The following is a 115343-nucleotide window of genomic DNA, read 5'->3' as shown; positions in this document are numbered from 1 at the left end:
CCTTGCGCTCCCGTTGCTCCGGCTGCTCCCGTTGCCCCAGCAGGACCAGGTATGCCTTGCGCTCCCGTTGCTCCGGCTGCTCCCGTTGCCCCAGCAGGACCAGGTATGCCTTGCGCTCCCGTTGCCCCGGCAGCTCCCGTTGCCCCAGCAGGACCAGGTATGCCTTGCGCTCCCGTTGCTCCTGCTGGTCCCGTTGTCCCAGCAGGACCAGGTATGCCTTGCGCTCCCGTTGCCCCGGCAGCTCCCGTTGACCCAGCAGGACCAGGTATGCCTTGAGCTCCCGTTGCTCCGGCTGGTCCCATTGCCCCAGCAGGACCAGGTATGCCTTGAGCTCCCGTTGCTCCGGCTGGTCCCATTGCCCCAACTGGTCCTCTTGGCCCAGAAGGACCTTCTGCCCCAATGGGGCCTCTCGGTCCTACTGCTCCAGCTGGACCAACCGGTCCTTGTTGTCCCATCGCTCCTGCAGGTCCAGGAACCCCCTGAGGCCCTTGTGGTCCTTGTGGTCCTCTTGGTCCCGGAGGACCTCCGGCAGGACCAGTTGGTCCTTGTGGTCCCGTAGGGCCAACAACCGTCGGAGTTGTAATGTTCACTTCAGGCGGGGGACACTTTACGTGAATTATTTTTTTAACTACCCGCAGACAACGTTTCCTTTTTTTGCCTTTCGGAGGGCAAATAATTATGGTTTTCTTTTTACATCGTTTTTTATCATCATGACAACTCAATAATGACACCTCCCTATAGAGATAGTTCAGTGTACGCGAGTCGTTTATTTTAGGCATGGACTAATTGCCTGGTTTAAGAGCTAGATTAAGAATATTTTTGGAAAAAATAGGTTAATGATAGGGTAGTTCTGTACCTTGGTTTCAAGTCGTTAAATAATATAAGATCTGATACCCGATCAACCCTAATATAATAACAGGCAGCATGACAAGGAAAGAGGCGGTGCGTTCTTTAGTAGAACGTTCCAATACAAGGACAAGAACAAAGCCAACAATGATTTGGGTTACACCAACAGCTAGCATATGGCGATAAGCATCTATATGTATAAATAAATGCAATCCTTCGGTAATAAATACACCGCCAATCAAGGCACTTCCGTATTTATGTTTGCTTCCTATATCGCGGCTCCATAAATAGCCTGCAATTCCAAAAAGAATACCGCCGATCATAGCTGCTCCCAACCAAACCATAATAAAATATAAAGAGTGAGCGACGCCGTGAATCATCATCGAATAACCGTAATATCCTGCTACCATTCCGATAAGTGATAGGATGCTGGCAATGGCAGACCTGGTTTTCGTGGAACCAAGTGCCCCGACGAAGAAAGCCGGAATCAACCATACTGTGCCTGAGTTTGCAAGTGAATTCCAATTTCCCGGGAGTACACGTTGGCCTAACACGGTAAGAATTCCCACGATGATTCCAGCCGCAGCCGAGAACATCAGATACTCCAGAGAGTTCATCCTTTTCAAACGATTCATCTTGTTTCTCAATGATCTTTCCTCCCAGTCGCTTCAGAATCCACCGGTCATTATTATCCCCATTTTCTGTATAACCTAATAAATCAGCTTCGAAGTCAAGCTTTTTATTTTACAAAATTCGACAAAAGCGGATAGCCGAAAACTTACATATTATGTTACTATTGTACCTATAAGTTTGATAGTGTGGAATGAGGTACAACAATGGATGAGACTTGGATGCAAAACGCACAATTTCTGATTATCGATGATCAGGAATACAATATTAGCTTGCTGGAACGTATCTTACGCCGGGCGGGTTTTAACCATTTGCATTGTACGACGGAGCCCAAACGTCTAGAGGACCTCTTTGAGGAGGTCAAGCCCGATATTATTTTATTGGATCTGCATATGCCGGAAATGGATGGGTTCGCTGCTTTGAAACGGTTGAAAGAGCTTGTTCAAGATGTCAATTACCTCCCCATTCTCGTCCTTACGGCAGATGTCACGCAAGAGGCCAAGAAGGAGGCCTTGCACCTGGGCGCACATGATTTTCTCACCAAGCCTTTGGATAAAACGGAAGTCGTCCTGCGCATAAATAATTTGCTCAAAACACGTTTCTACTACCTTCAGCTTCAAGATCAGAACTATCGGCTGGAGCAGCGGGTCCGGGAGCGGACGTCCGAATTGGAACAGGCTAAGCTGGAGATTTTGCAATTGCTAGGGCGCGCTTCCGAATTTCGCGATGATCAGACCGGACAGCACACCCAGCGCGTAGGCAAGATGGCCAAAGAGATCGCCGAAGCATTAGGATTGCCGAAGCACGAAGTAGATCTTATAGAACGTGCTACGCCGCTGCATGATTTAGGGAAAATCGGTATCCCCGATGACATTTTGCTCAAGCCTGGAAGATTCACACCTGATGAGTTCGATCATATGAAAACCCATACGACAATCGGGGCAAGCATCCTGGAGGGCAGCCTCTTTCGCGTCCTGCAATTGGCTGGAACGATTGCCTTGTCACACCATGAGAAATGGGATGGCACAGGCTATCCGAACGGTTTAAGCGGGGAAGACATTCCGCTGGCTGGACGCATTGTGGCGATTGCGGATTTCTACGATGCGCTAACGCACGAGCGTCCCTATAAGCCGGCATGGTCAGAGGAAGAAGCATTGGAAGAAATACGGAAGCAGCGCGGCATTCATTTTGACCCGAAAGTCGTTGACGCCTTCATGGGGATTTGGCAAAGGAACAGCAATTCAAACTTGAAATGGACGGTGTTAGGATGAAAGGCATGGTGTTTACTTCTTTTTTGGAAATGGTTGAGAATAAATTTTCCCTGCATATCGTCGATCAGATTATTGAGAATTCCGATTTGCCGTCAGGCGGCAGTTATACGTCAGTCGGTACATATGGACACCATGAAATGATTCAGCTTGTCGTTCAGCTCAGCCAACGGACCAACATCCCAGTTGCCGACTTGGTGCGCACCTTCGGTGAATATTTGTTCACCCAACTGATCGAACTTCATCCTCAATTCATCCAGGAAAACAGTTCGGTCTTCAGTTTCCTGCAAAAGGTAGACAGTTATATCCACGTTGAAGTCCGGAAGTTGTATCCAGGCGCAGAACTGCCCGCTTTTGAGTATGAAACGCCCGTTCCGGGAACGCTCATCATGTCCTATCGCTCTTCACGGCCTTTTGCCGATTTGGCGGAAGGACTTATCAACGGATGTATTCAATATTACGGCGAAAACATTAACATGGTGCGTGAGAATTTAGACGAAGGTACGGCAGCTCGATTTATTTTAACGGAAGCGGAAGTGAAATAGATGCAAGAGCCGCAGGAACTCGATGTTCTGCGAAGACAGTTGGAACGGGAAAGGAAAGCCCGCAAAGCTGCAGAGCAGATTGCCGAGGAGAAAACCCGGGAAATCTATTATGTCAATCAAGAGCTGCGACAATTAAACGACCAACTGGAAGAATTGGTGAAGGAACGCACGGCCGAGCTATCCAAAGCGCGCGATGAAGCCGTTGAAGCCAATCAAATCAAAAGCCAGTTTCTGGCCAATATGAGCCATGAATTGCGCACGCCCCTCAACGCCATCATCGGGTACAGCGAAATGCTCAAAGAAGATGCTGAGGATTTAGGCGAACAAGTTTTTGCAGATGATCTGGGCAAAATTCATCATGCTGGCAAACATTTGCTGACGCTTATTAACGACATACTGGATCTGTCCAAAATCGAAGCCGGTAAAATAGACTTGTACCTGGAAGTTTGCGACATACCGATACTTTTGAAAGAAGTATTAACCACCGTCACTCCGCTTATCGAGATGAATGGCAACCGCCTGGAATCGGCTTTCCCTGAAGGCGAGATGAAAACGGACATCACCAAATTGCGTCAAGTGCTGTTTAATTTACTGAGCAATGCCGGCAAATTCACAAGGAACGGAACGATACGGCTCAATGTCCGGCATGAAACGGAGAATGAACGTCCTGGCATCGCCTTCCGTATTCAAGACACAGGCATCGGTATGACCCCTGAGCAAATCGAGCATGTATTCGAGGCTTTCAAACAAGCAGACTCATCAACAACGAGGAAATATGGTGGTACAGGGCTGGGGCTGGCGATCAGCCAGAAGCTGTGCCATGTGATGGGCGGCAGCATTACAGTTGATAGCGTCTATAGTCAAGGTACAACCTTTACTGTCTGGCTGCCCATCCTTGAAGGGGATACTGTGCAAGATCCGCTAACGGATGACCGCGATCAGACGCTGGAGGGTAACCGCACTGTGCTCGTCATTGATGATGACCCGAGCATGCTGAAGTTGATGCAGCGGTTTCTTCATAAAGAAGGATGTACAGTAGCGCTGGCCCAAACCGGTCAAGAAGGAATTCGATTGGCCAAAGAACTGCATCCCTCCTTGATCTCCCTAGATGTGCTCATGCCGGGAATGGATGGTTGGTCCGTGCTGACCACGCTTAAGAATGACCCTGAATTAGCCGGTATCCCTGTCATCATGATGACCATGACCGATGATAAAAATTTGGGTTATGCCCTCGGTGCCTCCGAGTTTTTGATCAAACCGATTCATCGGGAGAAATTAATTCCGATATTGGATAAACACATTCCGGAGCGACAATCCAACGTTGTATTAGTCATTGAAGATGATGTGACGACAAGTCAAATGATGACTCAGATGTTGGAAAAAGAGGGCTACATAGTGGCTAAAGCGGCAAATGGCCGTGCCGCCTTGCAATCCATGTCGCAATCGCTCCCCCAACTGATCCTGCTTGATTTAATGATGCCAAAGATGGATGGCTTCGAATTCGTCACGGAACTGCGAAAAAACGAAGATTGGCGGCAAATTCCAATCGTGGTCGTGACAGCAAAAGATATTACCTCGGAAGACCGCATGCGCCTTAACGGCTATGTCAAAAATATTATTCAAAAAGGCAGCTTTAAACGGGATGCCTTATTGCTTGAGATCCGCAGGCTGATGACTGACGCTAAGGATGAACAGATGATCTGAGATAACAATGGGGAAACTAATCATGTATAAGATTCTTTTGGTAGAAGATAACGAAATGAACCGGGACATGTTATCCCGCCGTTTACTGCGCAAAGGGTATGAGGTCATCATGGCCGAGGATGGACAGCAAGGCGTCGACTTGGCCAGGACCGAATCGCCGAATTTGATTTTGATGGATATGAGCCTTCCCGTATTGGACGGCTGGAGCGCCATCCGGGAGCTGAAAGCATCGCCGGAGACGAAAGAAATCCCTATTATTGCGCTAACCGCCCACGCGATGGCGTCGGACCGGGAACAGGCTTTCGAAGCAGGCTGCGATGATTTCGATACGAAGCCTGTGGAGTGGAGCAGGCTGCTGGAGAAGATTATGAAATACTTGAAAGAAGCATGAAGAAACGGCTCTGACGCAGGAACTGCGGGCAGAGCCGTTTGCTTTTACCCATTCAACCTTCCCATAACTATGGTACTATAGTAGTTTCCATCCGATAGAAGTTTGTCTTTTTTTAGAACGCCCTCTACTTCAAAACCATGGTTTTGATAAAGCTTTATCGCTTTTTCATTCGTTTCGAGCACATGCAGCGAGATTTTTTTGATTCCATTGGAATCCGCCCAATGAATAAATTCTTTTAAGAGGTTTTTTCCTATGCCAAATCCCCAATAGGCTTGTAAGATACCAATGCCAAATTCCACTTTATGAGACGTTCTTTTCAATTTGTTTCCTGCGCCTCTTAGAAAACCTACGATTTTATCATTCTCTTCAGCAACCAAAAATAGGTTATTACTAGCTTCAGTATCCTCTTTAATCAGCTGTTTAAAACCAGATTCATCCATGAATGCTTCGCCTTTTTCCCGGTCGAAATTTTCTGTTTCCCCGTCGATTTGCAATCGGACTTCAGACAGCTGTTTCGCATCTTTTTCTACGGCAGACCTAATCGTATACCGTAAATTATTCACATCAAATTGTTTGGGAGCAACCCTCATTTAATTCTCTCCTTATCGGTGCCTGAACTTCTAAAACAGCTCAATTTTACCATGGATTAGGAGCAGGTCGTCCACATTTTTGCTAATACCCAAAAAAACATCAAAAAAATCAAAAATTAATACAAAGACGCCAAAAGGAGTTTAGGTTATAATCGAATAGAAAGCGCTTACATATGCGCTGCATCAAGGTACAAATCAGCAACTAACTGGAGGGTAGAATATGGGTCTGTTACATCGTTTTACAAGCAAAATGAGCGGCCTGCTCGTCCTCACTCTTTGCATCACCCTGCTGGCTCCCGCAGGATGGGTAACCCCACTCGTCAAAGCGGATTCCGCAAATTTGGTGCTTGGCGCGACGATTGCCGGCGGAACGGGAGTGGGATTCAGCTCTCAAGGAGTATCGAATACCGCAGCCATGGCCATCGACGGCAGCAGTTCGACCGTATGGCAGCCGAACTCAACCGACCGCGACGTTGCCAAGAGTCCGAACGGAGCTTGGTTCATCGTCGATTTGGGGACAGCAAAAACGTACAATAAAGCTGTCTTTCAACTGCCTTTAAGCAATGGCGTAAAAAATGTCAAAATCGAGTATTCGAACAACACCTCGACTTGGACAACCGCCTACGATGCCGCCGTAGTCAATAAAGGAACGAGCACCAAGACAGAAACCGTGACGTTTCCTTCTGTAACAGGGCGATATGCAAAAGTATCGTTCAGTTTCTCCAACGCTACGCCGAATTTTCAGTTAAGCGAGCTTGAATTGTATCTTGTTCCGACCGGCCCCACCGAACCCGCTCCTGTCCCTTCCGTTTTTGCAACCGGTGGTGACAAGTCGGCCGTAGTAACGTGGGAGAACACGCCGCAGGACCCTAAATTTTTGGATGCCGTGGCGACCGTTGTCACTGACGTGAACGACAGCAGCAGAAAGATGACGGTAGCCGTGGGGACGAATTCCACGACATTTACCGGCTTAACTAACGGACAGTCGTATACCTTTGCCCTCCAAAACGCAGCAAGCGATAACAGTTTGAGCAAGTCTGTATTTGTTTCTGTCGTGCCGGGTGTTGCCCTTTATCCGAATACTCTTTTATATAACACCAATCAAATGATTACCGTTAAAAATAAGCTTTCCGCGCCAGGAAATACGGATTATACCGATGCCGTTAATAAATTGCGCAGCGATGCGGATCTGGCTTTAACCAAAGGCCCTTATTCCGTCATGAATAAGACCGGTTTGGCTCCTAGCGGCAATAAACACGACTACTGGAGTGTCGGCCCGTACTGGTGGCCGGACCCAACCTCGCCGACCGGGCTGCCGTATATTAACCGAGACGGCCAATTTAATCCCGAGGGATATACGAATAAATACGATAAGCAAAATTTCATCGATCTTCGCGATGCGGTTTCTACGCTTGCGCTCGCTTATTATTTTACCAATGATCCAAATTACGCTGCGCGAGCTGCCCTGCTGATCAAAACGTGGTTCATCGATCCGGCTACTAGCATGAATCCAAACATGAACTACGCCCAAGGTGTTCCCGGAGCCGAGGACGGCCGCAAGGAAGGCGTTCTGGAATCCGATAAACTGCTTGAAATTATTGATGCTATTGAACTGATTTCGAATTCCCCGAGCTGGACGGCTGGTGATACGCAAAGCTTCAAAAATTGGCTGTTCCGGTATACGAATTGGCTTGCAACCAACCAACTCGCGCAAGACGAGAAAAACTCGCTTAATAATCATGGTGCCTGGTACGATATCCAATATGTCGATTATTTGCTCTATTTGGGAAAAAAGGCGGAAGCGCAAGCTTACTTACAGAACACAACCATTCCGCGCATTGCCTATCAAATCACTTCCAACGGCACGATGCCGGCGGAATTGAGAAGAACGCGTCCGTTCCATTATTTCTTGTTTGATTTGATGCCGTTCTCCATGTTGGCGATTTTGGGAGATAAAATTGGCGTCGACGTATGGAATTCCAGCGGCAATATCAAGAAAGCATACGATTTTATCGCACCGTACATTGTGGACTTTAGCAAGTGGCCTTATCTGGAGACGCTTCCGCAGGACGATGAAAGTCCATTCGCCAAATATTTACGGGAAGCCGCCGTCGTGTTCGGTACCGATGCATTGCGCAGCACGGCCGACATTATGGAAAAAGCGTTGACGCCAGACCAGCCAAACACCAATCGCGCTAATCTTGTATCGCCCGGCATCGAACCGTTCGGTCCGCACAAAGAGTTCGTTGCCTTTGGCTTTCAAGGATTGTATACACCGGTTCAAGGGGCCATTCAGACCAATGACGAGATCCTAGTCACCGTTCCGAAAGATACCGTTTTGACCGGTTTGGTTGCAAGCTTTACGATCACCGGCGCTAGCGTGAAGGTCGGCTCAGTCACACAAGTGAACGGTGTTACGCCGAATGATTTTACAAATCCGGTCGTATATACCGTCGTATCGCCTGGCGGCCAGACAAGAAACTATACGGTAAAAGTCGTAAAGTCCAGCTCCAATTTGCCATTTACGATGTATGCCGTTGGCTTCAACGATTATCGACAAGATCCGTTTGTAGAAGCCAAGCTCAAGGAGGACAGCGCTTATAACAAAAATTTATTTGATGTTATCGCTCCGCTGCCGCAAGCCGCATCGGATTTCGAACCTTTTACTTGGTACAAAGGGTTCTACAACAACGGCACCTTAGTTTCTCAAGCGCAAGTCTTTATCAAAGACGGAAACTCGCAGCATACGCAATCGATGCCGGCGGCCATCAGGCTTTTGAAAGATAGCAATTTCGGATCGAGTATTACGGCCAATGTGGACACAACGAACTATGCCAACATTTCCGGCAGTTTCTTCGCCAGAACTCAGGATCAGAACACCAGCACAGGGTATAAGCTTTATACCGAATGGTCGGTGGACGGAGGAGCAACCTGGAATGTAGCGAATACGCTCGTTCGCGACAGCAGCAATACGACGCTGACCGACTCTTACAACAACATTCCATTCGCTTTTTCAATTAATGATTCTAGAGCGGATAACAACCGGAACTTTCTGCTCAGGTTCAGGCTGGATAAGTCCAGCGCAGGCTATATGAATTTCGACGATCTGCAGCTGTTCGGCGCGCCCATTTACGATTTGAGCCAAAAGGATCTGACTTCATTCAGCTTCCAGACTCTAAGCCTACCAGTAACCGGCATCATCAAAGCTAACAATGATATCGTGTTGACCGTGCCTAAGGGAACGGATGTGACCAAGCTGACAGCCTCGTTCTCCACTACCGGGGAAAGAGTTCGCGTAGGGTCCAAGATTCAGGATAGCGACAATACCGTCAATGACTTCTCCTCGCCGATCGTTTTTACGGTGGATGCGGGAGACGGCTCATGGAAAAATTATACGGTTAAAGTAAGCATAGAACAGCAGACGCCTGCTGACATCGCAGCAGGAATTACGTTTATTGAGGCGCCGGATCAACATGCCGTCAAGCTAGCGCTCCCTTCTGTTCCTGACGGTTATACCATCACCATCAAGAGCTCGGACAGGCCGGACATCATTTCCCTGGATGGAACAATTATTCCCCCGAACGCCGACACGACCGTAACGCTGGTGTTGGAAGTCACCAGAACATCAGACGGTACTAAAGCAAGTACGATTAGCATTCCTGTTGCAATTACTGCAGCCAAAACCGTTATTGCGACATTAACAGGTTCCGGCAGCGTAATTGCCGGTGGTTCGTTCGATCTGACTTATGGATTGGCGAATGTCACAAGCCGTGTTTATGCGCAGGATTTCACATTCACGTATGATCCGAATCAGGTGGAATTTGTCTCAGCAGCATCTGTTAAGGCTGGATTCCAGCTTGTGGGTCAAAGTGAAAAAGCAGGCGAAATCCGGTTCATTGCTGCAAGTTTAGGCCCTGAAATGGCTGTGGACACAAGCGGTGACCTGCTTCTTCTCCACTGGAGAGCGAAATCGGCAAGTACGAGCGCAGCAATAACTGTGTCTAAGATACTCATCTCGAACGGGAATGGGTTGGAAACATCGGTAACGGGTGCTTACCACCCTATCACCATTTTGACAAATGTAGATAAGGCGGCATTGGATGCTTTAATTGGAAATGCACAAAGCGTTTATCATGCGGCAGTTGAAGGCACCCATATCGGCCAATATCCAATAGGAACGAAGGCGCTCCTTCTCGCTGCCATCAACAGCGCTCAAGCCGTTTCCGGCAATCAAAATGCTGCGCAGCAGCAAGTTGATCAGTCTGTAGCTGCGTTGCAAGCGGCGCTGCAAGCATTCACGGCTTCCGTCATCGCACCGGCACCGGGAGATTTGAACGGAGACGGGAAAATTACGATCGGAGATTTGGCGATTGTAGCGAGCTGCTACGGTAAAACTTCCGCCGATCCGAACTGGAATCAGTATCGGATAGCGGATATGAACAACGATGGTAAGATAGACATTTTCGATCTTGCGTTCATAGCTAGTAAAATTCTTTCATCCAACTGAAGAACTTAGGAGGAGGGCAGCGATGCCTTCCTCTTTTTGTTTTCGCGAAGGAACACCCCGCTTAACGCTTACCTGCAACTAGAAAGTTGGCTTGGGAGCGGCTTGCGGCTTGAGATTCGCTAATTGAGGGAACTACGTTACCTTATTTCGGCGAAAAGCGAAATTTCGGCCACTCGAGAGGAACTACAGGGTCATATTTCACCACAATGACCTATGTATCTGCTCCTAATGGCGAAATAGCGAACACTAGTTCCCTCCCCCTCGCATAATTGGCTTTTTTGGACGAAATAGCGCCCTGTAGTTCCCACTATCTTCCTGCGGGACATGGAAACTGAAAAACGCTGCTTCAGATTCAATGGAAAAGAGAGGAGAACATAATGTGCTCCTCTCACACCAAGCAAATCAAATCGTTTTTAGCTTACAGGTTAAAAATCATTCTGGCCATAATCGCAAGGTCAACAATGTCAATCACGCCGTCATGGTTGAGATCGGCAAACTGGTATACGCTCCAATCCGGATCAGCGGACGACTTGCCGTAGTTTTTCGCAACAATCGCCAGATCGCCGATACTGACTTTGCCGTCATTGTTAAAGTCTCCCGGGGTTCCGGTTATGACAGAAGCCCTGAATGACTGCAGCGCTGTGCTTAAGTCAGCTGCGGCCTGCTGCACTTCCAGTTGGGTTGCCGCTGTATTATGAGCAACTGCTCCCGCGCTGTTAATCGCCGTCTGCAGAACTGCTTTCGAACCAGCCGGATATTGACCGGATAGCGTGCCTTCTACCGCACCGTCATGCGCTTGCTGCGCCTCGGCGATAAGAACATTGAGCGCCGCTTTGTCCACATAAGTGATCGTTACGCTATGCGAAACGCCTTCCACTTGCTTTTCCAAACCTTCACCGTTCGCGATCACCGCATGGGCAACGGCGATTGTCGCAGCCGACGATTCCGTGAGCGCTTTGGCGTTCCAGCGCAGCTTCAGCAGTTCGCCGTCAGCCGCCGCCTCTGCGCCGATCGTGACAGCAAGGATCCGGACCCGCCCCGGCGTTTCCTTTTTATCCACGATTGTGAATCCCGGCTTCAACGATTCCGCACCGCTGAATGTCAATTTCTCCGGATCGTAGGTGAACGTCAAATCTTGCGCCAATGCGCTGCCTGCTGCTACATTAACCAACCCATAATTCAGGTCGAACGAAGCTCCGGCCGTTACCGTCGTAGTTCCTGTTAAAGTCGCACGGGCCGTATGTTCTGTTCGAGCCGGAACGACTACAGCGATGCTTGCGGTAACTGCCTTCAAGCCGTCGGAGGTGCGCGTAACTTCCAGCACAAGATGGACTGTCGTTTCCGCGCTTGGCGGAATCAACGTTCCGTCTGTCTGAATGACATCCGGACGATCCGAGCTCTTAATGGCTAACGTATAGCCTGCCGGAACGGATGGAAGCGTCAGACTTGCTGCGTTCTGATCTGGCGCCGGAATCGACGTGATGCCGCTAGCGACCGCCAATGCGCTGTCATTGACTTGCTGCAGACCGTCCATTGCCGCCTGCAAAGCTATGGCTGCCGCATCAATTTCATCCTGTCCGGCATAAGGATTATCGTTCACGCTGATCGCGTTAAACAATACCGCCTGCAGAGCATCCCATGAAACTTTGGTAAAGTTCTCTGCTTCAAGGGATTCCACGGCATCCACTTCTCTGCCGAGCGCCGTTTTATCGACATTCATGAACAACTGGATTTCGGCTACATTCCCATGTGATCCATTCGTTCCTAACCATCGGTAGTACCGGTAGGCCGTCGTATTATTCAGCACTTTGACGTACCAAGATGAAGAATTAGCCGTGCTTGGATTATCTGTGATCGTTACCAAATCGACATATCCACTGCTTGCCGATTCATTGGACCCTTGGAATTTGGCTTGGTATATCCTGGCTGCGTTAGTCCCCGCTCTTGGCAGGAAACGAAGCACGTTCACCGCTTGCGGAGCTCCGAAATCCCAACCAACATAAGGAACAGCTACACTGTGGTCAAAGAACGAACTCGGATTGCCGTCAAATACGTTTGTCGGCGGGTAAGATCCGCCGCTCGTCGAACCAAAGACGCTTCCATTTCCATTGTTATTGGCCGACATGTTCGTGATAGGAGACATATTGCTAAAAGTAACCAGGATGAAGTCCGCGATACCTGCACCGGCCTGTGCTGTCACTTTGTAAGTCCCTTCACTCGTCGCATACAAGACCCCGCTCGGATCGACGAACGCATCCGTAGTTGCCGTATCGTCTGGCTGGGAAACCGACCAAGTCCGGCTGCCGGAAGCCTGCAGCTGAACAAAACGGCTGCCGTAAATCGTCGCGGACCCGGCGGTTACGTTCACGCTCGGTACGCTGCCTCCCGATGCCGATACCGGAATAGCTTTGTTCATCGCTGTTTGCAGGAGAGCAAGAACGTTGTCGATTTCTGTTTGCGTTGCGTTTACATTATTATTAACATTCTGAGCAGCTTGCAGCGCAGCTTGCAGACTTGCCCAATCCTCCGGCTTGCTAAAACGTTCCGCCGTGAGCTTCGAGGCGCTGCCGATTGCTGTGGCAAGCGCAGCTTTGTCAACAGTCTGGCCGATCACTACCGCTTTGCTCGGATCAATGGATCGAATGGCTTCATTCAGGGCGATTGCCGCAAACAACGCCGTATCTTTGCTAATGTTCGTCGTAGAATACCCTGAATATTTAGCTTTTACGCCTAATGCGTTGATATGAGCTTTCTGGAAATCTTCCTGCCTGCCTTCCCAATTCGGACTGGCCGATACTTGCTTAAACCCGCCGCTGGCTGTTTTGTCGCCTGCATAAGCCGAAATGGATTTGGCAGCTGTCAACACGGCACCCAGCGTCGAATCTCCGCTGTAATCGGTGCCGGCCCCCGTCACAGTCACGGTACACGTTACCGGAGGCAAGCTTGGATTCGCCATACTCGTACCGGTAATCTTGACCGTACCCGCTCCGCGCGCGATGACTAAACCGTTCTTATCCACCATCGCAACGTTCGGATTGCTTGTTGTCCACATGATTCTCTTGTCATAGGCATTGCTCGGACTGAGGGAAGTCGTCAGCTGCAGTCTGTTGTTACCGGTAACCTTGCCTGTCGAGGAACTCGTATTCGCAGGCCCGTAAATCGTAGCCGTGATTGGATTGACCATAACTAAACTTGCCGGTACGGTGGTTACGTCGGCAACTTTGACCTTGAGGGTTTGTGCTACCCCTCCGTCTTGTGCGCTTCGTGCCGTTACGGTTACGTTCGCAACCTTATTCGCGCCTGTGCCAACCGCTTTGATGGTTGCCGCGTTTCCGCTGCCAACCACTGCGACAATGCCAGGATCCGAAGATGTCCAGGTTACGGTGTCACTTGGATTGCCGTATAAGGTTGCCGTTACCGTTCCAGTATCGGTTCCGTTAGTTCCGTTATAAATAAGCGTAGCGGAATATTTATCCAAGGACATATCCGATACATGGCTAGTCGTATCCGACGTATCGACCATCACCATATATCTGGACCCTTTTTGCGCTTCGAAAATGATTTTTCCACCTTCAATGGTATAATTCACCGCAGCGCCCAGCGTTAGATTTGAATTAACCTGTTGGACGACGGGCTTTCCTGTTGTCCATGGATTGACAAGCGCAATTTTGCCATTCCGTTTGCTGTTCAAATCAACATAAGGGATCGTTTGCGTCGCTGCATCGTAGGCGCTGGATACTTCTACATTCCCCATCGCACCCAGCCTTTCATAACTAACGGACCTTGCCATATCCCAATTCGGGAAAACCCGTATCGTGCTTGGCACATTAGGCGTGGTGCTGCTCTGCATGACCATGGAATTCAAAGCTTCCATCGACGCTATCGTTTCAACAGCACCGCCGCTTCCGTAGTAAGTGAGGTTGCTGTTTCTAACTTTGGCATTGAGAGCGGTCTTAAATTTGACCAGCAAATCCGCCGCCGGCCAACCGGCTCTTGCTGCAATCGGGTATACCTTAGGGAACCCGTTGTTTTGGCTGCTCCAGCCGGCAAATCCGGCCGCTGCCCATCCATTCATGTACTCAAGCGTGTTCAAAACCTTCTGCAGAAGCTCTTTGTCGCCGTCCAGCTTTTGCAAATTTTCAAACGGGAAGACAACGCCCTCCAGCTCAACCGGTTGGTCACCCGGTTCAATCATGTCGACGTGTGCCTGATTCGGCGATTGATAGTCGGTAGCGATCAGCGTAGGCACAAAGTTGCTGTTATTGTCAGCGTTAAAAATACCTTTCGGCAGCATGGCTTCCGGGAACGCCGTGTGATCCATCAGATCCTGCCAACGGTTAATATTGGCTTGATCCTCCTTCATGGACGGGCCATGCTGAATCAGAAAGTTGGACAAAAATTTAATAGCGCCAATGTCCAAATCCGGGTTAATGTCCGCTGCGTCTCCTTCATGAATCGACGAACCAATGACGGAATAGTGGTATTGGCCGTTGCCGTCATCCTGTTTCAATACATAGGAGCTATAGAAGGTTAGCAGTTGTTTCAAATACGGATAAAGCACCGTTTTCAAATAATTATCGTCCAGCGTGTACTCATAGTAGAAAATCATAGGTACAGCCGCAAACATACCGTTCGACTTCTGATCCGTAGAACTCGCGTTGAAGCCGTACGTTTTGGTGGACGATTTCGCGTTTAGCGCCGGCTGGGAACTGGCCATCAGATGAAACGGCGAAAGCGTTCTCACATGTGCTGCGCCGTCAAAGCCTTGTGCCGCCGCATTGTTTATTTGCCAAGGGAGATCATAGGCGATAACCCGGTTGTACGGAATCGCCGTTTCAATCCGGTTAACCGAGCCTGAAGCATAGTAATGAGCTTGTTGGTTGTAGTTCAAGAAATACCTGCCGCCCCAACCCACATTGTCTGCGGGAACCCATTCGCCGTACATCGAGGCCGGAAGGTTTTGCTTGTTCACCTTGCCATTCCCGCTAGTCGGTCTATTGGAGCTGCCAAGAATGTAAAGCGAACCATAGTAGTACTTATTTAGATCCGGATCGTTGAATTGCGCATAACTTTTAAGCCAGTAATTTTTCCACCAGTCTAGATGTTCATTTTTGAGCTGGTTGATTGCGCTCGTGGAAGTGTACGCTGAAATGCTGTTTACGGCGTCCGCTTGAATGGCGGATACGCTCTTGATCGAGTCGTACGCGCCGCTGCTGCTTGCGAAATAAGTAACCAAGTATACGGTTGAACCCGCTTCTACGGTAAAATCTCCGGACTCACCAAGCGAGTCATAATATTTGCCTTTATTGCTGTCGTAATAGTCATTCGCTTCGATTTTCTCGCGGGTATTGACGAGCTGCGCGCCAACCACAGTCGTTGCGGTTGCCGTACGGCTTCTAAAGTTTGAAGTATTTCCGCTTGCGCCCGCATTGGAATCTCTTGTCGTCCAAAGAACAGGATTATCGCCTTTCGAATCAATGCCTCCCGTATACGGATAGGTTGAATTCGCATCCGTTAAATCCGTCGCGCTTGCATTGGCATAGGCCATTTTCGGAACCCATTGCTTGGTGTTCAGAGTTACGGCGCCGCCCCCTTTATTCTCGACTTCGGTTACGAATACATTGTCGGTATCGGCCGTCCACGATCTCATTTCGATCGTCGCGTCGTAGCCCTCATTGTTTTTCAACTGCATCTTCGTAACGACCTGAGCATTCAAAATGTCCTGCGTCATATTAAAGACCGCCGACGCGCTGCTGCCCGCCGCCTTCGTAGGCCAAATATCCAGCCCGCCGCCCGATAAAATACCTTGATTATCTTTCACAGAGCTGCCTTGCGCATGAAGCGTGCCCCAAAAATCGTTTTTGCCAAAATAAAACTGCTGGGAGGTCGTGGAAACACCGGCGGCAATGACGCCGATATCACCGTTCCCCATGAGTTGTCCCGTTGTGTAGCTACCTTTATCCACATCGCTGATTTTAAGTGGAGAAGTGATGGAACCATTAATACCTGATAATATTTGCTGCAAATTAGACCAATCGTTTTGGTTTAAATGATCCAAAACCGCCTGAGGCGCAGTAAAGCCAGATTCCGCTCTGACGGTGTTTATTCCTGGCACAACACTTGTGAAACTTGATGCGGCAAGCGTTATAGCGAAGGTGATGCATAACGTTTTGCGCATAGGTGTACGTTTGGCCGATTTCATTGCGTTCCTCCAATCTATATTTTCATATTCAAGATTCAGATTCTGCCGTACCTTATAACTGTACATGACTTCTTCCAAGACAAGTGATAGTCAATCTTATTAAAAATGTTCGAAATATTAAGGTATTACGTGTTCAATCAAGAATCAACTTTTGAGACAGCCCCCTAATACAACGCCTATGCTAACGATTCAATTTAGATATCTTCAAGGATTTTGCTTGCGATGATCGCAAGATCGGCAATATCGATGATGCCGTCATGATTCAGATCCGCAAACTTGTATTGATCCCAACCGCTATCTGCTGACGTTTTACCGTAGTATTTCGCAACAATCGCCAAGTCGCCGACAGTGACTTTACTATCGCCGTTCACATCCCCCGGTACCCCGGCGATGACCGACGCCTTGAAGGCTTGCAGCGCCGCACTCAAATCAACCGCCGCTTGCTGCACTTGTGTTTGCGTGGCCGCTGGGTCGCCAACGATTGTCTGCGCAGTGGAGATGGCTGTCAGCAGCGCGCGCTTGGCCCCCGCCGGATATTGGCCGGCATGCGTGCCTTCCACAGCAGCGTCATGTGCTTGCTGCGCCTCGGCGATGAGCGCGTTAAGCGCTGCTTTGTCCACATAAGTGACGGTTATGCTGTGCGACACTCCGTCAAGCTGCGTCTCCGCTCCGTCACCGCCAGCAACCACCGCACTCCATAAAGCAATCGCGGTCACTGCCGATTCATTGACTGTTTTCGCTCTCCAAGTAAGCTTCAGTAAATCTCCGTCTGCTTTCGATGCAGTACCTTCGCCAAGGCTTGCTGCGATGATTCGAAGACGCCCTGCCGATTCTTTTTGACCCACGATTAGGAAATCTTCTCCCAATGATTCTGCCGAAATCAAAGCCACTTTTTGCGGATCATAGGTGAAAGTTAAATCTTGCCCGTAGATGCTTTCCTTCGCATGGGGCAATCCGTAAGTCAAGCTAAACGACTCGCCGGCATTGACATGATCGGCTCCGCTTAGCGTTGCTTCCAGCTTGTTGTTTATTGCCGTTACTTTGACGGTTGCCGTTGCCGTAAACCCGCCATCATTTGTAATTACCGTGATGACGGCAGTGCCAGCGGAGACTGCGGTAACTTTTCCTGTGGCATCTACAGCTGCGATTTGTGGAGCGCTAGATGACCATGTCACATTTGGATTCGTCGCATTGGCTGGCGAAATCGTCGGAACCAGCTGCTCCGTACCGCCGACCGTCAGGTCCGCTGCCGGTTTGTTCAGGCTGATGCCGACAACATCGCTCCGCGGTACGATTTGCGCATTAGCCCAGTCAGCATGGTCGCTGTTGTTTGGATTGCCGACCGGCGTGCCCGCATCGTCCACATATAGCGTAAGTTCGTATACGCCTGTTATATCCACTTCAATCGGAATCCCTGGCGCAGGGCCGTTCACGCAGTCCAGAACCGGGCTCTTATAAAGTGAAATCCCGTCGCCTAACACTTCAAACCAGATGGTGCTCGGGGAGCCCTTGACATTCTTTACATCGTCAATGCCGATAACGGCTTTAAACTTGCCGTATCCCCCGCCAATGTTATATTTGATCGTTGAAATCGCATGGGTTCCGATACCTTTTTGATACGTCGTGCCATTGATTTTAATCGGTGTGCTGGCGCTGTTAACGGCATGGTCCTTGAGCGGCGGATGACCCGACCAACCGCTTGTTGCGCTAGTCCAGTTCAAATCGGAAAGATAAGCCGGTTTGCTTGCCGGTTCAGGAAGTGTTTGCTGAATGATATATACGAATGAGGCAACATCGCTATCGTAGTATCCTTCCTTCACGGCAACAGCTTTTAACGAAGTCGATTTGGCTATGTCGATAGCCCCTGTATACGGCGTGCTGTTTTTCGTCGGCGTATCGCCGTTTGTTGTATAGTAGATCGCTGCCCCTTCCGTTCCTGACGCCAATGTGACCCGGAACGCGTCTGCGTATCGTCCTGTCGCTTTGCTTGCTGTTGGCGCATTGGTCTTAGGCGGGACTATGGTATAGACGAAAGCCGCTGCTTCGCTATTTACCCAACCCTCCTTAAACGCTATTGCTTTTAGCGTAGTTGTTTTGGAAATTGCGATTGGATTTACGTATTTTGTACTGTTCTTTGTCGGTGCCGTTCCGTCCGTCGTGTAATAAATGTCCGCGTCTGCTGTGGTCGTACTCAACCTAACCGAGAATGGTGCATTATACGTGCCAGCCGCTTGATTCGCAGTCGGCGTTTCAACAGCCGGCGCGTTAATCGTATAAGCATAAGAAACGACATCGCTGTCCAGCCTGTCTTCGCTGGCGGAAAATGCCTTTAACACAGCGCTTTTTTGTATAACGAACGGTCCGGTGTACAAGTTTGAGTCTCTTGTTGGCGTTTTGCCGTCCAATGTGTAATAGATTTTGGCATTGGGCGTTGAAGCCGATAAGGTTGCTGTTACTGTGGTGCTGTATGTGCCGGCAGGCTTGTCGCTGGAAGGCGCCGCCGCCTTTTCCGCTGTGCCGGATACGATTGCCTCCGCTTGAGCGGTTGAACCGACAGGAACCGAGGCCGTGATATAGCTTACCTTCGCACCATTCACTGTTTTATGTAGTGCCGTTAGGTTGGTTCCGTCTAGGTTAATCGTTGGATAATCGCCGTAAAAGCGCGCTTCCCATGTAAGCGGCCCCGTACCCGTATTATTTTGAAGCACGGTTTTGGTGTTGCCGATGTGGGCAACGCTGATACGGTTATCTCCACTAGGAAGAAAATCAATCTTCACGTCGGGTACCTCGCTCGTAACCAGCCTAGGCGCAGTCGCTACCGTATGATTAGGCGCATCAGGTTCAATACCCATCAGCCCTTCAATGACGTTGCCGATAATGGTGTAGGAAATTTCCGGATATTCGCCATTTGTCTTAGTGCCGTTGTTATATTGCTCGTGTCTGTTTACCCTTGTTTCCATGAGGAATTTAAGCCATTTCCAGCCCTCGTTCACCCGGTTGTACGGGTAAAACGTATCAGGCAGATAGGAATACGCCTCAATATTAGTTGGAGAATTTGGCTTATCTTTCGTTGCTCCCGAGTCCAAACTGGTATATTTCAAGCCGTTGCCGATTTGGTCGGAAATAAAGTCCAGATAATTGCTGTTTCTTTGACCCGGTTCGGTGATGAGCTTCATCGGCATGAACCAGCTGTTCTCTTTGCCGAAATCGGTATATTTCGTTACTCCGTCAAAATCCAATGCCCTGACATAGTTGCCTGTCGTGTCACCGTTCTTGACGCTCCATTCGGTGTTGAAGTAATCTTTCAAATTTTGCGATTTAACGAAAAACTTAGCGGCTTCGGCGTCCAAGCCTTTCGCTTTTAGCATGTTTGCATAAGCAAGGAAGGCTTGATACTGCGAAGCGATCGCGTCCCCGGCTTCGATAATTTTTTCGCCGCTTCTTTCGTTATAGCTCACCGCGCCGGAGAAAATGCCGTTGCCTGTGCCCTCGGCAATTCCATTGCCATTCGTATCGTGTTCCGTAATGAAATCGGTTACAACCTTCGTGTAGAAATTCCACAAGTAGGGATCATTGATATAGTCGTTGTTTCCTGTCCAAAGATACTGCTTATACGCTTTTTGTACGAGCTCAAACTGGGCTGGCACCTCGCGGACAAAATTGGTGTCGCTCTTCCAGTCGATCGTATAGTTAGAGCCGTCAAAGTTAAACGCCCATAGGGTGTACCACTTTCTGGCCTCTGTCATCCCTTTGGCAAAAGTTTTGAACATGCTGAGGTTCTCATTATCAAGCCCGATCATGTGCGCACCTGCTGACTGATGCACAAAGTCTCGGCTATAAAACGCCGTGCGGTGCTTATACCCCGCCCAGTAAGAGGGGATATAGGCAAACGGACCCGCTTGACCGCCTCCGTTGTTCACATTGTTCGGTCCCGTTTTGCCCGTTTGGACAAACTCAAGCGCCTGACCCGTTGCCCATTGAAACGTATCGTTCAGCAGCATATTGGACGATTGCAGCTTGACGAGCTTCTCAGCTTCAGATTGGGCATCAGCCGCTGCAGCAGTCCCTCTTCCCGCAGGAAAAGACGACGCCAGCATACAAAAGACCAAAACCATCATACTTACAATCCATTTTCTCATTTTGGACAATGTAATTTCTCCTTTTTCTCAGGCTGCTAAATCGGGGAATGGTATTCTTTGCCATCCCCCCTGAATTAGTGTTTAAACAGTTGTATTAAGATTCGAAAATCTTTCTTGCGATGATTGCCAGGTCTTCAATATCAATTTTGCCGTCGCCGTTCAGATCCCCGAATTTATAAAGATCCCACTGCGGATCGGTTGAGTCTTTGCCGTAGTACTTCGCAACAATCGCCAAGTCGCCGACAGTGACTTTACCGTCGCCGTTCACATCACCCGGAGTTCCGGTGATGACCGAAGCCCTAAATGCTTGCAGCGCCGTGCTCAAGTCTGCCGCCGCTTGCTGTACTTGCGGCTGCGTAGCCGCTGCATCGCCTGCGACTGTCCGCGCGCTGGACATTGCCGCCAGCAGCGCCGCTTTCGAGCCCGCCGGATATTGGCCGGCATGCGTGCCTTCCTCAGCAGCGTCATGCGTTTGCTGCGCCTCGGCGATAAGAGCGTGGAGTGCCGTTTTATCCACGTACGTGATGGTCAAGCCGTGCGAAGCGCCTTCCACTTGCGTTTCCGCTCCCTCGCCGCTTGCGATCACCGCTTTGGATATCGCGATAGCGGATGTTGACGTTTCGGCAAGCGCCTTGGCTCGGAAGTGCAGCGTCAACAAATCGCCGTTGGCCCCCGCCGCCGCATCTCCACCGATGCTGGCGGCGATGATGCGCACTTGTCCCGGCGTTTCCTTTTTATTCACGATTGTAAATCCTGTCTTCACGGAATCCGCTCCGGCAAACTCAACTTTCGACGGGTCATACGTAAATGTAAGATCTTGGCCGTAGATGCCGTCTTTCACATGTTCCAATCCGTAGGTCAGGTCGAACTGCCCGCCGGCAAAAACACTGTCGGCTCCATGCAGCGAAGCATGCACCGCAGCAGGGACGTAGACTCCAGGCACGACCACTGGAATCAAATCGGTTTCCGCTGTAGCGCCATCGGATGTTCGGGTTACTTCCAGTACGACAAGCACCGTTGCTTCCTCTTGCGGAGGGGTTATCGTCCCGTCCGAATGAATAACGGCTGGGCCATCGGTGTAATTGATCTTTATTGTGAATCCGTCGGGCACCGTCGGCAGGGTCAAGGATGTGGCGCCTTTGGCCGGCGCTTCAATCGCCTTTATTCCGTTTGCAATGCTCGCAGGGGAATTGGGCTCTATTTCCAGTCCCGCCATTGCCGTCCGCAGGCTGGCTGCAGCCTGATCCAATTGAGCTTGTGTCGTGGCTGCATTTTCATTCACCCGGATCGCCTCCGTCAGCGCAGCTTGCAGCGCCCCCCAGGTAGACGGCGTATAATTGCCCTCGTGGAGCGATTTGGAGGCAGCGATTTGACTGCCAAGAACCGTTCTATCGATATTGATGTAAAACTCAAGCTCAGCTACGTTGCCTCGATCGGCTTGTGCCGAAGTATATCGGTAATAGCGATAAGCCGTTTTATTATCCAAAGCAATGAAATTCCATCCGGGCGTCGGTGCAGCGGTAAACGTATACAAATCGACATAGCCGCTGGTTGCCGAGTTCGAGCCTTGGATTTTTCCGCTTAACATCCGTCCCTCAAAATTCGCACGCGGATAAAATCGGACAAAATTTACCGCTTTGGCATTGCCGGCGCCAAAATCCCATCCGACATACGGAGTCCCTGTACTATGGTCAAAGAATGTATTCGTTTGACCGTCGAACACATTCGAAGGCGGATAAGATCCTGTAAGCGTGGATCCAATGACGCTGCCATTTCCCGCAACCGCTAAATTAGACATAGGGGACATTTGAGCAAAAGTAATCTGTATTTTCGCAATGTCACCTGATTTTGACGTTGCCATAACTTGATAGACGCCTTCTTTGGTCGCGTATAATAATCCGTTCGCATTAATCTTAGCGTCGACTGCAGCCGTTCCGTCCTGATTGACAACAGACCAGCTTACGGTCTCTTGCAATGGATGCTGCGCTTTCAGCTGCACAGTTCTGCTGCCATAAATCGTCGTGTAATCATTCGGCGTGCTGACGATAAAATCGGTTACGGGTTCTCCGGTATCGCGAGTCCCAGCCGGTACAACCACCGGAATGCCGGCGGTATCCCTCGTGACCGCATCCGACGTTCTCATGACTTCAAAAACGAGGTTTACAATCGTATCCGCCGCTGGAGGGATGATCGTTCCATCCGTTTTGATGACATTCGGTTGATCCGAATTTTTGATTCTGATCGTATATCCCGAAGGTACCGTCGGCAAAATTAAATTTTTCTGATCTTTAACCGGCGCTGCAACCGATGTGATGCCGGCTGCGATATTCACGATCGGATCGATATCCGATTGGATGAACCTTGCTGCCGCTTCGTAACCTTGCCCGCTTCCTTGTGTAATTTTGGCACGGACTGTCGAAGACTGGTTTACTGTAAATGGAGCTTTGTACACAGGGGAACTGGAAGTAGGTTCGCTGCCGTCCGTTGTATAATGGATTTCCGCCTGAGGATCGACAGCGTTCAGCGTGACCTGCTGCGATCCGGCGAAGAATGCGCCATACGGTTCCATCGACAGTTTGGATATTTTAAGCAGTCTGACACTATGAGGTTGAACATTTTCGCTATACGACGACATGGTCCCGAGGTTAGCATGAGACCACATATCGCTTACCAGATAATTGCCGTTCAGCCCCAAATCGCGGGCAAAATCAATCGATCTTGTCTGGGCGGAATCTTCCCGGTTAAATAAACCGACGATCCAGGTTCCGTCAGGCAGTTGGCCTTTCCAAACTTGGCTGAGCGGGCTTTTCACGTCTCTGACTAACGGCTTGCCCACAAAGCCGAGCTTGTTCATATCGATAATTTCCCAGTTTTTATAGTACACGTCATTATTGCCGATATTCGAGTATCGATCGCCAATGTTTATGCTGCTCCCGGCCATCGCCAGCAGGCTGATTCTAAATTTCTTTTCCGCATCCGTGCTTCCCGTTGAGCTTAATATGCTGAAGTCTCCGTCAAGCGCAACTTTCCCCGGCCCTGAAACATCCGATAGCCATACGAATCCGTCAAAAAGATTGTAGGCCGGCGGCCACTTGTTATCCTGGACAGTCCCTCTATTGCGTACGCTGGTATGCCACCATACACCCTGCACGTTGGTATCCGTTCTCCAGTCTTCACTTGCTCTGATCAGATCTGCGTACTTATTTTCAGCATCAGCATGGTTGCGATTTTTTTGGTTCGCATAATAGAGGATGAAGTTATCACCGGCTGCTTCTCTCATCCAGCGGTAGAAGGTTTCAGTCGCCGCAGCGCCGTATGCATCATCGAAAAGTCTGATGAAATCGACCTTCAGCATATCGGCTCCGATGCTTCTGTAGTAATTCACCATTCCCTTGATGTATTGTTCCGCTCCCGGTTTACTAGGGTCAACCATATACCAGTCCTGGAAGCTTTTGCTCGGATCGGTCGTGTTCACGATATCTTTGATTTTAATATCCGTGCCCACGACTTTAACTGTCTCGTCATCGGCAATCGACTTAAGAACCCATGAGGGATTATAGTACACCGCATATTTCAAGCCTTTGGCATGAACGTAATCCGCCCAGTATTTGTAATCGTTCGCCCATGTTTTGTAATGGGTAATATATCCGTTCTCATTATGCCGGATCCCGGTGTTGATCCAACCGTCAATTTGGATATATTCGTAGCCGAAGTCTTTATACTCCGCTGCAATCCAATCCACATTCGCTTTCATATTCGCCTCAGTAAATCCGCCGCCATAGGAAGTAGCGTGCCATCCCATGGTACCTGTCGTTCTTTTGGCGTATACGATGGGGTCAGTTGGTTCGGCCGCTTTTGCCACTTGAACGTGAGACCCTGTAAAAGAGTTGCCAAAAATCATGGAAGAAGTAACGACCGTAAGAAGCATCGATTTAAACATACGGTTTCTTCGCTTCATTATCAGGTGGACTCCTCTCGATTAAATCTTACCTACTTTATTTCACTGCGATTAGAAAAGAGGGGAGAGAAAGGAGTTCCTCTCTTCCCCCCAAACGATATTCCCATTCAAGGATATTATGGGGTGACGAGTATCCATCTCGCGATCATCGCAAGGTCGGCAATATCAATCACGCCGTCATGATTGAGGTCCGCAAACTTGTATGCATCCCAATCCGCATCCGTGGACGATTTTCCGTAGTATTTCGCAACAATCGCCAGGTCTCCGATGCTGACTTTACCGTCATTATTTATATCTCCAGGAACTCCTGTGATGACCGAAGCCAAAAAGGTTTGCAATGCTGCGCTCAAGTCCGCCGCTGCCTGATCTATTAGCTGCTGCGTAGCGGAAGGATTGCTAGCTACCGCTTCCGCTCTGTCGATGGCCGCGTTCAACACCGCTTTCGATCCTGCCGGATATTGACCCGGTTGTGTGCCCTCCTCCGCTGCGTTAACCGTATTATGCGCTTCGGCAACCAGAGCGTTCAGCGCCGCTTTGTCCGCATACGTGATTTGCAAGTCATGGGACGCGCTGCCGAGCTGCGTTTCTGCACCGTCGCCGTTCGCGACAACCAAAGCTGCGCTGAGGCTTACAGCAGCCGGTTCCGCGAGCGATTTCGCTTTGCCGTGAATGACCAGCAGATCGCCGTTCGCATTCGCAGCTTTATCGTCTCCGATAGCAACTGCAAGGATACGAAGCTGGCCGGTTACGGCATTCGTGTCTACGATCACGAGAGCATCTTTCAAAGCCTCCGCTGAGAGCAGATCGACTTTAGACGAATCGTAATGGACGGTAATATCGTAACCGTAGATGCTGCCCTTTACATGCTGCGCTCCGACCGTTAGATCGAACGGACCGCCTGCGTAGACGCTGTCTGTCACGTGTAAGGTGACTTGAGGTGCAGCAGAGACCTGCACGCCAGGCACAAACACCGGAATGGCGTCGGTTTCCGCAGCCGAACCGTCGGACAATCTGGTAATTTCCAGAACGACATTCACCGTTTTATCCTCGCTTGGAGGGTCGATCGTACCATCCGTCTTGATGACGGAAAGATCATCCGACTGTTTAATCTTAATCGCGAACCCGCGAGGTACGGCCGGCAGAGCTAGAATCGTTGCGCCTTGAGCAGGGTCTTGAATCGATGTGATTCTCTCTGCAATCAATTCCGGCGCGGCTTCCGTTACCGTAATCGTTGCTACAGCCTTGGTCGAAGTGCCCGCCACAGTGCCTTCAACCGTAAAACTTCCAGGCGATACATATTGGGACGGGTCGATAGGATCCCAAGTTACAGCCGCTTCCTTGGTCGAATTGTCACTGTATACCGCAGTAACGAACGGAGGAAGCTCAGGCATCGTTTCCGTTTCGGTATCCAATTGAACTGGATCAATGCTTACGATGACCGGAAGGACGGAAACCAATTTAAGATAGTCCCATGTAATGTTATAACTGCTGCTGCTTGCATTCTTTCCGGTAACCACGAACCTAAATGAATGGCTTCCGGCCGTTGCGAAAGTGATGTTGCCAAGGTCTGCGGACGTAAACGTTTGGCTTGCCAAATATTCATCTACCGGGGCGCCTTGCGCCTTCCCGTCGATGGATAGCTGTGTGGTCCCCCTATTGTTATTGGTCTTATAACCGAAAACGACATTATAGGTACCGGCCTCAGGAACGTTAACCGCGAATTCGATCCAATCGCCCACTTTCGGAGCCGCTGCGGTTTGCAAATATTTCCCTCCGCTTGCATTCGCATCATTAGCTGTTGAAAAGGTTAGTCCCGCCGAATATGTCAACCAAGGTGCCGGGGGCAAATAGCTTTCTCCCTCGTATAAGGTATACGCGCTTTTGGCAGGCACCTTCACCTGTATGCTGGCGGTATCCGCCTTCGTTCCATCCGATTTCTTGGTCACTTCCAATACAAGATTGACAGCCGCAGCGGTATTCGGCGGAATAATGCTGCCGTCTGTGCGGATAACATCCGTGTTGTCCGAGCTCTTGATCCGCACCGTAAATGCGGAAGGAACCGCAGGGAACGTTAAGGATACCGCGTTTACCGCCGGCGCCGAAATCGTCGTAATCGCTGCCGCCACTTCCGCTGCGCTCATCGTTTCCCCATTGCCCGATCCGTTACCCAATGAATCCTTAATTCTTTTAAACATATTAAAATGGTTGGTTGTGATCTTCCCGTCAAACGTTACGCCTATATTCCATGTAATGGCTCTGCCATTGCTGATGACTTGATTTGTGTAATCAATAACTTCCAGATCCTTGCGTGTGATGCTGTCTCCCGACCATCCTCCGAAAGGTGTGAAGGCATGCCATTGGATTCCTTCTATCCACCTGCCGGTTATATTCGTACCCAGAATCGTATCTGTACCTCTCTCGCCGGCCAAGTAGTCTTGATAATCCGAAGCTTTTTTGAATGAAGACGCGCCGAGGTTCAGCGCTATGACGGAATTGGGATTTCCGGATTTTGCGGCATCGGAATAATATTTGCCCCAGGCAGGCTGAAAACCGTTTGCGTTATAAAATCCGTCGAACCACCAGCCGGCGATTTTGGTCCCGTAGCGCTCCGAATATTCTTTAATCACCTGAGCCCACTTCTGCACGAAGGTTTCATCCACATGCCAGTTGCCGTTGGAGTCCGTCTTCGATAAGCCGAATCCTCGTGCGATATTCTCATCAAGCTTTGGCGCATTGCTCGGTAAATAAAGCATGAGCTTAATGCCTTTTGCTTGCAGCGCATCGGCCATATCCATAATCAAATCCCGGTTGGAGTTTCTTTCTCCCGGTTGATATCCTGAATAGCTGTCAATTGTGGCGTTCGGCGCGTCATAATAACCTGAATTTTGCCCGATTGTAAAGAGCACCCATTTGGCTCCGGTTTGCGAAACATCGTTTGCAAACCGATTGACGTCAAATGCGTTTACGGCATCGTTCCACTCTTTGCTGCCTCCATTTTTCGTCTCATTGATCCAGTTTTGCAGATAATGAAATCCGACGCCGTAATTGCCGGACATCCAATCCGTATTCGAATTGTTAAGCTGCGCCTTGGCTGCCGGCATCGGCATAAATTGCGCAATCATCATGCAAAGAACAATAAAAACGAATAATTTTCTCATCATTTTAGCCCTTTCACCCGTCCTCTAGGATCGGCAAGCACCGAATTCATGGCCGGTGCTTACCTTGAATTGTAATGCCTTACTGCGCGTCGAGAATTTTCCGAGCGATAAGCGCAAGATCCACGATGTCGATAACGCCGTCATGATTGAGATCGGCAAATTTGCTTTGATCCCAATCGCTGTCTGTGGATGTTTTCCCGTACAATTTGGACACAATCGCCAAATCTCCGATGCTGACCTTGCCGTCACCGTTCAGGTCTCCCGGAATTCCGGTAATGACCGAAGCCTTGAATGCTTGGAGCGCTGCGCTCAATGCTGCTGCAGCCTGTTCTACTAACTGCTGCGAAGCGGAAGGATTGCTTGCCACCGCTTTCGCAGTGTCGATCGCCGCGTTCAACACAGCTTTCGATCCCGATGGATATTGACCCGTTTGTGTGCCCTCCACCGCTGCGTTAACCGTATTTTGCGCTTCGGCAATCAGAGCATTCAGCGCCGCTTTGTCCACGTACGTAATTTGCAAGTCGTGGGACGCGCTGCCGAGCTGCGTTTCTGCACCATCGCCGTTCGCGACAACCAAAGCTGCGCCGAGGCTTACAGCAGCCGGTTCCGCGAGCGATTTCGCTTTGCCGTGAATGACCAGCAGATCGCCGTTCGCATTCGCAGCTTTATCGTCTCCGATAGCAACTGCAAGGATACGAAGTTGGCCGGTTACCGCATTCGTGTCTACGATCACGAGACCGTCTTTCAAAGCATCCGCTGAGAGCAAATCGACTTTGGCAGGATCGTAATGGACGGTGATATCGTAACCGTAGATGCTGCCCTTTACATGCTGCGCTCCGACCGTCAGATCGAACGGACCGGTTGCGTAGACGCTGTCTGTGCCGTGCAAGGTGACTTGCGGCGCAACAGAGACCTGCACGCCAGGCACAAGCACCGGAATGACGTCGGTAACTGCGACCGCTCCGTCGGACAATCTGGTAATTTCCAGAACGACGTTCACCGTTTTATTCTCGCTCGGAGGAATGATCGTTCCATCCGTTTTGATGATCGACAGATCATCCGATTGTTTAATCTTAATCTCGAATCCGTCAGGTACGGTCGGCAGCTCCAAGACCGTCGCGCCTTGTTCAGGGGCAGGGAGCGATGCAATTCTCTTGGCAATGGTTCCTGGTGCGGCTTCCGTTACCGTAATTGTTGCAACAGCCTTGATCGAAGTGCCCGCCACTTTTCCCTCAACCGTAAAGCTTCCAGGCTCTGCATATTGGGAGGGGGCAATAGGATCCCAAGCAACAGCTGCTTGCTTAGTCGAGTTATCGCTGTACACCGCAGTAACAAGCGCTGGGAGATCAGGCATGATTTCCGTTTCTGTAACCAGTTGGACAGGCGTAATGCTTTGTATGACCGCGTTTACAGAAACCAATTGAATAGAATCCCATGTCACCGCATAAGCGCTGCTGCTTGCATTTTTTCCGGTAATCACAAATCTGAACTTATGATCGCCGGCTGCAGCGAAAGTTACGTTGCCAAGATTCACCGAAGCGAACCCTTGCGCGCTTGCATATTCGTCGACCGGAGCGCCTTGCGCATTTCCGTCGATATATAACTGTACAGTTCCTCTATTATTATTTGTCTTATAACTGAAAATAACATTGTAGGTACCGGCCGCAGGTACGTTAACGGTATATTCCAACCAGTTGCCTACCGCCGGAGTTCCGGTAAATTGACGGTATGATCCGCCGCTTGCAGCCGCATCCGATGCGGTGCTCGTTCCCAGGCCCGAGGTTACAAACGCTGTTGTTTCACCCTCGTAAATTTTCGAGATGCTTAACACATTTATCGTATAATAATTTTTCGTTAGTCCATCTTGAGCGGTCACGACCAAAATATCGCCGCTAACCAAATTGCCCGAAGCTTTTGGCGCGTTTGCCGAATCCGTTACCGTATATGTCTGCACCGAGCCTGTCGGAGATTCGATTTGAGTGACGAGATCCGCACCAGTAGTTCCAGGCACTACGGAAAGAGAGTGCGCCGCAAGATCCAGTGCGGTCACATTCGGATGACTAGCTTTCAGCTGGATCATTGCATCTGACGCAACAAGGATCATATAGACAGCGTTAGCGCTTCCGATCTTGGCGGATGAGATCAGCTTATCTCCGGCCGCCAGCACATCCGAAGCTTGTTTGGCTCTGCCGTCTGCGTCCGTTAAGGCGTAATTTTGGACTGCCCCGTCCACACCGGAGAGTTGAGCGATCAGCTGGCCGAATGTTGTGCCGGTAAGCGCCGTAATGACGCGTCCTGCCGTATCAAATTGCTGAATGTTCGGATGAACGGCTAACGGCTGAATCGCCGGATTCGAGCTTTGGATATTCGCCCAGTTCGATACGGTCCATGCCGGGCCGCTTGTTGCCGTAACATTCACATTATCGAAAGAAATCGAATCAGCATAATTGACGATCGCTCCGGCCGTACCCTTCAGATTGAGGTTCTTCATCGTTATATTTTGGACATTGCTGCCATTCAGGCCCGTAATCTCCAAAGCAGAGCCATTCGTGCCCGGACCCGTGACGATATTTTCATAGTGAATATCCCTCAAAATCGGCAGAACCGGTGCCGTAGCACCGTCGTTGTTGACCGAGTAATTTGCCGAAAGTCTGACGGCCAATCTCGTCTTGGAAATGGTAATATCTTTAAACGTTACATCCTCAACGATGCCTCCGCGTCCGGCGCTCGATTTGATATCGATGCCCTCCCAGCTGATCGAGCTAACGGAATTGTTTTGAATCAGCACGTGTCTGACCGAGCCGGACATTTCACTGCCGATCACATAACCGCCGTTGGAGCCGTCGACCACATTATCGGTGACCCGGATGTATTCCGTTGGAATGCCCAGATTGTAGCCTTCCAAGTTTTTGCCCGATTTGATCGCTACGGAATCGTCACCGGTATGGAAATAACAATTGAAAATGTTCGCATTTGTCGATGAATCCGGATCAATCCCGTCGCCGTTGGCTATCCGGTAGGACGCATTTTTGGAAATGAGCTTTACATTATCGAAGGTAACATGATCGCTGTAGATGAAATGCGTGGTCCATGCCGGACCGTAGCTTACGGTCAAATCCTTGACGTATACGTTCTGCGCATTCATCATCATGATTGCGCGTCCGCGCGCTCTGTTGCCTAATTTCGCTTTTTGGGCGTTTCCAAGATCCAGTCCGTTTCCGTCGATCGTTCCTGTGCCGGAGATGACGACATTGGAAATGTTGTACGGACCTTTCGCATCCCGACGTCCGAGTGTCAACAGAGAGGCGTAGCCGTCCAGCTCGAATCCTTCAAAGCGGGTCGGGATGACCGGGTAATCGCTAAGATTCGTCGTTCCTTTCAGCGTACCGTCGATTTTTATCGTCATGTTGCTCTTCAGGAACAACGCCCCGCTCAAAAAGGTTTTATTAGGTGGAATATAAACCGTACAGCTTTCCGGACATTCGTCGATCGCTTTTTGAATCGCCGCTGTATTGACTGTAGAGCCGTCACCAACGGCTCCGTAATCCTCAACATTCAACGTACGGCCGGAAGCTTTCGTCCGGATCGTTAATCCAGAGCTTGATTCAGACAAGTTTCCGCTCGTATCCCTCGTCTTTAGTGTGAACGTATAAGAAGTGCCAGGGGATAATCCCGAAACCGAGTATCCCATTTGGGTCGTTTCGCCGACTTGCACGCCGTCCCTGTAAACGACATACTTAGCAAAATTGGGGATGCTATAAATATTTGCCGGTTTATCCCACAGTAAGAGCACGGAACTATCCGTTTGTGATTCTGGAGGAGAAAACGCATTTTGCGGTGCCTGCAAATTGGTTGTACCGTCAGGCACAGCAACTGTTACGACCGATTGATCTTCCGCCGCAAGCGCACCCGAAAACGGCAAAATTTGTGCAATCATCAAACAAAGAACGATCAGTATGAACCATTTCCGCTTCATCATTTTCCCATTCACCCGCTTTCATGGATCGGCAAGCACCGAGTTGTTTAGCGGTGCTTGCCTTTAATTGAATTGCTATCAAACCTTCATTACATTACTCAACGTCGAGAATTTTCTGAGCGATCATCGCAAGATCGGTAATGTCGATGACGCCGTCATGATTAAGATCCGCGAATTTGTATTGATCCCAATCGCTATCTGCAGACGATTTTCCATAGTACTTCGCTGCAATGGCCAAGTCTCCGATGCTCACTTTACCGTCCCCGTTCACATCCCCCGGAATGCCGGTAATGACCGAAGCCTTGAACGCTTGAAGCGCTGCGCCTAAGTCAACTGCGGCTTGCTCGACTTGCTGCTGAGAAGCTGCGGAATTGCCGGCTACCGCTTGCGCGCTCTCGATCGCCGCGCTCAGCGCAGCTTTCGAGCCTGCCGGATATTGCCCTGGCTGTGTGCCCTCCACCGCTGCGTTCACTGTAGATTGCGCGCTGGCAATCAGATCGTTTAGCAGCGCTTTATCGACATAAGTGATGTGCAAGTCGTGGAACACGCCGTCAAGCTGCGTCTCAGCTCCATCGCCGTTTGCGACAACCAGCGTTGCGCGAATGCTCGCGGTTGCGGATTGCGCAAGTGATTTCGCTTTGCCGTGAATAACTAGCAGATCGCCGTTTGCGCTTGCTGCTTTGTCGTCTCCGATGGCAACAGCAAGGATGCGCAGCTGGCCGGAAGCCGTCTTTTTATCCACGATCATGAGTCCGTCTTTCAAAGCTTTCGCTGATAATACATCGATTTGGGACGGGTCAACCTCAATCGCGAGATCGTAGCCGTAAATACTGCCCTTCACCTGCTGCGCCCCAATCGTCAGATCGAATGAACCGCCGGTATTGACGCTGTCACTTCCATTCAATGTAACCTGCGGAGAAGCGGGTGGCTGGGACCCTTTGATTAAGCGGGCATCCGCCCAATCGCTTGAACCGCTAACTCTTGGATTTGCTCCATCCGCACGGCCAAGAACGACTAATTTAAGTTCATTGACGCCGGCAGTGCCGACATCAATCTCTTTCGGAAGCGTGTACGGGTTGGTCCGCATGATGCCGCTGTCGAACAGCAGCTGTCCGTCGCCGTAAACATAGAACTGCACGGCGGTCGGTTTATTCGGATTCGTCAAGGTATAATCGTCGGGACCTACGACCGCTTTAAATCTTGCGAACTGGCCATTCAACTTGTAAATGATTTCCGAATCGACGTGCGTTCCGATCCCTTTGGCATATGGAACCCCGTTTATTTTAATTGGGTTAACGGTACTTTGTTCGTTCCGGTCTTTATTGACTCTGTTGCTGCCGCTGGTCGCGGAAATCCAGTTCAGATCGCTGAGATATACCGTATCCGACTGCTGATCTTTGGATTTCGCCGGCACTGTCACTTGAATGCCTGCGGTGCTTGTAGTTGACGAATAGTCGGTGGTGTCCGTCACTTCCAGAACGAGCGTAACCGTTGCCGGGGTATCCGGAGGGGTAATTGTTCCATCCAGACCGATAATATCCGGCTTATCCGAGCTTTTAATTCCGATAATAAAGCCTGCCGGCACAGACGGAAGCGTTAACGATACGGCATCTTTGGCCGGAGCCGCAATCGCCGTAATCCCGGCCGCAACCTGGGCGGAAGTTAGAACGGCATTGCTTTTTGCAGGCACAACCACTTGAATGGCCCCCGTTTCCGATGTGGAACCGTCCGAAACTTTCGTCACTTCCAACACAAGCGTTACCGCCATATCCATATCTGGCGGAATAATCGTTCCATCCGTACGAATGACGTCGGAATTATCCGATCTCTTAATCTTGATCGCATATCCGGCAGGTACTGCGGGAAGTGCTAATGTTCTAACATCTTTCCCCGGCGCGGTAATCGACGTTATTTTAGAGGCAACTGTAGCTGCATTGGCTTCCCCGATGCCGATTCTGTCAAGATCCGGGCCATAGGCCGTATTATTATAAAATTTAATCGTGTTGCTGCCTGCTTGAAGCTCAATCGATATCATCGCAGATAAAACCGTATTGAAATCAGGGCCGTTTAGCGGCACTTCCAAGCCTGCACCGTTATTGACGCTGATAAAGAAAGATCTAGGCGCGCCCGTCAAGTAGTCGATTCTCAAGTTGTATAAACCTGCGACCGGGGCATTGATATTCGAAAATAAAGCATAATTGGCTGCATTATTGCCTATATATCCTACCTTTTTGCCGCCGGAACAAGGTGTGCAGCTGGATACTTTCGTAGTCGTGCTGCCAAGGGTTGCGTTCTCCGCCTCATAGAATGAAGTGATCGTGCTCTTGGCCGGAACGACGACTTGAAGGGCAGCGGTAGACGCTTTGGAATTATCGAAAGTGCGAGTAATCTCCAATACAAGCGTCACAGTAGCCGGATTAACCGGCGGAACAATCCTGCCGTCGACTCCGATAACAGTCGGTTTATCCGAGCTTTTGATCGCAACCGTAAAATTCGCCGGCACAAGGGGCAATGCCAGAGAAGTCGCATCCGGCAAAGGTGCTTGCAGGGACGTAATGCCTGCGGCGATTTCCGCCGGCGTTCGATCCGCTAACAACGCTGCCAGGGATGGTACGCCTTCCCCGTTGGAGTTGCTTGCCGTGACCGTGTAGTTATATTTCGTATCCATCGGCGCGTTTAAATCCGTATATTCCAAAGCAGTTATTCCCGAAGCGATTTGAATATACGGCCCGCTGCCTTCGGCATCAGCCGATTTCTTATAAACAGAATAAGAGGAAGCACCGAACGTATTATTCCATTTCAATTTTGCTGCGCTGGCGGAAGTCCGGGCAACCGATACCCCGCTTGGAGCTGCCGGAGGCACCGAGAGCTTCGTATAGAACATAAAGGTTCCGATGATTTGTTCATTTCCTCCTGCAATAGCCGAAATTCTCCAGAAGTACTGCTTATCGTTTTGAAGACCGGTCACGGCTTTTGATACAGTGTTTACGGTGTTGTTAAATACGATTTTAGAAAAATTGGAATCATCTGCAATCGTTAATCTGTAGCTGTCTGCATTAGGCACAGCAGCCCAACTGAAATTTACGGGCGCAGCCGTATCGATATCCATGGCACCGTTACCCGGCACGACCGTCAGCGCCGATAGCGGAGTTACCTTTATCACTCTTGACCCATGCGAAGCGATGGCAGCCGAATAGCCGGTGTTAAAAGTGCCCTGCTCTGAGTGACTCCACAAATCCCTTACCCATGCCGGGCCTTGAATGCCCAAATCCGACCAGTTGACGGTAACATTCGCACTTGATCCTCCCGTACTAAACAAGGCCACGTTAAACGAACCGTCCGGCAGTTTCTGGTAAAACACTTGCGCTGACGATGAATTCGAAAGCCGTTTACCCGCAACGCCGCTCTGGTTAACGGCAATAATTTCGTCATTTGTCATTAATCTCACGCCGTAATCGTCGAGATTCGTGAGATCGCTGCCAAAGTAAAAATGGGATGCCCCGATCGCCCAAAGGCTCACATACGTTTGTTTCTCGTCATCGGTCAACCCGTCATTGGCTCCGTTAGCTACGTTAATGGAATCAAAATCGCTCCAACCTCCCGGACCGGCATATGGAGCCCAATTCGCCGCCGTATTGAATCTGCCGGAAACATGGCTCCAATCCGTCAACGTGGCACAGTAGCATTCTACGTCTCCTTGCGTTCTCCATCCGTTGGCCAGCTGCTTCCATGTAGCCCCATAATTGATGTTTAAACTATTGGACAACGCCAAATGAATCGGTCTTCCCGAATTTTTCAACGCCTTGGACCATGCTTCGATATCTGGAATATCAAAGTCCCCAACGCCGTCGAGTTTAAGAAAATCCGCACCGTACGAAGCAAATAATCGTGCCCACGAGTCGATGAATTCTTGAGCGCCCGGCTTTGAATAATCGATGTAATACATGTTTTTGTAGTTATAATTCTTTTCCGTTTTGGTCGTATCGGCGATATCTTTGGCATAATAAGGCGTTCCTTCAATCGGCGTGTTTTTATCCACTGCGCCTTTGGGAATGCCCGGCGTTACATAAATGCCGAATTTCAGCCCCAAACTATGGATGTAATCACCCAATGCCTTCATACCGTTCGGGAATCTGGCAGGATCCACGACCCACCTTCCATAGGTATCAACATTCGTCGTCCAATTCAACATATAGAAGTCATCTAGATTTACGTATTCGTAACCGTGCGACTTGAATTTTGCGGCCAATACGTCGGCTTGCGCTTTAATCTTCGCTTCCGTCGGATCCTTCCTGATAAAACTCCAGCTGCTCCAGCCCATGATCGGCTTTTGGGCCAAGCCGTTATCCGAAGCCTTCGCTTCTTGCGGCGGAACGGCAAACATCGAGATTAAACCGCTTACTAAGATGAAAAAAGAAAGCAAAACGGCGGTCGGCATTTTTAGTATCTTAAACATACTCATCCTCCCATTTTATTCGCTTCTTTGATTGCCTTAAATGGGGGGATGGCCATGATACCATCCCCTGGAACTTTGAAATTATTCGAAATTGAGCATTAATTTTGCAATAATGGCGAGGTCTTCAATGTCAATTTTGCCGTCGCCGTTCAGATCCGCAAACTTGCAAGTATTCCAATCCGCGTCTGTGTTCGATTTTCCATAGTATTTAGCTACAATCGCCAGATCTGCGACACTAACCTTACCGTCTCCGCTTACATCTCCAGGTATTCTGGTGATAACCGAAGCGAGGAATGTATGCACAGCAGCGTCCAGATCCGCTTTCGCTTGATCGATTTGCTGCTGCGAAGCCGATGCGCTATCAGCAGCTGCCATAGCGTTATGGATAGCCGTCTGCAGAGCTGCTTTCGATCCTGCCGGATATTGACCAGGCTGGTTGCCTTCTGCAGCTCCGTCGTATGTGCTTTGAGCGCTTGCAATAGCTGCGTTCAACGCTGTTTTATCGACTGTTGGCGTATAAGTGATCGATAGGTTATGAGAAACGCTGTCTAAAGCTGTTTCTTCTCCGGCTGCATTAGCGATAATCACGTTGGATAAAGCGATTGCTGTTTGAGCAGATCCCGTGAGCGGCTTGACTTGCCATTTCACGCTCAACAGATTTCCGCCGGTTTTTACCGCATTGTTCTCTCCCAAGCTTGCCATTAGAATTCGAACTGTATTTGCTCCTGATGCTTTTGTATAAATGGCATTTGCCGTGGAATTTAAAGACGTTGCGGAAATAAATTCTACTTTCGACGGATCGTACGTCAAGGTAATATCCTGCGAATAAATGTCTTCCTTCAAGTTGCTCAAACCGTAAGTCAATTCAAACGTATCTCCGGCATTGACGCTGCCTGTTCCGCTTAATAAGGCGGCAGTCTTAGGTGCAGAGGTTACTGTGACATTAGCCGCTGCTTTAATCGTTGTTCCGGCTACCGCTCCATACACCGTAAAGCTTCCCGCCGCCGCATATTGGGCTGGGCTGATGCTTTCCCAAGCTACGTCCGCTTGTTGACTCGAGCCGTCGCTGTATACAGCCGTTGCTTTCGAAGGCAGTACTGGTGCTGTCCCTGCAACCGTTGCAACATCTGCCGGGGTGACGCTGACAATTATCGGCGCTGCGCTTTGCAGCGTGAATCCGAGGAAGTCGAGAGAAACGGTGTAACTCGTCCCCGCCGTACGACCCATTAATGTGAACCTTAATGTATGATTGCCTGCTGATAGTTGAACCTTGCCGAGATTTGCCATATACATTCCTGCATCTGTAGTGACGATATACTCATCTACCAAAGGGCCCTGATTGACACCATCGATCGATAACTGCGGATTTCCTCTGCCGTTATTTTTCTTAAAGCCTAAATTCACTTCATATTCTCCAGCTGCCGGAACATTTGCCGTCATTTCAATCCATTGGCCGATCGCTGTAAATGCGACTTGTAAATGCGTTCCGTTTGAGGCTGAATTTTGAGCAAAATTATTGACACCTGCACCTGCCGAAAAAACAGATGTCGTTAAGCCCTGTGACAACGTATATTGACCGAACGCCGTTGAAGCCGTGTCCAATTCACGGACAAAGTCCACCAAAAGAATCGTAAATGTAAAACTTGCCGTACCGTCTTGCGAAGTAACTACCAATTTATCTCCTGCCGCAAGAGCGCCTGCGCTTTTTGCAGCGCCGGCTGCATCCGTTACGGCATAAGTCTGCGCCGTCCCGTCGGACGATTCAACCTGATCAAGCAGGTTGGCAACAGTAGTGCCTTTATAAGCCGTTATTGTAAGGCCTTTATTATAAACGGCGACAAGGTTAGAACTTCCAGACGATCTCGGTTCGATATACGAATTTGAAACTGTCGCTAACGTTGCCGTCCGGTATGTCGTTTTCGACACGCCGTCTGCCGCCGTTACGATTAACACGTCTCCGAAGGCCACAGCACTCCCATCCGCTCTGGTAGTTCCAGTTGCAGTCTGAACCGCATAAGCTTGCTGCGAACCGTCCGTCGATTCAATTTGTGACTTCAGTTGTAAGGCGGTCGTCGTTGCGGCTATTAATCCGATTTTACGCTGCGCTAAATTAACGGCTAACAGATTGACATGGCCGGCAGCTTTCAACTGGATATCCGTATTGGAGCTTGCCGCTTGTGCTTGCTGAGAGGCGAATGCACTACCAAGAAGCATTACACATGTAAAGAGCGTTAAAAACATGACTTTAATCATTTTAGAATTTTTGACATAGCTCATTGAGCATCAAATCCTTCATTTATATTTTTTGGGGGGAGAGGATATACTCTCCCCGACCAAATCCTTCAATTATGATTGTTGTTCCAAAATCTTTCTTGCGATTATAGCAAGATCTTCGATGTCGATCTTGTTGTCGCCATTGAGATCGGCAAACTTATTAAGCTCCCAATCCGGGTCGGCGGATGACCTGCCGTATAATCTTGCCAAAATAGCCAAGTCGCCAATCGTGACTTTTCCATCGCCATTCACATCTCCTTGTACTCCAGTGATAACCGAAGCAAGGAAGGTTTGCACAGCAGCGTCCAAATCCGCTTTCGCTTGATCGACTTGCTGCTGCGAAGCCGATGCGCTATCAGCAATTGCCTTAGCAAGATTAATTGCCGTCTGCAGGGCCGCTTTCGATCCTGCTGGATATTGACCGATGCCGCTGCCTTCGGCTGCTGCATTGTGCTTGTTTTGAGCATCTGCAATCAAGGTGTTCAATGCGGCCTTATCGATATAAACAATTTCGATATTTTCTTGCGCTCCAACTCCTTCAGGCGTGACTTCTCCATTCCCGTTCGTCCCATCGCCTGCAACAACGACATTGGACAAGGTGATTTGCGATGTCGTAGATGCGGTTTGCGCTAATGCGTTCCAATGAAGCTTCAGCAGCGCACCGTCGGTATTCACCGCATTGTTCTCGCCCAGACTTGCCGCCAGAATTCGAACTTTACCGCCGGACACCTTGGTATCAACGATGACGAGATGGGTTCTTAAGGATTCCGCCGATAAGAATTGTACCTTGGCAGGATCAAAGTTTATCGTAATATCCTGCGCTAAAATGCCATCCTTAACATGAAGCAGGCCATAGGTCAGATCGAAAGTTCCGCCGGTATGAACGCTGCCGCCTCCTTTTAGTTCGGCAGTTAACTTGGCATCGACCACAAACTTCGGAGTCAACTTAAAGATCCGATCGTCGTTTGCAGCGGGTTTCGCTCCTGTGCCCGTACGATTGCTCGTCGAAAAATACAGATTCCCTTTCCGATCCTCAAACACGTCCCGGATTCGGCCATAGGTGTTTTTGAAATAAGATTGCTGGGTCACTCTGCCATTATCGTCGAGCGTAACCAGCAGCAGCTGCGAGCCTCTCAAATTCGTGACCAACAACTTGCCTGCCCATGGACCGTTCTTGATAAAAGTGATACCCGAAGGCGCCCATGTGTCGGAGCCGGCATGCAGGATTGGTGCAATCGTATTGACGCCGTTAACTTTCGTTACCGCATCCCCTTGAACGATCGGCCAACCGTAATTGGCGCCTTTAATGATTTTATTGATCTCGTCGTGCGCAGTCGCTCCGTGTTCGGAGCCGTAAAGCTGGCCGGAAGCATCCCAGGCAAGACCTTGCGGATTCCTGTGTCCCCAGGAGTACACATAGGAGCCGGGGAACGGATTGTCTGCCGGAACGTCGCCATCCAGCGTCATGCGCAAAATCTTTCCGCCATAACTATTCAAATCTTGCGCAATATTTTGGTTGTAAACTTCGCCGACTCCGATATACAGATATCCGTCCGGCCCGACTTTAATGCGCCCTCCGCTGTGATTGCCGTTGGCGTCGCTTCCGGGCAGCTGATCGAGCATGATTTTATCAACTGTCGCTTTGTCGCCGGCAGCGTTGACTTTCAAGCGCATCAACCGGTTATAAATTTTATTCGTTCCAGCCTCCTTGTAAGTGTGGTAGACATAGAGCAGGCGATTCGCTGCAAAATCCGGGTGAAGAGCCAATCCGAGCAATCCGCTCTCGCCGGTAACGAATGTGTCCGGGAATGTTATCATCGGTGCCGACAACGGCTGGCCTTCGCGAATAAAATGCAATGTCCCTTTACGGTCCGTGACGTACAGCGTGCCTTCGCTGTCCATGTCTAACGCCCATGGCACCCACATATTTTCAGCAAGCATGACTGGAGCGTTATAGGGCATGTCGGTACCTGCCGGCACAACCAGGGTTATATTAAATATGGCTGACATGCCGTTTTCGGCCGTGACGACGACTTTATCGCCTGAAACGATCATGCCTGTTGTTTTGGGACCGCTGCCTGTATTCTGAACGGAATAGAGCTGCGTCGAACCGTCCGTAGAACTGAGCGTCGCCATTATATCTGCAGGGGTGGCGCCGCTGACGGCCGTAATCGTATGGGCTGTATTGTTCACCGCCGTCAAATAAGGGTTAGTGCTCTTTAACCGGATATCCGTATTGTCCGATCTGTCGGATAGTCCGGCCGGCACTTTTACCAATTCAGTAAAGTCGAAAGTCGTTGCATATGCGGAACTGGCCGTATTTTTGCCGGTTATGACAAACTTGAATTTATGGCTTCCTGCCGCTTGGAAATTAACGCTGCCCAGATTCACTTGGGTATAAGCCTGAATCGTATCGTACTGATCTATCGGCTTGCCCAGCGATATCCCATCGACGGATAACTGGGAAATCGATCTGTTATTATTGGTTTTATAACCGAAGGTGACACTGTATGTTCCGGCTTCCGGCACGTCGAGCGTAAATTCAATCCAGTCGCCTACTTTAGGCGTGCCTGTAAACTGCCGGTAAGTGCCTCCGCTTGCAGCCGCATCGTTGGAAAGATTCGTTGAGATGGAAGAGGTAAATGCAGCCGTTTCACTCTCATATCTTTTGGAAAAGAGCGTGTCGATTTCATAGCTTGCCATAGTCACTCCGTCTGTAGCCGTTACAAGCAATTGATCGCCTGTAACAAGCGCTGCCGAGCCTTTCGGGCTATGGGCGGAATCAACTACTGCATAGCTCTGTATCGATCCGTCCGTTGATTGGATTTGAGCCGTCAATTGGCTTGCAGTCGCTCCGCTAATCACATAGACGATATGCTTGACGGCATCTATATCCAATATTTGAGGATGTGAATCTTTTAGTTTAACGCTCGTATTGGCATCCTGTGCGACGAGAGTTAACGTATACTCTGCGGTTGCAGCTGCGTCTTCGGCCGTTACGACTAACTTATCGTCAATCGCAAGGGCAGAGGCATTATTTTTAGGATTGCGGTTTTTATCAATGACGCCATACGTCTGTGCCGAGCCGTCCGCCGATTGGATCTGAGCAAGCAGTTGATTCGTCGTTGTGCCGGTTACGGCGGTGATGATACGTTTTGGAGTAATAGCGATAGATACGAGATTCGGATGAGAGGCCTGCAGTTTGATATCCGTATTGGCACTACCGGCTGCAAGTGCGCCAGACACGGTGAAAACATTGCCTATAATCATCGAAAAGAGCATGACAATTACACACATTTTCGTAAACAAAGCGGAACGCTTTTTCATTTTCGTTAACTCCTCTTTTAATTTTCAAAAATTGCCCTGGCTATGATCGCAAGGTCCGTAATGTCAATGATGCCGTCCCCGTTCACATCGGCAGATTTACATTGCTCCCAATCCGGATCGGCGCTCGATTTGCCGTAGAATTTTGCCGCGATGGCCAAGTCGCCGACGGTGACCTTGCTGTCTCCGTTCACATCTCCGCGCACACCGGTGTTGACGGACGCCAGGAAAGCTTCAAGCGAAGCGCTCAATGCCGCCTCCGCTTCATCCACTTGCTGCTGCGTGGACGCTGAGTTGTCAGCTAACCTTTTTGCGCTTTCGATCGCCGTTTGCAGCGCAGCTTTCGATCCGGCCGGATATTGACCGGCGCTGCCTCCCTCGACTGCACTATCATGCTTGCTTTGAGCGCTGGCGATGACGTTGTAAAGCGCTGTTTTATCGACAGTGACCATGGCTTCGATCGATACGTGATGTGAAACGCCCTCAACTTGGGTTTCAACGCCTTCTCCATTCGAGACGATAACGCTGGATAACGCGATTGCCGTTGTTGTCGATTGGCTGAGCGACTTGGCTTTCCAGCTCAGTTTCAGTAAATCGCCGCCGTTATTTACCGTATTTCCCGCTCCAAGGCTTGCCGCAATGATGCGGACCTGACCCGGCGTTTCCTTCCGGTCTACGATCTGCAGTCCGTCTTTCACGGATGCTGCGGAGACAAACTCCACTTTCTCCGGATCATACGTGAAGGTAATGTCCTGGGCATAAATGGTGTCATTCACATTCGACAAGCCGTAAGTCACATCGAACGATTCGCCTGCTTTAACGCTCTCCGTCCCGCTTAATGCGGACTTTGTAGCACCGCTCTCACGGATTGCCGTTAACTTGATGTAATCGATAACGATCGAGCCTGCGCTTGTTGCGACGAATCTTACCGGGTAGCTGCCCGCAGCCGCAAAGGTAACCTGGCCCAGATCCACCGGAATAAACAGATTGGCCGTCGCATTGTTTTCGTTGACCGGGGAACCTTTGGCAACCCCGTTGACATAAGGCTGAACGGTAGCTCTTCCCGTCGTATTGGTCTTATATTGGAAAGACACTTGATAAGTACCCGCCGCAGGAACGGCAATACTCAATTCAATCCACTCCCCGACCGGTACGGCATTCGTTTGCAGATAGCTAATTCCATTCGTTGAAGAAGTCGAAAGCGTAATGCTTGGGATGCTCTTCACAACTGAATTCAGCTGCGAATCGGCTTTGAGCAGAATTTCAAGCGGTACGAAAATAAGATAACTTTTCTTCGTTGTCCCGTCTTGAGCGGTTACGACAAGCAGGTCTCCCGCCTCAACTACTCCCGAATTTTTTGCTTTGTTTGCCGAATCCGTGATGGCGTAAGTTTGTACCGTTCCATCCGTTGATTCTAGTTGGTTGATCATATCAACTACTGTGGTTCCCAAAGTCGCCGTAATCGTGAAGGCCGCCGTATCTAAATTCGTCAGATTCGGGTGGCCTGCCGCTTTTAATTGAATCGATGTATTGTGCGGGTCCTGTACAGCAAGCGGATAGCTTTGTTTTCCTGTTACCGTCACATGGCTCAAGTCTGCTAGAGCAGTAAGCTGATTGCCCCATGTATTTTTGTAGTAGGAAGTATTCGTCACGGTTATGTTGCTTGCATCCTTTAACTGTATGACCTTCGGGTTAGCGCTCCCTTTGACCATTTTCACATTGTCCAAGATCGCATTTTTAACATCATCCAGCACGATGGCATACCGGTCATCATTTTTCTCAAATCTTGTCGTGACATTGGTAAATGTAAGACCATCTACATGTCTTGCCCAGAAGCCGTAGGACGGCTGTTCCCCAATATCTGAGATGTTGTACTTGCCGACACCCAGCTCCGGAGGACTAATTTCCGCATCGGCAATACTGTTGCCGCCCTTGACTAACACATCCACATTGTCAAAATGCAGATTCTCGATATAGCCTATGCTGCGTCCGTCCGGCAGAGCCGGCCCGCCATCGCCAACTTTGTAGCCTGCAATGATCGGCGTTGCCTTGCTCTGATTCGTATATGGAACCCATCTCTTGGAAGGATTGCTGTACTGGCTTCCTCCATACACTTCTTCGATATTGACATCCTTAATGAAAATATTTCTGACATGTCCGATATTGACATTTTTGCTTAACAATTCATCACGCTGCACGCCGTTTTCCATCCATTTCATTCTTACGGCATCGCCGCCGATCACACGTCCCCTATTGGATATCGAGATAAAGAACGGTGCCCGTGTGCGTCTCATTTGCGCCTTATGGTGGATTGGACCTGTTTGACCATAATTCAAATAAATATTTTCCACCGTAGCGCCGTCATTCGTGGAAATGGAAAATCCGGCTTTATTTCCCGCCAACACATAAATATTATCCACGTAAGCATTTTTAATATCGTCAACGGTTTCACTGCCGATTTGGAACAAATTGCAGTTGGTGTCGCCAATAATATTGCGAACATAGAAATTAGCTGCCGGTTTTGTAAAACCTAATGAAGAGTCGCTGCCCGGCTTGACAATATCGTCGGAGGTGCCTTTGGCATAAATATTTTTCGCGTACACATTGCTGGTTTGCATGTAGTCAAATACGTCTCTGGCACTGCCGCTCGCATCTTTCCCGTAATAGAAGTCGTGTGTGTTGACATTTTCCGAACCTGTTGAAAGCATTGCAAAATGCCCCGCCCTATCCACTCTGAGCATATTGCTGATGTCTTTTTGCTTGAGTTCATTTTTGCCGTCCGGGTCAATGCTTAGAATATAGTACGGTTCGTCCGTGGTCGGCGAATTGGTCTCCTCGTACCACAGATCAAGCCCGTTATCGAGGCCGCCGAATTCAACGTTCGTACACAGTTTTACCGTAAGCATCTTATCGCTGCGATTGTCCGGAGCATTATTCATAACCCCGTCGCTTGTCGTCAAATTGCCGTTGCCTGTAATTCTGCCGTTGCCAATAATCTTGATATTGTCTAATCGTTCACCAAAAAACATGCTGTTTCTAAAGTAATGGTGGCCAACATCCTGCTTGGTTAAGTAATTTTCAGGATCTTTGTATGGACCTGTAGACGTTGCCGACGTCCCCGAGCGATATCCTAAATCCGAGAAATAGGTGGTCTCCGGAGCATCCCCGCCTTTAAGAGCGGATAGGGTCGCATCTTGATTGACATACAGGTAGACATTGCTTTGAAGATGAACGGTTCTTACGTTAAACGTGCCGTTCTCGAACAGCAGCGTACCGCCGCCTAATGCATTCAGATACAAAATGGCGTTATCGATGGCTTGCGTATCATCCGCTTTACCGTCGCCTTTTGCGCCCATCAGTTTGGCATTGAATTTGCCTGTGTAAAATTTGGCAATATTGGAGTCCCCCGCGTTCACTCCTCCAGCAACTGCGAGTTTAAAGTAGTACTCGGTATTGGGAGCAAGGTTTGCAATCTCCACTTCTTTGCTTTGTGCACCAACGGAAGCGTTGCTCTCGGTCCATGTTGCTCCTTGATCCGTTGACTGCATCAATTTCATGGAAGCGGCACCTTTGGCAGCGCTCCAGCTGAACTTTGCCTTCGTGTACGTGTCGGCGGTTTCCTTATACGTAAGGCTCTTATCCAATACTCGATGAAAGTCGCTTACTGTGCTGACTACGTTTAAAGTTGCTCCACCCCATGGGCTGGTCAATATTTCCGGCTCGGAAGTCGTGTAGGAAACAGCAAATTCATAGCTGCCTGCCGTCACTGTCACGCCCTCAAATGTAATTTGAAGATCCTCTCCATTGGCCGGTCTTAAATCAAGTCCCCTCAATGTGATGAGCTGGCTTCCATCCTCTTGGTTAGCAATAGCTGCCGTGCCCACCTGCGGGAATCGGTATCCTGCTCCCGTTCTGCCGACAGATTGAGTCGCTAGTCCCGAGAGCTTCACTTTGCCTCTGCCGATTACATTTACCGATGTGTTATCCATCGTTGCTCCGATCCCCTTCGGAACCTTGAGCGCAACCTCTGTTGCCGGACTTCTCATCCCTGCAAAGAAATTCAGCACGACGTCAGATGGCGTATTTGCTGTGATTGTGCTGCCCACGAGCTCCGTCTTGCCTCTCAATGCGCCTTTGATGACCTTTATCGCATACTCGCGGGAATCCGGTCCCGCTGTTACCGTTACAATGTCGCCTTGCTCAATCGGGTCCGTCATTTGCTTCGTCCCTTTTGCGCCCTTGACTGTGTAAGTTTGAGAAGCAGTTGACGCAGCCGTAATTGAATTGAGCAGTTCTCCCACTGTTTTTATGGTCAATGTGGTGCGGCCTGCGCCTTCTGCCGTATCGACTGTATACATATAAGTGTCCCCGGATGTAATCGTAATGGCATCTTCTGTAATTCCGCTAACATAGTTGTAGGCAGGTTCTTTCAAGCGAATGCCCGTCGTATTGTCTTGTTTTACGCTTTTCGCAGGAACGGATACCGGAATGCTTGATGTGAGCGCTGTGGTCTGATCGGAAGTTCTCGTAACTTCCAGCACCAATGTCACGGTTGTGTCGATTTTCGGAGGGAAAATGGTGCCGTTTGTTTGAATGACAGCCGGATTATCCGAGCTTTTAATCGCCAAGGTAAATCCAGCTGGCACTGCTGGCAGCGTTAAGCTGGCGGCATCTTGTGCGGGTGATGGAATGGAAGTAATGGTTGCGGCAACTTGCGCTGCAGTGGACCCGGCTGGCCCATCGATCGCAGCCATGGAGTAGGCAACAATCGGCGTAATCACCGGGCCGATTACGATTCTATCGAAATCGGGAGCCCATGCCGTATTGTTATAAACTTTAATCGAATTCGTTCCGGCATTCAGATTAATAATTGTAAACGTATTCAAGATAGGATTGAAATCAGTGCCGGGTCCGCTCACGGATACTTCGGACGGCTCGCCGCCGTTGACGCTGATAAAGAATGATCTTGATCCCGAGCCAATGCCATAAGCCATTTGCATAAAATATGGACCTGCGGAAGGGACGGTAACGTTCTCAAAAGTTACGTATCTGTCCGGACCGTTCCCAAGGTTCTTTAACTTTTGTCCGTTGCCCGTACCGGAGCAAGGCGTAGTTCCGCTGCAGCTTGCTGTCGTAACAGGCTGAGTGGCCGTATTGCTCGTTATTGCCGCACTCTCGGCTTCATAGCCGGTCCAGATGGCACTCCCCGTTTTGGCGGGTACGGTCACTGTGATGCTGCCGGTAGTAGCGGTCGTTACAGGGGTATCTGTCGTTCTCGTCACGATGAAAGTCAAATTCACGTTCGTATTCACTGCCGGTGGAATGATCGATCCGTATAATTTAATAACATTCGCGTTGCTTGTAGAATTAATCCTGATTCTAAACCCGTCGGGTACCGATGGAAGAACCAAATACGGCGCATCGGCAGGCGGAGCTGCAACCGACGTTATGCTTGCCGCAACTTCGGCAGCTGTCGGCATGACAGCTGCCGATGCGGTATTCGTATCTGCCGGTGAGAAAAACACGCTCAAACCGATCAATAAAGACAGAACCAGTGACACTGTCTTTTTCACAAATATATCACCCTCATTGAGTATTTTTTTTCTTGCTTTCGTCTAACGAAATCTTCCTTGTTAAGAATCTTAATTCTTGCGGAGCCGGACCCGAATTCAGCTTTTGGCCGGTTGCGCCAGCAGGCCGTTCTTCTTCACCTCCATTAGATTTCAGTTTGGCCGGCATTACCGCTAGCTTGTTGACTATACCTGGCCGCCGCCCATTGCCCCTTACTGTACATCACTTCTCCGAAGAGATGTGATAGGAGATCTTATCGAAAATGTATAAAATATTAAGATGCTGACATCCCTTTCATTGGACAATCCGGCTGCGGTATTCCGTCGGCGTCTCGCCCAGATACCGTTTAAAGGTTTGCCCAAAATACCGTGGATTATCATAACCGATATAATCGGCCACTTCTTGGCACTGATAGCCACGCTGCAATAAGACGCAAGCGATTTCAAGCTTTCTTGAAATCAAATACGCAAGAAAGGTCTGTCCTAGCTTTTGCTTGAACAGCGCAGCCAGATAGGTAGGAGAAACATTCGCCTGCTTAGAAACTTCTGTTAAAGTAAGTCTCCTGCGGATGTTGGTATCGATATATTTTAAAGCAACCGTAATTGGTTTCTCATTTGGCTTGCTCTCGGGCACGATGACAAAAAAGGGCAAATCCTCATCGTCCCCAATAATGATGCTGACGACATGCGTCCCATTCTCCTTTAAGCGCTTTAACAGCTCCAAGCCGTCATCCGCAACGACAATGTTCATGCTGTAATCCCCCCTTTAGAAATAAGCAAGCGTTATACGTTGGATTGTGGAATTGGAAAGCTTCGCAGTCAAAAAGACTGTCCTCCCAAGCTAGGAGAAGTCAGTCCATGATGACAACGTTGTAATGAAGATGGATGAAATCAACCTTTTACCGCTCCGGAAGAAAGCCCGTGAATAAAATACTTTTGGAGAAACAAATATACCGCAGCAATGGGCATAGCCCCCATAAAGGAACCGGCAGCAACCCAGCCGATGTTGTTGTTATATTGTCCGAAAAAGCTGGAAAGCGCTACGGTGATCGTACGCATGGCAGGCTTTTGCAAGAAGAATACAGAGAACTGATAGTCGTTCCAAATTTGGACACCGGCTAAAATGATCACCGTCGCCGTAATCGGCTTCAGCAGCGGCAAAATAACTTTGTAAAACAATTCGAAGCGACCTGCTCCGTCAATCATGGCAGCCTCGTCAAGCTCTCTTGGAATCGTACCGATGAAACCCGTATATAGAAAAATGGTAATCGGCAAAAAGAAAGTAACATGCAGCAGCACAATGCCCCAGAATTGATTCATGCCGCCGATATCGACCATAAACTTGTAAAGCGGTACAAGAATCGTTAATGGTGGAACGATTAAGGCAGAAATAAAAAGCATGTAAATAAATTTATTCCATGCTGTTCGGTGCCGGGCTAAAGGATAAGCGGCAATCGAACCAAAAATGATAAGCAGAGCCACCGATATGGACGTTACCGTCGTGTTGTTGATAAACGCACTGCCCAGGTTCGCCTCCCGCCAGGCGTTTTGGAAGTTATCCCAATATAAGTAACCGGGCATGATCCATTTGGAACTCGTATCGTCCGAAGCCTTGAAAGAAGTGGTGATCAGGACGTAGAACGGTAAAATATGAATCAGACAAATCAACAGGGCATAGAAGTTCTTCCACTTTTGGCTGCTTCTCATGCTGTAACCTCCCTGCGTCTCAGATAAAGTAAAGACGTTAGACTGACTACCGATATCATGACGAACATCAAATTTCCGATGGAAGCGGCATAGCCCGCGTCCTGACGGCCGAAATAAAGCTGGTACATGAGCGTGGACAACGATGCGGAAGCATACCCGGGACCGCTGTTCGTCATCGCCGTAATAATATCGAACAGCTTCAACCCCCCGATCAGATTGAGCACGATACTGATCGTGAACGACGGTGCGAGCAGCGGCCAAGTGACGTTGGTGAAGCGGGAGAATGCCCCTGCGCCGTCAATCGTTGCGGCTTCATAATAATCCTTGGGAATGGTTTGCAGGCCCGCCAGAAACAGCACCATCGCAATGCCCAGGTATTGGTAGGTGTTCACGAAAGTAATGATCCACACATTAATATTGGGATCGCCGAGCAAATTCACGGGTTGATCCTGGAACAGCAGGAGAAAATCGTTAATTGCACCGCCTTGGAATTGAAAGAAAAAGTACCAGACATAGCCCATAATGAGCGGACTAATGATAACCGGCAAATAGATGACGGTTCTTGCAATGCCCCTCGTCCGGATGCTTTGATTTAAAAATAAAGCGTAGGCAAGCCCGATCATATTTTGAAAAACCGTACTCCCGATGCCGTAAATGATCGTATTCTTGATGACTTTGATAATATCGGGGTCCGTAAACATGCGTTTGTAATTGCTAAGGCCAACCCGTTTGTATTCCTGCGAGTAGCCATCCCAATTCGTAAACGAGATTTGGATTCCTTTGATAAACGGATAAAAAATAAAGATGCCGAATAAGATCAACGCTGGCAAATACAGCAAGTTGAGGACGCTTTTGCTGCGGATCGCTCTTCGAAAGAATCCGCTTTTCGTCTGCCGTTCGGCGGAAACAGGCATGATGGTTGTCTTTGTCTGTGGCTCCGTCATTCGTGCCCCCTCCTTGGGTCTGTAAGGTTAGGAAAGAAGGAGGGCGGACGCCCTCCCTGTCCAGCAATTATTTGTTGCGCAAGCGTTCCACTTCTTGCTTCATCTTGTCGGAATACTGCTTCGGTGTTACGCTGCCTGCCAGCAAAGCCGTGCCTGTTTTACACATAACATCCCACATGCCGTTTGGCAGGTAGACCCTGTCAAAGTACGGGAAAACCCGGATGCTTGCGTATTTATTGTAGTATTCCGTAAATTCATGCTTGGATTCTACGCCTTTCAAGCCAGGAGGAAGCTTAGACGCGTTGGCGATTTTCGCCATATTCTCAGGCTTCGCAAAGAAAGCGATCACTTTCTTCGATTCTTCAATATGTTTGCCGTCTTTCCAAACCCCCATCGTATTGCGCTCTCCGCCGGAGAAGTTCGGCGCATCGCCGGCAACCATGGAAGGCACCGGCATGAAGCCGATTTGCAGATCAGGCTTCACTTTATGGACTTCATCCGCGAAGGATGGACCGAGCAAGGAGAAGGCGACTTTGCCTTGTGCAAATTGCTGTGGAAGATCGCTGTATTTTGCAGTCAGCACATCTTTGTTGATGTAGCCCTTCTTCTGCATTTCGAGCAGTTTCTCAGGCAGCGCACTCCATTTATTCCAGTCGAATTTGTTATCCAGCAAGTTCTGCCCCTCGTTTTGCTGCGGGCTGATCAAGAGCGAAGTAGCGAAATAATCGAAGAATTGGCCGATCATCCAGTCGTCTACACCGGAGAAGAAGAATGGCGTAACCTCTCCCTTGCTTTCGGTTTTCAGCTTCTCGGAAGCTGCCAGCAATTCGTCGAACGTCTTCGGCGGCTCAATGCTGTATTTTTTCAGCAAATCCGCATTGTACGTCAAGCCGTCCTTCGCTTCGCTCAAGACAAGAACATGCACTTTGCCATCTTTATCGGTTACGACGTTCTTAATCGTGTCTGTCATATTGGATACCCAAGGCTGGTCTCTCAAATCCGCCAAATATTTGCCGTAACGAATAATCGCCCAACCATGCGTATCAAAAATATCAGGCAGATCATTGGCCGCCATTTTGACTTTCAAAATATTTTCATACTCGGAACCCGGGAATTGCAGATCCACATCAATCTTCGGATTTTCCTTCGCATAGTCGCCGGCAATCCCTTTGTACACGTCTTGTACGGGTTTGTCATTGGTGTTGAGGTAAACAGTGATCTTCGTTCTGTCGCCGCCTCCGCTACTGCCTGTATCCGTACTTTTAGGCGCTTGCGTCGGTGCAGGTGTGGCGGCAGCCGGTGCAGGACTTGTGTCCCCTCCTGCTTGTCTTTGAGAACATCCCGCCAATGTTACGGATAGGGCCAACATGGATAACATGCCGCTTAGTAGAACTTTTCTCATCTTGTGACTTCCTCCCTTTTTCAATTAAGTTGTAGCGACGTTTCTCTTTCGATACAAATCGTAACATAAAAAAGAGCGCTTACACATGTACTAAATCTACGATGTAAGCGCTCTTTTCTACAGTGTTACCTAGCTCGGATATCGGATAGAAATCCTAACCCTTTATAGCTCCATCCACCACGCCTTTGACGAAATATTTCTGCAAAATTAAATACACGATAGTTAACGGCAGCATACCGATGAGACAGCCTGCGGCCACCCAATTGACATTGCTTTGGAATTGAGAGATGAAGCCGGACAGTGCGACCGGGATCGTCATCATGTCCTTCTTTTGCAGGAAAAAGACGGAGAATTGGTAATCATTCCATACCTGTACACCGATCAAGATAACGACTGTGGCTGTAATCGTTCTCAGCAATGGCAAAATGATTTTGAAAAAAACACCGAACCTACTGCAGCCGTCGATCAGACCGGCCTCATCAAGCTCTCTGGGCACCGAGTGAATAAAACCCGTGAATAAAAAAATGGTTATTGGCAATGAAAACGTAACCTGAGTTAGGATAACGGCCCAATAGCTGTTGATCCCGTTCATATCTACAATAAGCTTATACAAGGGCACCAAAATGGTAAGAGCCGGTACAATGAGACAAGCGACGCTAAGCGTATAGACGAAGTTATTCCATTTCGTTTGGTATCTGGCCAGCGGATAGGAGGCAAACGCCCCGATAAAAACCACAAGTACGACAACCGAAAAGGTGATGATGCTATTATTCAAAATAGCTCGATCCAGCTGCGCCGCCTTCCAGGCGTTCGTAAAATTCTCCAGATATATGCTCGTAGGGAATAACCACTTGCTGCTTGTATCTTGCGATGATTTAAAGGACATGTTAATCAAAATATAAAAAGGAATGATGTGAATGATAACCATCAAGGCTGCTATCGTATAGGCAATCAAGTTCCCGCGTTTGTTCACATTTTCACTTCCTTTCTACGCAGCAAATAGAGCGCAGACAGGCCGAAAATACAAATAAATAAGAACATAACATTGCCTAATGCTGCGGCATAACCTGCGTCTTGACGCGCAAAATATAAGTTGTACATCATCGTCGACAACGATTGCGAGGCATAGCCTGGACCGCCTTTTGTCATTGCCATGATGACGTCGAATAATTTCAAGCCGCCTATGATATTGAGAACTACGTTGATCGTAATCGCAGGCATCAAGAGCGGTAACGTAATGCTAGTCAATTTCGCCTTCCATCTAGCCCCGTCGATATCTGCAGCCTCATAATACTCCTTGGAAATCGATTGAAGTCCGGCCAAATAAATAATCATAGCAATCCCCATATATTGGAAGGTGTTGACGCAGCTAATTATCCATACAGCCCGGGGACCTGAAGACAACCAATCAACCGGCCCTTTATAAAATAACAGAAACAGATCGTTGACTGCTCCCCTGTTGTATTGGAAGAAGAAATAGCTGATGTATCCCATGATTAGCGGACTGATGATAACCGGCAAATAGACAACGGTCCGTATGAAACCTCTTCCGCGAATTTTTTGGTCCAGGAACAGGGCATAGGCCAAACCGAAAATATTTTGCAATAGCGTGCTTCCCAAGCCGTAAATCAGCGTATTTTTCATCGTTAATAGTATTTTTTTATCCGAGAACATGAGCTTATATTTATCTAATCCTACCCAAGAATACTGCTGCGAATAGCCGTCCCAATTCGTGAAAGAGATCTTGATCCCTTGGAAGAGCGGATAGAAAATAAAAATGGCAAACAGCAGCAGCGCAGGCGCATACATGATATTTAATGCAGCCGGCGATTTGAGGATGTGATGCTTAGGAGTTCGTTTTTCTCCAAATTTCATGTGATCCCATCTTTCTGTTATGGGAACAGCCCGCAGTGACATACCGGTCAAACCACGGGCGATTCCTTTTCCCTTTATTTCACTGCCCGGAGACGGTCAAATTCTTTTTTCATGTTTTCGGAATATTGTCTAGGCGTAATGGCGCCGGCCAGCATATCCTGCCCGTTTTTGCACATCACGTCCCACATGCCATTGGGGAGATACTCCCTATCAAAGTAAGGAATAACGGCAACATCCTTATACTTCTCGAAATCTTTGGTCAAACTGCCAGCATCGATGGCGACGCCTTTGATTCCGGGAGGAAGCGCTTGAGCCTTGGCTACTTTGGCTACATTTTCAGGCTTGGCGTAATACGCAACGAATTTTTTGGCTGCTTCTTGGTTCGGTGAGTTTTTCCAAACGCCCCAAGTCGTTTTCTCGCCTCCTGCAAAAGTCACCTTATCGCCGGCAATTGCTGCTTGAATCGGCATTAGACCGCCTTTCACATTCGGATTCGTTTTCTTAGCTTCTTCAATTAAAAACGGACCGTATATCCCGAAGGCCGCTTTCCCTTCTGCAAAAGCTTTGGCCGAATCATCGTATTTCGCAGTCAACACATCTTTGTTCAGGTAGCCTTTCTTTTGCATGTCCAGGAATAACTGGGGCAGTTGGTCGAAATTTTTCCAATCAAAGGAGCCGTCTTTCAGCTCTTTGGCGTAATTTTTGTTCCCGCTGATGAAGTAGGAGCTTGCCATGAAGTCAAAGAATTGACCGATTGGCCAGCTGTCTGCGCCACCGATATGGATCGGGGTCACTTTGCCCCCGCTTTTTGTCTTAATTTCTTCGCATGCCTTCAGCAGTTCTTCTATCGTTGTAGGAACCGCTATTCCGTATTGCGCAAGGATATCCGCATTATACACCGGACCTGATTTATCTTGATCGATCGGCAGCGCATACACTTTTCCTGCGGCATCCGTAACAGCCGGCTTTATGTTATCGTCCAGTTGGCTTACCCAAGGCTGATCCTTCAAATCGGCTAAGTAGTTTCCATAACGAATTTTGGACCAGCCGTGCGTAGAGAAGACATCCGGCAAGGAGTTGGACGCCATTTTAATCTTCATAATATTTTCATATTCGGCGCCTGGGGCGCTAAATTCAACATGGATACTCGGATTTTCCTGTTCAAAACTTTTGGCGATGTCCTGCAGCACATTGGCCGGCTCACCAACGATGTTCGTTGCTACGGTTAATGTTATTTTCTTATCATTAGCAGCTTTGGTTGCTTCCGGCGTGCCGGTAGCGACGCTCTCACCGCTATTTGGCGCGCTTCCGCATGCCGATAAAATGGAACCCGTAACGAGCATGACGGACAAAACGGTAAACATCTTTGACTTCTTCATACATATCCCCCTAATGACATCTTATATAGCTAGCTGAACTATACTAACCACATTCTATCAATTCTGATGACGCTTTCATATGAGCGAGATCAACACAAGAAGCGCTCTTTTCTACACATCAACCCGAGAGCTGCACGAATAATTTTAAAGTTGACCATTTCCATTTCAATCTATATCCTGTTGATAAAGGAGTGGTTCTATGACGTTTTTCCATACGCTGCGATTTAAATTAATCGGCATCTACTTACTAACGATCGTTACCCCCTTTATCATACTAGCCTTTATTTCGCCTTATTTCGCTCAAAGCTTAATTACCAAAGAAACGGAGAAATTAACCGGCGGCATCGTAAACTCCTTATCTCGAAACATCGAAACGTATTTGGACGACCTTGAACGGTTAACTTCCTCTCCCTATCTTAACGACAATGTGCTGCAAGCTTTGAAATTAAAAGCAAGCAACCGATATGAAAGCGCTGACGCTTATACGCGATTGCAAACGGACCGTGCATTGACCTCAACGCTGCCCAATTTTTTAATTAATACTAGAAACGATATCTTATCCACCATTACCATTACGAATAACGACGTTTTTTTAACAACAAGACTCAATTTATCCGGACTCGTGCCTAACTTTCCATTTACAGAACAAGACTGGTACAACAAAGCCATAGAGGCCGACGGCAAAGCCGCGTTTATCAGCTCGCATCCGCAAAATTATATTTCCAATTCCAAAGCTTCCGAGGTTTTTTCTGTAGCAAGACTCATTAAAGATCCAGATTCCAGACAACCTTTAGCCGTCATTCTGGCTGATGCCGATACACGGGTTTTAGAAAAAATAACGAATGATACTTCCTTCAATGTCAGCTCGATTATCGTCATTTTGGACGAGAACAAACGCATCATTTATGCCAATAACTTTGTGCCGGATGACGTCAAACATGAATTGGAAAACAGCCGAGACCTGAATTCCATTAACACCCCTAACTATGTAACCGTCTCCAATAAACTTTCCACTTCGAATTGGAACGTTGTTGTTTTATTAACAAGGGCTGAGGTAAAATCTAAGGTTAGATGGATTTATAATATCGCTGTGCTCCTGTCGATTGGCGGACTTTTCGTAACCTTCTTTGTTTTTCACTATTTCTCACGCTGGATCGTAACGCCGTTCAAACGAATGATTGAGATTATGAGAGAAGTAAAGAAAGGGAATTTGCAAGCAAGGTTTACCGTCGTGAGCAAGGACGAGATTGGACAGTTAGGCGATTCCTTCAACAAAATGATCAATCAGCTTGACGACTTGATTAACCGCGAATATAAAGCGGTATTAGCCCAACGGAACGCGGAATATCATGCACTGCAATCACAAATTCAGCCTCATTTTTTATACAACACCTTAAACGGAATTATTGGGTTGAACCGGGCCGGGGAAACCAAGAAACTTGAATCCTCCGTCTTATCGCTAAGCGGGATGCTTCGCTACATCTTGGAAGGTAAACAAATGGCCTCTTTTAAAGAGGAGTTTGAGTTTTTGCAAAAATATGCGATGCTTCAGCAGCTTAGGTTCGAAGAACGATTGTTTATGAAATTTGAGTTGGACGACTCCGTAGCTTCCTTCCATATTCCGAAGCTTCTGCTCCAGCCCATTGTGGAAAATGCAATTATCCATGGTGTGGAGCCGTGCGATAAGCCATGTGAGGTCAGCGTATCGGCGAATACGATTCAGGTCGATGAGAATTACTTTATACATGTGGAAATCAAGGATAACGGCGTAGGATTTCAAACCAAATCTTCCCATTCAAAGCAGCACATCGGCATCTCTAACGTCAGATCACGACTGCTTATGTCCAATGAAAAAGCGGAAATGACAGTAACTAGTTCCCCCGGTTCGGGAACGACGGTCGTGATCCGCATACCGCTGAAGGAGAAAAGAGTATGAATATCATAATTGCAGATGACGAAAGACTGATTCGTTCAAGTTTATCCAGCATGTTGGACGAATTAGAAATCCAGGTTCATGTCGTGGGAGAAGCTAAAAATGGCGAGGAACTCGTGGAACTCGTCGAGCGATTGGCACCCGACCTTGTATTTGTCGATATCAGGATGCCGAAACTGACTGGCTTGGATGCGATCAAAAAAGTGAAGGATACAGCCCCTTCTACGCAATGGGTCATCTTGAGCGGCTTTGCAGATTTCGAATACGCACGGGAAGCGCTTCAGCTAGGTGTGCAAGATTATCTCCTCAAACCGGTAACTCCCGAGGAATTACATAGTTGCGTGAGTAAAATGTACCGTGTTTTTAAAGATGATATTGCGGCAGCCAACCGGGTTTTCGAACACGAAGTCATCTTATTCGTTAACGGAAGCCGGTCTGTCCATGATTTTAACGATGATCCAAACTTTAAATATTTGGGATATATATTTTATTTTGATAGTTATCTGACAGAAAAAGAAAAAGTACATATAAGAACACAATTCATGAACCGAATGCAGGATCAATTGGACGGCTTATTGAGCAGCAGAACGATAAGATTCAGCTTAGCGACATTACAAAACGGTAATTTTGCTATTATTATCACTTGGAATACCGACCCGCATTCCGATGGGGAGAAAGTTAAAACGGAAATGGAAAACGAGATTGAACAAACCGTCAACCTGTTCAGCAACGATACCTTTCTTACAACCGCTTTTAAAACCGGGTCCTGCTCAGATTTGCAGCAAATCATCGAACAGTTTAGAACTCTCGACAAGCTATCGATGCTGCGAAGTATAGTAACAAATCGCGTAGTTCCCCTGTCTGGCTTAAACCATTTGGAGAAGCAGAGCGGGTTGTTGAATGTGGCCAATCATCTTGAAACGATGTATAAATTTATTCAAGAAAAGGATTTTTTCAACTACTCAAAGGAGCATACGCTCTTCAAGAAAGCGCTTTCCGAAAAAGACGTGCAGACATCTACGATTAGCGCTGTTTCTAACTACTTTAACGTTTCCATCAACTTCACGATGCCTCCCGGCTCTAGCCAGAACGAATGGCTGGCGGCCTTGATTAGCCATGTAGAGAATATGTTAAGGGAGAGTCCTGGCGAAGAACGACTGCAAGGAGATTGGATTCAGCAAGTTATTCATTATGTGAATGAGAATTATATGAAAGAAATCAGTATCGGGCAAATTGCCGGCGAGTTTCATGTGACTCCGAATTATTTGAGTTCGCTCTTTCATAAGAAACACGGCACGACCTTTGTGAAATTTCTAACAGAGACACGGATGCTCAAAGCGAAAGAGCTCCTCTTAAAGAATCCAATGATGAAGGTACAGCAAGTGGCTGAAGAAGTCGGATATTTAAGCACACGCCATTTCACGAAATTGTTCGTTGAATATTTCGGTTGCTATCCTTCTGAGGTGAATAAAAAGAAATAAGCATTTTACTTTTCTCTTACCCCGATTCGGCTGCAGGAGTCCTATGTCTTATCAGCCTTCGGACACAGCGGCCGTTATCTTCGTGAAAAGCATCGTGCATCTCTGCTGACGGACGTCAGAGTCCTTATTTGCCAATTTCGGGGAGAAATCAATCTCCAAGTGAGCAAGTAACGGCGCTGGTGTCCGTAGCATGTCCGAAGAGGTTCTTTTCCATCGAATAGGGGCCTCTCAGTCCGTTAGCGAGGACAAAAACTGCGCTAAGGCCATTAAGTCTGCTCGACCAGTTGAGCGAACTGCCTTCCAAAACTTTTCGTCATAGGAACAAGTTATAAAAGCAAACCTTCCCTCTCCCCGTGACAACTGCAAAAGCGCAGGTAAATTGAATACTCTAGTGCTATTTCGCTGACTTTGATGCAAAAGTACAGGTAATTTCGGTGAAATGCACCATTTTGGCCATTTCTAGTGAATTTACTGTACAAATGCAGGTATTGATTGAAAACTGCACTTGAAGATGCTGATTTTGATGTATTTTTTGCAGTTCGCATCGAAATTCAGATTCAAAGCAATCCCCTCAACTATATTTCTCCGTATACGAGTCTGCTTTATTGCAACCTTCCGCGGCACATTATCACTGTTGTTCTACTAAAGTTTCCCGTTTGCGGAACGAGTTATATCACAGTTAAAATTTGACTTTTATGATGATTGTCGTGATCATTAAATTCGTGAATGATATAAAGCAGGGAATAAGGTGTGCCGGTGTGCGGGCAAGTTTCTACTCCGTTCGCGGTAACATGTTTAGCAGCAAGGTCTGGATTGGCTAATAAAATGTCAACCAGCCCAAGACGAGTTTGCTTAAATTCATCAAGCAGGCGATCTTTTGAAATTCCCGATCTGGCATAGTTATAGGCTTTTTCGTTGAACGAATTAAAATCCGGAAATACCATTCCTTGACCATTCTTAATCGCTGGAATAATCGTTGAGATGAGGTAAGTATCCCAATTTTTAAGATGCGAAATAATTTCTCCTACGGATGCTTTCTTTTCAGCAATAGGTTGTAACCAAATACTCTCGTGTACTTCGTGTAAGGTGTCCGTCCATTCTGTGAACTCTTTATATCGAAGAATCGTGCTAATACCCAGGCTAGTCATATTGGAACCTCCATTTCAATAATATCGAATCTAGCAAAAAGAGACCCACAACAACGGGTTGAAGGCCTCGATTAATATTTGTAGATCAAGAAAGCGTACGAACCGGCGATCCGGATAAATAGGCTTGGATATCTTCTACCACGTCTCTGTAAAAAGCCTCATAATTCGCTTTCGATACATAGCCGATATGCGGCGTAGTGAGAAGATTCGGAAGCGACCGGTAGATATCGCCTTGCGGCAGCGGTTCTACCTCGAACACATCTACCGCGGCGCCTGCGATCCAGCTGTTCTGTAAAGCCTCGGCAAGTGCAACCTGATCCACGATCGGAGCGCGGGACGTATTGATCAGATAGGCCGAAGGACGCATACGCTTGAGCTCCGCTGCACGAATCAACCCTCTTGTCCTCTCGCTTAATACAAGATGAATGGACACGAAGTCACTGCTCTCCAGAAGCTCCTCCTTGGAAGAAGCTAATCTCACTCCAACCTCGTCGGCCCGCTCCTTCGTTAAATTCTGGCTCCACGCCACGACATCCATGCCGAACGCATGGCCAAATTTGGCGATTTTGCTGCCCAGTTTGCCGAGCCCAAGTACGCCAAGCGTCTTGCCGTACAAATCCGTCCCAATCGTGCTCTGCCACTGACCGCTGCGGATTGCGTTGTGCTCCACCACGATGTTTCGGGCAAGCCCCAATATCAAAGCCCACGTGAGCTCGGCGGTTGCGTTGCCTGCACCTCCCGTGCCGCAAACGATCACGCCTTGCGAAGCGGCTGCCGCCAGGTCGATGGACGCATTGCGCATGCCGGTTGTAATTAGCAGCTTCAAATTGGGAAGCCGGGCAAGAAGCGATGCGCGGAAAGGAGTCCGTTCACGCATGATCACGACAATTTCGCAGTCGGCAATCAGTTCCACCAGCTCATCCGGTTGATCGATATGCCGATCGATACTCTTCACTTCTACTTTGTCCATAATCGGAGACCAATCCGCGGCAGTCAGCGCCACCTGCTGGTAGTCGTCCAATATCGCACAGCGTAATTTCATCACAAATTTGCCTCCTTCACCGTTTTCGTCCCTCTGATCTCGCAGATGCGATCAATTGAGAGGTTCTGAAACTTGCATTTCTTTTTCCATAATAAAATCATCCATGACGAATCCATTCCCGATGTCCGCAATTTGTTCCCGTACGGTTCGGAAGCCTTTTTTCTCATAAATTGCAATACTGGATTCGTTATGGCGATTGACCGTCAGCCAAATATGGCTTAGGTTTCGGTCTTTACACAACTGCTCCAGGAATGCCAACGCTTGGCTGGCATAATTGCGTCCCCGGTGCTCCTTGCCTATATAAAACTTGCTCAAGAAGAGCTTCCCCTCTTCTTCTTTAGCAGACATATATCCGACTGAGGAGCCATCGTGCTGGATCAAATAATATTCGTAGCCCTGATGATCGATTTGATCCGAAATCGCCGGAACCGCCTGGAATTTGCCGATCATGTAATCTATCTGCTCTAGTGTAATCAGAGATACATAATATTCGCGCCATATATCTGCCGCCAATCGAGCAACCTCTGCGATTTCTTCCGCCGTATTCACGTGTTGAAACATTAAACTCATGACAAGTGCCCGCCTTTCCTTGAAACTCTCATCCCATACATGTCTAAAATTATATCAAATATTTCCCCGTAATCGACTGCTCCGCATGGATAATCTGCGAAGGTGTACCCTCGAACACGACCTGGCCGCCCTTACTGCCTCCGTCCGGTCCCATATCGATGATCCAATCCGCTTGGCTGATCACATCGAGGTTGTGCTCAATGACGATCACCGTATTGCCGGCATCCACGAGGCGGTTCATGATCTCCAGAAGATGGCCGATATCTGACATATGCAGGCCGGTCGTCGGCTCATCCATCACATAGATGCTGCCTTTCTTATGCAGCTCACTTGCCAGCTTGATGCGCTGGCATTCCCCGCCTGAAAGCGTGCTAAGCGGTTGGCCGAGGGTAATATAGTTTAGTCCCACATCACTCATCGCCTGAAGCTTGCGCACAACCTCTTTTAGCACAAAAAATTCCAATGCCTGCTCCACCGTCATCTCCAGCACTTCTGCTATTGACTTGCCGTTCAGCTTGTATGCGAGCACCTCTTCCTTGAACCGTCTGCCTCCGCATACTTCGCAAGGGAGCTTCACGCTGTCAAGGTACGCAAGATCTGTATACACAACACCTAGCCCTTGGCAGTTCTCGCACGCCCCTTTGGAGTTGAAGCTGAACAAGCCCTGGTTAACCTTGTTCGCGGAAGCAAACGCCTTGCGCACGTCATCCATAATGCCCGTATAGGTCGCGGGATTCGAACGCGTGGACACTCCTACCGCCGATTGGTCGATGACGATCGCATCCGGGTGCTGGCTGAGGAATACATCATTAATAAGCGTACTCTTGCCCGAGCCGGCGACACCCGTAACTACTGTCAGCACTGCGGTTGGAATATCTACAGTAACGTTCTGAAGGTTGTGCAGGTTGGCATCCTTGATGGACAGCTTGCCGGAAGGCTGCCTGCAGTCGCGCTTCAACTGGAGCGCCCGCTTCATATGAGTGCCTGTCAACGTACCTGCCTCCAGCAGGCCTTCGAAGCTTCCTTCATAGACGATATTACCGCCGCGGCTGCCGGCGTAAGGCCCAACATCAACAATATGATCAGCCAACTTGATCACATCGGGATCATGCTCGACGACGATCACGGTATTGCCCTTATCGCGCAGCTTCTGAAGCAATCCATTTAACCGGTGTACGTCACGGGGGTGCAAACCAACGCTGGGCTCATCGAAGATGTAAGTGACATCCACCAGACTGCCGCTCAGGTGCTTCACCATCTTGACGCGCTGCGACTCGCCGCCGGACAATGTATCCGTCTCGCGGTCCAGGGTCAAGTAGTCAAGGCCGATATCCACCAGATGCTGCAGCCGCTCCGTCAGCGACTTGACGACCGGTGCGGCGACCGGGTCGTCAATCTCCCGAATGATGCGGATGAGCTGTCCGACCTCCATGGAAGACAACTGAGCAATGTTGAGTCCATTGATTCTGCAGCCCAGCGCAGCCTGACTGAGTCTCGCGCCACGGCAGCTGGAGCAGGGACCCTCTGTCATGAACGGCGCAACAGCTTGTTGTGTGCGCTCGGACTTGGTTTTTACATCCTGTTTGATGTACTTGTTGGTGAACTTCTCGATGACGCCTTCTACGGTAATATTCACTGCCTTCCCGGCGAATTGCATCTCCACTTTTCTCGCCTTGCCATACAGCAATTGCTCCAGCTCGTCATCCGAATAATCGTTCAGCTTCTTGTCGGGATCGAAGAACCCCGACTGCACGAGCATCGACCAATCCATGCTGTTCACCGTATAGCCAGGCAGCATGATTGCCCCTTCATTCAGCGACTTTGACTTGTCCAGCGCCTTGCTCATATCCACGCCTAGCCTGCGGCCGATCCCGTTGCACTCGGGACACATGCCTTGCGGGTCGTTAAACGAGAACATGTTTGCTTGTCCAACATAAGGCTTGCCCACTCGGGAAAAGAGAAGACGGAGAATGGGCGAGATATCGGTAATCGTGCCCATCGTGGAATGGGAACCGCCGCCAAGCCGCTTCTGATCCACAACAACAGCCATGCTCAGGTTCTCTATCGCATCTGCATCCGGCTGCGGAAAACGCGGCAGAAAGTTGCGGACGAACATGCTGAAATTTTCGTTCAGCAGACGCTGGGATTCGGTGGCGATCGTATCGAAAACGATCGAGGACTTGCCTGATCCGGATACCCCTGTGAAGATCGTGATCTTCCGCTTGGGAATGCGCAAGGACACGTTCTTGAGATTATTTTCCCTAGCAGCTGAGATTACGATATACTCCTGATTAGATTCACCCATGCTTAACATCCTTTCGATCAAGTTAATTTCTACCTATATTCACATTGTACCATTCATCGATCCTCCGAAGAAGGACACCGCTTGGTGTCCTGTCAGCTTAATTGAAAATTTCCATATACTAACTGTCAATCAATTAATATTATCAAATTTTATTTATACACTGTTTATATTCAGTTTAAAGATGTACGTTATCATCACCCTATAAACTTTGATTTGGAGGAACTACCATGGAGCTTCAATCCAGAAACACCTATGAGCCGAACAATGGCGACTTAGCCGTCGAGGCGCTCGGACTGGTCAAAACGTTTGGCGATAACCGCGCAGTGGACGGCGTAAATTTGAATGTGCGCGCCGGCTCCATTTACGGTGTGCTTGGCCCTAACGGCGCAGGCAAAACAACCACGATTCGCATGCTCGCCACACTGCTTCGTCCGGATAGCGGATCGGCCAAAATCTTCGGGCACGACGTCCAGAAGGAATCGCAAATCGTGCGCCAATTGATCGGCGTCACTGGGCAATATGCTTCGGTCGACGAATCGCTCAGCGCAACGGAAAATCTTATCATTTTCTCCCGGCTGCTCGGGCTGGGACGGGCCGAATCCAAGCGCAAAGCCGCGGAGCTGCTTGAAGAATTCGGATTGACGGAGGCCGCAAAGCGTCCGCTCAAAAACTTCTCCGGCGGAATGCGCCGCCGGCTGGATTTGGCGGCAAGTCTCATTGCGCAGCCGCCGCTCATTTTCCTTGACGAGCCGACAACCGGACTCGATCCGCGCACGCGCTCGCAAATGTGGGACACGATCAGAAGGCTCGTGAACACAGGCTCTACGGTGCTGCTCACCACGCAGTACCTTGAAGAGGCCGATCAGCTCGCAGATCGCATTGCGGTCATCGACCGCGGCCATGTCGTCGCAGAAGGCACCGTCGACGAGTTGAAAGCATCCGTCGGCACTTCATCCCTGCACCTGCGTTTGGAAAACCCGCTAGACATCGAGAGTGCGCGCGAAACCGTTGAACGCGTGCTGAAAGTACCGTCTACAGTCACAGCGGAAGCGGCTAAAATCACGGCTCCGATGACCAATGCCGACCTGGTGACGGATCTGCTGGTCTCCCTGCGCGAAAAAGGCATCAAGCTTTCCGAGATGAGCGTTCAAAAGCCAACACTGGACGAAGTCTTTTTAACGATCACTGGTCACGGGGTAACCCCAAGTACCTCCGGCGCCGCTGGAGAATCGAACGAATTGGAGGCCGCAAAAGTATGAGCAACTATACAGCTAAAACAGGAAATACAAGATCGTTGAAAAACCATACGAGCATCGGCCAAACGATTCGCAACTCCCTCACGATGGCTTACCGGGGGATTCTAAAAATTCGCCGTACGCCGGAGCAATTGTTCGATGTGACCTTGCAGCCGATCATTTTCACCCTCATGTTCACCTATATTTTTGGCGGGGCCATCTCCGGAGATGTCGCTAGCTATTTACCGGTCATCATTCCGGGGATTCTCGTGCAAACGGTGATTACGACTTCCATTGTCACCGGGGTACAGCTGCGAGAGGACATGGATAAAGGGGTCTTCGACCGCTTTAAATCGCTGCCGATTGCCCGAATCGCGCCGCTAGCAGGAGCCTTGCTTGCCGATACGGTCAGGTATACGATTGCAACAGTTCTCACCTTTACCATGGGCTATATCATGGGTTACCGGCCCGGCGGCGGTATTGAGCATGTTGCGCTCGCTGCGCTGCTCGTTATTTTCTGCTCCTGGTCGATCTCCTGGATCTTCGCGTTTTTCGGTGTGATTGCTCGAACAGCATCCAGCGTTCAAGGTATTTCAATGCTTGTCCTTTTCCCGCTGACGTTCTTATCCAACGCATTTGTACCCGTAAACACGATGCCGAATTGGCTGCAATTTTTCGTGAAAATCAACCCGATCTCGCACATTGTCACCGCCGTCCGGAACTTAGCGAATACCGGAACGGTAGGCTCCGACCTCGTAATCTCCCTCATCGGAGCAATCGTTATTGTCGCGATCTTCGCACCAATAACGGTTCGAGCGTACATGCGCCGTACCTAAAACAAAACCCCTTGATCGTTGGGAATGCCAACAGCAAGGGGATTTCTTTATTTTCTCTCTAAGGTGTGATGACATTCACAACCCCATATGAAGCCGACCCTCTCCCGGCGAAATAGCGTCCGCTCTTTCTCGTTCATTTGATCCAGCCCAACCCCGTCGACATGAATCGTACCTGAGGTAGGAATCATTCAATATAAGTCCTCTGTGGGTAATATCCCCAGAATCTTGGCCTTTTTAATTACCTCAACCCGCGAGCTTGCTTGCAGCTTCTGGAAAAGCTCCGTCAAGCTGTACTCGAGAGAACGCTGGCTGATCAACAGCGCTTGTGAAATCTCCTTGTTGCTCTTTCCCTTCGCGAGCTCACGCAGCAGCTTATCCTCCTCCTGCGTAATGGTCGTTTCCTCCCGTCCCTTCTCGCCCTGGACCACAATCTCCTGTCGTCTGAGCTGTTTCAGCAGAAACATCGGAACGATAGCTTCCTTCCTCGCGGCGCAGCGGATCGCTTGGATGAGCTGCTCTCTTGTAGACGTTTTGGCAATGAATCCGGACACGCCCGATTCCATCAATAAGTTAAAATGCGGTGCGATCTCAAACCCCGAATAAATGAGGATCACCGCGTCGGGAACGTAATCAAGTATTTTTCTCGCAAGATCTGCGCCATTGATACTCGGCATATAGAGGTCGAAAAGCATAACATCGAATTTCTTGAGACGCACGATATCAGGGACGCAATATACATCCGTTTCGATCGTAACCTTCATGCCCGGCTCGGATTCTATCAACATCTTCGTCCCTTCCACGACCGAACGATGATCATCAACCAATAATATTTCCATAACCCTCACCTATTAGCTAATTTTTTGGAAAAGAAATCATGACCTGAACGCCTTGCTGCGGTGCCGACTGAAACTCGATCTTCCCCTCCAGACTGAGCACCCGCTTCTCCATGCCGGCAAGACCCATGTGCTGGAAAGACCCATCGAACGCAGATAAGTCCATGCCGACTCCATCGTCGGAATAAGTAAAATGCATTCGGTTCCCATTTTCAGATAGCGACATCGTGACCTTCTCCGCCTTTGAGTGCTTTGACGCGTTATTTAGCAGTTCTTGAACAATCCGGTATATGCCGAGTATTTGTTCTTCGCTTAAGCCTTCCGATGGCTGCCCGGCATTAAATTCAATCTCGTAATTGGCGAACATCCTCGTATATTCGAACAGACTTTTGAGAGATTCGACCAGTCCCATCTTCAAAAGAAAAGGCGGGCGAAGCTCGTTGCAGGTAATGCGGATTTGATGGATCGCATCGAGCAGCCCCTCTTCGATCTGCTTCAACTCCCCCTGCGCCTCCGTACCGAACATGCCGTCGGAGCGCAGCGATTCCAGCCTGCGGTACCAGATGATCAGATCCTGCAGGACGGAATCGTGCAAATCGCTCGACAAGGCGAACCGCTCCTTCTCCGACAGTTTGAACAAAAGTCGCAGCATCCACTTTGGTGTCTGGCTCGTTGTGACCAGATCTTCCAGCCGCTTAATGAGGTCTTCGATCAGACGGAGATTATCGTAAAGCAGCGTCACATAGTGGACGGCGGTCTCGAGCCACTGTTTCTCAATCGGAAGGAAGGCATTCCCTGCAACGATCCTTAAGTATACGGGATGCTTTTTCTCACCGATCGGAATCCAGGTATCCTTCGCGTCCATCGCGGCAGCCTCCTGGCCATGCGGCACCTCCTCAATCGAAGCGTCACTTACCTGCAGAACAGCAAGGACCTCCTCGAGAAGACGATGCTCCAGCTCCGATACCTTCATGACATTCGCCAAGTCATTCGAAAGGCCGTTCAACCTTTGCTGCAGAAATTTGTGCCTCTCCTCACTCTGGACAAGCTCCTGTTCCTCAAGCTTTCTTCGGGTGATATCCTTGACGATCCCATGAATCCCGTTCAAGCTGCCGGATAAGTAGATCGGCACAAACGTAATACTGGCGATCCGCTGCCCGTGACAGCTTAAGAGGCGGCATTCCAAATCCCGAGGTTTGCCTTGCTGCATAACCTCAAGGATGGCTTCGTAGATTTGCGGATGATCCTCATCATAGATCGTGCCCAGAAAGCAGCGCCCCTTCAGCTGGGATAGCTGGGCCCCTATAATATTTTCAAACGAGCGGTTCGCATTCACAAAGTAAAAGCCGTTCAATTCAATGGAGAAAACGCCATCCAAATTGTTCTCGAACAAGGACTTGTATCTCTGCTCACTCTCCTCAAGAGCCAGCTCCGAACGCATTTTCTCGGTAATATCAAGCAATAAACCGTTCAGACGTTCAACGACTCCCGCATGATTCTTCCATGGATGGATGATCAGCTCCCCCCATCTGATTTCTCCCTCCACATGGATGTAACGAATGGCTTGACGGATTGAAATGCCTTCATCCAGCTTGCTTTTGACCTCCCCCATAAGAACCACGTTGTCATCGGGGTGGATATGATCGTGCAGCCGTATCGGGTTGTTCATGATTTCTTTCCGAGGGATGCCCGAAATGGCCTCGATGCTTTCCGAGCAAAAGGAATATCTTCTAAAATCCTTATCCGTTGACCATACAGCCGCATTAACACTATTCAGAATGTTCTCCAAGAGTTCCTCTGATTCCTTGCGCTCGGAAATATCCCTGGCTACGGCCACAACGTACTTTACCTCTCCGCTGCCGTCCAGCACAATCCTCACACTCGCTTCTATATGAACCAAATAACCTTCCTTATGAATCAGCCGATACTCGAGTTGTGTCGATTGCTTGGTCTGTACGGCGTTCTGATGAACGGATCGTACCCGCTCTCGATCCTCGGGGTGGATGATATCGAAGGCATCGAATCCCTCATATTCATATACATGATAGCCGGTTAACGAGAGAATGGAGGGAGACACGTAATGTACGATGGCTTGATGATCTACCAGCACAATCGTATCCGAGGTGTTCTCTGCGATAATCCGGTACCTTGCCTCCAGTTCCCAAGCATCGGAATCTTCCTTGACTACTACGGAGTAAGCGATGGTCTCATCGTTCTCATTCACAATCGGTATCCTTTGGACAGCCGCCGTCACAGGGAGGGCATTTACATTTCCGTAGGTGACCTCATAAGCCTTATTGCCCCAAAGGAATCGCTCATGCAGATCAATCAAATACACGGGATCCGGCAAGTTCAGCAGCCACTGCCGAGCTCCCTTGATCACATCCTCAAATGCGCCCATGATGTTCTCCTTCTAAAATAATGAATTGGATACCCTCATTATAGCTGATTCCCACTCATCCAACCGCGCAAAAAAATAGGGATTGCCCGCAAAATTCAACGGTAAATTAGTTGGTTAGGAACAACATACCAATGACAGTTTGGTCTATAAGTCTTAAAATTTTAATAGAGTTGAAATTCATAATTTCATCTATGCCGACTTCATAGACTCACGCTGGAAGGGATGAAAGGATGAGAACCAAGAAACTTGTTATTGTCGCTATCATTCTGATCTTATTTTCCAATTGGAATTATGTTCATGCAGCAGATGCTCCGGAACAGAGCGCCCAAGATTTAATCGCAACCTATAATCAACGTATACAAGTGATCCAAAACTTAAGCAGCCAACAAACGGAGATTCAAGGTCAGCTCGCATCGATTAACCGGCAAGTTTTTGAATTTGATAAATTGGCTAACGAGCTGCAGCCTCAGATCGATCAAGTGAAGAGCCAAACGGAGTCATTGCAGAAAAATATAGCCGATGTTCAAAAAGATATTGATGCCCGCGATCTCCTGCTCAAAAATCGGCTAAGTTATATGTATACGAGCGGAAATATGTCGGCTTCTTATATGGATGTGCTTTTTGGCTCTTCTAGTTTTAGCGATTTCATAAATCGGATTAGCATGTTAATTATGATTCTCGGCCAAGATAAGCAAATTATCGATACAAAAACAGATGATAAAACAAATTTAACAAAAATGAAGGAAGAACTAGACCAGCAGCAATCTTTACTAGTAGCCCAGCAAAATACGCTAAATTCTGCAAAAGCCGAGCAAGAAAAAAAGGTCGAGGAACGTCTTGCTTTATTAAAGCAGTTGCAGCAGCAAAGCCAGAATGAAGTTGACATGGCTCAGAAAGATGTGGAGAATTTATCGCTCGTCGATTCCCAGCTTGCACCCGAAGTGAAAGAACAGCTGAAGGCTGCGCTGGAAAAAGAAATTCAGAGCGATGGCAATTGGGTGTGGCCGGTCCCTTCTTCCCATACCATAACTTCGGACTTCGGCCCCCGCGGCGAGGAGTTCCACGCCGGAATCGATATCGGAGCGCCTATTGGGACTTCCATTGTCGCGGTTGATAACGGAATTGTGCTCTACGCAGGGAAAGCCAACGGGTTCGGCAATTGGGTCGTCATTAAACATCCCAATGGTTTAATGAGTGTTTATGGGCATATGTACGGGGATGGCATCTATGTATCCGTGGGCCAAGAAGTACAACGCGGCCAAGTCATCGCAGTTGTCGGCAATGACGGTCAGTCAACAGGACCTCATCTGCATTTTGCCGTTGCAGCAGGCCTTACTGGCAATCAGATGAACTACATTGATCCTCGCCCGTACTTGAGTAATCAATCTATGTAAAACAAAACAACGGCCGACTAAGACTTAATAATAAAGTCTTAGTCGGCCGCTGTTTCTATTGCACTCTCTTGACTTCGTTGTTTACGACGTTGTCACATCAGCTGAGGCTTGCGTTACCGGTTTGGCCATGTTAGTAATGAAACGATTGTGAACAATTGCATTTCCAGCTTGCGTGCCCAGCCTCTGACCCAGGCTGTTTCCCAATATCCCTCCAACTACTGATCCAACAACAGTCCCAACACCAGGGAGAACCGTTGTCCCAAGCATCGCTCCGTATTCAATCCCGGCCATGACACCGACTGCTCCTGTTACATTTCCCGCCGTTTTCACGGTAAATTCTTTTTTATCCATTTGTCCATTGGATAAATTTTTCACATCTTGGATTTCGGATATTCCGCCAGAGATAAGACCTGCCCATAATGAACCGCCTTGTAACATAGTGATCTCTCCTTCATGTTCATTTCACACAGTAGAAATTGTGCCCTATTTATCAAGCAAATCATCCGTTAAAATATTTCCAACATTTCCTCTTATAACTCACTAGGAACGGGATCCTCTATATCCTTCTTCCCCTCTATCTGTAAAGCTGCAAGATCCGATGTAAGTTCCTTGACTTGATCCTTTAACTCGAACCATGCTCCCGTACCTTTTACCGCAAATTTGCGTATGGCTTTTCTGCCTTGTGGAGAAACAGCTAGTGCAACAGCTGCCGCACCGAGCAGAATCGCGAATAGTGATTTATTTTTCATCGGTTAACCCTCCATCAAAATGTATTTAAATAATTCCATAAAATGAAAATTTTTATTCGAAGGAAGGTTAAGTTTCAGGAAATAAACGATTGCATATTTCAAATATGGACTGTGAATAATAGCTTAACCAACGAACAAGATCATTTTAACAAGGGGGAAGGAGAGTACAAAATGTTGTCATTGCAAAACAAGAACAGATTTCTCCACGTCTTACCGGGGAGAATACGCTTGGAAATCAGCGGCCTAAAAGGTTGCAAGCATACGGCTGATCTGCTTATCCGAAGGTTCTCGACATGTCAAGGGATTTACAAAGCAGTGCCTTGCACACTTTCAGGCAGGCTGCTTCTGCTTTACGACGAGAAACGGATTACACAGCAAGACATTTTCGAGATCATCCGAAATATGGAAGAGCAGGTTGTTCTCCGAAAAACCCCAGTCACCATCAGTGATCAGACGGTCTTTGCCGGGGAAGACATTCAGCAGGAAGTTGCAGCTGCAGCCGATGTTGACCATGGACCACCTGAAGACATCCGAGTTCTCCCTCAAATCCAAAACCCAGACAGGAAACAACCCCTGAATTCGGTCCCTCTTCCACTGGTATTATCCATGGGCGGACTAGCTATTCTGGGAGCGAAGCAGTTGTTTATGGGACAATCGGCATTAGCAAGAAGTCCGGCCCCGTTCTACTTGTCTGCTCTCGTTTCCGTCGTCACGGGCTACCCTTTCTTAAAACGGGGAATTCAAAACTTTTCAGAAAAGAAACAAATCAATTCAGATCTCTTGCTTGGAACGAGTGCACTGGCTCTCGCACTAATCCGTGAGAACTTAGTTGTACTAGCTGGACTCAGCATCCTGCAATTTGTCAACTGGAAGCGAAGTCAGTCCGTCTTACATGCTGAGAAAGATGTATCTTTATCGCCAACTCTTCAAACGTACAGTGAAAAGGCCAGTAAATTAGGCATGCTTGCTTCCGCAGTAACGTGGGCGGTTACTCGAAATCCGCTGCGCGCAATCGCCGTTCTTCTGGCAGCAAATCCGCGGTCCATGATCTTACCTGCCAAATGTGCATGGAATCAAGCTGAACTTGTTTCTAATGAAAGAAATTACATAGTTCCGGAAAAAGGATCGTTGTCTCAACTTGCCCGTACGAAAACAATCTTAATGGAAGACTCTTCATTGCTTTTTGACCCGCCTCAAATTGAAGAGTTAGATTGTCTAACGGCGAATCATGAAGACACGGATAAAATCATATGCAGCGCAGCATCGTTGATGGCAAAAAGCAGTCATCCATGGAAAGAAGAGATATGGAACAAGGCTAAACAAACGTGCCGTACGATCCGCACCGCATTTCACGTAGAAGAAGACGCGCATGGAATCAAAGGAAAAATAAACGATTCCCTTATTTTACTCGGTAGTTTCAAGTATCTGGAGGATCATGGCATTGATTGTACGGCTTATGAATTGCAGGCCAAAAGACTGATCAAAAAAGGCAGCAGTGTCCTGTATGTCGGAAAACAAGGATTCAAGAGCGGCGAATGTTTGGGTTTAATCGTCAGACATCAAGAAACCGCCATCAATGAGCAGGGCCTTACGGCAGTTTCCTTCATGGACAAAGGTTGGCGCATCCGGCTATTAAAAAACAGTCTGCAAATCACCGATGAATTGCTTTCCAGATATCATATGGACACAAGCTGGTTGGGATTGGAGCAGGGTGAAATCATAGAAAAAATCGCCATTATGCAGCAGCAAGGCGAAGAAGTCCTCTTTGTCTCAAGTTCTGACCACAACCCGTTCAATGCCTATTTGAAAGAAGCCGGGTTAGCTTCAATTGCTAGCGATGAGTTGAATAATATTTTGGAAAGTGCCGAGTACGCGGAGATCATCGATCAAACGGTCAACCAGCATGCAGAAGTGACGAAAAAGTGGAATTTACTAGGGAGTGCTTTAGCGACCTTCGGGATGATAAGTGCACCTGTTGTCAATCTAGCTGCAGATGCGCTATCCCTTGTTTTTATGTCCCGATCGAAAAAAATAAGCGAGTCCTTCCCGACCACACCGGCAACTACGTACCAGCCTGAAATCGCGGCTGCTGTAGAAGCTCCGATTTGGCATGCCCTTTCTAGCGAGCAAGTCACCGGGAATTACCATGTCGATCCAAAAGAGGGTCTGACAACCGACCAGATTCACTCTCTCCGAAACCGATATGGTCTGAACGTGCTTGAAAGCAAGCAGCCTACTCCCTGGCTTGTCTCCTATTTGGGGCAATTCAAGGAATTTACAACCCTAATTCTGCTCGGCACCTCGGTTCTTGCCCTATTTACCGGAGGATTGTTCGATGGCATCGCCATGGGGTCCATCCTGCTTGCCAATGCTGCTATTGGAACGATTCAAGAGCGTAAAGCCGAGAAAGTCGTCGAGACGCTCAATCAGTTCCAACCACCGGTTTGCAAAACAATAAGAGAGGGATTGCAAGCAGAAATGTCCGCTGCAGAACTGGTGCCGGGCGATATCGTTTATTTTGAATCCGGGGACCGTGTCCCAGCCGATATTCGTTTAATAAACTCTTCGAGTTTACGCGTTAACGAGGCGGCTCTGACCGGCGAATCATTGCCTATTGAGAAAAATGAATCGGCATTGCCAGCAAATTGTCCACTGTCCGAGAGAAAGAATATGTTATTTATGGGGACGGATGTGTGCGCGGGCAAAGGGATTGGCGTTGTTGTACATACAGGGATGCAAACTGAGATGGGCCATTTAATGTACCTTTTGAAAAATCATGAAAAAGAAGTGACACCTCTACAGGAAAAGGTAACATCGATTAGCAAAAAGTTTGTAAAAGGCGCTCTTGTAGCGGGAGGACTCGTCTTCGTTACCGGCTTGCTGCGCGGCATACCGATTACCCAAATGGTAACAACCTCCGTCACTTTGGCGGCTTCCGCTATTCCAGAAGGCCTGCCGGTTACCATTACCATTGCACTCAGTGCGGGAATTTTCCGGATGGCTAAGAAACACGCGTTGATCAGAAAGCTTTCTTCTTTGGAAACGTTAGGAAGAACGACGATCATTTGCACAGATAAAACTGGTACTTTAACGAAAAATGAAATGACTGTTAAAACCTTGTCAACCGTAGACCGGGCTTGGGCAATAACAGGCGAAGGTTATGAACCGGAAGGCAAGTTCGAAGAACTCCATCCCGAGGTGGCTGCCGCTTCCGCAGCAACCGTCCAATCTCAAACAGATGATGATCTCCCGATTGCAAATAATCCTGATTTAAAGCGAATTCTCCAAATCTGCGTGTTGTGCAATAATAGCAAACTTGAACAAGAAGAAGGAAGATGGTTAACCAAAGGGGATCCAACGGAAGGCGCTCTTCTCGCGCTTGCAGCCAAAACCGGCATGTGGGACAAGGATATGTCCCATTGGCATCGCGGACTTGAGATCCCATTCGACTCCGGCACTGCAAAAATGAGCGTTGTTTGCAAAGACACACAGGCCGGGAACGAATGCTTTCTATTCTCTAAAGGGGCCGTAGAAAGCATTGTTCGCCATTGTAATCGATATCAAAAAAATGGTGACATTTTTCCTTTATCGGAAGAACAAAAACAACTTATTTTACAGCAAAATGAGAAGCTCTCATCGGAAGCCTTACGTGTGCTTGCCTTTGCGTACAGAAAGTTGGATGACCATACCCATGAAGAGGGAATGGATGAGAAGGAACTGATTTATGTCGGAATGGTTGGCATGATGGACCCTCCAAAACCCGATATCGAACGCAACCTCCGCGAGGCTTTAGAGTTAGGTGTGAAACCGGTCATGATTACCGGCGATCATCCGATCACCGCTATTGCCATCGCAAAGCAGATTGGCATCTATAACGGGACTCAGAAAGTTCTATCCGGTCATGAACTGGAACGAATTTCCGATGAAGAACTGGATCGGATTGTGGACGAAGTCACTATTTTTGCGCGGGTTACACCCGAACATAAACTTCGAATCGTAACTGCCTTGCAAAAACGCGGTCACATTGTCACCATGACTGGCGATGGCGTCAATGACACCCCGGCCATCAAACAAGCCAACGTAGGGATTGCGATGGGACGATCGGGAACGGAAGTTACGAAAGAAACAGCGGATATGGTTTTGACCGAAGATCAATTTGGAGCCATCGTTGAAGGGGTTAAAGAAGGGCGAACGATCATCGGCAATATCCGTAAAGCGCTCGGCTGCTTGCTAACCGGAAATTTAGCTGAAATTATTGTGACTAGCGTCGCGGTCATGGTCGGTCTGCCGATTCCCTTGGTGCCTATTCAAATTTTGCTGATGAATCTGCTGACGGATGCTCTGCCAGCCATGATCTTGGCTGTAAATCCGGGGAATAAAACGAAACAAACAAAGCGGATGGATATCGTCGATAAGGAATTGTATCAAAAAGTGATCACTCGAGGAGCCCTTCTAGGCTTAGGATCCATCGGTTTATTTGCCGCAAGCCTTGCTACCGGGGCGCCTGTCCCAGTTGCTCAAAGCATGGCATTCGCGACCTTAGTTGCCGGGCAGTTAATCCAAACCTTCTCCTGGCGTCAAGAGGGTTCGGAGGAAACCGTTCGGGATTGGACGAAGGACCAGTTTTTACTTGGCGCGCTTGGCATCTCTTGGATGACTTTACTAGCGGTCTTGTATCTTCCACCTTTAGCCGGATTTTTCCATACCGCTCCCCTGTCGATTATGCACTGGCTGCCAATCATCGGAGTAGCCGGTTCCGTATCGATTTTATCAAAACCGCTGCTTGCCCTTATTGCAAGAAAAGATGAAACCAAACGGTTCCCATCTATTGGCGAATATGCGAGTGCTGCGGTTTGAAAACCGTAGTATTCGCAACTTTCCATCGTTTGGGAAATTTTATTTTAAAGGGAGAATTCTTATGATTCAAAAGAACATAGACAAAATTATTATTGGTACCGCGCTTACTGTAGCAGCCTCTGCCCTGCTCCCGATTGCCAAATCGACCTTGCAGCCGATCACCGAAGCCGGGATACAAGGCAGTGGCGGCCTGCTCACGAGGGTCAGATCCCTCCTCCAAATTGCTCGGGAAGAAGTGGAAGATATTATCGCGGAAGCCCAGTTTGAAAGAATGAAAAAGCAGCTTGATCGAGAAATCGCGTTGTTGGATGACGAAGTCAAATCCCATGATGAATGAGGTGAATACGGGCAACATGGAACAAAGCATTGATTTTCATTTGCGGGAAGCCTTATCTCATCTGGAAACCGCATTGAACCAAAGCGTGAGGAGTGTCCTAGAAAACGATGGGGCAAAAAAAGAAATCGGCTTGAAATGGGAAAAGTTCCTTGGAGAATTCATAGGCCAGGTTCGCGAAAAAGGTAAAAAGTCCCGAATCAATCTTCTCAGTTGGATTACCTTCCCCCGCATCCGTTAACACGGAAAGAACGCCTCTTGATCACAAATCCAGTGAGCAGAGGCGTTCCTTTGTATGCATCCAACTGTGCTGAAAAATACGACTACTTCTTGGTAGGGAAGACTCCCAGTTTCCTGCCTAGCCACATGTACAATGGGTTCTTGATAGGAATCACTTCCCTTCCTATTAAACTTTAGGCGCTTTTTTACAAACCTATTTTTCTCGCGGTCGTATCTTCATATACAGCTATAATTTTTACCAAATGGAGAGTGAAATCCCAGTGACGTCTACCGGTGCTACGAGTGAGAGCTGAATCCTGATAGGTATCGTTTATCAACACAAAAAAACCTAGCCTGCGGCTAGGTCCTTGTATAAACTCATACCTTTTGGAGCGTGGGAATACCGACTCAACTTCAGATCCGCCTGATTTGGGGAACTACATTCCCTTATTTCGGCGCAAAGTGGAATTTCCGGAGCTGGAGGGGAACTCCAGGGTCTTATTTCGTGAAATTTGAACCCATTCAGCCCAAAATGGCGAAATAGCGGATCCTAGTTCCCACTCACCCGCTCAAAAGGCTGTATCAGGCGAAATAGCGCCCTGTAGTTCCCTTCTCATTCAGACGAAGCATGGGAGCTGGCCGTTCCGGGCGAAGTTATCCTCATTACTCTTCAAAAATTTTAGTTAGCAGCCCGCCCAGTTCTTGCAGGGCTTGCTCCTCCTGCTCGCCGTCTGCTTCCAATGTCACTTCTTCGTTCTTCTGAATGCCAAGCGTCAGCATGCTGAGAGAACTTTTGCCGTTCACTTTTTTGCTGCCCTTCGTTACGTTGATTTTACATGGAAAGGCGCTGGCTGCTTGAACGAACACCTTGGTAGGGCGCGCGTGGAAACCGGATGGATTGAGTATGGTGAAAGTTTGGGATATCATGCTAAGTCACTCCTTGTCTTTTGTTTAACGAATGCGTGGATGCTCTCTTGGGTACTCATCGCCAGAATTTCTTCCGTATATCCTGCCCACTCCTGGTGGGATAAGCCCTTGATTAAGGCTCTAGCCGGTAAAATAGAGCTGGCGCTCATGCTGAATTCATGCAGGCCCAGTCCGAGCAAAATGGGAATGGCCGTTTCATCTCCCGCCATCTCCCCGCACATGCCTACCCACTTGCCTTCCTTCTCCGCTGCTTGAATGACCATGCGAATTAAACGCAAGATAGAAGGGTGACAAGGCTGGTACAGGTACGCAACGTTCTCGTTCATGCGGTCGGCCGCCATCGTATATTGAATCAGGTCATTCGTTCCGATGCTGAAGAAATCAACCTCTTTGGCTAAGAAATCAGCGGCAAGCGCGGCGGCAGGCACTTCGATCATAATTCCCACCTCCAGCTTGTCGGATACCGGAACACCTTCCCCAATCAGCTTCTCTTTCTCTTCCTGAAGAAGGCGTTTAGCCTCTCTCAGCTCTCCGGTTACCGCAATCATAGGAAACATGATTTTTAACTGGCCATAGCTGCTTGCTCGAAGCAGAGCTCTTAGCTGTGTGCGGAACATCTCCTGTTGGTCCAAACATAATCGAACGGCGCGAAGTCCGAGAAACGGATTGCTTTCCGCCGGGAGCTTCATGTAAGGCAGTTCTTTATCTCCGCCGATATCAAGCGTACGTATGACGACAGGTTTGTTGTTCATTCTTTCGAGAACATGCTTATACACTTGGAACTGCTCTTCTTCGCTTGGAATCGTACTGCGGCCCATGTACAAGAATTCGGTTCGGAACAGTCCGATGCCTTCCGCCCCGTTCGCCAGCACCTTTTGCAAATCCTCCACACTGCCGATGTTGGACGCAAGCTCGACACGATGGCCGTCCTGGGTCACCGTCGGCTGGTCCAGCAGCTTGCGCAGCTCACCTTTTCGTTCTTCATAAGCAACCTTGCGCGCTTGAAACGTTTCTAGCTCCGTCTCGGACGGATCTACGAGAACCGTGCCGAGGATGGCATCCATGACGATCATCGTTCCCGTCTCGATGTCCGCTGCCGCTGCACCCGCTCCGACAATGGCGGGAATCTCCAGCGAGCGAGCCATGATCGCCGAATGGGAGGTACGACTGCCGACCACCGTGATGAAGCCGAGCACATAATCCAAATTGAGCTGCGCGGTATCCGATGGCGTCAAGTCTTCGGATACAAGCACGCACGGCTCATTGATCGCGGACACCGCCGCGTAAGAGACTCCGCGCAGCAGGCTCATGACCCGCCCGGAGACGTCGCGAACGTCAGCCGCACGCTCTCGAAGCAGCTCATTGTCCATCGAGAGCAGCGTGTCGATAAAACCGCCTGCCACCTCGTGCAGCGCATATTCCGCATTGATGCTCTCATTGACAATTTGTTCAATGATCGCATCGATCAGGTCGGGATCTTCCAGAAGCAGCAAATGAGCTTCGAAAATCTCCGCTTTCGAGGCGCCCATCTTCTGCTCCGTCATCATTCTGATTTGCTCCAGCTCTTGCTTGGCAGCTTCCACCGCTTGGCGGAAGCGCGCCGTTTCTATGTCAGTGTCTGTTACCTTATCAGGCGCAGGCACGTAATGGTCTTGATGTAAACGATACGCTTTGGCCATGGCTATGCCGGGGGAAGCGGCAATGCCGGTAAAACGTTTTGTCATCATTTTAGCCATGTGAGAACTCCCCTTTCTTAGGATTGCACAGCTTTCTTCAGCCGCTCATAGTGGTTGACAATTTCAGCATGAATCGGATGATCCTCGCGGATTGTCGTGTATTTGGTTATCGTTTGAGCAAGGCCCAAGTCATGTAAATCGGTTTGAATTTGCAAGGCTTCCGGATCGTCGGCAACGTCAAAACGGAGCGCTGCTGCCATTGCCATCGCAAGATGCTTGGGAGTCATCCCCAACTCATAGGCTTGCAGCGCAGGACGGACAAGGCGATCGTTGCTGGATAACTTGCGGATCGGCGATCTGCCGACACGCGTGACTTCATCCGTCAAATACGGGTTGATGAAACGATTTAAAATTTTATGAATATAGTTCGTATGCTCCGCTGCATCAAACCCATATTTCCGGAGAAGTACAGCGCCCGTTTCTTCCATCACTTGCTGCACAAGATCAGCAATTTCCTTATTGGCCATTGCTTCTTGAATGGTATTGAAACCTTGCAAATACCCTAAATAAGCGGCGACACAATGTCCCGTATTGACTGTGAAAAGCTTTCGTTCGATGTAAGGCTCAAGCTTGTTGACATAATGGACCCCTTCGATACGTTGAAAGCCGGGAATCATTTGCGATTCGTCAATGACCCACTCGTAGAACGGCTCTACGATGACCTCGAGCGGATCTTCATTGTTCTGGATCGGCACGATGCGGTCGACGGCGGCATCCGGGAAAGCGACGTTCCGGCTCACCTTTGCCTGCAGCTCCTCGCTCAAATGGCTGAACACATGATCTTTGAGCTGCGTGCTGCCGCCGATCGCATTCTCACAGGCAATGATATGCAGCGGCGCCGCGCCGCGCTCCAGGCGCAGCTCCAGCCCTTTGGCAATACCGCCCGCAATGTGCTGCAAAATGTTCACGCCAACGGCTGTCGTGATGAGATCCGCCTGCGCAACCGCTTCAGCGACATCATTCCCGTTTTTTCCGTTAATTGCTGTTACATTCGTAACGTTGAATGAAGCATGATCAGCATCTGCCAAGGACACTTTGTACGTCTGTCGTTTCTGAAGGAGCTCAACCAGGCTATCATTCACATCGGAGAAAATCACTTCGTATCCTGCCTGAGAGAGCACAAGTCCAATAAAGCCTCTGCCGATATTCCCTGCGCCGAAATGGAGAGCCTTCATGATTCCATCCCGCTTTCAAAAATGGTAACCATCTCTTCGGCTGTCGCTGCTTTCATAATGTTTTCCATACTATCATCATCCGAGCAAATCATGGCGACATTCGTCAAAATATCCAAATGATCGTCGCCTACGGCTGCAATGCCAATCACGAGGAAAGCTTTCTCGCCTTCTCCGAAATCGACGCCTTGCGGAATTTGCACGATGGACAGTCCCGTCGAGGAAATGAGCGACTTGGAATCCTGTGTGCCGTGCGGGATCGCTAACCCGTTCCCCATATACGTCGAGAGCGTCTCTTCCCGCTCCAGCATTTTGGCGATGTAAGCTTCAGAGGCGTGACCGGCGTCAACGAGCAATTGACCGGCCATACGAATGGCTTCGAATTTGTCTTTCGGTTGTGCATTCAGCTTCACTTTATTGATCGATAAGATACTCATAGTAGGTTCTCCCCTTGACTTCTATTTTTTATTTTCTAAAAAAGCCTCAAGCTCTTGGGATAAAAATTGTTTAATTTCCTGCTGGCTGCCCTCTTTGAGCAGTTCAATCATTTGCGGAATGAGCAGATAGGAGCTAATTTCGCTGAGCACCTCCAAGCTTTCCTTCGAAAGCTCCTGCGGGCCAAGCATCAACAGCACTTGCCTTACTCCCGAAGGCGTAATCTGATCCAGCACCAAGTCCTGCGATAAACGGAATAAAGTCAATGACGGCACTTTCACGAATTCACTTCGGATATGAAAGAGGGCCAGCCCCGTATCCGGGATGACTTGGCTGCTTTGCCGTTCCCTTTTTATCAAAAGTTCAACAATCCGGTCTACGTCCTCGATGACATCGGTTAACTTGACATAGCTGCACATTTCCAGCAGCGTTGCCTGTAAACTATCGAACGATTGCTCCAAACGATGAACGGTGAATTGATCGATGATCCTGACGATTTCGTTGACATACTGCTTAATACGATACAATCTGTCTGTTCTCAAGCCGGCTTCGGGCGACAGCTCCGCCTGCTCCTTAACGACATCGTCTTTTTGCAACGTCACGTTTTGGATAAAAAGCCGCAGACGCTCCGCCTCTTCCTTCGTCAAGAGCGGGCTCAGCTTCATGTATTGCTCCTCATCCAAGGGCAAATCCACCGTCGAGATGATCAAATCATACTCGCTCTCTGGAATGCGCGCCGCTTCAAACCATGAAGCGTGACCAACGATATCGATTTGCGGAAGCTCCTTCGTCAAACGGACAGCGAGCATTTTGGACGTTCCCAATCCGCTGGTGCATACGAGAATCGCTCTTACATTGCGGCGGAACTGCTTCTGCCTCTCCAGCGAAGCCCCGAAATGCATGACCAGATAGCCGATTTCTTCATCCGGTACGACTGCCTCGGTTATCGTCTCATTAACCGCTTCCCGTATATCTTCAAACAGCCCTTCATAGTCTTTCTTAATTTGGGCCAGCAGCGGGTTGCGAATATTAGCTCCTGTCCGCAGCTGCTTCAGTGCCGATTCGAGATGGCTTAGCAAACCGTCCTTCAGGGAGCGATCACTGCTGTAATTGATCCCGCTTCGCGCCTCCATATGACGAATCAGCTTCCATACAATTTCCATGTAGCTGAGCTCTTCTTGCGGAAGGAGCTGATTCGGGTGAGAGACATCCCTAGGTTGAAGCAGCTCGGCTATATAAGAGATCTCAGCTGTTGAAAATTCCATCTCAATTGCCTTGGTCAAATAGCCGATCACATGGGTGAGCAGCTCGCTCTGGCGGATAGATTGCTTTTCCGCATGCAGCTCAATCGCTCTTCCAAGCTGAATTCTAGAGACTGCAATGGATATGTGAATCAGAAGATTCGTATAATTACTTTCGGATAAAGCGTTCAGCCCTTCATCTTCAGCTTGCCATAAGGCTTCCTCCACTTTGGAAAAATGCTCCTTGCCGATAAGCTCAAGCAGTTTCATTGTGACAGGCGTGAGCACCTGGACTGCGTTGCCGAACAAATCCGATTCGTCCAAATAATTTCTCGCCAATCGCGAAATCATTTTTCGCATGTTCGCTTCGGAGCCGCTTAAACCGACGCCGTATCCTCTTCTGCGAACAAGAATAAGATCAGCCTTCTGAATCCAGCCCTCCAATTCATCTAGGTCGCTTGTAATCGTAGGAATCGTAACGCTGAGTTCATGAGAAAGTGTAAAAAGCTTGACGGGTTCGTCCTCTTGCAGCAGCATGCAAAGAATGAGCAGCTTGCGGTCTTGTGCGGAATATTCAACGGCAGAAGCGTTCAGCAGGTTCCGCTTGAAAGCCTCCAGTGTCCCGGGGTCTCCTTGCAGAAGAATGCCTTTGCCCGATTTTTTTTGCAGCGTCAATCCCGAATCTGCGACAATTGCCTCCAGCTCCGATAGCTCCCTATGAACGGTTCTCGTGCTTACTTTAATCTCCGCAGCAATTTCCCCAGCTGTCACCTCGTCACTCCGGCTGAGCAGCAGCTCTAGAATTTGACGATGCCTGTGAGTCACTCTCATGTTCATGCACCTCTTACCAAAATGGAGATAACGCCGGCAAAATAGCCAGCGTTAAACAGGTATACTAACTCAATCGTTTGACGAGCTCGTCATACTCAGGACTTTTCATAAAATTGTCGATAGAGATATGTTCCGCCTGCGGGGCTTGATTACGCGCCCGGTCTGTCAACGATTTATGGGTGACGACGATATCGGCATCGGCGGGTATTTCACTGATCGCCGTATTAATAACCGTGACGCCAACGCCCGCTTCTTTCATTTTCTTTCTCAAAACGGAAGCTCCCATCGCACTTGACCCCATCCCGGCATCGCAAGAGAAAACAATTTTGTTAACCTCGCTGGCTGGTTTCGTCACTGCCGCAGGGGCAGCAGTTGTGCTAGAAGCCTGCTTCATTTGCTTCATTTTCTCAGCAGCTTGTTCCAGATTCTCTTCGCCTTCGGACTGCTTGCTCGTTTTCAGCAATAGAGCGGCTACGATAAAGGAAACAACGGTTGCTGTGATAACGCCTGTGAAAATCGAAAGCATTCCGCCTTTTGGCGCCATTGCAATATACGCGAAAATACTTCCCGGCGATGGCGGAGCCACAAGGCCTGCATTGAACATAGAGAACGTAAACGTTCCCGTTACCCCGCCTGCAATAACCGCAAGAATCAAACGAGGATTCATCAAAATATACGGGAAATAAATTTCATGAATCCCGCCAAAGAAGTGAATGATTGCCGCGCCCGGAGCCGATAGTCTGGCGGAACCGCGTCCGACTAACCAATAGGCAAGTAATATGCCAAGACCCGGACCCGGATTCGATTCCAACATGAACAGAATCGACTTGCCGGTTTTGGAGGCTTGCTCCAAGGCAATCGGGCTGAGCACGCCATGGTTGATGGCATTGTTCAGAAACAATACTTTGGCTGGTTCGATCAACACGTTCGCCAACGGCAGCAAGCCTGCATTCACAAGCGTTTGAACACCATATGAGAGAGCTTTGCTTACGACCTGAACAGCCGGACCTACAACCGTATAAGCGAGAACCGCCAAAATGCCGCCAATAATTCCGGAAGAGAAATTGTTAACAAGCATCTCGAACCCGGATTTGACCTTGCCCTCGATCGATTTATCGAATCGTTTGAGCACCCAGGCTGCGAAAGGACCGACGATCATCGCTCCCATGAACATCGGGATGTCCGTTCCGATCACGACCCCCATCGTCGTCACAGCGCCGATGACACCGCCGCGCGTCCCGTGAATCATTGTCCCCCCAGTGTACCCGATGAGCAGTGGCAGCAAATACGTGATCATCGGTCCTACCAGCTTCGCTAAATATTCATTCGGAATCCAGCCTGTCGGGATAAATAAAGCCGTAATGAGCCCCCACGCAATAAAAGCACCGATATTCGGCATCACCATTCCGCTCAAAAAACGGCCAAAACGTTGAACCTTTACGCGAGTATCACCCGTAGATGTTTGTCTTTGTGTAGCTGATGTATCCATTAGGATAACCTCCCATGATTAGAATCATGATATTGTTTATGTACTTATCGTAAAGCAAAAGCGCTTTCATATTCAATCAAATCAAAATCCCTTTTCGTCATCATTATTGTTGCCATCATTTTTGACAATGGGTCAGTAAAGACGAAAAAAGAGTTCGTTCTTCAGCAGCGAAGTCCGGACTCTTTGTAATTTACTTCACGATTCTATTGCGAATTGCATAGACGACGGCTTGCGTTCGGTCTTCGACGCCAATTTTTTTCAAGATGCGATGAACGTGTGTTTTCACTGTGCTCTCGCTGATATGCAGCTTCGCGGCAATTTCTTCGTTCCGTAATCCGTACGCCATCTCCTGCAGCACTTCATGCTCCCGTTCCGTAAAATCTTCCATCATCGAAACCGGCATTTGCTCGGCCGCCGCCGATGCTTGTATGGCATTCGCGATCACTTTGGCCGCTACAGCCGTGCGAAAAATCGCTTCGCCGCGATGCGCAGCCCTAATGGCATCAATCAAATCCTCAGGCGCAGCATCTTTGAGCAAATACCCCACCGCTCCCGCACGGATACCGTCATAGACATACCCTTCTAAATCGAAGGTCGTCAAAATGACCACCTTCGTGCTGGGAAAGGCCGCCATTATTTCACGGGTAGCCTCAATCCCGCTGCATTCGGGCATTTGCACATCCATCAAAATGACATTCGGACGGGAACTGGCAGCAAGATCCACGGCTTCCCGACCGTTCGCCGCTTCCCAAGCTAATTCCATATCCGTTTGCGCTCTAATCATATACCCGATTCCATGCCGGATGAGCTGCTGATCATCTACAATGGCTACGCGGATTTTGTCTTCTTTCATGACGGATCACCTTTCTCATGACGGTTAGTAAGCGGCACCTTGAACGTGATACCCAATCCATGCGGATCGCAAGGTTCAAATTGGCACGAACCTCCGATTCTCTCGCAGCGCGCAATCATTCCGGACATGCCAAACCCCGGTGAAAGTTCCGTATCCTTCGTGTAAATACCATCGTCTTTGACCGATAAAACGAGCATTTCCCGACTTTCATACAGATCAATCTCAACCTTCGCTGCCTCGGCATGACGAATGACATTCGTCAAAGCTTCTTGCAGCAAGCGATACATCAATTCCGAGATTCCGGTATTCCAGGGACGCATGGGCCCGGCACATGTAAACTTGATTGGCAAACCGCTCTGTTGCTGCACGTTTCGAATCAGGTTTTGCAATTCAGTTGGACCATTTCCTGAGTCCTCATTGGCCATTTGATGAACAACGAGCCGTACTTCCTTGAGACAGTTCCGCGCCACATCCAAAACATTGCTTATCGTTTGATCCATATTGCCGGGTTCCACTTTAATGACGTAGGGCAATGCCTGAAGCTGAACAATAACGGAAGTTAGTCCATGCCCAATACTGTCGTGAATATCTCTGGCAATTCTGGTTCTCTCTTCAAGTACGGCATACCGCTGCGATCGGGCCGTCGCTTCTTCCAGCTCGCGATGCGTCCTTTGAAGCTCTTCGTACGCCAGTTCCAATCGGGCATGCATATGACTTAATTCTTCCAAATGACGCCGGCTGCTTTCATTCGCTTCCCTTCGCATGCGCGCTCCCCAGAAGAGACCATATATCCCTGCGCCCGTTAAAGCGTTCAGCAGCAGTTCATTAAAGCCAACTTGTTTCATCATTAAAAGAAGCGCTGTGTTGGTCGCGATTACCGCGATCACTAACGATATGGAATGTACGGTCGGCAGCTTATAGGCCGCATAGCCGATAAGAAAAAACATCAGCGCAATCGCCGGCCTTTCTCCATGCAGCAGAACCCAATAGCTTACATTCGCCAGCCACAGTGCCGTGACCATGAGAACATGCTTGCTCCCGGCCTTCCATTGGGCCGGTATCCAGAGCAGCGCCATACAAGCTGCGGTAAGCATGATCCCAAGTCCAGTTTGTAAAACGGATTCCGAATCCATCGTTTTTGCGATGATATAGATAAAGATGCCGGTAATCAAAATGACTCGGAATTTTTGATACACTTTGGCAATAATAGTTGATAACCGTTGCTGAGCTTGCATACGAACACTTATCCCCCATCGTATTATCTGGTTGAGCCGCGTAATTGCTTATATCTTAGAAACAGGAAGTAACGTCTTGCGCATACGCTCCCCAGCGAAATAAATAATAGCGCACTGCTCAATGATACCAGAAGATGCGCTTTCCCCCAAGATTCTGCAAGCATGCGCAAGAGCACAATGCCCATGAATAAGACGATGCTGGCCCACGAGCTTTGCGAAGTTACTTTGCCCGATTGAGGGTGAATTCGGACTTTGTCAAGCTTTCCTCGCCATAGGCCGATGCCTATGCCGACAAACAGGCAAATCACATAGAGCAGAAGATTAAGCGGCGTCATAGCAGTCTTTTGCAAAACGTTTGAAAAGATTAACCATACAAACAAAGCAGGTGTAATCCACATGCGGGAAGGGCGAACTTCTCTTTCTCTAACCATTAGGAGAATAAGGATGACAAGCACAATTAAATAGGTATTCATTTTGAAGCCTCTCTTTCAATGTTTGGTGAACTCAGGATCAAGTATAAAATAAAATGAAATGAAAAAAGTCCACCCTCGAGTTGATTTTCGTGCTCTGCCCTCCACCTCTGGGTGGATCTGCATGCCTAGCCTTAATAAAAAAAGAAGATGCCTCAAAGGTCATATTGACCTTTAGAGACATCTCCTCTTTCATGTAAAAGTATTTATTTGTTAGTCTTTGGAACCTCACCGGAAGGTGCGGCACAAACGCCGTCAACACAAGCTTCGCCGGCATCATCCATGCCAGGCGCATTAAGTACAGTGAGCGGCTTCACTTCTTCCCAAGCTTTCTGTACGGCTTGAAGGAACACTTCGCTCGACTGAGCACCGGAAATCCCATATTTTCGATCGATCACGAAAAAAGGAACTCCCCGCGCGCCAAGCTGACTCGCTGTTTGCTCATCGCTGCGCACTTCCTTCGTATAATCGTCACCAGCAAGCATCGCGGCGACTTCGTTTTTATCGAGACCAACCTCTGCCGCTAGCTCGGCCAACGTTTCATGATCCCCGATATGTTTCGATTCTGTGAAATAAGCCTTGAGCAGCCGTTCCGTCATTTCGTGCATTTTATTGTGTTTGGCAGCGAATTGAGTCAAACGGTGCGCATCGAACGTGTTGGTCACAACCATCGTATCAAAATGATAGGTTAATCCGACGGATTGCGCCTGGCCGACCATTTGGTCATTCATCCCTTTGGCTTGTTCGCGGCTCATGCCGTACTTGGATGCCAGCATATCGTGAACATCATAGTCCACATCTTTCGGGGCGTTAGGGTCAAGCTCAAAGCTGCGGTAAATAACTTCCACTTCATTTTTATTCGGGAACTGTTCCAATGCGGCTTCAAATTTGCGCTTGCCGATGTAACAGAACGGACATGCAAAATCAGACCAGACTTCAACTTGCATATTGAGACACCTCCGCTAAATGATCCTTGTAATCCTCTCGATGTAATGATTATAGTTACAACGCAAATAGAAGTCAACTGTTACAGAATTGACTGATTTTTTGTTGAACTAACGTCCTATGCTGGGATATCCCTTGGGAACTGTTTGGTAAGGCTTTCTTTTATGTCAGTCTATTATCAAATAGGAACTATGATCCGCTAATTCTCAAAAAATCTGCATTACTGCAAACTGAGAGAACTACGATCCGCTATTTTAAGTAAATTGGACAAAAAAGAAGTTTTTCAGCGTATTAAGACCCTGTAGTTCCGTCTACCGCCTAAAAACTGCCCGTTTAGCTCAAATAGCGCCCTGTAGTTCCCCTCCCACAGATGTTATACAAAAAGCTGCCCCTCCGTCATCTGCGATGACTTTTGGGGCAGCCTCATGTTAATTGGATAACATAATTTTTTGCGCTACAGCAGCAAGATCAAGAATATCTATAACGCCGTCGTTATTGATATCCGCGCTTGCTAACCAGTTCGGACTGCTCAAGGTTTCTCCATAGTGACTAGCCACAATGGCCAGATCGCCGATACTGAATTTGCCATCACCGTTCAAATCCCCTGGTACGACTGTAATTTGTACACGAATGGATGCGCCTTGCACAAGCGTTTCTACGCCATGGCCGTCGGAGACGACCACGTCTGACAAGGAGACCGTGCTGCTCGCCGATTGCGCTGCCGGATTCGCTTGGAAGCTCAGCTTCAAGATCGCTCCGCTGTTGCTGTCCGTAATGGCATGATTTGCTCCTTGGCTGGCCGAAATGATGCGAATGTGCCCCGGAGTTCCCGCTTGACTCACAAACAGGCCATCGACCAACGGGGTTACCGCTTTTAACTGCATTTGCGCAGGGTCATAGTTCACGGTCATATCTTGAGCGTAAATGCCTCCGTTAACGATCGAGCCCAGACTGCTTAATCCATAGGTCAGATCAAACAATTGCTCCGGATAGACGACGCCTGTTCCCGTTAGGGTTGCTGTCGGCTGAGCGATTTGCACTACCGTAATATTGGCCAGAGCCTTATAGGTTGTGCCGGCTACGGTTCCTTGCACGCTGAAACTTCCTGCGGCCGCATATTGGGATGAAAGAATGCTGTCCCAGATGACAGGCAGCTGCATAGTCGTGCTATCGCTGTAAACCGCTGTTACTACTGAAGGCAATATAGGCGCCGTTCCTACGGATGTCGTGATACTGACCGGCGTAATGCTTGTAATCTGCGCCTGGACCGGCGAGTCAGCCAATAAGGCCGGCGCCGAAATCATAAATTTGCGGGAATACATATCCGTTCCCTTGGACCTTACCGCTACTTTGGACAAGTCAGTCAAGCTGCCCGGCAGCTCATAGCTTGTTGCACTTGCCGGCAAGTCGGCAAGCACCGTAGCGTTATTGTAAACCGTGTAACCTTCGCTCAAAGCGTTGGAGTCCCACTTTAGAACTTTCGCTGGTCCGCTGTCATCCACTTTCAAATTCTGCGGAGGCGTTGGAGCATTAAACACTTGAGCTTGCGTAAGGCGCGGTGGCCCTGTAAGATCTGTGCCTGTATTGCCTCCGGATGCATTTTCTACCGTAACCTTGATATATCTTGAATGATAGGTTTTACCAAGGTTAATAGGGTACGAGCTGTCTGCCGAATCCGTTCCGCCGTCGTTGCCGGCTCCATACGTATAGCCCTCGGCTGTCCGTTTATCCACTTGCGTAAATTTCACTGCGTCGAAATCGGCAGCTGAGGTATGGTTTGCGAAATCATCGGAAACATAGATGGTTGCGCCCTTCAACCGGGTCGATTTGGCAAACAATCTGATTTGGCTAAAATCCATGGCTTGCCCAAGGTCGATTACGAAGCTGCCTTTTTTCGCTCCGTCAGTACCCAGCCACGAATAATTTCCGATTTGATCCAAACTGCTCACATTGGTTACATTCCATAAAGTAGGATCTTGCAGTACGCCGTCAGTCAGTTTATTGGCATTCCCGTATCCATTACCCGCAGCTGACTGCTTCTGGATTGGGTTAGCGCCTGCTGTCGGCCCTACGTTATAAGCTTGTTTATTAAGCGCAAGATTGACGGACGAAATCCCTGACGCCACTTTGGTTATCGTGATATCGGAAAGCTGGAGTTCAGCATCAAAGGCAGAGTTATTGCCGCCGTTGGAGCTGCGGTAAATCCCCCACTTAGGACGTTCATACTGGTCAAAAGCAGCCGGGTACTCCGTCTCAAAGTTGCTGCCTTTTTCCGGCCTTCTCCATAAATCTTTCGTCCCATCGCCTGCGCCTTGATTGCCAAACACTTGATAAACATCCGGACTGTCAAAGGTATATACCTTCCCGGTTACCATATCCGTAATCTTAATGGTAAACCAGCCGGAATCCGAAATAAGCGCGTTAAGATCAACCTGAATCCAGTGGCTGTCGATCTCTTTTAACGGAATGCTCATCACGGTCTTATCGCCGTCCGAACGGTTATGATTCACAACAAGATTCCTGCTGGTCGTTCCGGAAATCGAGAAGGCGAGGATATACGCGCCGTTCTCACCGCCGGTGTTGCCGCCCGGCAAGGTGTCAGCCTTTTGGGCATTCACGGCCTTCAACTGGAAAATATGCCTGAAGTTCGACTGATTCCACTGGTTGCCGTCCGGAATATTCCACTTCCATTGATAGGAAACCAGGTCGCCATTATGGGCTACAAAATCGCCGGTTGAATCTTCGCTCGGACGAATTTCAATTCTTTGCCTATCATTTATAGCCGCTCCGCCAACAACATAGCCTTTATCCCAGTCAAAAACACCTTTGTGGCCATACTCGCCGTCGCGGACCTTATCCGCGAATTCATTGTTCAGGCCTCTGCCGTATTCGAATACCTTGAACACATTTTTGTTCAACACGCTGTCCCAGACGTTCGTGATATGGTCGTCGGCCGCAGTCGCCCGGGGCTGATCGCCATAATATTCGTGGTAAGCGTCTCTGATCCGCTTGGTCAATCCTTCTACCGGTTCGTCGGTACCCATGGCACCACCCAATACGTTAAAAGGAGACACGCCTTCAATTGCGTTCATCTTAATTGTCTTCGCATTCGCGCCATTCCCGCGGGCCGTTACATCCAATGCGAATATGGATGGGCTGCCGGTGTTGAAATTGAATGTAAATTCACTCGTGCCCAGCGGCAATTTGGCTAAGTATAAGGACGCAAATGTAACCGTACTGCCTGATACCGAGTAGTCGGTCGTTGGACGAAGCGCAGTGCCGCCCTTTGTTATCCCTGTAAGGGTCTGTCCAGCATTAAGCTGCATAGTTGCAGAAATAGGAGCACCCTGATCCCACGTACTGTAGGTACCCTTATCCGGTACAAGTACAGTTGTGTTAGAAACGGCATCTTTGCCATAAATTTTCAATCCGGATATCCCCATCATGGATGCCGCATCGTCTGTCCGTTTATCGCGGGGGCCGACTAGAACGGTGTTGATCATCACGTATCTGGCTGTAAACGGAAACAGAAATGTTTTGTTATCAAAGCCCCATTGTTGTCCGTTGTAGGTTACATAAGACCACAAGCCTTCTGTTTCCGTACCGCCCGCCAACGTCCATCCGTTCGCCCTCCAGTCGTAATTGGCCGCTGAATCAGAAGCCGTAGGCGCACTTGCCCAAGAACTGGGGCTATTGGAATAATAGACCTCGAATCTTGTCGCATTGCTCTGGATATTGGCGATCGTGTTCGGTATTTCAAGGTGAAGTTTATCAATCGTTTTTGGAGCGCCCAAATCCAGGGTTAAGGCTAGTGAAGATGGCGAATAGTTGCCCATGTATACATTTGAGCTTGAATTGCGCCAATATCCGCTTCCCCCGGACCGCAAAGCATCTGCTCCCGGATGATTAGCGGAGTCTTCCGAGCTTACCTTGAGATTCCCCCCAGCTATCGGTGTAAAACGGGACGGGTCCAATAGGTTGACAGAACCTTGGCCTACGCCTGCACCTGATCCCGTTACATTAATCGATGCAGTTGCGCTCAATCTTCCAATCTTAGCGTTGATCACAGCCGTGCCTGCACTTATGCCGGTAACCAGACCGCTATTATCGACAGCTGCCACAGACGGGTTACTGGATACCCATGTTACCGTCTTATTGGTTGCTTCTTCAGGCAGTATTTCTGCGCTGAGCGACTCGCTCTTGCCAACAGCAAGGCTTAAGCTGTTCTTGTTCAGTAAAACTGAATCTACCAGAGTAATCTCTTCAGGGGAAGTAAAGTTTATCGTATACTTCGTTGCACCCATAGCTCCTGAAGGGTCAGATACCGTAATTGTTACGGGGCCTGACAGGTAGTCGGACGGATACACGATATCGGCGTTCATTCCTGCAGATGCGACCGCTTCTACTTTTGGCAATGTTGAGGCTTGGCTCGAAAGGATTTGTGTATAGGCGGTTTGACCAGGTGAGAAGTTAGCGATGGTCGTTCCGTCTAATTTCAAGTCAGCAAGCTCAACCTTTGATCTGGATGGTTCGCCGAAGATGTTGAATACATTACTGCGAATTCCAGCTCCTTTCCCGCTGTCAAGCGTATTATTGACATCGGAGACAAGCAGTACATATTGAGCGGAGACCGGCTCGGTCAACGTGCGGTCAACTTTTTCGTTATTGCTAAGAGGAGTCGTTTTCCCCACGCCGGTAATAGCCGTCCAGGAGGCTCCGTGTGCCGTCTCAAGAGGCTTCTCCGTTCCCTTGGAACTCGTTGAGAAGTTATTGCCCTCCACAAGCTCGTCATACGCGGCTCCATCATTGGAATAGTAGACCTGGTAATTTTTCAAATAACTGCTGTTATTCGTCCATTCAATTTGAATTCTGCTGATATCAATTTTCTTCTCCAGTTGCACAGCCGCCCAGTATTGATGATTGCCTCCGTCTTTCGTTATCAGAGAGCTGTTCGCCTGCCAATAGGTGGCTGCATCGTTATCAATAAAGTTTTCTTTGACAATGCTGCCTGAGGATACAACCTTGATCTTAGCCCCCGGAATTACCGCCCAGTTCTTATAATCAGAAAGACTAACTTCTATATAAGGCCTGATGCTGTTCGTATTCGTAATACCTAAACCGTTAAAGTCGCCATAAATCTTGATTTTACCCGTGGTGTCAGGCTTGTAGCCATCCGGGTTCCAAGTTACGTTCACCTTTTCGATATTCCCTGTACTCAGGGTGACATCCAACTGCGAAGGCAATGGCAGGCTGCTAAACGCCGTGCCTTCAGAAGCCGCAATTTCTTTCGGCCTTGCCCAGGCAACAATATCTTTCGTTTGCGTCTTGGGATCCCAGCCATCGGGAAACACAAAGCTGGTTTTATCCCTTTTGATTAAGTAGACATCCGACAGATACATCGTTGAAGCTTGGAATTCGTCTGCGTAGTCCGCGTCTGCTGCGCCGTTATACATCCCGTGATACAGGCCCCACTTGGAACGGTTTTGCTGGCCTGCTTCAACAGGCAGGTCAACTCGCTCGATACGGCCGGTGGTCGGGTTCGCTGCTTCCGGGCGTCTGTAGGTCTCAGCCGTCATACCGCCTTGGAACAGCACCTCGCCTGTGCTCAGATCGACAAGTTTACCGTAAATATAACCTTTGTCAGCGGTCAAAATCGTTACTTGCAAATCAAGCCAGCGATCAACCACCTTATCAAAAGGAATCGTGAACAGCGGCTTTATTCTGTCCGCATAGAGAGAATCAGGATTGTTCCTGAATTCAAGTTGGCCTTGGCCATCACTGGAAACAAGCGAAAGGGTAGCTACTGGTTGGCCCGCTGCGTTGCCGGCAACTTCTTTCAGTTGAAAAATGTGCCAAAACCTCCGCGGATTAATGAAATCGCCAGCCTGATAGTTACTAACATCCTGCTGGAACTTTAAAGTTTCAGACGGAAGCATAAGCCGCCAGTGGTGGGTCATAATGTCGCCGCCCACACTATTTGCATCGCTATTCGCTGCATCGGTGTTGCTTTTAATCTCCAATCTCTGGCGGTCGCTGCCCACTGCGCCCCGATCGCCATCGTCCCTGCTCACGCCGCTTGGAGTAACGAAAGGCTTAAACTCGTGAAAGCGCAAAATGTCGGAGTTGAGCTTGTCCGTGCCGGGAACGTTGGCAATCCCGTATTTTGCAAGCATAGCCTCATCGTTTTTGCCTATGGTCTGCAGATACATGTTGTCTCCCAGCCAGGAGTCATTCACTGTCGAAGCCACAGGGTAGTCACCTGATCGATCATAGACGGATTCCGACCATGCTTTTCCGCTATACGACGAGGGGCTGCCCGGTCCTTCTATGGCACCCGTCGTGCTGCCATTGCCAATTCGGGACGCTCCCATAACGTCCCATGCGTCTTCGCCTCCCTTAATATTGAGCGGCAAATACTTGTCGTTAGCTCCCATAGTGTCTGCCATTGGAGGTACTTGAGTATCAACAGTAACCCTAATGGTGTATTTTCGACTGTTGCTGCTCACATTCTTATCCTTTACCACCAAATAATAAAGCGTAGTTCCGCTTGCTGAAAATTGATCCATTTTGGCGTCGCCTTTGTTGATGCCGCTGGCCGCAAAAGTAATCGCAGTCGTTTCGTTGCTTCTGTAAAGTGTCGCAGTTGCGCCTGGGTTCGTTGTTACATTCAGCATTTGATATAAGGTGCCGTAGGGCAATGATATACTAATTGTTGCCAGGTTAAGATCGACTACTGCGTTTGCCGGCTTGTTCACTTCTATGTCCAGTATGTCTAAGCTGTCTCCCGCCGCTGCCAAAACTGTTGACGCTGGAAAAACACTAATGATAAGCGAAAGTACAAGTGAGAATGAAAGAACAGAGCTTAATACCCTTTTTAGAACTCGTTGCTTAAACATCTTAAAAGACATCCAAAAGCCTCCTTGAGTCAAATACGGATCATTAAAAGAGGGAGTCAAGACAACAGCTGCTTTCCGTGCGATTTACAAATGAATGCGCGATCAAATCCGCCTTTCTTGGAATCGCTTCCAAATCATGAGGATCAAATTCAGCTCCTTCCTTCTCCTAGTTTCATTATTGTAAAGCACAAGCTTATTTTCGCAGATGGAAAAATTTATGATAGGGGTGTATTTTTTTAACATCTGGGGACGCAAAAAAACACGATCCCAAAAAGGTTCGTGTCAACATTTTCAATAATAATCCGTCGAACACACAAATTTCATTTATGTACAATCAGACCATATTTGATTTTTATACGCTCCAATTTCTCAATCATCGGGCCTGAGATAACGAAAAGAAAGAACACGGTAGCCACCGCATGCACCATATCAAACCAAAAACCTGAAATGTATACAGCAAGCAATCCTTCCCAAGTCAGCGTGGTTGAAACCATCATCAGGGAGCCTAAGTTGATAATTCCGCCATAGATGATCAAGGTGGATAAACCGCCGAACAGACATAACGAAAGTCTGCTCTTCTTAAGCCATCCTTTTTGAAATAAAATACCTGCCACAAAGCCGATAAGTCCAAAACAAAACATTTGCCAAGGCGTCCAAGGCCCTTGCCCGAAGAAGAAATTAGATACGAATCCAGCTGCGGCACCTACGAGAAAGCCAGCTTCCGCACCGAAACAAACCCCTGCAATAATGACTATCGCAACAACCGGCTTAAACTGGGGAAGCATGAAAAATGCCCCGCGACCCGCTACGGCAATAGCAGCCAGCACGGCGATAACGATGAGCTCTCTTGCTTGTGGTTTACGTTTTTCAAACACCATAGCAAAGGGAACCATCGTATATAAGATAATCAAAAGACTGATAAAGTAATATTTACGATCGTCGAGCACATAAATGCCTATCGCCATTGTTGCCGGAATGACAATAAGGATAAGCAGCGCCGAGAGCAGCGTTCGTCTGCTCAAGCGTTTGTCAGCTGCAAGCTTTTCTGACATAAATCAATCACACCTTCTATCGTTACTGCATCATTCCAAATATGACGCGCCATTCGATTTGCTGCTGTCGTATAGAAGCTGTTGCCGGAGAAAAAGGCATGAGCGGTATTGGAAGTAATGATGCTTCCATCAAAAAACATCGCGCATTCCTCCCCATACTTCGCACAAAACTCAATATCGTGCGAAACCATAACGATGGTAACGCCATCTTTATGAAGCTTTCTTAAGAACAAGCCTAACTTGTCTTTAAAAAATGCATCCAACCCTTTCGTTGGTTCATCGAGCAGCAGGATGCTCGGCTCAAGCAAAAGCACTTTGGCTAACGCCGCTCGCTGCTGCTCGCCTCCGCTGAGGTCATAGGGATGCATGCCCAGCAAGTGTTCAAGCTCTGCAAATTGAATGACAGCCTCAACTTTAGCTTTCTTTTCTTCCTTCGTGAGATTTGCCCCGGAAAGCATTTCGTAGAGATCCAATTCCACCGTCTTCTTCACAAATAAGGTTGCTGGATTTTGCGGGAGAACGCCTAAGCGGTTAACAAACAGTTCCTTAGCCTTCATTTTAGCAGGATTATCGCTATGGATGCGTACTTTTCCCCGATAAGGTTGCAGAATTCCGTTAATTAGGGATAAGGTCGTCGTTTTCCCGGTGCCATTCCCTCCGACAATGCAATAGAACTGCCCTTCTCTGACCTCGAAAGAAAGATCTTTGATCGTATCTAGGCCATTGCGTTCATGCCTGAACCAGACCTCTTTGAACGAAATGGCAACAGGGCCGGATGGGGCAGTGCTTTTTGTGCTAATTTCGGCATTCCGCGCAGGCGTTTTGTCAGCCAAATGAGCGCTTAGCCATTGTCGGCCTTCCTTGACGGTAACCGGACATTCTAAATGATTAGAAACACCTGCATAGATCTGCATCGGAGTGGGCATAGCGGCAAACATCGGATGGTTCAAGGAACGTAACACCTCGCCAACACGGGGCGGTGTATCATCCGCGATCACTTTGCCTTGATCCAGCACAACGAGCCGATCCGTAAGAGCCAGAACCTCCTCTAACCGATGCTCCGTCATAATGATCGTAGTTCCCAGCTCCCGGTTAATCTTGCTTACCGTTTCCAAGAAATCCGCAGCCGCGATAGGATCAAGTTGGGACGTAGGCTCATCCAAAATGAGCACAGCAGGATGCATCGCCATAATCGATGCCAGATTCAGAAGCTGCTTCTGCCCGCCGGACAGCTCTGTCACACTTTTGTGAAACCAGCTCTGAATCCCGAAAAAGCTTGCCATTTCAGCGACACGCAGCCGAATCGTCGAAAGATCGTAACCCAGGCTTTCCAGCCCGAAAGCAAGCTCATGCCAAACTTTATCCGTCACAATTTGATTGTCCGGATTTTGAAGAACAAATCCAATCTCGGAGGCTTGTGTGCGTTGGTCTACTTCATGGATGATTTTCCCTTGGTAAAAAATATCTCCACTACGCTTGCCGTGCGGGGTCAGAACCGTCTTAAGCTGCCTAAGCAGCGTGCTTTTCCCGCAGCCTGATTTGCCGCAAATCGTAATGAACTCTCCGCTTTGGATCTTAAGATGAATAGATGACAGCGCGTTCGTTTCATTCATCGGAAATGCAAAGCTTAGATCCTTGATGTCATAAATCTCCATTTGATTTCCTCCACAATTTGAATAATCACCGGCATCAGGCAAAGAATCGTATAAGCGATATATACGACCACACTAAGGGGCGATATCGCTTTGACATGAATCGATGGGAAATAGCGGATCGTATTGTATCCCATCCACGCGCCCGTGCCTACAACAAGCATGAGTCCTATCAGCACAAGACACGCAACTTTATCCCTGGTATCAAAACGGAATGTTGAGAAACTCGTACGACCGGGCAATCCGTATCCTCTAGACTTCATAGAATCCGCTGTTTCGATGGCATTTTCCAGTGCCCAGGTCGTCATGATGGAGAGAATTCGAATCCCGTTGCGAGCTCTTGTGACGATATTGCCTTGCGTTACATCTCTACCAATGCATTTCTGAGCATTGGAAATCACTTTTAGCTGCGCTAAATACCGGGGGACAAAACGAAGTACCATAGAGAGTATCAGCGACAAGGCGGGCAATATTTTACCAAAAATAAAAATAAATTTATCCGATGTCATCACCGCATTGTAGCAGGAGAACCATACAATTACCGTGACGTACATACACGCGGCGGCTATGCCGTACAAAATGGATTCGAGGGTAATCGGATTCCCATTTTGCAGATAAAACAGAATCGTAACACCCGCGTGACTAAAAACAGGGTTCATAACGGCCATAACCACAAGGAGCGGAATCATGTAAAACAGGTTGAATTTGACCGCTTTCTTCCCTTTGAGCATGATGGCGTACAGGGCAGCGCTGATAAGCGCTATGGCTTGAAAAACGGGATGCATGAACACCATGCTGCACACGAGTACGGCCACGAAATACATGAAATTTATGAAGGGATGAAAGGTAGAAAAGGAATCTCTCATTACTTTTTCCCTCCTCCCGCAGCCTTGCCGTCTCCGACATCGCGTCCAAGATCGCACGTGTAGACCCAATCGATGACATCGCCGTCTTTGAGCACATAGCGGCTGGCCCCATAATTCGGAAACCATCCGTTTACTTTATACATCCAACCGCTCAGCTCTCCGCAATCAAACTCATAAATATTATGAATGCCCTCGATATAATTGCTGTTATAGATAGGCGTCATGGAAAACTCCATATGAATTTTGTTCTTCTTCATCTCTCTGAGCAGCACATCAAATACAGATTCTCCCTCATAAAAGGTAACGGTTTGCGCTTGATAGATAACGCCGTCCTTCGGCAATACCTCCAGCTTATCTTTATTGAAGCTGCTCATATTATCCAGGATCGTTTTGCAGGTGACAGATAACGTCGCTGTTAATGCTTTTTTCTTATTGATCGTGACATCCTGCCATTCGACAGGCTTAGGTTTCCCCTCCGGGATCGGATCAGTTAAATATTTATCCTTCTTGGGTTCTGGTTCTTTCGTGCCCGCTTGGGGCTGCGTTGAAGGTTCCGGCTTGCTGGTCTCAGCAGCCGGCGGAGCCGAATTGGTGACGACGGGTGCTGCCGGTTTATCGGCAGGGATTGCTTCTTGAATGGATGATGCTGGCTTTGTTTCCTGAGGAATATCTGGCTTACTGGGTTCGTCCTTCTGTGCAGCAGCTTCCGGTTGAGGAGAATCCGCAGCCTGTTTGGTTTCCATTTGCTTCTCTGGCATTAGCGTTGAAGTTGGTATTTCGCCGGGCTGAGAGGCAATACTGCTTACAGCTGTCTGATTCGAACTTTTCGGACTGTTGCCGCCCCAGAAGAAAGCGATGGCCAAAACTCCGACAATTCCAATCGCAACGAGCCACTTCTTCATCGACATGTTGAATTCACACCTTTAATGAATAAGCAAGGGCAAACATCTGCCCCTGCTTATAGATTCATATTCTTATTTGATATCTGTCATATCATATAGACGAGTTTGCCCTTTTAGAAGTCTATCGTAAGCAACCAATGCATACATAGCTTGATCAGTTGCCATTGGATCTACTTCGCCTGGTTTTGCACCGCCATTATCGAAGCCGCCCGTTTTAATATGATAAAATCCTCCGTCTGCAGCAGCAAAGCTGAGTAAAGCGTCAACAGCCGAGCTGCCGTTTTTGATAAACCTTGCATCCGTGTGCGGGTTAATGCCAAGACCCGTCAAAGCAACAACAACCTGAGCAATGCTCTCGGAATTCGTGGATTCCCCACTGGCGTAACCGCCGTCATCTTTCTGCGACTTGGACAGCCACACAAGTGCGCGATCTACCGCAGCTTGTACGTTCTTGTTCGTTTTGTAATACGGCGTCAGACCTTGGATGGCCATCGCTGTTATATCCGGATCTGCTTCCGTCGCTTTCTCACCCAGCGCCCATCCTCCGTCTGTTATTTCCCTTTTTAAAATAAAGTCAATTAGAAGATCTCTTGTAGTCTGTGTTTTGACACCAGCGACTGTCGGAATGTCAAAAGATTTGCTATCCAGCGCGATAAGCGCAAAGATAGGACCATTAATGCCCTGCTTGATCAAAGTGTCATAATCAGCCAGCCACTCTCTTAAATTGTACCCGGCTACTTGATCAATGCCGCTGCCGATCGACGTGAGGCCCAGGATAACCCGGTCATACTCCGTGTATTTTACCGCGTGCAGCTTACCTGATTTTTCCTTTAAAATCTTCTCTACATTGGCGTAATACTTAGCGTAGTAGGCATCTGGAACTGGAACGCCGGAGCGTGCCAGTCCAAATACAGTCCAATCTCCACCAATGGATGCTACCACTGGATCGGTTACGGTTTGCTGCATGAAAACAGCGGTCTGGTTAATTAGCTTTTCAACAAGCGCTTTTTTGAGCAGATCGGGCTGAGCTGTTTCTTTTTGAGCATCATTCTTATAATGATAAGCTCTCATAGCAACAACGGCCGCCATTTCTCTCGTTACCTCATCGCTAGGCTGGAACCGGTTGTCCCATCCGGACATAAGCTGACGTGCCATAATCGTTTGAACATCAACTTTAGCCCAATCGGATACAAGGTCTAAATCTTCAATGGTTGGTGCTTGCCCACCAGCTTGAATGCCCAGCGCTTTGACAATGATGACCGCCATTTGCTCTCGTGTCAGTTTCTCGTCTGGATGAAATTGATCGTTCGAGAACCCTGTAATAAAACCTGCTTTATACGCTGCGTTCACATAAGGATAGAACCAATCCTTCTGAGAGACGTCTGTGAAGTTAATGATGCTGCTCGTCTTTACATCTATTCCGAGAACACCCACTAGAATCTTAGTGAACTCTGCTCTTGTAATCGTGGCTTGCGGATTAAATTTCCCATCGCTGCCGTCAATAAATTTTTTCTGAGATGCTTCTGTAATAGCCTCAATTGCCCAATTTGAAATGGAATGGGTGTCTGCATACAGATTTTTCAGATCGAACGGCTTCACCGTCTCCAGCTGACTTACGGAATAGGAAACGAAATTCGTGAAATGGTTTGTTTTAATGATCAGATCGTTGTCTTTTACATATGCGTAGGTAATTTTTTCATTCCCTTTTGTCGCCTCGGCACCTTTGACATCCGACTCATAAATCTCAATCGGTGTGAAGGTATCCCCTTCGATAAATCCAACGCTTTGATCTTTAGCACCTTTGATGACAAAAGTAAGCGGCTTATCGAAAATGACGGATTGATTCGCATTCCCCATGGCAAAAACATGAGCCAGCTTAACCGTCTTCGTTTCTGCGCTTTTTAAACTGCCTTTGACGAGATTCTGCAGATTCATGTCATCGGTATTCAAAGAGGTTAACAGTTCAACATGAGAATCCCCTGACTTCAAAACAGTGCCCTTGTCGATCGAAACGGAGATATCGCCTTTGACGGCGGTGATCGTTGGGATGCTGTCTTTCACTTCATCCAAGCTAAGAATAACTTTGGCTTTCACGTTAGGAATGTTAATCGTAATAAGCTCTTTATCCTTCAATTCAATGGTGATGTTTACGGTGTAATTTTCGGTAATCGTTGCCGGAACATCAATAACTGTTTTTTGATCCGTTGAATTAACGATTGGTTTTGGATCACCTGTATATTTATGACCCAGATCTTCCCCTAAATTAGTCGTGTAGCGCCATTGCAAACTGTCGCCATCCTGAAGCGTATATTTGGTTGCCCCGAAATCCGGATAGTCGCCATTCACATTGTACATCCAACCGCTGCCGCTGCCGTGGTCGAATTCACCGTCACCAGCAATGGATTGCACATATACACTGTCATATTTCTCAGACCACTCATATTTGTAACTGATCCCGCGGCTGTCTAATACTCGCTTGAGCAAACTCCATGCGGTATCTCCCGACTGAAGTTCTACGCTCGTTGCAGGAATAACATCCCTCTTGTTGATCGTACGCTTATCAACGGATATGGTAGCATGCTTCGTCGGTTGAGGAGTTCCTCCTCCACCCCCTCCTCCAATTGGCGGTATTACAACCGTACTTGAAGCGTAAGCGATAAAGTCGGTAAAATGTTTGGTTTTAACAATCAGATCGTTCCCACTGTCGTAGGCATACTCATTATTGCTGCTTGCTTTGCCTGCCTCATCACTTGCAAACTTCTTAATCGTATGCGGTGATCCATTCTGGATAAAGGCAGCATCTTTGCCTTTCATGCCAGTGAAAGTCAAAGTGACAAATTGATTAAACTCTACTCGGTTAGTACCGCCAAGCGTGATGGCCTGATGAACGGTATCCAGTTTCTTGCCGTTCTCAATGATCGTTTTTATTTTATCTTTTAATGAAGAACTTGCCGCATCATTGGATGTGATTAACTCCAGTCCTGAAGAATCCCCACTAATAATTTGGGCTCCCTTAGGAATGACCATCGATATGCTGCCTTTGACAGCTTCAATTTGGGGCAAGCTGCTGTTCGAAGGCAAATTGACTTGAATTTTCGAAAGATTATTAATAGGGATTTCTATCGTTATTTCTTTATTTGCATCTGCATTCGTTACTGGAATAATGTAGTCTTTATTATCGGACGGGATCACAATCTTAGGTTGATCACCGCTCGGTAACGGGAGTTCATTTTCGCCTGGAGTCGGGATATCGAGGACATCCGTCATATCATACAGACGGTTGCTTCCATTCACGAATCGATCATAGGCTACTAATGCGTAAGTGCCTTGATCCGTAGCCATGCCGTCTACTTTTCCTGTTTTAATATGCTTAAAGCCGCCATCGGCTACAGCAAATGACATTAAAGCATCCAATGCAGATTTACCATTTTTTATAAATCTTGAGTCTGTGTTTGAATCTATGCCGACTGCTGATAATGCGGTTACCACCTGTGATAGACTCTCGCTGCTTGTACTTCCGAAGCTTGTATAACTTCCTTCACTATTTTGAGATTTGGAAAGCCAACTAACAGCTCGATCTATTGCTGCTTTTACATCTTCATTAGACTGAGCATACGGAGCAAGTGCTTGCATTGTCATTCCGGTGAGATCAACATCGGGTTTACCGCCAGGAGATAGTCCCCAACCTCCTTGATCAGCGTTACCCTTGTTTGATTCTCCATCTATCAAATACTTAATAAGTTTATCTCTTGTTGTTTGTACTTTGCCTTCTGCAGCTGAGGGAATTATGTAGTTTTTAGAATCAAATGCAAGAAGGGCGAAGATTGGACCATTCATGCCTTGTTTAATGACATAATCATAATCCGAAAGTGCCTGTAAAAGATCATAGCCACCAACATCTTTGGGATCTTTGCCAATTGAAGTTAGTCCCAGGATGACTCTTGAATGCTCGGTACCTTTTGTTTTATCCAAAACTCCGGCATTCGCAATCATTTTATCTTTTACTGTACTAGTTACATTGTCATAGTACGATTGATAATAGCCATCAGGTACGGAATAATTGGCTCTGGCCAATGAAAGGACAGACCATTCCCCGCCACCCGTTCCAAAAACCGGTTTTTCTACTGTTTTCACAATATATGCTAGATTCTTATTTAAGATTTGCTTCGGGTTGCTAATAGTACTAGCTTTGTAAGTAATAGTAAACGATTGCTCAGCTGAATTCCCGGAAGCATCAGTGGCAGAAACAGTGATTGTGTTTGCTCCAGCGGTAAGAACAACGTTGTATTTATTATCAACTTTGGAGATTACTGTCCCGTTTAGCTTAACTACCGTTGTTATTACTCCAGGTCGATTATCGGTTACTTGAACTCCAAAGCTCAGATTTGGCTGGGATACTTCTTGGTTATTCGTTAAGCCGGTTACGGTTATGCTTGGTTTTTCTGTGTCAACGTCCGTCATATCATACAGACGGTTGCTTCCATTCACGAATCGATCATAGGCTACAAGTGCATACGTACCTTGATCAGTTGCCATAGCATCTACTTTTCCTGTTTTAGTATGCTTAAAGCCGCCATCAACTACGGCAAATGACATTAAAGCATCCAAAGCAGATTTACCATTTTTAATAAATCTTGAGTCTGTGTTTGAATCTATACCGACTGCCGATAATGCGGTTACCACTTGTGATAGACTCTCGCTGCTTGTACTTCCGAAGCTTGTATAACTTCCTTCACTATTTTGAGATTTAGAAAGCCAACTAACAGCTCGATCTATTGCTGCTTTGACATCTTCTTTAGACTGAGCATACGGAGCAAGTGCTTGCATCGTCATTGCGGTGATATCGACATCAGGTTTACCACCAGGAGATAGTCCCCAACCTCCTTGATCGGCGTTACCCTTGTTTGATTCTCCATCTATCAAATACTTAATGAGATTATCTCTAGTAGTTTGTACTTTTCCTTCTGCAGCTGAGGGAATTATGTAGTTCTTAGAATCGAATGCAAGAAGGGCGAAGATTGGACCATTCATGCCTTGTTTAATGACATAATCATAATCCGAAAGTGCCTGTAAAAGATCATAGCCACCAACATCTTTGGGATCTTTGCCAATCGAAGTTAGTCCCAGGATGGCTCTTGAATGCTCGGTACCTTTCGTTTTATCCAATACCCCGGCATTCGCAATCATTTTTTCTTTTACTGTACTAACTACATTGTCATAGTACGATTGATAATAGCCATCAGGTACAGAATAGTTAGCTCTGGCCAATGAAAGGACAGACCATTCTCCGCCGCCGGTTCCAAACTTCGGTTTATCTACCGTTTTTAGAATATAGGCTAGGTTTTTGTTTAACTGTTCTTTCGCATTGTTTACAACACTAGCTTTGTACGTTATGGTAAAATTTGTTTCTGCCGTATTGCCGAATGCACCTTTGGCCGTGATGGCAATTGTGTTTACACCTGAGTTTAGAACGACATTATATGCTCCGCCAGTCTTCGAGATAACAGTTCCGTTCAACTTGACTACGGGTGTTATAACAGATGAGGTGTTATCCGTCGCTTCCACATTAAAGCTAATATTAGCCTGGGCTACTTCTTGTTTATCCGTTATCCCGGTAACTTTTATTGTCGGTTTAACATTACCGTTCAGACTGGCTAGCATTCTATCTATGTCATTCTGCTTGCTTTCCATGTTAGTAAGCAACGAATACGCTTGATCATATAGGGATTTAACAACTGCATTCGATAGAATCGCTGCTTTATTCGGATCACTGTTTATTTCTGCGATCCTAGCCGTCAGTGCATCCTTGTTAGCCGTTTGTATAAAGCCCGGACTCCACTCGTCGCCTCCCAGCGATGCTCCAAAGCCATACACAGTAAACTGAGTTCGAATGACATCCTCATCATGAGGTATATAGTCGGACACCCCTACATTCGGGATTACATTATTTACGGCATACATCCACCCGGACATAGACGTATAATCGAATTCTCCCAGCCACTGCTCGTTATTCTTTGTACCTAATTGAACTCCATCTGCATCCATTTGCTCTTTGATATAATTTGGCACATTTACTTGACTGCCAGCGTCTTTAACCTTAGATAAATAAAAACGTTCTTCAATAGTTCCGGTATGCTGTATATTATCCTCACCCAAAACGCGCGTGAGTACAGCTGCTACATTTTCACCTTCATAAAAAGGAACTTTAACCGGCTCTTTAAAATAGCCTTGCCCTAATGTAAATTTCTCAACGGTAAGAGTTACATTCCCCAGTGGAATGGCTGGTACCTTATTAACGGTCAATGGCTGAGTAGCTCTAACTGTTCCCGGTGCTGCAATTGCACGATAATCCGTAACTTCAAGTGTATAATTTCCTGCACTTACTCCTTTATCAAATGCAGCTATACCGTTTGGGTTCGTTACGACTGCGGTCCCACCAACTGTTACTTTCACACCGCTAGCCGGAGAATTAATAAATTGGTTACTTGACCAATCATAAGTGCTCTTCGTGACCGTAACGGAGAAAGGCTGATTGGCTTTGACATCACCAGGTTGAACAGAAATGGATTGAACCAATTGCGTCTCAAGATCACCGTAATACACGCTAATTTGGTCATTGCTTTCTAGATTAAATAGATCCATAGCGACAGAAGGTATGATCCATTGTCCTTGACGCTTGACAGCAATGTTCCATCCATCATAGCCGCCATATAGTCCTGCGTGTATCCCATTAATTCCTGTCACATACGGACCATAGGGTGAATCTGCAATGTCTAATGGAATTTGGGCTTGCCTTAAATCAGCTTGCAACGCTTCTAACGCGTTTGAACCTTCCGCCACTCCTTCGTGGATAAGACCTTGCGGTCCTTCGACGTGAAGCGCAACTGAAACCGGTCCTTGATTCGCAGCGAAAACTGGATTAGCTGGCGCAATGACGTTGAATAATACAGATAATGCCATTACGAATGCTAAAAAGGACGACATAGCTTTACGATGCAGTTTGCTTAACATACTGTTCTTATCTCTCCTTATAATTTTCTTAAAAAACACTTAAAAAGCAAAGCAAAAAAGGCAAAGCCCAATAGTGGGGTTTGCCTTTAATTCCAACATAAAAAAACTACTTGCATATGCCAAAATGACATAGCAATGCCAACTAATTTCTCACCCCCCGGAGAAATAGTGCGACAAGCAAAATAGGCAGGTATCCTGGCTCATGCATCCTCGTAAACTTTTCGCCTTCCCATCCCCTTAAGTGGGGAAAGTGGCCTGATAGAAAAGAAACTCCGCATTTACAGTGGCGGGACCGCGCAGGCATTGCACCTGACTTCCCTTTTAAGCACTTTCGACGATGTGATCGAATGTGCACCTTATTTGCACGTATATGGTTGTACTGCCCATACTAGCGGTTAATCCTTTATTTGTCCAGTAGATTCATAGGAATATTTATCATTTCACATCCGCATTAATGTCATAAAATACTACCTCTTGCGTAAAATGTAGGATACAAGAATGACAGTAGACTTCAACCGAATAATGAATTGCCGGCAATTAACAAAAGCAAAATTCCACTCAGAATGGTCCCGAATTGACCAACTGTGAAAGAGCCAATACGAATCCCCGCTACTTTGCGACCGAGAACAACACCGAACCATACCGTGATGAAACTTCCGAGAGCGGCGGTTATGGAAATAGCTAGAGGCGATAATCCAAGTAAACCTGCACCTAAGCCATTCGTAATTGCATTAACGGATAGCGCTACCCCCAGAATAAAAGCCTCACCTAAACCAATATCTCCCGATTTATCAACATCCGCCATTTCAGGATTCTTCAGAATTGACTTCATGGAGGCCGCATCCGTTTCAATACGTTCAACCTCTCTGGATACATGTTGTTTCTTTCGCGGAACTGCTAATAAAATAATGCGGATCCCCACAATGAACAATAGAAATGCACCTACCAAGACAGGATAAATGCCTGGCAGAACCTTCGAAAGCCATTGTCCAGAAAGAATCCCAAACATGCTAAAAAGAAAACAAATAATGGCGATTACGACATTTGAAGAAAAACCAATACACGTACCACGAATCCCATAAGAGATTCCAACACCTAAATTATCCAAACTTGAAGATACGGCAAATCCCAGGATCAAAAGCCATGCTGTCATTGTGTTTCACTCCTCCAACTGTTTACAGTCAGAGTATTGATGATTTTGCAATAAAGTGCTTTTCCAAACAAAAAATGTTGAGATTATTTCAACACTTAGCCATAAGGGGTGAAACCATAGGATGTCCGACAAAAATAGGGAAGAGACGCTGGGACTTACGTTAACCGCTTTATTAAAAGCACGTTCCTTTTCCATGCGGAAACTAAGTTCACTCACGGGGATTGATACAGCTACCATTTCTCGAATCATCAGTGGAAAACAAAAGGCAAAGCTCAACCACTTGGAAACCTTTGCCTTCCATCTCGGGGTTCCAACCGCACATTTATTTCAAGCTGCAGGATTCGATATCACAATGCCTCAAGCTGAAACACAATCGGACATATACACGTCCATAAGCAGTGTGCAAAAAATTCTGCAGTCTTCAAATTTAATTGATCATTCGTTCACAGCCGAACTCGTCCAGAAAGAACTGAGCAAGTACGAGCAATATGCCCTAACAGAAGAAGGACGGCAAATCATCATCGACGACTTCCCTTCCAAAGTGGCAAGTGTCAATGGAGCCGGGCCTTTCATTGATGGGCTTAAACTAATGTATCTTCAATTTTGCGAAGATGACAACACCTCAGAAAGACGTGCACTACTCGGCAGCGCACTTCTTTATTTTGTGATGTCCGCCGATCTTATTCCCGATTACGTTTTTCCTCTAGGCTATTTGGACGATGCCATTGCCGTGCAATTGGTACTCGATCGTTTAAATCAATCTGACAATTAAAATCATGCATTTAATAAACTTTATTCATTACACTTGCGTCAAAATTTTTATGCAATAAAATAAGTATGAGTATTTATGCTTAATCATTTCAGGGAGACACGAAGAATCATGGAGTTAAAGAACATCGTTTTGCCAAATAATAGGACCAGAGTCCGCAGGAGTTGGTTGAAAAAGACGCTAATAGCTATAGGCGCTTCTGTCATTGTATGCTTGATGCTCCTATTCATGACACCTTGGGGAATTGATCTTCGGACAAATCTGGCCGAAATGGTGATCAATACCCAGCACCGTGAATGGGCATGGGTTTTGGTTGGTGCCAAAAAGCGTGATGATATGGTTAATCAGATGCAGAAGCAAATCGATGTTTGGGGAGTCGACAAGCAGCATGATAGCTTAATCAAGCTAGACAAACGCAAACGAACAGCTAGTGAATTAATAAAGGTCGTTGACATCCAGGATGAAACGCATAAGAATCCTACATGGCGCGGCAAAAAAATGGTTGTCTACGATCCAAGAACAATCCGCCTTGTAACAACTAGCCATAAGCAAGAGGGTGAAAAAATTACGGACATGGTCAAACGGACAGGTGCGCTTGCAGGTGTGAATGGCGGAGCGTTCGATGATCCCCAAGGCTTAGGTAATGGCTTTGCACCGATTGGGTTTCTGATGTCAGGCGGCCAAGTCGTTCTTACGGAATATGACGGTAGTGTCAAGCAGCACGTAGTTGGGTTTACCAAGAACGGAATTCTGAAAATTGGATTATATTCCATTGATGAGCTGATTAAAGATGGAGTTACCGATGCTGCCTTCTGGAAACCGCGCATTATCGAAGACGGCAAGGGACTCATCACCAGCGGAGACGGCGGGGCGGGACGCGATCCAAGGACGGCCCTTTGCCAGACAGGGAACGGAACGATCATCTTTCTCGTTATTGACGGACGTCAGCCGGGGTACAGCATGGGGGCTACACTTAAAGAAGTGCAAGATATCTTTCTATCGGAGGGATGCCTGAATGCGGGCTTTCTGGATGGAGGGGCCTCATCCGAATTAGTCGCTGACGGCAAACTGCAGACAAAGCCTGCGAGTCGTTACGGCGAACGCCGCTTACCTGACGGTTTCCTGGTATTGGCAGATCCAAGCAGCTATAAACCAGATAACATGTGGGAAGGCCTAACGAAGATCGATGCTGGAGGTGCCTATGACAATCCAGGATTCCAGCAGGAGCAAGCTAAGCTTCATGCGAAAGCGGAGCATAACTCCTCACCACCTAAGCCAACAGCAACCCACAAACCACAGGCGGGCAAAGGGCTTGATCAGCCCCCAGCAACGACACCAAGAAACTCGTCACCGAGCCCTACGTCTACCAAAGGAAAATCAGCTGCTAAACCTACTCCAAGTAGTAGCCCCAGCGAGGAAAAGACAAGCTCCATCAAAAAACAGTGAAAACTATTCAATTAAAAAACAAAAACTGCTTCTCAGTAGATCATCTACTAGGAAGCAGTTTTTTTCATCAAGTCTTTACTTTTTTAATGCCAATGCTCTAAGTATGACAGATACAGCTTCAGCCCGGGTCGTGTTCGCCTGCGGCTTCACCGTGTTGTCTTCATATCCATTAACCAATCCTTTGGCAATGGCGGTCTCAAGAGCCGATCGTGCCCAGTCGGATACCGACGAACGATCCGAAAAATCGATGTTCTTGGCAACCGGATCCATCTGTGCCGCACGAATGACGATTGCTGCCATTTGCTCTCTTGTTATGAACTCGTCTGGCCCAAAAGTCTGTTCCGTATAGCCGTTAACAACGCCAAGTGCTGCTGCAGTTGAAATCGCACTTTTTGCCCAATGCGTTGACGTGTCTTCGAAACTTTTTCCATCCTGCGCTTTAAGATTCAACGCTTTGAAGATAACGGTAACGAATTCAGCTCGCGTGATTTTATTGTCTGGTTTAAAGGAATTGTCCGGATATCCGTCGATCGCACCTTGTTTAACGAATTCACGAATGCTGGCTTCGGCCCAATGTCCCTTGATATCGGTAAAACTAGCCGCATCCTGATCGGCAGCCTTTTTATCGGAAATCAGCACAGCAAATTTCGTGAAATGCTTGACAGATCCGGAAGCCGTCCCCTTGGCTTGATCCACTTGCAGATCATCCAATTGCACCCATGTACGGGTTTGTTCATTAAGCCAATATACGCCTACCAGCGACTTCGTGAAGTCCACGGCAGTCTTGTCGAAAGGCAATGTGATGACAACAGATTTGTTAAAATCGCCTTCACTGTCTTTTTTGATTTCATAGACACCGCTTATTAATTTAAGAGATGAGTCAACGGGCAGCATGGACGTATCGCTTAGTTTATCTACGGTCACCTTTATACCGCTAGCCAGTGCTCCAGCCGGCACATCGATTGTAGCATCATTCAAAGTTAACGTTCCACCCTCAATCGCAATCGTTCCTTCGTTGGATGGCGCTCCGCCTCCGCTGCTTCCACTGCTTGAATCATCACTTTTAGTAACAATCGTATAGCTGGCCGTTGCTGCATTTGTCGTAGATTGAGGCACTTTGGAGTCGATAAGCAAAATATCTTTCAAAGTGATGTTGGCAGCACCGTTTCCAGTCTTCGTGAAGGTGAAGGTTGCCAAATCCAAAGATCCGTTATCGCCCGCCACGTTCCCTGACTTGGTATGGGCAAAGACGAGATGCGTTCCGCCCGCCTCAGAAAATATAACCGGAGCACTAAAGCCAACCGTGGATGTCGATTCGCTTCCCAGCTTGAACTTTAATTGATTGGGATCAAAGTAAAGTGAAAATTGATAGGCATACAAATCTTCCAGATTGCTGCCCTTTACGGTAATTGTGAAGTCTTCGCCTACGTTCAGGACATTCTTGGAAGCTTCCATAGAAACCGATGGTGAGGTCGTTGCTGCCAAGATTTGTTGTGGCATCAGCATGATTAACATCAATAGCATCATAAAAAGAGCTTGTTTTTTATGCGGCATATCCAGGTTCGTCCTTTCTCATATAATGAATCGGATGACATTGTCCGTCGTGCCGGATTATTTCTCAGGCAGCGCCGGGACACTTTTCGGAGCTACCCGGTTATGCGTTGCTTGCTCATAGGAATAGCCGATTTTGATTAGCTGACCTTCCTCGTAAGGTCTGGCCAGCATCTCGATGGCAATTGGCGTTCCGTTTGCTACGTATCCTGCTGGTACGCTGATCGCCGGGAAGCCGGAGAACGGACTCAGACGATTGGCGTTACCACCGCTCGTAGGTGTCGTGGTAGCTGGATAGAGTAAGACATCCAGATTATTGTCGGCCATCAGACCAAGCAGCGATTGTTGGGTAAGACGCGTTCTGAATAACAGAATATCTTTATAGTCCTGGTTTGTATCGAGTGGCGCCACATTGTTTCTCGTGGTTAATGTACTTTTCAGTGAAGCCAAGAAATCCGTTTGAGAATTGACGATATCCGTAAGTGAATGATAGCGAACCGAGTTCGGATCGACCAAACGCGGGTTTGATAAGTAGTCATTCAAGTTATATTTGAATTCGTAGGCGCTTAGACTCGAATAACTCACTATCGTGTCTGCATTAGGAATGTATACATTCGTGACAACCGCGCCTTGTTCGCGCATACTATCAGCTGCTTTGTTCAGCAGGGCAAGCACTTCTTTGTTGGTTCCTACCACGGATGAATTGGTGACAAGCCCGATACGTGCGCCTTTTAGCCCATCTTTAACTAAATAATTCGTATAGCTGGTCGGCTTTTTGCCAATGCTGCCCGCTGTAACAATATCATTAGGATCGTAGCCGCTAACCGTGTCGAGCATGATAGCAGCATCCGCTACCGTTCTAGTCATAGGACCGCCAACATCTTGAGACAGGGCCAAAGGAATGATGCCGTCTCGGCTAGTCAATCCGATTGTAGGTCTAATACCAACGATGCTGTTATAGGAGGAAGGAATTCGGATTGAACCGCCCGTATCCGTACCCAGACCTGCAACCCCGAAATTAGAAGCAATGGATGCGCCCGTTCCACCGCTGGAACCGCCCGGATTTTGGGTCAATACGTAAGGATTTTTCGTTTGGCCCCCCAGTGAACTATTCGTGTCTGTATTGATGGCAAATTCACTCAAATTGGCTTTGGCCAAAATGATGGCTCCCGCATCCTTTAACTTTTTAACCATATAAGAATCGCTCACCGTCTGGTTATCTTTCAGACATGTGCAGCCGGCGCTTGTAGGCATGTCGACTGTGTCGTAATTATCCTTAACAATGATTGGGATTCCGTGCAGCAGTCCACGCGGACCTTTGTCCTTGCGTTCTTGATCCAGACTGGCTGCAATCGCTAAGGCATTTGAATTGATCGTAATTAGGGATTTAATCGTCGGTCCCTGCTTGTCATATGCGGCAATCCGATCCAAATACATCTGAACGAGTTGAACCGAGGTCAGCTTGCCGGCAGCCATTGCATTCTGAATGCCCATAATATCAGCTTCCAACAGTTGGAACGGCTGTCCGTTGTCGTAAAGAACTTTTTTGCCGAGATAAGCAAGATCGGAAATATTGATGATGCCGTCATTGTTGAAATCCGCGGATGAAACCAAGCCCCAGTTCGGATTCTTGAAATCAATCCCAAAGAAATTCATTAATAAAGCAAGGTCGCCTACATCTAACACATGATTGCCGTTAAGATCGCCTGGGACCAAGCTGGAAATTTGGAGTGGAATGGAAGCTGCCTGTGTCAGCAAGGTGCTCCCGTCGGAGAGCCCTAGCTCTACGGAACCGGTGATTCCGCTAAGGTTTGTCGCCGTCTTGGCTTTGAAAGCCAGTGTAAGCACGGGATCGTTTTGAGTCAGTCCACCCGCAGAATCGGTGACAAGGACACTGACTTTGCCTGGTTCGTTATTTTCACCAACGATGCTCAGGCTGGATTTGGCCGATGTGGTTTTTATGTATTCAAATGATGTCTGATCGTATACAAACACAAACTTACCCACTGACGCATTGTTCGGTGCTCCGATTAGGGAAACATTCATATAGACTTGGTCGCTTACACTTATGGAAGCTGGACCTGACAATTGAACTGTCGCTGTAGACGGACTGGTGACTGTAGAAGCGCTGGCAAGTGAAACTCCAAGTGGATTGATCAAGACCAGGACATTCATCGAGATGCTGAAGAGCAGCAAAATAGCAATTTTAGAAAAGAATCTATGAAATGATTTATTCATGACTTCCTCCTTGTTAGTAAATATGACATTAAAATAAGGAATGCAATGAGTTATCCATCAAAATCAAAAATAAAGCGACATTTAATGTTATAATTTAAGCGTTTAATTAATTATCATTTTAGAAAACCTCCTTGTTTGCTTATCTATTACTCTATTAATGTTATATTACATAACATAATATATTGCAATTTATATTTTTCATTATAAGAAATACCTACAAAAACTTAGATAATCCTATAACATACCTTTACATTAATATTTGCTTTATGCATGCCTATCTGCATTCCCAACACCTTAAATTTATCTCCTTTTCTCCTTAAGTTTACCTCTTTCAATGAACGTGGTATTATTCTATGCTGAAGATACTAACTAAGAGACAGCATCCTACTTTTGAAAGATGAGAGGGTGATCGGCGCTAGAAATGTAATCGCTTACTAATGAGCATCATGCATGACGTTTCTTTTCCAATCTGAGGGAGGTATATGAATGCGCAATTTTAAGAAAATGATTTCATCCGTATCCATGATGGCGATTGTCCTCAGTTTATGGAGTCCTGCAGGTATTTCGCATGCAGCAACTCCAATCACTGATGCGAATTCAACGATTTTTGGCCCCAATGTCTATGTATTCAGCCCAGATATGCCAGCTGCAGATATTCAAAACACGGCTAGTTCCATATTTGGCAGACAGGAAAGCAATGAGTTTGGTACAGAAAGAGATGCCCTCTTATTTAAACCAGGAAGTTATAATGTTAATTTCTATGTGGGCTTCAATACGCAAGTATCTGGTTTGGGACAAAATCCGGATGATGTGTTGATTAACGGCGGGTTGAATGTGAATGCAGATTGGGATAACGGGAATGCAACACGCAACTTTTGGCGCGGTATCGAAAACCTGAGTATTAATCCGACGCTCACAATTCCTGCTCCATCGCATATCTCTTCGGGGACAACGCAAATCGCCGTTTCACAAGCAGCACCTCTTCGACGGTTACATATTAAAGGTAAACTGAATTTGTTTGACTTTGATTCAAATTGGAATGCCGGATGGGCAAGCGGAGGTTTTCTAGCGGATTCCATTGTCGACGGTCAGATAACGCCAGCTTCCCAGCAGCAATGGTTCTCTCGAAACAGCCAGTATTCGAGTTGGTCCAACGGGGTTTGGAACATGGTGTTCGTAGGTGACAAGAATGCACCGGCGGGGACATTCCCAGATCAACCGTATACGGTCGTTCCGAACACGCCAGTCATCCGTGAAAAGCCATATTTATATATTGACAAAACGGATCAATATCAAGTGTTTGTTCCATCGCTCTCACAGAATACGCAAGGAGCCAGCTGGGTAGCGGGAGCAACGCCAGGTCAGTCCATCGGGATCGACCAGTTCTATATTGTTCGTTCGGATCAACCTAGCACATCGAGTGCTGCAAGCATCAATGCTGCATTAACAGCCGGGAAGAATTTGTTATTTACGCCGGGAATCTATCCTTTGAATGATACAATTCGTATCAACAACGCAAATACAGTTGTACTTGGAATCGGGATGCCAACGTTAATTCCAACGACAGATAAACCTGCAATGACGGTCGCGGATGTGGACGGCGTGAAATTAGCAGGACTGCTTTATGAAGCTGGTCCAAATGCAACCTCCACTCTATTGGAAATCGGACCTGCAGGCAGTACAAACAATCACGCAACGAATCCAACCTCGTTACACGATTTATTCTTCCGTACAGGCGGAGCCGTAGCTGGGACGAACGCATCCCAAATGAAAATTAACAGCAATAACGTCATCGGCGATCATTTCTGGATGTGGCGTGCTGACCATGGCGCTGGCGCCGGTTGGACCAGCAACGTATCGACGAACGGTCTCATTGTGAACGGAACCGATGTCACGATTTACGGATTATTCAACGAGCATCACAATGAATATCAAACGATTTGGAATGGGAACGGAGGCCGGTTGTATTTCTATCAATCCGAGATTCCATACGATGTTCCGAATCAAGCGGCTTGGATGAACGGAAGCAAAAAAGGCTATGCCTCCTATAAAGTGGCGGATTCCGTAACTACACATGAAGCTTGGGGCCTCGGCGTTTACTCCTACTTCAGAGATGCAGCTGTGAAACTCGATTCTGCCATTGAAGCGCCTAACGCCGCAGGGGTCAAAATTCATCACGCTACGACCATTTGGTTAAATGGGACGCCAGGCAGTGAAATCACGCACATCATTAACAATCTGGGCGGGCGTGTCTACGGCAATTCAGGCAGTGCGATGAGACAAACGCTCAA

The 115343-nt window shown here is 48.1% G+C and carries 64 protein-coding genes and 1 riboswitch (1 of these 65 running past the window's edge); of the genes, 16 read left to right on the top strand and 48 right to left on the bottom strand.

Annotation, left to right across the window (positions count from 1 at the left end; all coding sequences use genetic code 11):
- A protein-coding gene (locus tag GC097_RS34855; RefSeq protein WP_312875755.1) for a collagen-like domain-containing protein crosses the window boundary here: on the bottom strand, window positions 1–590 show its start. 646 nt of this gene lie to the left of the window's left edge; only the first 590 of its 1236 coding nucleotides appear in the window; the start codon lies at window positions 588–590; its stop codon lies off the left edge, out of view.
- A gap of 273 nt (window positions 591–863) precedes the next feature.
- A complete protein-coding gene (locus GC097_RS31280) occupies window positions 864–1481 on the bottom strand; it encodes a DUF6518 family protein (protein WP_376768438.1) in 618 nt (205 codons plus the stop codon).
- Window positions 1482–1682: 201 nt separating this feature from the next.
- Between GC097_RS31280 and GC097_RS31275 the strand changes: the two genes are divergently transcribed.
- Genes GC097_RS31275 through GC097_RS31260 form a run of 4 tightly spaced genes read left to right on the top strand, consistent with a single transcriptional unit; the run spans window position 1683 to window position 5384 of the window.
- The gene (locus GC097_RS31275; RefSeq protein WP_171687174.1) at window positions 1683–2747 is read left to right on the top strand and encodes an HD-GYP domain-containing protein; all 1065 of its coding nucleotides are present in this window, start codon (window positions 1683–1685) and stop codon (window positions 2745–2747) included.
- The gene (locus tag GC097_RS31270; RefSeq protein ID WP_312875754.1) at window positions 2729–3289 is read left to right on the top strand and encodes a heme NO-binding domain-containing protein; all 561 of its coding nucleotides are present in this window, start codon (window positions 2729–2731) and stop codon (window positions 3287–3289) included. The genes GC097_RS31275 and GC097_RS31270 overlap by 19 nt, the downstream gene beginning before the upstream one ends.
- On the top strand, window positions 3290–4993 hold the full coding sequence (locus GC097_RS31265) for an ATP-binding response regulator (protein ID WP_171687172.1): 1704 nt from the start codon (window positions 3290–3292) through the stop codon (window positions 4991–4993).
- A 22-nt stretch (window positions 4994–5015) separates the two neighbouring features.
- Window positions 5016–5384, top strand: coding sequence for a response regulator (locus tag GC097_RS31260; protein ID WP_171687171.1), 369 nt, complete (start codon window positions 5016–5018; stop codon window positions 5382–5384).
- Between the two features lie 44 nt (window positions 5385–5428).
- Here GC097_RS31260 and GC097_RS31255 read toward each other — a convergent pair whose 3' ends face one another.
- On the bottom strand, window positions 5429–5974 hold the full coding sequence (locus GC097_RS31255) for a GNAT family N-acetyltransferase (RefSeq protein ID WP_171687170.1): 546 nt from the start codon (window positions 5972–5974) through the stop codon (window positions 5429–5431).
- A gap of 220 nt (window positions 5975–6194) precedes the next feature.
- Between GC097_RS31255 and GC097_RS31250 the strand changes: the two genes are divergently transcribed.
- On the top strand, window positions 6195–10481 hold the full coding sequence (locus tag GC097_RS31250; RefSeq protein ID WP_171687169.1) for an alginate lyase family protein: 4287 nt from the start codon (window positions 6195–6197) through the stop codon (window positions 10479–10481).
- A 418-nt stretch (window positions 10482–10899) separates the two neighbouring features.
- On the opposite strand, the gene GC097_RS31245 is transcribed toward GC097_RS31250, so the two are convergent.
- From GC097_RS31245 to GC097_RS31170, 16 genes are all read right to left on the bottom strand, one after another.
- Window positions 10900–16683, bottom strand: a complete 5784-nt coding sequence (locus GC097_RS31245) for a glycosyl hydrolase family 95 catalytic domain-containing protein (RefSeq protein WP_171687168.1) — start codon at window positions 16681–16683, stop codon at window positions 10900–10902.
- Window positions 16684–16877: 194 nt separating this feature from the next.
- The gene (locus tag GC097_RS34535) at window positions 16878–20822 is read right to left on the bottom strand and encodes a chitobiase/beta-hexosaminidase C-terminal domain-containing protein (RefSeq protein WP_171687167.1); all 3945 of its coding nucleotides are present in this window, start codon (window positions 20820–20822) and stop codon (window positions 16878–16880) included.
- Window positions 20823–20916: 94 nt separating this feature from the next.
- Entirely contained in the window at window positions 20917–24780 is a 3864-nt protein-coding gene (locus tag GC097_RS31235) for a chitobiase/beta-hexosaminidase C-terminal domain-containing protein (protein WP_171687166.1), read from the bottom strand.
- A 116-nt stretch (window positions 24781–24896) separates the two neighbouring features.
- Window positions 24897–27941, bottom strand: coding sequence for an Ig-like domain-containing protein (locus GC097_RS31230; RefSeq protein WP_171687165.1), 3045 nt, complete (start codon window positions 27939–27941; stop codon window positions 24897–24899).
- Between the two features lie 76 nt (window positions 27942–28017).
- The gene (locus GC097_RS31225) at window positions 28018–31917 is read right to left on the bottom strand and encodes a glycosyl hydrolase family 28 protein (RefSeq protein WP_171687164.1); all 3900 of its coding nucleotides are present in this window, start codon (window positions 31915–31917) and stop codon (window positions 28018–28020) included.
- Window positions 31918–32008: 91 nt separating this feature from the next.
- On the bottom strand, window positions 32009–36370 hold the full coding sequence (locus GC097_RS31220; protein ID WP_171687163.1) for an NPCBM/NEW2 domain-containing protein: 4362 nt from the start codon (window positions 36368–36370) through the stop codon (window positions 32009–32011).
- 81 nt (window positions 36371–36451) lie between these two features.
- Window positions 36452–38584 carry a cohesin domain-containing protein gene (locus GC097_RS31215; protein WP_171687162.1) on the bottom strand — a complete coding sequence of 711 codons (2133 nt, stop codon included), beginning with the start codon at window positions 38582–38584 and terminating at the stop codon, window positions 36452–36454.
- Window positions 38585–38716: 132 nt separating this feature from the next.
- Window positions 38717–41971, bottom strand: coding sequence for a PQQ-dependent sugar dehydrogenase (locus GC097_RS31210; RefSeq protein WP_171687161.1), 3255 nt, complete (start codon window positions 41969–41971; stop codon window positions 38717–38719).
- A gap of 17 nt (window positions 41972–41988) precedes the next feature.
- Window positions 41989–47541 (bottom strand): cohesin domain-containing protein, encoded by a 5553-nt coding sequence (locus GC097_RS35120; protein ID WP_171687160.1) that lies wholly within the window; start codon window positions 47539–47541, stop codon window positions 41989–41991.
- 292 nt (window positions 47542–47833) lie between these two features.
- Entirely contained in the window at window positions 47834–48289 is a 456-nt protein-coding gene (locus GC097_RS31200) for a helix-turn-helix transcriptional regulator (RefSeq protein ID WP_171687159.1), read from the bottom strand.
- 140 nt (window positions 48290–48429) lie between these two features.
- Window positions 48430–49245, bottom strand: a complete 816-nt coding sequence (locus GC097_RS31195) for a carbohydrate ABC transporter permease (protein ID WP_171687158.1) — start codon at window positions 49243–49245, stop codon at window positions 48430–48432.
- Entirely contained in the window at window positions 49242–50159 is a 918-nt protein-coding gene (locus tag GC097_RS31190) for a carbohydrate ABC transporter permease (protein WP_171687195.1), read from the bottom strand. Before GC097_RS31190 ends, GC097_RS31195 begins: the two co-directional genes overlap by 4 nt.
- Window positions 50160–50256: 97 nt before the next feature.
- Window positions 50257–51591 (bottom strand): ABC transporter substrate-binding protein, encoded by a 1335-nt coding sequence (locus tag GC097_RS31185; RefSeq protein ID WP_171687157.1) that lies wholly within the window; start codon window positions 51589–51591, stop codon window positions 50257–50259.
- A 154-nt stretch (window positions 51592–51745) separates the two neighbouring features.
- The gene (locus tag GC097_RS31180; RefSeq protein ID WP_312875753.1) at window positions 51746–52564 is read right to left on the bottom strand and encodes a carbohydrate ABC transporter permease; all 819 of its coding nucleotides are present in this window, start codon (window positions 52562–52564) and stop codon (window positions 51746–51748) included.
- Entirely contained in the window at window positions 52561–53466 is a 906-nt protein-coding gene (locus GC097_RS31175; protein WP_171687156.1) for a carbohydrate ABC transporter permease, read from the bottom strand. Before GC097_RS31175 ends, GC097_RS31180 begins: the two co-directional genes overlap by 4 nt.
- Window positions 53467–53540: 74 nt before the next feature.
- Window positions 53541–54845, bottom strand: coding sequence for an ABC transporter substrate-binding protein (locus GC097_RS31170; RefSeq protein ID WP_246294572.1), 1305 nt, complete (start codon window positions 54843–54845; stop codon window positions 53541–53543).
- 199 nt (window positions 54846–55044) lie between these two features.
- Between GC097_RS31170 and GC097_RS31165 the strand changes: the two genes are divergently transcribed.
- Both GC097_RS31165 and GC097_RS31160 read left to right on the top strand, forming a co-directional pair.
- A complete protein-coding gene (locus GC097_RS31165; protein WP_171687155.1) occupies window positions 55045–56781 on the top strand; it encodes a cache domain-containing sensor histidine kinase in 1737 nt (578 codons plus the stop codon).
- Window positions 56778–58259 (top strand): response regulator transcription factor, encoded by a 1482-nt coding sequence (locus tag GC097_RS31160; protein ID WP_171687154.1) that lies wholly within the window; start codon window positions 56778–56780, stop codon window positions 58257–58259. The genes GC097_RS31165 and GC097_RS31160 overlap by 4 nt, the downstream gene beginning before the upstream one ends.
- A 51-nt stretch (window positions 58260–58310) precedes the next feature.
- On the opposite strand, the gene GC097_RS31155 is transcribed toward GC097_RS31160, so the two are convergent.
- The 5 genes from GC097_RS31155 to GC097_RS31135 form a co-directional block, all read right to left on the bottom strand.
- Complete coding sequence (locus tag GC097_RS31155; RefSeq protein ID WP_171687153.1) at window positions 58311–58451, bottom strand: hypothetical protein; 141 nt, start codon at window positions 58449–58451, stop codon at window positions 58311–58313.
- 476 nt (window positions 58452–58927) lie between these two features.
- Window positions 58928–59407, bottom strand: a complete 480-nt coding sequence (locus GC097_RS31150; protein ID WP_171687152.1) for a DinB family protein — start codon at window positions 59405–59407, stop codon at window positions 58928–58930.
- Between the two features lie 85 nt (window positions 59408–59492).
- Window positions 59493–60449: a D-2-hydroxyacid dehydrogenase family protein gene (locus tag GC097_RS31145; protein ID WP_171687192.1), complete on the bottom strand. Its 957-nt coding sequence runs from the start codon at window positions 60447–60449 to the stop codon at window positions 59493–59495.
- 51 nt (window positions 60450–60500) lie between these two features.
- Window positions 60501–61019 carry a GNAT family N-acetyltransferase gene (locus tag GC097_RS31140; RefSeq protein WP_171687151.1) on the bottom strand — a complete coding sequence of 173 codons (519 nt, stop codon included), beginning with the start codon at window positions 61017–61019 and terminating at the stop codon, window positions 60501–60503.
- Window positions 61020–61068: 49 nt separating this feature from the next.
- Window positions 61069–63324: an ATP-binding cassette domain-containing protein gene (locus GC097_RS31135; RefSeq protein WP_171687150.1), complete on the bottom strand. Its 2256-nt coding sequence runs from the start codon at window positions 63322–63324 to the stop codon at window positions 61069–61071.
- A 227-nt stretch (window positions 63325–63551) separates the two neighbouring features.
- Between GC097_RS31135 and GC097_RS31130 the strand changes: the two genes are divergently transcribed.
- Both GC097_RS31130 and GC097_RS31125 read left to right on the top strand, forming a co-directional pair.
- Window positions 63552–64583 carry an ATP-binding cassette domain-containing protein gene (locus GC097_RS31130; RefSeq protein WP_171687149.1) on the top strand — a complete coding sequence of 344 codons (1032 nt, stop codon included), beginning with the start codon at window positions 63552–63554 and terminating at the stop codon, window positions 64581–64583.
- The gene (locus GC097_RS31125; protein WP_171687148.1) at window positions 64580–65395 is read left to right on the top strand and encodes an ABC transporter permease; all 816 of its coding nucleotides are present in this window, start codon (window positions 64580–64582) and stop codon (window positions 65393–65395) included. The genes GC097_RS31130 and GC097_RS31125 overlap by 4 nt, the downstream gene beginning before the upstream one ends.
- 47 nt (window positions 65396–65442) lie before the next feature.
- Here the strand turns inward: GC097_RS31125 and GC097_RS31120 are convergent, their stop codons facing one another.
- Genes GC097_RS31120 through GC097_RS31110 form a run of 3 tightly spaced genes read right to left on the bottom strand, consistent with a single transcriptional unit; the run spans window position 65443 to window position 68629 of the window.
- On the bottom strand, window positions 65443–65583 hold the full coding sequence (locus GC097_RS31120) for a hypothetical protein (RefSeq protein WP_171687147.1): 141 nt from the start codon (window positions 65581–65583) through the stop codon (window positions 65443–65445).
- Window positions 65584–66231 carry a response regulator transcription factor gene (locus tag GC097_RS31115; protein ID WP_171687146.1) on the bottom strand — a complete coding sequence of 216 codons (648 nt, stop codon included), beginning with the start codon at window positions 66229–66231 and terminating at the stop codon, window positions 65584–65586.
- Window positions 66232–66247: 16 nt separating this feature from the next.
- Window positions 66248–68629 (bottom strand): sensor histidine kinase, encoded by a 2382-nt coding sequence (locus GC097_RS31110; RefSeq protein WP_171687145.1) that lies wholly within the window; start codon window positions 68627–68629, stop codon window positions 66248–66250.
- 230 nt (window positions 68630–68859) lie between these two features.
- On the opposite strand from GC097_RS31110, the gene GC097_RS31105 reads away from it, so the two are divergent.
- Window positions 68860–70023 (top strand): murein hydrolase activator EnvC family protein, encoded by a 1164-nt coding sequence (locus GC097_RS31105; protein WP_171687144.1) that lies wholly within the window; start codon window positions 68860–68862, stop codon window positions 70021–70023.
- 81 nt (window positions 70024–70104) lie between these two features.
- On the opposite strand, the gene GC097_RS31100 is transcribed toward GC097_RS31105, so the two are convergent.
- A complete protein-coding gene (locus tag GC097_RS31100; protein WP_171687143.1) occupies window positions 70105–70461 on the bottom strand; it encodes a glycine zipper domain-containing protein in 357 nt (118 codons plus the stop codon).
- Between the two features lie 92 nt (window positions 70462–70553).
- On the bottom strand, window positions 70554–70772 hold the full coding sequence (locus tag GC097_RS31095) for a hypothetical protein (RefSeq protein ID WP_171687142.1): 219 nt from the start codon (window positions 70770–70772) through the stop codon (window positions 70554–70556).
- Between the two features lie 171 nt (window positions 70773–70943).
- Between GC097_RS31095 and GC097_RS31090 the strand changes: the two genes are divergently transcribed.
- From GC097_RS31090 to GC097_RS31080, 3 genes are all read left to right on the top strand, one after another.
- Complete coding sequence (locus GC097_RS31090) at window positions 70944–75629, top strand: cation-translocating P-type ATPase (RefSeq protein ID WP_171687141.1); 4686 nt, start codon at window positions 70944–70946, stop codon at window positions 75627–75629.
- 61 nt (window positions 75630–75690) lie between these two features.
- Window positions 75691–75966, top strand: a complete 276-nt coding sequence (locus tag GC097_RS31085) for a DUF5132 domain-containing protein (RefSeq protein WP_171687140.1) — start codon at window positions 75691–75693, stop codon at window positions 75964–75966.
- Between the two features lie 16 nt (window positions 75967–75982).
- Window positions 75983–76204 (top strand): hypothetical protein, encoded by a 222-nt coding sequence (locus GC097_RS31080; RefSeq protein WP_171687139.1) that lies wholly within the window; start codon window positions 75983–75985, stop codon window positions 76202–76204.
- A 641-nt stretch (window positions 76205–76845) separates the two neighbouring features.
- Here GC097_RS31080 and GC097_RS31075 read toward each other — a convergent pair.
- The 17 genes from GC097_RS31075 to ytaF form a co-directional block, all read right to left on the bottom strand.
- Window positions 76846–77109: an HPr family phosphocarrier protein gene (locus tag GC097_RS31075; RefSeq protein ID WP_171687138.1), complete on the bottom strand. Its 264-nt coding sequence runs from the start codon at window positions 77107–77109 to the stop codon at window positions 76846–76848.
- Window positions 77106–78833: a phosphoenolpyruvate--protein phosphotransferase gene (gene ptsP / locus GC097_RS31070; protein ID WP_171687191.1), complete on the bottom strand. Its 1728-nt coding sequence runs from the start codon at window positions 78831–78833 to the stop codon at window positions 77106–77108. The genes GC097_RS31075 and ptsP overlap by 4 nt, the downstream gene beginning before the upstream one ends.
- Window positions 78834–78862: 29 nt before the next feature.
- Window positions 78863–80020, bottom strand: coding sequence for a mannitol-1-phosphate 5-dehydrogenase (locus GC097_RS31065; RefSeq protein ID WP_171687137.1), 1158 nt, complete (start codon window positions 80018–80020; stop codon window positions 78863–78865).
- On the bottom strand, window positions 80017–80454 hold the full coding sequence (locus GC097_RS31060; RefSeq protein WP_171687136.1) for a PTS mannitol transporter subunit IIA: 438 nt from the start codon (window positions 80452–80454) through the stop codon (window positions 80017–80019). The genes GC097_RS31065 and GC097_RS31060 overlap by 4 nt, the downstream gene beginning before the upstream one ends.
- 21 nt (window positions 80455–80475) lie before the next feature.
- A complete protein-coding gene (locus tag GC097_RS31055) occupies window positions 80476–82524 on the bottom strand; it encodes a BglG family transcription antiterminator (RefSeq protein WP_171687135.1) in 2049 nt (682 codons plus the stop codon).
- A 64-nt stretch (window positions 82525–82588) separates the two neighbouring features.
- Entirely contained in the window at window positions 82589–84013 is a 1425-nt protein-coding gene (locus GC097_RS31050) for a PTS mannitol transporter subunit IIBC (protein ID WP_171687134.1), read from the bottom strand.
- Window positions 84014–84203: 190 nt separating this feature from the next.
- Window positions 84204–84866, bottom strand: coding sequence for a response regulator (locus tag GC097_RS31045; RefSeq protein WP_171687133.1), 663 nt, complete (start codon window positions 84864–84866; stop codon window positions 84204–84206).
- Window positions 84863–86101 (bottom strand): sensor histidine kinase, encoded by a 1239-nt coding sequence (locus tag GC097_RS31040; RefSeq protein ID WP_171687132.1) that lies wholly within the window; start codon window positions 86099–86101, stop codon window positions 84863–84865. Before GC097_RS31040 ends, GC097_RS31045 begins: the two co-directional genes overlap by 4 nt.
- A 23-nt stretch (window positions 86102–86124) precedes the next feature.
- Entirely contained in the window at window positions 86125–86574 is a 450-nt protein-coding gene (locus tag GC097_RS31035) for a CcdC protein domain-containing protein (protein ID WP_171687131.1), read from the bottom strand.
- A gap of 203 nt (window positions 86575–86777) precedes the next feature.
- Window positions 86778–87518, bottom strand: a complete 741-nt coding sequence (locus GC097_RS31030; protein ID WP_171687130.1) for a DsbA family oxidoreductase — start codon at window positions 87516–87518, stop codon at window positions 86778–86780.
- Window positions 87519–87944: 426 nt separating this feature from the next.
- A complete protein-coding gene (locus GC097_RS31025) occupies window positions 87945–94424 on the bottom strand; it encodes an Ig-like domain-containing protein (protein ID WP_171687129.1) in 6480 nt (2159 codons plus the stop codon).
- Between the two features lie 308 nt (window positions 94425–94732).
- A complete protein-coding gene (locus GC097_RS31020; RefSeq protein ID WP_171687128.1) occupies window positions 94733–95464 on the bottom strand; it encodes an ECF transporter S component in 732 nt (243 codons plus the stop codon).
- On the bottom strand, window positions 95431–97119 hold the full coding sequence (locus GC097_RS31015) for an ABC transporter ATP-binding protein (protein ID WP_171687127.1): 1689 nt from the start codon (window positions 97117–97119) through the stop codon (window positions 95431–95433). The genes GC097_RS31020 and GC097_RS31015 overlap by 34 nt, the downstream gene beginning before the upstream one ends.
- Window positions 97092–97982 (bottom strand): energy-coupling factor transporter transmembrane component T, encoded by an 891-nt coding sequence (locus GC097_RS31010; RefSeq protein WP_171687126.1) that lies wholly within the window; start codon window positions 97980–97982, stop codon window positions 97092–97094. The genes GC097_RS31015 and GC097_RS31010 overlap by 28 nt, the downstream gene beginning before the upstream one ends.
- Window positions 97982–98890, bottom strand: coding sequence for a DUF4430 domain-containing protein (locus GC097_RS31005; protein ID WP_171687125.1), 909 nt, complete (start codon window positions 98888–98890; stop codon window positions 97982–97984). Before GC097_RS31005 ends, GC097_RS31010 begins: the two co-directional genes overlap by 1 nt.
- A 66-nt stretch (window positions 98891–98956) precedes the next feature.
- Window positions 98957–105895 carry an S-layer homology domain-containing protein gene (locus GC097_RS34525; protein ID WP_246294571.1) on the bottom strand — a complete coding sequence of 2313 codons (6939 nt, stop codon included), beginning with the start codon at window positions 105893–105895 and terminating at the stop codon, window positions 98957–98959.
- A gap of 168 nt (window positions 105896–106063) precedes the next feature.
- Window positions 106064–106269: riboswitch (cobalamin riboswitch) on the bottom strand.
- 137 nt (window positions 106270–106406) lie between these two features.
- The gene (gene ytaF, locus GC097_RS30995; protein WP_171687124.1) at window positions 106407–107048 is read right to left on the bottom strand and encodes a sporulation membrane protein YtaF; all 642 of its coding nucleotides are present in this window, start codon (window positions 107046–107048) and stop codon (window positions 106407–106409) included.
- A gap of 121 nt (window positions 107049–107169) precedes the next feature.
- On the opposite strand from ytaF, the gene GC097_RS30990 reads away from it, so the two are divergent.
- Both GC097_RS30990 and GC097_RS30985 read left to right on the top strand, forming a co-directional pair.
- A complete protein-coding gene (locus GC097_RS30990; RefSeq protein WP_171687123.1) occupies window positions 107170–107820 on the top strand; it encodes a DUF1232 domain-containing protein in 651 nt (216 codons plus the stop codon).
- 108 nt (window positions 107821–107928) lie between these two features.
- Window positions 107929–109263 carry a phosphodiester glycosidase family protein gene (locus GC097_RS30985; protein ID WP_246294570.1) on the top strand — a complete coding sequence of 445 codons (1335 nt, stop codon included), beginning with the start codon at window positions 107929–107931 and terminating at the stop codon, window positions 109261–109263.
- Between the two features lie 75 nt (window positions 109264–109338).
- On the opposite strand, the gene GC097_RS30980 is transcribed toward GC097_RS30985, so the two are convergent.
- On the bottom strand, window positions 109339–110769 hold the full coding sequence (locus tag GC097_RS30980) for an S-layer homology domain-containing protein (protein WP_171687122.1): 1431 nt from the start codon (window positions 110767–110769) through the stop codon (window positions 109339–109341).
- Window positions 110770–110874: 105 nt separating this feature from the next.
- Window positions 110875–113052 carry an amidase family protein gene (locus GC097_RS30975; RefSeq protein WP_246294569.1) on the bottom strand — a complete coding sequence of 726 codons (2178 nt, stop codon included), beginning with the start codon at window positions 113050–113052 and terminating at the stop codon, window positions 110875–110877.
- 486 nt (window positions 113053–113538) lie between these two features.
- On the opposite strand from GC097_RS30975, the gene GC097_RS30970 reads away from it, so the two are divergent.
- Window positions 113539–115343: pectate lyase-like domain-containing protein (locus tag GC097_RS30970; RefSeq protein WP_512699057.1), on the top strand; the 1805-nt coding region annotated here is incomplete at its 3' end.

It is taken from the genome of Paenibacillus planticolens, assembly GCF_013141725.1.
Lineage (GTDB): Bacteria > Bacillota > Bacilli > Paenibacillales > NBRC-103111 > Paenibacillus_E > Paenibacillus_E planticolens.
The sequence above is the reverse complement of the archived record's forward strand: the minus strand, read 5'-3'. Positions and strand labels throughout refer to the sequence as shown.

What these genes read in the sequence shown, in the direction of transcription:
- GC097_RS31245 (WP_171687168.1), bottom strand. Translation starts at nt 16,683, where the DNA reads ATGAAATCGGCCAAACGTACACCTATGCGCAAAACGTTATGCATCACC.
- GC097_RS31265 (WP_171687172.1), top strand. Translation starts at nt 3,290, where the DNA reads ATGCAAGAGCCGCAGGAACTCGATGTTCTGCGAAGACAGTTGGAACGG.
- GC097_RS31170 (WP_246294572.1), bottom strand. Translation starts at nt 54,845, where the DNA reads ATGAAGAAGTCAAAGATGTTTACCGTTTTGTCCGTCATGCTCGTTACG.
- GC097_RS31040 (WP_171687132.1), bottom strand. Translation starts at nt 86,101, where the DNA reads ATGCAAGCTCAGCAACGGTTATCAACTATTATTGCCAAAGTGTATCAA.
- GC097_RS31030 (WP_171687130.1), bottom strand. Translation starts at nt 87,518, where the DNA reads ATGCAAGTTGAAGTCTGGTCTGATTTTGCATGTCCGTTCTGTTACATC.
- GC097_RS31235 (WP_171687166.1), bottom strand. Translation starts at nt 24,780, where the DNA reads ATGAAGCGAAGAAACCGTATGTTTAAATCGATGCTTCTTACGGTCGTT.
- GC097_RS31165 (WP_171687155.1), top strand. Translation starts at nt 55,045, where the DNA reads ATGACGTTTTTCCATACGCTGCGATTTAAATTAATCGGCATCTACTTA.
- GC097_RS31225 (WP_171687164.1), bottom strand. Translation starts at nt 31,917, where the DNA reads ATGATGAAGCGGAAATGGTTCATACTGATCGTTCTTTGTTTGATGATT.
- GC097_RS31185 (WP_171687157.1), bottom strand. Translation starts at nt 51,591, where the DNA reads ATGAGAAAAGTTCTACTAAGCGGCATGTTATCCATGTTGGCCCTATCC.
- GC097_RS31010 (WP_171687126.1), bottom strand. Translation starts at nt 97,982, where the DNA reads ATGAGAGATTCCTTTTCTACCTTTCATCCCTTCATAAATTTCATGTAT.
- ptsP (WP_171687191.1), bottom strand. Translation starts at nt 78,833, where the DNA reads ATGACAAAACGTTTTACCGGCATTGCCGCTTCCCCCGGCATAGCCATG.
- GC097_RS31155 (WP_171687153.1), bottom strand. Translation starts at nt 58,451, where the DNA reads ATGCTACGGACACCAGCGCCGTTACTTGCTCACTTGGAGATTGATTTC.
- GC097_RS31280 (WP_376768438.1), bottom strand. Translation starts at nt 1,481, where the DNA reads ATGAATCGTTTGAAAAGGATGAACTCTCTGGAGTATCTGATGTTCTCG.
- GC097_RS31100 (WP_171687143.1), bottom strand. Translation starts at nt 70,461, where the DNA reads ATGTTACAAGGCGGTTCATTATGGGCAGGTCTTATCTCTGGCGGAATA.
- GC097_RS31145 (WP_171687192.1), bottom strand. Translation starts at nt 60,449, where the DNA reads ATGAAATTACGCTGTGCGATATTGGACGACTACCAGCAGGTGGCGCTG.
- GC097_RS31065 (WP_171687137.1), bottom strand. Translation starts at nt 80,020, where the DNA reads ATGAAGGCTCTCCATTTCGGCGCAGGGAATATCGGCAGAGGCTTTATT.
- ytaF (WP_171687124.1), bottom strand. Translation starts at nt 107,048, where the DNA reads ATGACAGCATGGCTTTTGATCCTGGGATTTGCCGTATCTTCAAGTTTG.
- GC097_RS31035 (WP_171687131.1), bottom strand. Translation starts at nt 86,574, where the DNA reads ATGAATACCTATTTAATTGTGCTTGTCATCCTTATTCTCCTAATGGTT.
- GC097_RS31105 (WP_171687144.1), top strand. Translation starts at nt 68,860, where the DNA reads ATGAGAACCAAGAAACTTGTTATTGTCGCTATCATTCTGATCTTATTT.
- GC097_RS31125 (WP_171687148.1), top strand. Translation starts at nt 64,580, where the DNA reads ATGAGCAACTATACAGCTAAAACAGGAAATACAAGATCGTTGAAAAAC.
- GC097_RS31075 (WP_171687138.1), bottom strand. Translation starts at nt 77,109, where the DNA reads ATGATATCCCAAACTTTCACCATACTCAATCCATCCGGTTTCCACGCG.
- GC097_RS31045 (WP_171687133.1), bottom strand. Translation starts at nt 84,866, where the DNA reads ATGAAAGAAGACAAAATCCGCGTAGCCATTGTAGATGATCAGCAGCTC.
- GC097_RS31250 (WP_171687169.1), top strand. Translation starts at nt 6,195, where the DNA reads ATGGGTCTGTTACATCGTTTTACAAGCAAAATGAGCGGCCTGCTCGTC.
- GC097_RS31080 (WP_171687139.1), top strand. Translation starts at nt 75,983, where the DNA reads ATGGAACAAAGCATTGATTTTCATTTGCGGGAAGCCTTATCTCATCTG.
- GC097_RS30990 (WP_171687123.1), top strand. Translation starts at nt 107,170, where the DNA reads ATGTCCGACAAAAATAGGGAAGAGACGCTGGGACTTACGTTAACCGCT.
- GC097_RS31130 (WP_171687149.1), top strand. Translation starts at nt 63,552, where the DNA reads ATGGAGCTTCAATCCAGAAACACCTATGAGCCGAACAATGGCGACTTA.
- GC097_RS31085 (WP_171687140.1), top strand. Translation starts at nt 75,691, where the DNA reads ATGATTCAAAAGAACATAGACAAAATTATTATTGGTACCGCGCTTACT.
- GC097_RS34525 (WP_246294571.1), bottom strand. Translation starts at nt 105,895, where the DNA reads ATGTTAAGCAAACTGCATCGTAAAGCTATGTCGTCCTTTTTAGCATTC.
- GC097_RS31195 (WP_171687158.1), bottom strand. Translation starts at nt 49,245, where the DNA reads ATGAGAAGCAGCCAAAAGTGGAAGAACTTCTATGCCCTGTTGATTTGT.
- GC097_RS34535 (WP_171687167.1), bottom strand. Translation starts at nt 20,822, where the DNA reads ATGAGAAAATGGATTGTAAGTATGATGGTTTTGGTCTTTTGTATGCTG.
- GC097_RS31220 (WP_171687163.1), bottom strand. Translation starts at nt 36,370, where the DNA reads ATGTTTAAGATACTAAAAATGCCGACCGCCGTTTTGCTTTCTTTTTTC.
- GC097_RS31160 (WP_171687154.1), top strand. Translation starts at nt 56,778, where the DNA reads ATGAATATCATAATTGCAGATGACGAAAGACTGATTCGTTCAAGTTTA.
- GC097_RS31210 (WP_171687161.1), bottom strand. Translation starts at nt 41,971, where the DNA reads ATGAAAAAGCGTTCCGCTTTGTTTACGAAAATGTGTGTAATTGTCATG.
- GC097_RS31120 (WP_171687147.1), bottom strand. Translation starts at nt 65,583, where the DNA reads ATGATTCCTACCTCAGGTACGATTCATGTCGACGGGGTTGGGCTGGAT.
- GC097_RS31050 (WP_171687134.1), bottom strand. Translation starts at nt 84,013, where the DNA reads ATGGATACATCAGCTACACAAAGACAAACATCTACGGGTGATACTCGC.
- GC097_RS31135 (WP_171687150.1), bottom strand. Translation starts at nt 63,324, where the DNA reads ATGGGTGAATCTAATCAGGAGTATATCGTAATCTCAGCTGCTAGGGAA.
- GC097_RS31190 (WP_171687195.1), bottom strand. Translation starts at nt 50,159, where the DNA reads ATGCCTGTTTCCGCCGAACGGCAGACGAAAAGCGGATTCTTTCGAAGA.
- GC097_RS31200 (WP_171687159.1), bottom strand. Translation starts at nt 48,289, where the DNA reads ATGAACATTGTCGTTGCGGATGACGGCTTGGAGCTGTTAAAGCGCTTA.
- GC097_RS31270 (WP_312875754.1), top strand. Translation starts at nt 2,729, where the DNA reads ATGGACGGTGTTAGGATGAAAGGCATGGTGTTTACTTCTTTTTTGGAA.
- GC097_RS31005 (WP_171687125.1), bottom strand. Translation starts at nt 98,890, where the DNA reads ATGTCGATGAAGAAGTGGCTCGTTGCGATTGGAATTGTCGGAGTTTTG.
- GC097_RS31175 (WP_171687156.1), bottom strand. Translation starts at nt 53,466, where the DNA reads ATGAAATTTGGAGAAAAACGAACTCCTAAGCATCACATCCTCAAATCG.
- GC097_RS31150 (WP_171687152.1), bottom strand. Translation starts at nt 59,407, where the DNA reads ATGACTAGCCTGGGTATTAGCACGATTCTTCGATATAAAGAGTTCACA.
- GC097_RS31260 (WP_171687171.1), top strand. Translation starts at nt 5,016, where the DNA reads ATGTATAAGATTCTTTTGGTAGAAGATAACGAAATGAACCGGGACATG.
- GC097_RS31275 (WP_171687174.1), top strand. Translation starts at nt 1,683, where the DNA reads ATGGATGAGACTTGGATGCAAAACGCACAATTTCTGATTATCGATGAT.
- GC097_RS31055 (WP_171687135.1), bottom strand. Translation starts at nt 82,524, where the DNA reads ATGAGAGTGACTCACAGGCATCGTCAAATTCTAGAGCTGCTGCTCAGC.
- GC097_RS30980 (WP_171687122.1), bottom strand. Translation starts at nt 110,769, where the DNA reads ATGCTGATGCCACAACAAATCTTGGCAGCAACGACCTCACCATCGGTT.
- GC097_RS31020 (WP_171687128.1), bottom strand. Translation starts at nt 95,464, where the DNA reads ATGTCAGAAAAGCTTGCAGCTGACAAACGCTTGAGCAGACGAACGCTG.
- GC097_RS31255 (WP_171687170.1), bottom strand. Translation starts at nt 5,974, where the DNA reads ATGAGGGTTGCTCCCAAACAATTTGATGTGAATAATTTACGGTATACG.
- GC097_RS30985 (WP_246294570.1), top strand. Translation starts at nt 107,929, where the DNA reads ATGGAGTTAAAGAACATCGTTTTGCCAAATAATAGGACCAGAGTCCGC.
- GC097_RS31140 (WP_171687151.1), bottom strand. Translation starts at nt 61,019, where the DNA reads ATGAGTTTAATGTTTCAACACGTGAATACGGCGGAAGAAATCGCAGAG.
- GC097_RS31060 (WP_171687136.1), bottom strand. Translation starts at nt 80,454, where the DNA reads ATGAGTATCTTATCGATCAATAAAGTGAAGCTGAATGCACAACCGAAA.
- GC097_RS31025 (WP_171687129.1), bottom strand. Translation starts at nt 94,424, where the DNA reads ATGTCTTTTAAGATGTTTAAGCAACGAGTTCTAAAAAGGGTATTAAGC.
- GC097_RS30975 (WP_246294569.1), bottom strand. Translation starts at nt 113,052, where the DNA reads ATGAATAAATCATTTCATAGATTCTTTTCTAAAATTGCTATTTTGCTG.
- GC097_RS31110 (WP_171687145.1), bottom strand. Translation starts at nt 68,629, where the DNA reads ATGGGCGCATTTGAGGATGTGATCAAGGGAGCTCGGCAGTGGCTGCTG.
- GC097_RS31215 (WP_171687162.1), bottom strand. Translation starts at nt 38,584, where the DNA reads ATGCTTCTTGGTAGTGCATTCGCCTCTCAGCAAGCACAAGCGGCAAGC.
- GC097_RS31095 (WP_171687142.1), bottom strand. Translation starts at nt 70,772, where the DNA reads ATGAAAAATAAATCACTATTCGCGATTCTGCTCGGTGCGGCAGCTGTT.
- GC097_RS31230 (WP_171687165.1), bottom strand. Translation starts at nt 27,941, where the DNA reads ATGATGAGAAAATTATTCGTTTTTATTGTTCTTTGCATGATGATTGCG.
- GC097_RS31115 (WP_171687146.1), bottom strand. Translation starts at nt 66,231, where the DNA reads ATGGAAATATTATTGGTTGATGATCATCGTTCGGTCGTGGAAGGGACG.
- GC097_RS31015 (WP_171687127.1), bottom strand. Translation starts at nt 97,119, where the DNA reads ATGGAGATTTATGACATCAAGGATCTAAGCTTTGCATTTCCGATGAAT.
- GC097_RS31090 (WP_171687141.1), top strand. Translation starts at nt 70,944, where the DNA reads ATGTTGTCATTGCAAAACAAGAACAGATTTCTCCACGTCTTACCGGGG.